This window comes from Rahnella sp. R3(2024), assembly GCF_042920125.1.
Classification (GTDB): Bacteria; Pseudomonadota; Gammaproteobacteria; order Enterobacterales; family Enterobacteriaceae; genus Rahnella; species Rahnella rivi.
Genome location: NZ_JBHGBU010000001.1, coordinates 2,247,675 through 2,363,017 on the forward strand (window position 1 = coordinate 2,247,675; position 115,343 = coordinate 2,363,017).

At 53.6% G+C, this 115,343-nt stretch carries 93 protein-coding genes, 8 tRNA genes, 3 rRNA genes and 1 riboswitch (2 of these 105 cut by a window edge); of the genes, 72 read left to right on the plus strand and 32 right to left on the minus strand.

Translation table 11 applies throughout. From position 1 onward, the window contains the following. Together ppc and argE are read right to left on the minus strand one after the other, a co-directional pair. Positions 1–1,314, minus strand: the start of a protein-coding gene (ppc, locus tag ABSH60_RS10210; RefSeq protein WP_056774619.1) for a phosphoenolpyruvate carboxylase. The gene continues 1,332 nt to the left of window position 1, outside the view; 1,314 of the gene's 2,646 nt are visible here — the first part of the coding sequence; the start codon lies at positions 1,312–1,314; its stop codon lies beyond the left edge, outside the window. Between the two features lie 301 nt (positions 1,315–1,615). After that, complete coding sequence (gene argE / locus ABSH60_RS10215) at positions 1,616–2,767, minus strand: acetylornithine deacetylase (protein WP_390973821.1); 1,152 nt, start codon at positions 2,765–2,767, stop codon at positions 1,616–1,618. 224 nt (positions 2,768–2,991) lie between these two features. Between argE and argC the strand changes: the two genes are divergently transcribed. From argC to argH, 4 genes are all read left to right on the plus strand, one after another. Beyond that, positions 2,992–3,996, plus strand: a complete 1,005-nt coding sequence (gene argC, locus ABSH60_RS10220; protein ID WP_056774624.1) for an N-acetyl-gamma-glutamyl-phosphate reductase — start codon at positions 2,992–2,994, stop codon at positions 3,994–3,996. 131 nt (positions 3,997–4,127) lie between these two features. Beyond that, a complete protein-coding gene (argB, locus tag ABSH60_RS10225; RefSeq protein ID WP_056774627.1) occupies positions 4,128–4,901 on the plus strand; it encodes an acetylglutamate kinase in 774 nt (257 codons plus the stop codon). A 59-nt stretch (positions 4,902–4,960) separates the two neighbouring features. Continuing rightward, a complete protein-coding gene (locus ABSH60_RS10230; protein WP_056774630.1) occupies positions 4,961–6,184 on the plus strand; it encodes an argininosuccinate synthase in 1,224 nt (407 codons plus the stop codon). 74 nt (positions 6,185–6,258) lie between these two features. Then, a complete protein-coding gene (gene argH / locus ABSH60_RS10235; RefSeq protein WP_056774633.1) occupies positions 6,259–7,635 on the plus strand; it encodes an argininosuccinate lyase in 1,377 nt (458 codons plus the stop codon). Between the two features lie 146 nt (positions 7,636–7,781). On the opposite strand, the gene ABSH60_RS10240 is transcribed toward argH, so the two are convergent. Next, positions 7,782–8,543: a redoxin family protein gene (locus ABSH60_RS10240; protein ID WP_390973824.1), complete on the minus strand. Its 762-nt coding sequence runs from the start codon at positions 8,541–8,543 to the stop codon at positions 7,782–7,784. Positions 8,544–8,703: 160 nt separating this feature from the next. Here ABSH60_RS10240 and oxyR point away from each other — a divergent pair, with 160 nt between their 5' ends. Further along, positions 8,704–9,627 (plus strand): DNA-binding transcriptional regulator OxyR, encoded by a 924-nt coding sequence (gene oxyR, locus ABSH60_RS10245; protein ID WP_056774641.1) that lies wholly within the window; start codon positions 8,704–8,706, stop codon positions 9,625–9,627. On the opposite strand, the gene sthA is transcribed toward oxyR, so the two are convergent. Next, on the minus strand, positions 9,610–11,010 hold the full coding sequence (sthA, locus tag ABSH60_RS10250; protein ID WP_056774645.1) for a Si-specific NAD(P)(+) transhydrogenase: 1,401 nt from the start codon (positions 11,008–11,010) through the stop codon (positions 9,610–9,612). The genes oxyR and sthA overlap by 18 nt on opposite strands. Positions 11,011–11,222: 212 nt before the next feature. Here sthA and fabR point away from each other — a divergent pair, with 212 nt between their 5' ends. From fabR to ABSH60_RS10270, 4 genes are all read left to right on the plus strand, one after another. Continuing rightward, a complete protein-coding gene (fabR, locus tag ABSH60_RS10255; protein WP_056774650.1) occupies positions 11,223–11,891 on the plus strand; it encodes an HTH-type transcriptional repressor FabR in 669 nt (222 codons plus the stop codon). Next, on the plus strand, positions 11,875–12,231 hold the full coding sequence (locus ABSH60_RS10260; RefSeq protein ID WP_056774653.1) for a YijD family membrane protein: 357 nt from the start codon (positions 11,875–11,877) through the stop codon (positions 12,229–12,231). The genes fabR and ABSH60_RS10260 overlap by 17 nt, the downstream gene beginning before the upstream one ends. A gap of 316 nt (positions 12,232–12,547) precedes the next feature. Further along, a complete protein-coding gene (locus ABSH60_RS10265; protein ID WP_056774658.1) occupies positions 12,548–14,134 on the plus strand; it encodes an MFS transporter in 1,587 nt (528 codons plus the stop codon). A 25-nt stretch (positions 14,135–14,159) separates the two neighbouring features. Beyond that, positions 14,160–15,299: a glycoside hydrolase family 105 protein gene (locus tag ABSH60_RS10270; protein WP_056774662.1), complete on the plus strand. Its 1,140-nt coding sequence runs from the start codon at positions 14,160–14,162 to the stop codon at positions 15,297–15,299. A gap of 75 nt (positions 15,300–15,374) precedes the next feature. Here ABSH60_RS10270 and trmA read toward each other — a convergent pair whose 3' ends face one another. After that, positions 15,375–16,475, minus strand: a complete 1,101-nt coding sequence (gene trmA, locus ABSH60_RS10275) for a tRNA (uridine(54)-C5)-methyltransferase TrmA (protein WP_217203025.1) — start codon at positions 16,473–16,475, stop codon at positions 15,375–15,377. A gap of 131 nt (positions 16,476–16,606) precedes the next feature. After that, positions 16,607–16,869, plus strand: a riboswitch (cobalamin riboswitch). A gap of 70 nt (positions 16,870–16,939) precedes the next feature. On the opposite strand from trmA, the gene btuB reads away from it, so the two are divergent. The 13 genes from btuB to yjfF all read left to right on the plus strand — a co-directional run bounded on the left by btuB (position 16,940) and on the right by yjfF (position 30,573). Further along, positions 16,940–18,820, plus strand: a complete 1,881-nt coding sequence (gene btuB / locus ABSH60_RS10280) for a TonB-dependent vitamin B12 receptor BtuB (protein WP_056774685.1) — start codon at positions 16,940–16,942, stop codon at positions 18,818–18,820. Next, complete coding sequence (gene murI, locus ABSH60_RS10285; RefSeq protein ID WP_056774671.1) at positions 18,765–19,646, plus strand: glutamate racemase; 882 nt, start codon at positions 18,765–18,767, stop codon at positions 19,644–19,646. Before btuB ends, murI begins: the two co-directional genes overlap by 56 nt. Before the next feature lie 407 nt (positions 19,647–20,053). Then, positions 20,054–21,596 (plus strand): 16S ribosomal RNA (locus ABSH60_RS10290). A 71-nt stretch (positions 21,597–21,667) separates the two neighbouring features. Then, a tRNA-Ile gene (locus ABSH60_RS10295) sits at positions 21,668–21,744 on the plus strand. Between the two features lie 137 nt (positions 21,745–21,881). Next, a tRNA-Ala gene (locus ABSH60_RS10300) sits at positions 21,882–21,957 on the plus strand. Positions 21,958–22,171: 214 nt separating this feature from the next. Continuing rightward, positions 22,172–25,080, plus strand: a 23S ribosomal RNA gene (locus tag ABSH60_RS10305). Positions 25,081–25,196: 116 nt separating this feature from the next. Then, a 5S ribosomal RNA gene (rrf, locus tag ABSH60_RS10310) occupies positions 25,197–25,312 on the plus strand. Together the 16S, 23S and 5S rRNA genes with 4 tRNA genes alongside form the textbook arrangement of a ribosomal RNA operon. Before the next feature lie 87 nt (positions 25,313–25,399). Beyond that, positions 25,400–25,476, plus strand: a tRNA-Asp gene (locus ABSH60_RS10315). 52 nt (positions 25,477–25,528) lie between these two features. Continuing rightward, positions 25,529–25,604 (plus strand) — tRNA-Trp (locus ABSH60_RS10320). Positions 25,605–26,008: 404 nt separating this feature from the next. Further along, positions 26,009–26,965: a galactofuranose ABC transporter, galactofuranose-binding protein YtfQ gene (gene ytfQ, locus ABSH60_RS10325; protein ID WP_056772381.1), complete on the plus strand. Its 957-nt coding sequence runs from the start codon at positions 26,009–26,011 to the stop codon at positions 26,963–26,965. Between the two features lie 107 nt (positions 26,966–27,072). After that, positions 27,073–28,557 carry a galactofuranose ABC transporter, ATP-binding protein YtfR gene (gene ytfR / locus ABSH60_RS10330; protein ID WP_390975728.1) on the plus strand — a complete coding sequence of 495 codons (1,485 nt, stop codon included), beginning with the start codon at positions 27,073–27,075 and terminating at the stop codon, positions 28,555–28,557. 10 nt (positions 28,558–28,567) lie between these two features. Beyond that, complete coding sequence (gene ytfT / locus ABSH60_RS10335; RefSeq protein ID WP_122096498.1) at positions 28,568–29,587, plus strand: galactofuranose ABC transporter, ATP-binding protein YtfT; 1,020 nt, start codon at positions 28,568–28,570, stop codon at positions 29,585–29,587. After that, on the plus strand, positions 29,587–30,573 hold the full coding sequence (yjfF, locus tag ABSH60_RS10340) for a galactofuranose ABC transporter, permease protein YjfF (RefSeq protein ID WP_056772370.1): 987 nt from the start codon (positions 29,587–29,589) through the stop codon (positions 30,571–30,573). The genes ytfT and yjfF overlap by 1 nt, the downstream gene beginning before the upstream one ends. Before the next feature lie 11 nt (positions 30,574–30,584). Here the strand turns inward: yjfF and hdfR are convergent, their stop codons facing one another. Next, a complete protein-coding gene (hdfR, locus tag ABSH60_RS10345) occupies positions 30,585–31,409 on the minus strand; it encodes an HTH-type transcriptional regulator HdfR (protein ID WP_390973829.1) in 825 nt (274 codons plus the stop codon). Positions 31,410–31,527: 118 nt separating this feature from the next. On the opposite strand from hdfR, the gene ABSH60_RS10350 reads away from it, so the two are divergent. Further along, on the plus strand, positions 31,528–31,866 hold the full coding sequence (locus ABSH60_RS10350) for a DUF413 domain-containing protein (RefSeq protein ID WP_056772365.1): 339 nt from the start codon (positions 31,528–31,530) through the stop codon (positions 31,864–31,866). A 25-nt stretch (positions 31,867–31,891) separates the two neighbouring features. Here the strand turns inward: ABSH60_RS10350 and ABSH60_RS10355 are convergent, their stop codons facing one another. Continuing rightward, positions 31,892–33,427: a YifB family Mg chelatase-like AAA ATPase gene (locus ABSH60_RS10355; protein ID WP_390973831.1), complete on the minus strand. Its 1,536-nt coding sequence runs from the start codon at positions 33,425–33,427 to the stop codon at positions 31,892–31,894. A gap of 365 nt (positions 33,428–33,792) precedes the next feature. On the opposite strand from ABSH60_RS10355, the gene ABSH60_RS10360 reads away from it, so the two are divergent. The 7 genes from ABSH60_RS10360 (at position 33,793) to ilvA (ending at position 41,740) form a co-directional block, all read left to right on the plus strand. Then, positions 33,793–35,031: an MFS transporter gene (locus ABSH60_RS10360; RefSeq protein ID WP_390973833.1), complete on the plus strand. Its 1,239-nt coding sequence runs from the start codon at positions 33,793–33,795 to the stop codon at positions 35,029–35,031. Positions 35,032–35,163: 132 nt separating this feature from the next. Beyond that, positions 35,164–35,265 (plus strand): ilv operon leader peptide, encoded by a 102-nt coding sequence (gene ilvL, locus ABSH60_RS10365; RefSeq protein WP_015699153.1) that lies wholly within the window; start codon positions 35,164–35,166, stop codon positions 35,263–35,265. A 146-nt stretch (positions 35,266–35,411) separates the two neighbouring features. Continuing rightward, positions 35,412–37,058 (plus strand): acetolactate synthase 2 catalytic subunit, encoded by a 1,647-nt coding sequence (ilvG, locus tag ABSH60_RS10370; RefSeq protein ID WP_390973835.1) that lies wholly within the window; start codon positions 35,412–35,414, stop codon positions 37,056–37,058. Further along, entirely contained in the window at positions 37,055–37,318 is a 264-nt protein-coding gene (gene ilvM, locus ABSH60_RS10375) for an acetolactate synthase 2 small subunit (RefSeq protein WP_013577547.1), read from the plus strand. The genes ilvG and ilvM overlap by 4 nt, the downstream gene beginning before the upstream one ends. An 18-nt stretch (positions 37,319–37,336) precedes the next feature. Further along, positions 37,337–38,266 carry a branched-chain amino acid transaminase gene (locus ABSH60_RS10380; protein ID WP_056772355.1) on the plus strand — a complete coding sequence of 310 codons (930 nt, stop codon included), beginning with the start codon at positions 37,337–37,339 and terminating at the stop codon, positions 38,264–38,266. Between the two features lie 73 nt (positions 38,267–38,339). Then, positions 38,340–40,190 carry a dihydroxy-acid dehydratase gene (gene ilvD, locus ABSH60_RS10385; RefSeq protein WP_122096502.1) on the plus strand — a complete coding sequence of 617 codons (1,851 nt, stop codon included), beginning with the start codon at positions 38,340–38,342 and terminating at the stop codon, positions 40,188–40,190. 5 nt (positions 40,191–40,195) lie between these two features. Beyond that, positions 40,196–41,740 carry a threonine ammonia-lyase, biosynthetic gene (ilvA, locus tag ABSH60_RS10390; protein ID WP_122096503.1) on the plus strand — a complete coding sequence of 515 codons (1,545 nt, stop codon included), beginning with the start codon at positions 40,196–40,198 and terminating at the stop codon, positions 41,738–41,740. A 52-nt stretch (positions 41,741–41,792) separates the two neighbouring features. On the opposite strand, the gene ilvY is transcribed toward ilvA, so the two are convergent. Then, entirely contained in the window at positions 41,793–42,674 is an 882-nt protein-coding gene (gene ilvY / locus ABSH60_RS10395; RefSeq protein ID WP_056772346.1) for an HTH-type transcriptional activator IlvY, read from the minus strand. Positions 42,675–42,860: 186 nt separating this feature from the next. On the opposite strand from ilvY, the gene ilvC reads away from it, so the two are divergent. After that, positions 42,861–44,336: a ketol-acid reductoisomerase gene (gene ilvC / locus ABSH60_RS10400; RefSeq protein WP_056772344.1), complete on the plus strand. Its 1,476-nt coding sequence runs from the start codon at positions 42,861–42,863 to the stop codon at positions 44,334–44,336. 89 nt (positions 44,337–44,425) lie between these two features. Here the strand turns inward: ilvC and ppiC are convergent, their stop codons facing one another. Then, on the minus strand, positions 44,426–44,707 hold the full coding sequence (ppiC, locus tag ABSH60_RS10405) for a peptidylprolyl isomerase PpiC (protein WP_056772340.1): 282 nt from the start codon (positions 44,705–44,707) through the stop codon (positions 44,426–44,428). Between the two features lie 175 nt (positions 44,708–44,882). On the opposite strand from ppiC, the gene rep reads away from it, so the two are divergent. After that, positions 44,883–46,907, plus strand: coding sequence for a DNA helicase Rep (gene rep, locus ABSH60_RS10410; protein ID WP_183850347.1), 2,025 nt, complete (start codon positions 44,883–44,885; stop codon positions 46,905–46,907). Between the two features lie 61 nt (positions 46,908–46,968). On the opposite strand, the gene gppA is transcribed toward rep, so the two are convergent. Continuing rightward, a complete protein-coding gene (gppA, locus tag ABSH60_RS10415) occupies positions 46,969–48,462 on the minus strand; it encodes a guanosine-5'-triphosphate,3'-diphosphate diphosphatase (RefSeq protein ID WP_122096505.1) in 1,494 nt (497 codons plus the stop codon). A gap of 6 nt (positions 48,463–48,468) precedes the next feature. Then, positions 48,469–49,761, minus strand: coding sequence for an ATP-dependent RNA helicase RhlB (gene rhlB, locus ABSH60_RS10420; RefSeq protein WP_056772328.1), 1,293 nt, complete (start codon positions 49,759–49,761; stop codon positions 48,469–48,471). Positions 49,762–49,879: 118 nt separating this feature from the next. On the opposite strand from rhlB, the gene trxA reads away from it, so the two are divergent. From trxA to ABSH60_RS10505, 17 genes are all read left to right on the plus strand, one after another. Further along, positions 49,880–50,206, plus strand: coding sequence for a thioredoxin TrxA (gene trxA, locus ABSH60_RS10425; protein WP_013577537.1), 327 nt, complete (start codon positions 49,880–49,882; stop codon positions 50,204–50,206). 411 nt (positions 50,207–50,617) lie between these two features. Beyond that, positions 50,618–51,877 carry a transcription termination factor Rho gene (rho, locus tag ABSH60_RS10430; RefSeq protein WP_056772325.1) on the plus strand — a complete coding sequence of 420 codons (1,260 nt, stop codon included), beginning with the start codon at positions 50,618–50,620 and terminating at the stop codon, positions 51,875–51,877. Positions 51,878–52,175: 298 nt separating this feature from the next. Beyond that, complete coding sequence (wecA, locus tag ABSH60_RS10435) at positions 52,176–53,261, plus strand: UDP-N-acetylglucosamine--undecaprenyl-phosphate N-acetylglucosaminephosphotransferase (protein ID WP_390973841.1); 1,086 nt, start codon at positions 52,176–52,178, stop codon at positions 53,259–53,261. 42 nt (positions 53,262–53,303) lie between these two features. Beyond that, positions 53,304–54,356, plus strand: a complete 1,053-nt coding sequence (gene wzzE / locus ABSH60_RS10440) for an ECA polysaccharide chain length modulation protein (protein WP_056772319.1) — start codon at positions 53,304–53,306, stop codon at positions 54,354–54,356. Continuing rightward, positions 54,353–55,483, plus strand: a complete 1,131-nt coding sequence (gene wecB / locus ABSH60_RS10445; RefSeq protein WP_056772316.1) for a non-hydrolyzing UDP-N-acetylglucosamine 2-epimerase — start codon at positions 54,353–54,355, stop codon at positions 55,481–55,483. Before wzzE ends, wecB begins: the two co-directional genes overlap by 4 nt. Then, positions 55,480–56,742 carry a UDP-N-acetyl-D-mannosamine dehydrogenase gene (gene wecC / locus ABSH60_RS10450; protein ID WP_136375574.1) on the plus strand — a complete coding sequence of 421 codons (1,263 nt, stop codon included), beginning with the start codon at positions 55,480–55,482 and terminating at the stop codon, positions 56,740–56,742. Before wecB ends, wecC begins: the two co-directional genes overlap by 4 nt. Further along, complete coding sequence (gene rffC / locus ABSH60_RS10455; RefSeq protein ID WP_390973843.1) at positions 56,709–57,434, plus strand: dTDP-4-amino-4,6-dideoxy-D-galactose acyltransferase; 726 nt, start codon at positions 56,709–56,711, stop codon at positions 57,432–57,434. The genes wecC and rffC overlap by 34 nt, the downstream gene beginning before the upstream one ends. Before the next feature lie 4 nt (positions 57,435–57,438). Beyond that, complete coding sequence (gene rffA / locus ABSH60_RS10460) at positions 57,439–58,569, plus strand: dTDP-4-amino-4,6-dideoxygalactose transaminase (RefSeq protein ID WP_056772309.1); 1,131 nt, start codon at positions 57,439–57,441, stop codon at positions 58,567–58,569. 1 nt (position 58,570) lies between these two features. Continuing rightward, positions 58,571–59,821, plus strand: coding sequence for a lipid III flippase WzxE (wzxE, locus tag ABSH60_RS10465; RefSeq protein ID WP_122096509.1), 1,251 nt, complete (start codon positions 58,571–58,573; stop codon positions 59,819–59,821). Then, positions 59,818–60,900, plus strand: coding sequence for a TDP-N-acetylfucosamine:lipid II N-acetylfucosaminyltransferase (locus tag ABSH60_RS10470; protein WP_390973846.1), 1,083 nt, complete (start codon positions 59,818–59,820; stop codon positions 60,898–60,900). The genes wzxE and ABSH60_RS10470 overlap by 4 nt, the downstream gene beginning before the upstream one ends. Then, on the plus strand, positions 60,897–62,270 hold the full coding sequence (gene wzyE / locus ABSH60_RS10475; protein WP_056772299.1) for an ECA oligosaccharide polymerase: 1,374 nt from the start codon (positions 60,897–60,899) through the stop codon (positions 62,268–62,270). The genes ABSH60_RS10470 and wzyE overlap by 4 nt, the downstream gene beginning before the upstream one ends. Further along, complete coding sequence (gene wecG / locus ABSH60_RS10480) at positions 62,260–63,003, plus strand: lipopolysaccharide N-acetylmannosaminouronosyltransferase (protein ID WP_390973848.1); 744 nt, start codon at positions 62,260–62,262, stop codon at positions 63,001–63,003. The genes wzyE and wecG overlap by 11 nt, the downstream gene beginning before the upstream one ends. A gap of 242 nt (positions 63,004–63,245) precedes the next feature. Then, on the plus strand, positions 63,246–64,640 hold the full coding sequence (locus ABSH60_RS10485; RefSeq protein ID WP_056772293.1) for an amino acid permease: 1,395 nt from the start codon (positions 63,246–63,248) through the stop codon (positions 64,638–64,640). Positions 64,641–64,783: 143 nt separating this feature from the next. After that, positions 64,784–64,860: transfer RNA gene (locus ABSH60_RS10490), tRNA-Arg, on the plus strand. Between the two features lie 72 nt (positions 64,861–64,932). Further along, positions 64,933–65,008, plus strand: a tRNA-His gene (locus ABSH60_RS10495). Positions 65,009–65,039: 31 nt separating this feature from the next. Then, positions 65,040–65,125: transfer RNA gene (locus tag ABSH60_RS10500), tRNA-Leu, on the plus strand. 61 nt (positions 65,126–65,186) lie between these two features. Beyond that, a tRNA-Pro gene (locus ABSH60_RS10505) sits at positions 65,187–65,263 on the plus strand. Between the two features lie 607 nt (positions 65,264–65,870). On the opposite strand, the gene hemY is transcribed toward ABSH60_RS10505, so the two are convergent. From hemY to hemC, 4 genes are read right to left on the minus strand one after another with little or no spacing between them, the layout of a single operon-like run. Further along, complete coding sequence (gene hemY, locus ABSH60_RS10510; protein WP_056772290.1) at positions 65,871–67,067, minus strand: protoheme IX biogenesis protein HemY; 1,197 nt, start codon at positions 67,065–67,067, stop codon at positions 65,871–65,873. A 3-nt stretch (positions 67,068–67,070) separates the two neighbouring features. Continuing rightward, the gene (gene hemX / locus ABSH60_RS10515; RefSeq protein ID WP_390973851.1) at positions 67,071–68,222 is read right to left on the minus strand and encodes a uroporphyrinogen-III C-methyltransferase; all 1,152 of its coding nucleotides are present in this window, start codon (positions 68,220–68,222) and stop codon (positions 67,071–67,073) included. 13 nt (positions 68,223–68,235) lie between these two features. Next, positions 68,236–68,985: a uroporphyrinogen-III synthase gene (hemD, locus tag ABSH60_RS10520; protein WP_056772283.1), complete on the minus strand. Its 750-nt coding sequence runs from the start codon at positions 68,983–68,985 to the stop codon at positions 68,236–68,238. Continuing rightward, complete coding sequence (hemC, locus tag ABSH60_RS10525; RefSeq protein ID WP_056772280.1) at positions 68,982–69,923, minus strand: hydroxymethylbilane synthase; 942 nt, start codon at positions 69,921–69,923, stop codon at positions 68,982–68,984. The genes hemD and hemC overlap by 4 nt, the downstream gene beginning before the upstream one ends. 330 nt (positions 69,924–70,253) lie before the next feature. On the opposite strand from hemC, the gene ABSH60_RS10530 reads away from it, so the two are divergent. The 7 genes from ABSH60_RS10530 (at position 70,254) to uvrD (ending at position 78,681) form a co-directional block, all read left to right on the plus strand. Further along, positions 70,254–72,812, plus strand: coding sequence for a class I adenylate cyclase (locus ABSH60_RS10530; protein ID WP_056772276.1), 2,559 nt, complete (start codon positions 70,254–70,256; stop codon positions 72,810–72,812). Positions 72,813–72,970: 158 nt separating this feature from the next. Further along, a complete protein-coding gene (locus tag ABSH60_RS10535) occupies positions 72,971–73,174 on the plus strand; it encodes a lipoprotein (RefSeq protein WP_072158057.1) in 204 nt (67 codons plus the stop codon). A 97-nt stretch (positions 73,175–73,271) separates the two neighbouring features. After that, the gene (gene dapF / locus ABSH60_RS10540) at positions 73,272–74,096 is read left to right on the plus strand and encodes a diaminopimelate epimerase (RefSeq protein ID WP_390973854.1); all 825 of its coding nucleotides are present in this window, start codon (positions 73,272–73,274) and stop codon (positions 74,094–74,096) included. Then, a complete protein-coding gene (locus tag ABSH60_RS10545) occupies positions 74,093–74,797 on the plus strand; it encodes a DUF484 domain-containing protein (RefSeq protein ID WP_056772269.1) in 705 nt (234 codons plus the stop codon). Before dapF ends, ABSH60_RS10545 begins: the two co-directional genes overlap by 4 nt. After that, positions 74,794–75,705: a tyrosine recombinase XerC gene (gene xerC / locus ABSH60_RS10550; protein WP_136374663.1), complete on the plus strand. Its 912-nt coding sequence runs from the start codon at positions 74,794–74,796 to the stop codon at positions 75,703–75,705. Before ABSH60_RS10545 ends, xerC begins: the two co-directional genes overlap by 4 nt. After that, entirely contained in the window at positions 75,705–76,421 is a 717-nt protein-coding gene (gene yigB / locus ABSH60_RS10555) for a 5-amino-6-(5-phospho-D-ribitylamino)uracil phosphatase YigB (RefSeq protein WP_056772265.1), read from the plus strand. Before xerC ends, yigB begins: the two co-directional genes overlap by 1 nt. Positions 76,422–76,518: 97 nt before the next feature. Further along, on the plus strand, positions 76,519–78,681 hold the full coding sequence (gene uvrD / locus ABSH60_RS10560) for a DNA helicase II (protein ID WP_056772262.1): 2,163 nt from the start codon (positions 76,519–76,521) through the stop codon (positions 78,679–78,681). 40 nt (positions 78,682–78,721) lie between these two features. On the opposite strand, the gene ABSH60_RS10565 is transcribed toward uvrD, so the two are convergent. Next, on the minus strand, positions 78,722–79,198 hold the full coding sequence (locus ABSH60_RS10565; protein ID WP_056772260.1) for a WbuC family cupin fold metalloprotein: 477 nt from the start codon (positions 79,196–79,198) through the stop codon (positions 78,722–78,724). Positions 79,199–79,617: 419 nt separating this feature from the next. Between ABSH60_RS10565 and corA the strand changes: the two genes are divergently transcribed. Then, entirely contained in the window at positions 79,618–80,568 is a 951-nt protein-coding gene (corA, locus tag ABSH60_RS10570; protein WP_056772255.1) for a magnesium/cobalt transporter CorA, read from the plus strand. 66 nt (positions 80,569–80,634) lie between these two features. Here corA and rarD read toward each other — a convergent pair whose 3' ends face one another. Both rarD and ABSH60_RS10580 read right to left on the minus strand, forming a co-directional pair. After that, positions 80,635–81,543 (minus strand): EamA family transporter RarD, encoded by a 909-nt coding sequence (gene rarD, locus ABSH60_RS10575; RefSeq protein ID WP_056772252.1) that lies wholly within the window; start codon positions 81,541–81,543, stop codon positions 80,635–80,637. 91 nt (positions 81,544–81,634) lie between these two features. Then, positions 81,635–82,117: a thioesterase family protein gene (locus ABSH60_RS10580; protein WP_056772249.1), complete on the minus strand. Its 483-nt coding sequence runs from the start codon at positions 82,115–82,117 to the stop codon at positions 81,635–81,637. Between the two features lie 244 nt (positions 82,118–82,361). Between ABSH60_RS10580 and pldA the strand changes: the two genes are divergently transcribed. From pldA to rhtC, 3 genes are all read left to right on the plus strand, one after another. Then, a complete protein-coding gene (gene pldA / locus ABSH60_RS10585; RefSeq protein WP_122096518.1) occupies positions 82,362–83,240 on the plus strand; it encodes a phospholipase A in 879 nt (292 codons plus the stop codon). 178 nt (positions 83,241–83,418) lie between these two features. After that, entirely contained in the window at positions 83,419–85,251 is a 1,833-nt protein-coding gene (gene recQ / locus ABSH60_RS10590; protein ID WP_056772243.1) for an ATP-dependent DNA helicase RecQ, read from the plus strand. A gap of 39 nt (positions 85,252–85,290) precedes the next feature. Then, on the plus strand, positions 85,291–85,920 hold the full coding sequence (rhtC, locus tag ABSH60_RS10595) for a threonine export protein RhtC (RefSeq protein WP_056772241.1): 630 nt from the start codon (positions 85,291–85,293) through the stop codon (positions 85,918–85,920). Between the two features lie 64 nt (positions 85,921–85,984). Here rhtC and rhtB read toward each other — a convergent pair whose 3' ends face one another. Then, positions 85,985–86,605: a homoserine/homoserine lactone efflux protein gene (gene rhtB, locus ABSH60_RS10600; protein ID WP_056772238.1), complete on the minus strand. Its 621-nt coding sequence runs from the start codon at positions 86,603–86,605 to the stop codon at positions 85,985–85,987. A 122-nt stretch (positions 86,606–86,727) separates the two neighbouring features. Between rhtB and pldB the strand changes: the two genes are divergently transcribed. Next, on the plus strand, positions 86,728–87,720 hold the full coding sequence (pldB, locus tag ABSH60_RS10605) for a lysophospholipase L2 (RefSeq protein WP_056772234.1): 993 nt from the start codon (positions 86,728–86,730) through the stop codon (positions 87,718–87,720). Between the two features lie 47 nt (positions 87,721–87,767). Further along, positions 87,768–88,577 carry a sugar/pyridoxal phosphate phosphatase YigL gene (gene yigL / locus ABSH60_RS10610; protein WP_122096520.1) on the plus strand — a complete coding sequence of 270 codons (810 nt, stop codon included), beginning with the start codon at positions 87,768–87,770 and terminating at the stop codon, positions 88,575–88,577. 59 nt (positions 88,578–88,636) lie between these two features. On the opposite strand, the gene ABSH60_RS10615 is transcribed toward yigL, so the two are convergent. The 6 genes from ABSH60_RS10615 to ABSH60_RS10640 all read right to left on the minus strand — a co-directional run bounded on the left by ABSH60_RS10615 (position 88,637) and on the right by ABSH60_RS10640 (position 95,172). After that, positions 88,637–89,551, minus strand: coding sequence for a DUF1861 family protein (locus tag ABSH60_RS10615; protein ID WP_390973861.1), 915 nt, complete (start codon positions 89,549–89,551; stop codon positions 88,637–88,639). Continuing rightward, positions 89,548–90,609 (minus strand): glycoside hydrolase family 130 protein, encoded by a 1,062-nt coding sequence (locus ABSH60_RS10620; RefSeq protein WP_390975730.1) that lies wholly within the window; start codon positions 90,607–90,609, stop codon positions 89,548–89,550. The genes ABSH60_RS10615 and ABSH60_RS10620 overlap by 4 nt, the downstream gene beginning before the upstream one ends. Continuing rightward, positions 90,596–92,146 carry an alpha-amylase family glycosyl hydrolase gene (locus ABSH60_RS10625; RefSeq protein WP_390973863.1) on the minus strand — a complete coding sequence of 517 codons (1,551 nt, stop codon included), beginning with the start codon at positions 92,144–92,146 and terminating at the stop codon, positions 90,596–90,598. Before ABSH60_RS10625 ends, ABSH60_RS10620 begins: the two co-directional genes overlap by 14 nt. A gap of 12 nt (positions 92,147–92,158) precedes the next feature. After that, positions 92,159–92,944 carry an ABC transporter permease subunit gene (locus ABSH60_RS10630; protein WP_390975732.1) on the minus strand — a complete coding sequence of 262 codons (786 nt, stop codon included), beginning with the start codon at positions 92,942–92,944 and terminating at the stop codon, positions 92,159–92,161. A 91-nt stretch (positions 92,945–93,035) separates the two neighbouring features. After that, the gene (locus ABSH60_RS10635; RefSeq protein ID WP_122096523.1) at positions 93,036–93,905 is read right to left on the minus strand and encodes a carbohydrate ABC transporter permease; all 870 of its coding nucleotides are present in this window, start codon (positions 93,903–93,905) and stop codon (positions 93,036–93,038) included. A gap of 4 nt (positions 93,906–93,909) precedes the next feature. After that, positions 93,910–95,172: an extracellular solute-binding protein gene (locus ABSH60_RS10640; RefSeq protein ID WP_390973865.1), complete on the minus strand. Its 1,263-nt coding sequence runs from the start codon at positions 95,170–95,172 to the stop codon at positions 93,910–93,912. 277 nt (positions 95,173–95,449) lie between these two features. Here ABSH60_RS10640 and ABSH60_RS10645 point away from each other — a divergent pair, with 277 nt between their 5' ends. The 3 genes from ABSH60_RS10645 to ABSH60_RS10655 are packed head-to-tail and all read left to right on the plus strand — an operon-like array spanning position 95,450 to position 99,003. Next, complete coding sequence (locus ABSH60_RS10645) at positions 95,450–96,466, plus strand: substrate-binding domain-containing protein (protein ID WP_390975734.1); 1,017 nt, start codon at positions 95,450–95,452, stop codon at positions 96,464–96,466. A 54-nt stretch (positions 96,467–96,520) separates the two neighbouring features. Further along, positions 96,521–97,885: a phosphomannomutase CpsG gene (locus tag ABSH60_RS10650; RefSeq protein WP_390973867.1), complete on the plus strand. Its 1,365-nt coding sequence runs from the start codon at positions 96,521–96,523 to the stop codon at positions 97,883–97,885. A 41-nt stretch (positions 97,886–97,926) separates the two neighbouring features. After that, complete coding sequence (locus ABSH60_RS10655; protein ID WP_390973869.1) at positions 97,927–99,003, plus strand: sn-glycerol-3-phosphate ABC transporter ATP-binding protein UgpC; 1,077 nt, start codon at positions 97,927–97,929, stop codon at positions 99,001–99,003. Between the two features lie 49 nt (positions 99,004–99,052). Here ABSH60_RS10655 and glpT read toward each other — a convergent pair whose 3' ends face one another. The 3 genes from glpT to ABSH60_RS10670 all read right to left on the minus strand — a co-directional run bounded on the left by glpT (position 99,053) and on the right by ABSH60_RS10670 (position 102,000). Continuing rightward, positions 99,053–100,405: a glycerol-3-phosphate transporter gene (gene glpT, locus ABSH60_RS10660; protein WP_056772207.1), complete on the minus strand. Its 1,353-nt coding sequence runs from the start codon at positions 100,403–100,405 to the stop codon at positions 99,053–99,055. A 216-nt stretch (positions 100,406–100,621) separates the two neighbouring features. Continuing rightward, complete coding sequence (locus tag ABSH60_RS10665) at positions 100,622–101,179, minus strand: DcrB family lipoprotein (RefSeq protein ID WP_390973872.1); 558 nt, start codon at positions 101,177–101,179, stop codon at positions 100,622–100,624. Positions 101,180–101,328: 149 nt separating this feature from the next. After that, entirely contained in the window at positions 101,329–102,000 is a 672-nt protein-coding gene (locus ABSH60_RS10670) for a 7-cyano-7-deazaguanine/7-aminomethyl-7-deazaguanine transporter (RefSeq protein WP_390973874.1), read from the minus strand. A 234-nt stretch (positions 102,001–102,234) separates the two neighbouring features. Here ABSH60_RS10670 and tusA point away from each other — a divergent pair, with 234 nt between their 5' ends. Next, the gene (tusA, locus tag ABSH60_RS10675; RefSeq protein WP_056772199.1) at positions 102,235–102,480 is read left to right on the plus strand and encodes a sulfurtransferase TusA; all 246 of its coding nucleotides are present in this window, start codon (positions 102,235–102,237) and stop codon (positions 102,478–102,480) included. Positions 102,481–102,501: 21 nt separating this feature from the next. On the opposite strand, the gene ABSH60_RS10680 is transcribed toward tusA, so the two are convergent. The 4 genes from ABSH60_RS10680 to rsmD all read right to left on the minus strand — a co-directional run bounded on the left by ABSH60_RS10680 (position 102,502) and on the right by rsmD (position 106,685). Next, on the minus strand, positions 102,502–104,844 hold the full coding sequence (locus ABSH60_RS10680) for a zinc/cadmium/mercury/lead-transporting ATPase (protein ID WP_390973876.1): 2,343 nt from the start codon (positions 104,842–104,844) through the stop codon (positions 102,502–102,504). A 115-nt stretch (positions 104,845–104,959) separates the two neighbouring features. Further along, positions 104,960–105,586, minus strand: a complete 627-nt coding sequence (locus tag ABSH60_RS10685) for a lysoplasmalogenase (RefSeq protein WP_056772191.1) — start codon at positions 105,584–105,586, stop codon at positions 104,960–104,962. 207 nt (positions 105,587–105,793) lie between these two features. After that, complete coding sequence (locus tag ABSH60_RS10690; RefSeq protein ID WP_056772188.1) at positions 105,794–106,072, minus strand: DUF1145 family protein; 279 nt, start codon at positions 106,070–106,072, stop codon at positions 105,794–105,796. A 1-nt stretch (position 106,073) separates the two neighbouring features. Next, positions 106,074–106,685 (minus strand): 16S rRNA (guanine(966)-N(2))-methyltransferase, encoded by a 612-nt coding sequence (rsmD, locus tag ABSH60_RS10695; protein WP_390973879.1) that lies wholly within the window; start codon positions 106,683–106,685, stop codon positions 106,074–106,076. A gap of 226 nt (positions 106,686–106,911) precedes the next feature. Here rsmD and ftsY point away from each other — a divergent pair, with 226 nt between their 5' ends. The 6 genes from ftsY to ABSH60_RS10725 form a co-directional block, all read left to right on the plus strand. After that, positions 106,912–108,390, plus strand: a complete 1,479-nt coding sequence (gene ftsY / locus ABSH60_RS10700; RefSeq protein ID WP_390973881.1) for a signal recognition particle-docking protein FtsY — start codon at positions 106,912–106,914, stop codon at positions 108,388–108,390. A 5-nt stretch (positions 108,391–108,395) separates the two neighbouring features. Further along, on the plus strand, positions 108,396–109,058 hold the full coding sequence (gene ftsE, locus ABSH60_RS10705) for a cell division ATP-binding protein FtsE (protein ID WP_056772179.1): 663 nt from the start codon (positions 108,396–108,398) through the stop codon (positions 109,056–109,058). Then, positions 109,058–110,038 carry a permease-like cell division protein FtsX gene (gene ftsX / locus ABSH60_RS10710; protein ID WP_122096532.1) on the plus strand — a complete coding sequence of 327 codons (981 nt, stop codon included), beginning with the start codon at positions 109,058–109,060 and terminating at the stop codon, positions 110,036–110,038. The genes ftsE and ftsX overlap by 1 nt, the downstream gene beginning before the upstream one ends. A gap of 327 nt (positions 110,039–110,365) precedes the next feature. Further along, entirely contained in the window at positions 110,366–111,223 is an 858-nt protein-coding gene (gene rpoH / locus ABSH60_RS10715; RefSeq protein ID WP_122096533.1) for an RNA polymerase sigma factor RpoH, read from the plus strand. Between the two features lie 559 nt (positions 111,224–111,782). Then, positions 111,783–114,938, plus strand: a complete 3,156-nt coding sequence (locus ABSH60_RS10720; RefSeq protein ID WP_390973884.1) for an autotransporter domain-containing protein — start codon at positions 111,783–111,785, stop codon at positions 114,936–114,938. 116 nt (positions 114,939–115,054) lie between these two features. Next, on the plus strand, positions 115,055–115,343 hold the 5' end (the start) of the coding sequence (locus ABSH60_RS10725) for a LysR family transcriptional regulator (RefSeq protein WP_390973886.1). Its footprint extends 629 nt past the window's final position; 289 of the gene's 918 nt are visible here — the first part of the coding sequence; the start codon lies at positions 115,055–115,057; its stop codon lies beyond the right edge, outside the window.

Genomic DNA, 115,343 nt, shown 5'->3' on the forward strand with positions numbered 1-115,343 from the left:
CGGGCGCTGCGAATTCAGTTCGCGGATCAGGAAAGCCTGTTTGTCAGACTCCGACCAGCTCTCGTAATCGCCGAGCCCCAGATAACGGGTAATTTCGGCAATCGCATCGGTATGACGTGTACTTTCCTGACGCACGTCGATACGCACTAACGGCACGCCGAAGCAGCGCACGCGGCGCAGCGTATCCAGCAACTGACCGTTAGCGATAATGCCCATGTTGCAGGCCTGCAGCGACTGATAGCAGGCGTACAGCGGTGCCCACAGCTGGTCGTTTTTCACCAGTAAATCGTGCGGACGCGTGACACGTTCGCCTTTCAGGCGTGCTTCCAGATAGACCTGAGTTGAGGTCAGCTGCGTGCGCAACTGCTTCATGATTTCACGGTACGGCTCAATGATGTCTTTACCGCCGGCCAGTTCGCGCAGCTCTGGCGTACATTCGGTCATCGACAGTTCCGACACCAGCACTGCGATGTCGCGCAGGAACAGGTCGGTGGCTTTCCAGCGGCTCAGCAGCAGAACGTGGCGGGTGATATCAGCGGTGACGTTCGGATTACCGTCGCGGTCACCCCCCATCCAGGAAGTGAAACGCACCGGCACGGCTTCCACCGGCATTTTATAATCCAGTGAGGTTTCCAGCTGTTCGTTCAGCTCGCGCAGGAACGCCGGAACGCCTTCCCACAGGCTGTTTTCGACCACCGCAAAACCCCATTTCGCTTCATCAACCGGAGAAGGGCGGTTCTTGCGGATTTCATCGGTGTGCCATGACTGCGCAATCAGCTGACGCAGGCGGCGCATAATTTGTTTACGTTCGTAATCGGCCAGATCGTTGTGGTCGAGCTGTTTGAGGCAGTTATTCACTTCGACCAGTTTGTGGATCAGCGTACGGCGGGCGATTTCGGTCGGGTGCGCGGTCAGAACCAGTTCAATAGAAAGCTGGTCAACGGCATCGCGTAATTGCTGGTCAGAGAGATTCTTTGATTTCAGACGATCGAATAACAGCGCCAGCGCTTCAGGATTACTGGCTGCTTCGCCGTGCGGCGAAATGCTGTGATATTGCTCTGCCACGTTGGCTAAATTCAGGAACTGACTGAATGCACGGGCAACCGGTAACAATTCATCATTAGAAAGATTTTGCAGCGTTGACAGTAATTCCTGACGATCCGCTTCGTTTCCGGCGCGGGAGGATTTCGACAGTTTACGGATTTGCTCAACGCGATCGAGGATATGTTCTCCCAACGTATCTTTGATCGTATCGCCCAGCAGTTTACCTAACGTACTGACATTACTTCGCATTGCGGAATATTGTTCGTTCATATCACCTCTGACCCGTTCTCTCGTTTAATTTTTATATTCTGTAAATAACTTTCACCCGTCAGGCATTCTTGCCCCGTTCACCCTGCCAACCTGGCCACACTTTTTAAAAGCAGCACTTGTTTTAACCCAAAAACCCCCGATCACTCACGTGAAAAATGGTCTTTTTGGCAATGTCGCTGAAATTTAATTACATCAGCGACGATATCAGTTTGGCTAATCCACGTTTGCTGACCTGATTTGTACAGTAGCAAAGGGCGCCCCTGAGCGCCCTGATTGTTTGTTCATCAACCCTGATTCAGGATCAGTGATAACAGAAGTGATGCACAACCTGAGTGATCAACTCGCGTGTCGGTTTAATGAACGCGGTATCGATATATTCATCTGGCTGATGTGCCTGATCGATTGAACCCGGACCCAGCACCAGCGTCGGACACAGCTCCTGAATAAAGGGAGCTTCCGTGCAGTAGTTAACGATTTCGGTTTCCACGCCCAGCAACTTCTCAACCACCTGCACCAGCGGATGATCCGGCGGGCATTCATATCCCGGAATCGGCGGATGCAGTTCCTCAACAACCAGACGACCGGGCCAGCGCTGACTCACCGGCTCCAGCGCCTCATTTAGCAGGCCGTTGATTTCGGACAGCGTCAGGCCGGGTAACGGACGGATATCCATATGCATTTCGCAGCAGGCGCAAATACGGTTTGGCGCATCGCCGCCGTTGATGTAACCAAAATTCATGGTCGGGTACGGGATCACGAAACCACTGTGGTTGTAACGCGTTTTCAGGGTATTGCGCAGGGTCATTAAATGGGTAATCGACTCATGCATCAGTTCAATCGCGTTTACGCCGCGCGCCGGATCGCTGGAATGACCGGACTGGCCGGTGATACGAATGGCGTTTGATAAATGCCCTTTGTGCGCACGAACGGGCTTGAGTGACGTCGGTTCGCCGATGATGGCGCAGTCAGGACGGATTTTGGCATTTTTGGAAAAATAGCTCGCACCGGCCATAGTCGTTTCTTCATCGGCAGTCGCTAAGATATACAGCGGTTTAGTCAGTTTGGTGAGATCGACGTCGCGCAGTGAATCGAGGATAAAGGCGAAGAAACCTTTCATATCGGCGGTACCCAAACCGTAGAGCTTATTTTCATGCTCGGTCAGGGTGAAAGGATCGCGCGTCCAGCGGCCATCATCAAACGGCACGGTGTCGGTATGACCGGCCAGCAGTAAACCGCCAGCGCCTTCGCCAGTGCTGGCTAACATATTGAATTTGTTTCGGGTTCCCGGAACAGGTTGCACTTCAATCTTAAAGCCTAAATCGCCGAACCAGCCTGCCAGTAAGTTGATTAGCGTTTCATTGCTCTGGTCCAAAGCCGCATCGGTTGCGCTGATGGAAGGGGTTGCGATTAACGCCCGGTAGAGCTCAATAAAAGGAGGTAATTTCATCTTCACTGTTGACAGCCTTTAGTTAGGGTAGTATTCATATTCATGCAATAATTGTGAATAAAAATACAATAAGCCAGCGCGTAAGGAAACCGGAAAAAATTCCGCGTTAGTCAAAACGACACGGCTGAATCTCGCGGGTGAGCGGCGTACAACGCGGTGACCACCTGTTACCTGTTGAAGTCCCTGTATCGCAAAGCCATACAGATAAGTTGAGAAGGTGAACAGACCCTATGTTGAATACGCTGATTGTTGGTGCCACAGGCTATGCCGGAGCTGAACTCGCTGCTTACCTGAATCGCCACCCACATATGAACATAACCGGTTTAACGGTTTCAGCGCAAAGTGCAGATGCAGGAAAATTGCTTTCTGATTTGCATCCTCAATTAAAAGGTATTGTCGATCTGCCTGTTTTGCCGCTGACGGATGTTGCCGGTGCGGCAAAAGGTGTCGATGTCGTGTTTCTGGCGACCGCGCATGAAGTCAGCCACGATCTGGCGCCGCAGTTTCTGGCGGCCGGTTGTGTGGTGTTTGACCTGTCCGGTGCCTTTCGCGTCAGCAAACCTGAGTTTTACACCGAATTCTACGGCTTTGAGCATCAGCACCTCGATTTGCTCGACAGCGCCGTGTACGGCCTGGCCGAATGGCAGGCAGACAAACTGAAAGACGCGCAGCTGATTGCCGTGCCGGGTTGTTACCCGACGGCGTCACAGCTGGCGCTGAAACCACTTATCGAAAACGGTTTGCTCAATGACAGCCAGTGGCCGGTGATTAACGCGACCAGCGGCGTCAGCGGCGCAGGCCGTAAAGCCACGCTCGGCAACAGCTTCTGCGAAGTCAGCCTGCAACCTTACAAACTTTTCAGCCACCGTCATCAGCCTGAAATCGCAGAGCATCTCGGCGTGCCGGTCATTTTCACTCCGCATCTGGGTAACTTCCCGCGCGGTATTCTGGCGACCATCACCTGCCGTCTGAACGCGGGTGTGACGGAGCAGGACGTGGCGGAAGCCTTCCACAATGCGTATCACGATAAACCGCTGGTGCGTCTTTACACCAAAGGCGTTCCGGCGCTGAAAGACGTGGTCGGATTGCCGTTCTGTGACATTGGCTTTGCAGTGAAAGGTGAACATCTGATTGTGGTTGCGACGGAAGACAACGTGCTGAAAGGCGCGTCGGCGCAGGCGGTGCAGTGTATGAATATCCGTTTCGGTTTCCCTGAGACGCAATCACTGCTTTAACAATCAGTTAGATTGTCAGTAAACAGAAAACAACCGTCCCTGAGCGTTTATTCAGATGCGCAGGGATGTTAGATTAAATTAAACGTATTGTTATTAATTAACATAATCAACCGGTCGGGGCGTAAACAGCTATGAATCCGTTAGTCATCAAATTGGGTGGTGTGTTGCTGGATAATGAAGAAGCGCTTGAGCGTCTGTTCATGGCGGTCGTCGCTTATCGTCAGGAATATCAGCGCCCGCTGGTCATCGTCCACGGTGGCGGCTGCCTGGTGGATGAGCTGATGAAAAAGCTGAATCTGCCGGTGGTAAAGAAGGCCGGTCTGCGCGTCACGCCAGCCGACCAGATTGATATCATTACCGGTGCACTCGCCGGGAGCGCCAACAAAACGCTGCTGGCGTGGGCGGTCAAAAATCACATTAACGCGGTCGGCCTGTCTCTGGCCGACGGCGGTACGGTCAGCGTGACCCAGCTGGATGAATCTCTGGGTTTCGTCGGTAAAGCCGAAGCGGGTAATCCGGCGCTAATCACGACGCTGACCGACGCAGGCTATCTGCCGATTGTCAGCTCCATCGGCATCACCGCAACCGGTGAGCTGATGAACGTCAACGCCGATCAGGCGGCGACCGCGCTGGCCGCCACGCTGGGCGCAGATTTGATTCTGCTGTCAGACGTCAGCGGTATCCTCGACGGCAAAGGTCAGCGTATTCCTGAAATGAGCGCGGAACGTGCTGAACAGCTGATCGATCAGGGCATCATCACCGACGGCATGATCGTCAAAGTTCACGCTGCGCTGGACGCCGCACGTTCTCTCGGACGTCCGGTTGATATCGCCAGCTGGCGTCACGCCGAGCAATTGCCGGCACTGTTTAACGGCGTCGCGATCGGAACACGCATTCTGGCGTAGTTCACTATCGACACGTTTAAAACCCATTGGATTAATTGAATTTTTTGAAGGAAATCATCATGGCAGCAACTCAAGGCATTAAGAAAATTGTTCTGGCTTACTCCGGCGGTCTGGACACCTCAGCGATCATTCCATGGCTGAAAGAAAACTATGGCGACTGCGAAGTGGTCGCGTTCGTGGCTGATATCGGTCAGGAACGTGCCGATCTGGAAGGCATCGAACAAAAAGCGCTGCGTACCGGTGCATCTGAATGCCACGTGGTTGACCTGCGTGAAGAGTTCATCAAAGACTACGTGTATCCGGTGCTGAAATCCGGCGCACTGTACGAAGGCAGCTACCTGCTGGGGACGTCAATGGCGCGTCCGTTGATCGCCAAAGCTCAGGTTGAACTGGCGCTGAAAGTGGGTGCCGATGCCCTGTGCCACGGCGCGACCGGTAAAGGTAACGACCAGGTGCGTTTCGAAACGACGTACACCGCGCTGGCACCACAGCTGAAAGTGGTCGCTCCGTGGCGTGAGTGGGACTTACGTTCCCGCGAAGCGCTGCTGGATTACCTGAAAGAACGTAATATCCCGACCACCGCGTCTCTCGAAAAAATCTACAGCCGTGACGAAAACGCATGGCACATTTCCACCGAAGGCGGCGTGCTGGAAAGCCCGTGGAATGCAGCAAACAAAGATTGCTGGGCATGGACTGTTGCGCCGGAAGACGCACCGGATCAGGCTGAAACGGTGACCGTGAAAGTGGCTAAAGGTGAAGTTGTTGCCGTTAACGGCGTCGAACTGAGCCCGTTCCAGTGCCTTGAAGCGCTGAACGTACTGGGCGTGAAACACGGCATTGGCCGTATCGATATCGTGGAAAACCGTCTGGTGGGCATTAAATCCCGCGGTTGCTACGAAACGCCAGGAGGCACCATCATGATGGCTGCGCTGCGTGGCGTTGAGCAACTGGTGCTGGATCGCGACAGCTTCAAATGGCGTGAGCAGCTCGGCCACGAAATGTCCTACGTGGTGTACGATGGTCGCTGGTTCGCACCGCTGCGTGAATCTATTCAGGCAGCCACGGATTCCCTGGCGCAAGACGTTAACGGTGAAGTGGTGATCAAACTCTACAAAGGCACTGCGACAGCGATTCAGAAACAATCGCCAAACAGCATGTATTCGGAAGAGTTCGCGACCTTCGGCGAAGACGAAGTGTACGATCACAGCCACGCGGGCGGCTTCATCCGTCTGTTCTCTCTGTCTTCACGCATTCGTGCTTTGAACGAAAAGAAAAAACAATAAGCGCAGGGTTTGTCGGATTGATAACAGGGCGCAGCATGCTGCGCCCTTTTGCATAACATTTCAGGAGCAGGAAAATGGCACTTTGGGGCGGACGTTTTACACAGGCAGCGGATCAACGGTTTAAAGAACTGAATGACTCACTGCGTTTTGACTACCGGCTGGCAGAGCAGGATATCGTGGGCTCAGTGGCCTGGTCCAAAGCGCTGGTGACCGTCAACGTTTTAACGGCTGACGAGCAGATCCAGCTGGAAGACGCGCTGACCGTGCTGCTGGAAGAAGTCCGTGCCAATCCCCGCGCTATTTTAGCCAGCGATGCCGAAGACATTCACAGCTGGGTCGAAGGGAAACTGATCGACAAAGTCGGTAATCTTGGCAAAAAATTGCATACCGGCCGCAGCCGTAACGATCAGGTCGCGACCGACATCAAACTGTGGTGCAAAGCGCAGGTGGTTGAACTGGGCGAGGCGCTGCATCATTTACAGCAGGCGCTGGTCGCCACGGCAGAAGCCAATCAGGACGCCGTGATGCCGGGTTATACCCACCTGCAACGCGCCCAGCCGGTGACCTTTGCGCACTGGTGCATGGCGTACGTGGAAATGCTGGCGCGTGATGAAAGCCGCCTGAAAGATACCCTGACCCGTCTGGACGTCAGCCCGCTGGGTTGTGGCGCACTGGCCGGTACCGCCTATCCGATGGATCGCGAACAACTGGCTGGCTGGTTAGGTTTTGCATCAGCAACCCGTAACAGCCTCGACAGCGTGTCTGACCGCGACCACGTGCTGGAACTGCTTTCTAACGCGGCCATCAGCATGGTGCACCTTTCCCGTTTCGCCGAAGACCTGATCTTCTTCAACACCGGTGAAGCGGCATTTATCGATTTGTCCGACCGCGTGACGTCGGGTTCCTCCCTGATGCCGCAGAAGAAAAACCCGGATGCGCTGGAACTGATCCGTGGCAAATGTGGCCGCGTGCAGGGCGCGCTGACCGGTATGATGATGACCATGAAAGGTCTGCCGCTGGCGTACAACAAAGACATGCAGGAAGATAAAGAGGGGCTGTTCGACGCGCTCGACACCTGGATGGATTGCCTGAACATGGCATCGCTGGTGCTGGACGGTATTCAGGTGAAACGCCCGCGTGCCAAAGAAGCTGCGCAGCAAGGCTATGCCAACTCAACCGAACTGGCGGATTATCTGGTCGCCAAAGGCGTTCCGTTCCGCGAGGCGCACCATATTGTGGGTGAAGCGGTCGTCGAAGCGATTCATCAGGGCAAAGCGCTGGAAGAATTGCCGCTGGCAGATTTGCAGAAATTCAGCAGCACGATCGGCGATGACGTTTACGCCATTCTCGAACTGCAATCCTGCCTCGACAAACGTGCCGCCAAAGGCGGTGTTTCTCCGCAGCAGGTCGCGCTGGCGATTGCTGATGCGAAAGCGCGTTTAGGCTTGTAAACCTGAGCATCTTCCCTTCTGAAGGGAAGATGCAATAAAAAAAGGCGGACCCAGGGTCCGCCGAAAGTTCACGTAGTCATACTTGCTTATTGTTGGTAATGCAGGGATTTCTTGCCTTACTTCTTACAATCAATGGCTGTCGAAGATTATTGTGCCACGGCACACACTTCTTCCGTTTCTGAATGGAGGTAAACCTCCAGGTCGTCACTTCCCCCGATGTGGCGTCCACCGATAAAGACTTGCGGCACGGTCGCACGGCCGGTTACGGCGCGCAGGCTGACGGTAGTGGCGTCTTTACCTAATACAATTTCTTCGTACTGAATACCGCGTTCCTGCAACATCTGTTTGGCTTTGGCACAGAATGGACAGCCCGGTTTAGTGAACACGGAGACGGATTCCAGCACTTTATATTCTGGTGCCAGGTATTTCAGCATGGTGTCAGCATCAGACACTTCAAACGGGTCGCCCGGTTTGTTTGGCTCAACGAACATTTTCTCGACCACGCCGTTACGAACCAGCATGGAATAACGCCATGAACGCGGACCGAAACCTAAATCGGCTTTCTCGACCAGCATGTTCATTCCTTTGGTGAATTCACCGTTACCGTCCGGAATGAAGGTAATGTTGGCGGCGCTTTGTTCCGCTTTCCACGCGTTCATCACAAAGGTGTCATTCACGGAAACGCACAGAATGCTGTCTACGCCGTGGCTTTTGAACACCGGAGCCAGTTCGTTGTAACGTGGCAGATGGCTGGAAGAACAGGTCGGGGTAAAGGCACCCGGCAGTGAAAAGAGAATCACTGTTTTATTTTTAAACAGCTCGTCAGTGGTGAGATCTACCCATTTGTCGCCCTGACGGGTATGAAAAGTAACGTGTGGAACCTGCTTCCCTTCCTGGCTTGCAAACATGAATAACCTCTTAATTAATCTATGAAATGGATAATTTTTACGGCGGTGCCGTTTCGATGGGGGGCATTATTAACGATTGTGGTTGATAGATATAATCGTTGGTTGCTATCTTATCTATCGTTAACGGCTATCGCATTGCCTATGAGGGATTGGGGGAAAAATGAACATTCGTGATTTAGAGTATCTGGTAGCACTGGCTGAGTTCCGCCACTTCCGCCGCGCCGCAGATTCCTGCCACGTCAGCCAGCCTACGCTGAGCGGGCAAATCCGTAAGCTGGAAGATGAGCTTGGCGTCATGTTGCTGGAAAGAACCAGCCGTAAAGTGCTGTTCACTCAGGCCGGTTTATTACTTGTCGATCAGGCCCGCACGGTCTTACGTGAAGTAAAAGTGCTCAAAGAGATGGCGAGTCAGCAGGGGGAAGCGATGTCAGGGCCGATGCACATCGGTCTTATCCCGACTGTCGGGCCGTATCTGCTGCCGCAAATTATCCCTACCCTGCACAAAACCTTTCCAAAGCTGGAGATGTACCTGCACGAAGCGCAAACCCATCAGTTGCTGGCGCAACTCGACAGCGGGAAGCTCGACTGTGCCATTCTGGCGCTGGTAAAAGAGAGCGAAGCGTTTATCGAAGTGCCGCTGTTTGACGAGCCGATGAAGCTGGCGATCTACGACGATCATCCGTGGGCATCCCGCGATCGCGTGGCGATGGCCGATCTGGCGGGTGAAAAGTTGCTGATGCTGGAAGACGGCCACTGTCTGCGTGATCAGGCACTCGGATTCTGCTTCCAGGCGGGTGCCGATGAAGATACCCACTTCCGCGCCACCAGTCTGGAAACTCTGCGAAACATGGTGGCGGCAGGAAGCGGGATTACGCTGCTGCCTTCACTGGCCGTACCGCGTGAGCGCAGCCGTGATGGGGTGACTTATCTGACGTGTGACAAACCGGAACCGCGCCGTACGATTGCGCTGGTTTATCGTCCCGGTTCGCCACTGCGCGGGCGTTACGAACAGCTGGCCGAAGCCATTAAAGAACACATGCAGGCTTACTGGGATAGCGCCGCCGCGTTAAAAAAGGCGGTTTAATCCGTTAAGTGCTGCCACGCGATAGGCTTCTGCCATGGTCGGATAGTTGAAGGTGGTATTCACGAAATACTCGATAGTATTACCTTCGCCTTTCTGTTCCATGATGGCCTGTCCGATGTGGATGATTTCAGCCGCACGCTCACCGAAACAGTGAATACCAAGGATTTCCTTGGTTTCACGGTGGAACAGTAATTTCAGGCTGCCCACGTTCATCCCGGCGATTTGTGCACGGGCCAGATGTTTGAACTGTGCACGGCCTACTTCGTACGGCACTTTCATCGACGTCAGTTCCTGCTCGGTTTTACCCACCGAACTGATCTCCGGAATGGTGTAAATGCCGGTCGGAATGTTTTCGATCAGATGTACTTTGGCTTCGCCCTGGATCATCGCCTGTGCGGCAATGCGCCCCTGATCGTAAGCCGCGGAGGCCAGACTTGGGTAACCAATCACATCACCGACGGCATAAATATGCGACAGTGCGGTCTGATACATGCTGTTCACTTTCAGCAGACCACGACTGTCAGCTTCCAGACCAATGTTTTCCAGACCGAGCTTGTCGGTGTTGCCGGTGCGTCCGTTAGCGTAAAGCAGGGCGTCGGCTTTCACTTTCTTACCGGATTTCAGGTGCATGATCACACCATCTTCCACGCCTTCAATCTTCTCGAACTCTTCGTTATGGCGGATAACGACGCCGTTATTCCAGAAGTGATAAGAAAGCGCGTCTGACATTTCCTGATCGAGGAATGACAGCAGGCGATCACGGGTGTTGATCAGATCCACTTTGACGTTCAGACCGCGGAAGATCGACGCATATTCGCAGCCGATAACACCCGCACCGTAGATAATGACGTGGCGGGGCTCGTGGCTGAGTTCGAGGATTAAATCGCTGTCATAAATGCGAGGATGACCAAAATCGACGTTGGCCGGGCGGTAAGGGCGCGAGCCACAGGCGATGACGATGTTGTCAGCGGTAATCTGTTCATGCGTGCCGTCGGCGTAGCGGATGCTGATGGTATTGGCATCGACAAAACTGGCGTCGCCGGAAAACAGCTGGCACTGGTTTCTTTCATAGAAACCCTGGCGCATACGGGTTTGCTGGTTAATGACAGAATCCGCATGGCGCAAGATATCCGGGAAACTGGAGCTCATGGTGCGGGAATTATCGCTGTAGAGCGGATTTTGGTTAAATTCGATGATTCTGCTAACGGCGTGACGCAGTGCTTTGGAAGGGATGGTGCCCCAGTGTGTACAACCGCCACCGACGTTGTTATAGCGTTCGATGACAGCAACTCTGGCGCCTTGTTTAACCAGTCCCATCGCGGCGCCTTCTCCGCCAGGGCCTGAGCCAATGATGATGGCATCAAAATGTGAGTGCTGTTGCATTGTTCGAAACCTATTTTTATACAAAATCACAACGAGAAAGTAACATATTACACCTATTCACCCCACATGCGGTTGTCATTTAATGGGAATGTTGCAACATTCAGACCCACTTTATGCTGTGGTTTCTATGACTCGGACCGATAAAAATTTTGGTATAGTGAAACGAAATCGGGCGAACAACTAAAAAGAAGAACACTATCCGGATGAAGGTTATGGGAGTCAGAGCACAACAAAAAGAGCGTACGCGTCGCACGCTGATTGAGGCGGCTTTTAGCCAGCTCAGCGCCGAGCGTAGCTTTGCCAGTCTGAGTTTACGCGAGGTGTCGCGTGAAGCAGGCATTGCACCGACGTCCTTTTACCGGCACTTCCGGGATGTGGATGAGCTGGGGCTCACGATGGTCGATGAGAGCGGTCTGATGCTACGTCAGCTGATGCGTCAGGCGCGTCAGCGTATCGCCAAGGGCGGCAGCGTGATCCGCACCTCTGTCTCCACGTTTATGGAGTTTATCGGCAACAACCCGAACGCCTTCCGTCTGTTACTGCGTGAACGTTCCGGGACGTCGTCGGCGTTTCGTGCCGCCGTCGCCCGTGAAATTCAGCATTTCATTGCGGAACTTGCCGACTATCTTCAACTCGAAAACCATATGCCGCGCAGTTTTACCGAAGCGCAGGCTGAAGCCATGGTCATCATCGTGTTTAACGCCGGCGCGGAAGCGCTGGATGTCGACCTCGCACAGCGCCGCCAGCTTGAAGAACGTCTGGTGCTGCAACTGCGAATGATTTCCAAAGGCGCATATTACTGGTATCGCCGTCAGCAGGAACGCACGGCGGTCACGTCGATTAATAAGACCCGAGGTAAAGAAGATGACCGAACAAGCTAACCAGGATAATGGCACTCTGGTTTTAGCATTGATTGCCGGGCTGTCGATCAGCGGCACGTTTGATGCATTGTTTAGCGCCGTCGTCGCGTTTTCGATTTTCCCGATTATTGCTCTGGTGTTAGCGGTGTACTGTTTGCACGTTCGCTATCACAAAGGTGAAATGCCGAAAGGGTTGCCGGTACTGTCCGCGGCCTGTTTTCTGCTTGGCCTGCTGCTGTACAGCACAATCGTTCGTGCGGAATACCCTGAATTGGGTTCAAACTTTCTGCCGTCGCTGATCTGCGTTGTACTGGTATTCTGGATTGGGCTGAAGCTGAAAAAGCGCAAGTCATCGACGTAAACACCGCCACAGTTTCACCGTCTTTTAAGGCAATCCACGGATTGCCTTTTTATCTTTCACCTCGCGTCATTCCCTTTCCCGCCTGACAATTCCAGGCTCATTTAATGAACTGTCATTTCATTAATATCAAACCCATGTTCAATATTTAGATGTAGATCGCCCACTTCTTCATTTCTTTGCCATAAAGTGCATCCGGGTGGCAAAAACCAAAAGGTTTTCACACTGTCTCCTCGCTAATTTGAATCATGGCCGGACGAAGTCGTTTCGTTCGCATTCAGCCTAGGCCTAAAAGTGATTTAACAGGGGCAAGACGGCAATGAAAACACGTAAGATCGGATTCTTTACCTACATCGCTTATGGTTCCGGCGATTTTCTCGGTGCGGGTACCACTGCACTGACCGCAGCCTGGCTGCTGTATTTCTACACCACGTTTTGCGGGCTTTCGCCCATCCAGGCGACTTTCATTTTCGCCACTGCGCGCGTGGCCGATGCGGTGCTCAGTCCGCTGATGGGTTATCTCACGGATAACTTCGGCAACACCTGGCTCGGCAAGCGTTTTGGGCGTCGTAAGTTCTTTATTCTTCTCGGTATTCCCTGCGTCTTCAGCTACAGCTTTATGTGGGTGGGCGAAATGGGATACGTCTATTATCTGCTGACTTATCTGCTGTTCGATATCGTCTACACCATGATTCTGGTGCCGTATGAAACACTGGTGCCGGAAATGACCGATGATTTCAAACAGAAAACCAAATTCTCAGGGGCGCGTATCGCGCTGGCACAGTTGTCGGCCATCCTCGCCGCCTTCCTGCCGGGTATTTTGTTGCAGCATTTCGGCAAAGATAACGCCATCTCTTTCTTCTATTCGAGTCTGGTCTTCGCGGTGATTTGTTCACTGGTGCTGACGCTGGTGTATTTCTTTACCTGGGAACGCCCGGAAGAGCTTAAATCCGAAGCAACGAAAAAAATCGAGCGCGAACGTCAGCAACTGACGCTGGGACAAAGCCTGAAACGCCTGAAAGTCGAATTGTCTTCGACGCTGCGCATCAAGATTTTCCGCCAGCATCTCGGGCTTTATCTTGGGGGTTACATCGCGCAGGACGTGTTTAACGCCGTGTTCACTTATTACGTGGTGTTCGTTCTGATGCAAAGCGCCTCCGTGGCCTCAAACCTGATGGGCATGATGGCGATTCTGCAATTTGTGGCGGTTATCGGGATGATCCCGTTGTGTATCCGCTTCGGACCTGCGCCATCTTATCGTCTGGCTGTGACGCTGTTCGGGCTGGCCGCAATTTCTTACGGCGGTCTGTACTACGCCGGTATGAATGATTCGATGTCACTGTTGTTGCTGATTTCCGCACTGGCCGGTCTGGGGCGTGGCGGTATCAACTATGTGCCGTGGAATATCTACACCTATATTGCTGACGTGGATGAAACCATCACCGGCCAGCGCCGCGAAGGGATTTTCGCTGGCGTCATGACGCTGACCCGCAAAGCCTCTCAGGCCGGCGCCGTTATGCTGGTAGGGATAATTCTGCAACTGGCCGGGTTTGTTTCCGGACAGAGCCAGCAGGTACCTGCTGTCGGCCACACCATTCTGGGTGTGCTGGTGATCGGTTCACTGCTGATGCTCAGCATGGGCTTTATCATTTCATTGTTCTTCCGCCTGAATCAGAAAACGCACGGCGTACTGACCCGCGAAACGCACAAGATGCGTGAAGCCAACCGCATCGTGCCGGAGCAAATCACACCGCAAGACCGTGCCACCGTCGAAATGCTGACAGGGATGAAATACGAATCTCTGTGGGGCAATAACAATATCGGTTATCTGCATCGCAATAACCCGCCACCTGAAAAACTGACCCGTGAAAATACCGCTGAAATGCCGGTTCAGGGACGTTTGTAAAATTTTGAATTCACAGGAGAACGCCATGAAAGTTTTTGAAGTTAAACACAGTGCCTTGCTGCGACAGCCTGAACATTTCATTTCACGTAATGAACTGAAAGCGCTGATCCACAACGTGACCAACAATCTGGTGAATATCGAAGATAAAACCGGGGAATTCCTGTTGCGCCTCGACGATGGCCGCGTGATTGACACCAAAGGCTGGGCAGGCTGGGAATGGACGCACGGCATCGGGCTTTACGGGATTTATCAGTATTATCAGCAGACCGGCGACGAAAAAATGCGCGCGGTAATCGACGACTGGTTTACGGCCCGTCTGGCAGAAGGCACGCCGACCAAAAACGTCAATACCATGAGTCCGTTCCTGACGCTGGCGTATCGCTATGAGGAAACCGGCAATGAAGCCTGGCGCCCTTATCTGGAACGCTGGGCGGAATGGGTGATGCATGAAATGCCGCGCACTGACAAAGGCGCAATGCAGCACATCGTTTATAACAACGAAAACCATCAGCAGATGTGGGATGACACGCTGATGATGAGCGTGCTGCCGCTGGCAAAAATCGGCAAATTGCTCGACCGTCCCGAGTATGTTGAAGAGGCGACGTATCAGTTTTTGGTTCACGTGCAATATCTGATGGATCGTGAAACCGGCCTGTGGTTCCACGGCTGGACCTTCGACGGTCATCATAACTTTGCGCAGGCCCGCTGGGCGCGCGGCAACAGCTGGCTGACGATTGCCATTCCGGAATTCCTCGAACTGGTGGATTTACCGGAGAACAATGCAACACGCCGCTATTTGTTACAGGTGCTGGAAAGCCAGGTCAGCGCGCTGGCGAAATGTCAGGACGACAGCGGCTTATGGCATACGCTGCTCGACGATCCGCAGTCCTATCTGGAGAGTTCGGCCACTGCCGGTTTTGCGTACGGTATTTTGAAGGCGGTGCGTAAACGTTATATCGATGCGTCTTATGCGCCGGTGGCGGAGAAAGCCATTCAGGGGGTGATCAAACACATCAATCCGGCCGGGGAACTGACGCAAACCTCATTCGGCACGGCGATGGGCAATGATCTCGATTTCTACCGTGAAATTGCTCTGACCTCAATGCCTTACGGGCAGGCGATGGCGATCCTTTGCCTGTCAGAATATCTGCGCGTTTATTTGTAATACTGACGGTCTTAGAACGACAGAAATAAAAACGGGCACGCCGAGGTGCCCGTTTTGCATTTCAGTTTCCCGTGATCAGATTTTTTCCAGCAGTACGCCGGATTCCATATGGTGGGTGTACGGGAACTGATCAAACAGTGCGAGACGCGTCACGCGGTGCGTTTTGCTCAGCGTTTCCAGATTCGCGCACAGCGTTTCCGGATTGCAGGAGATGTAAAGAATACGGTCGTAGCCCGCCACCATCTTCACGGTTTCATCATCCAGCCCGCTGCGTGGTGGATCGACAAAAATGGTGTTGCATTCGTATCCGCTTAAATCGACATCCTGCAAACGGCGGAATTCGCGCACGCCGTTCAGCGCCTGTGTGAAATCTTCGGCCGCCATGCGAATGATCTGCACGTTATCAATATGGTTTGCTGCAATGTTGAATTGCGCGGCGGCGACGGAAGGCTTGGCGATTTCAGTCGCCAGCACGCGGCGGAAGTTGCGGGCCAGAGCCAGCGAAAAGTTGCCGTTACCGCAATACAACTCCAGCAAATCGCCGGTCGAGTTTTCTGTGGCCTTCAGCGCCCATTCCAGCATCTGAATATTCATCTCAGCGTTTGGCTGCGTGAAGCTGTTTTCCACCTGACGGTAAATCATATCGCGGCCCGCTACCGGCAGAACCTCATCGATATAATCCTGATCGAGCATGATTTTGGTTTTCGCGGCTCGGCCAATCAGCTGGATATCAAACCCATCTGCGCGTAGCTGGTCGCGCAGGGCGGTCGCCGCCTGCTGCCATTCGTCATCAAGCTTACGGTGGTACAGCAGCGAGGCAATGATTTTGCCGCTGCGGGTTGAGAGATAGTCGATCTGGAAGATCTTACGGCGCAATGCCGGATCTTGCTTAACAGCCGCGATCAGCACCGGCATCAGGCGGTTAATCAGCTCACTGGCTGCCGGGAACTGGTCCACGCGCACGCGGGCTTTGGTCTGCTGATCAAACATAATGTGGTACAGGTCGCCCTCATCGTGCCAGACGCGAAATTCCGCGCGCATCCGATAATGGCTGACCGGTGAACGGAACACGTCAACCTGCGGCGCATGAAAAGGCGACATCATCGCCGTGAGACGTGCGGTCTTTTCCGCCAGCTGGTCGTCGTATTGTTCAATGGGCAGGTTTTCAGGCGTCATCGTTTATCTCGTCTAACTGGGGTAAATGGGCGTACTTTGCGGGGGATTTTAGGGAATGCCACTGCAAAGTCCAGCCTTGTGTCGTTTTGAGTCCTCCGGGGATACGGATGTCTGGATTTCCAAATAGGTTGATCGTAGGATTGCCGTTCGGCCTCATGACTGAGTTAAAAGGGAATCCGGTGTGAATCCGGAACTGGCGCGCAGCGGTATGGGGAATTCACGGCGATCGCATTCTTGATGATGCAGACACTGTTTCTTCTTTCTCTCTTTATATAAAGAAGAGAAGAGGAAATGGGAAGTCATCGCCCGGTGCGGGTATGTTCAATTCATTAGACGTAATTAATGAGCCTGCAAATCCTAAGTCCGAAGACCTGCCGATGTTACGTCGCATTAATCATCGTCGTCGCGAAATAACGCCGGTGATCCTCTGCGGCATCCGCCAATTAAGTTTGGATGCTCGATTCATGACAATTAAAAAGCACGTGCTGTTGACGGCATTATCCGTCACGGCTTTTTCAGGGTGGGCGCAAGACAGCACTTCCACAAACAGCAGCAGCGATAACCTGGTCGTCACGGCTAACCGTTTTCCACAACCCGTCTCTTCAGTGCTGGCATCGGCTGACGTGGTGACGCGTGAAGATATCGACAGATGGCAGTCAACTTCCGTCGCCGATGTATTACGGCGTTTACCAGGTGTCGATATCGCGCAAAACGGCGGTATGGGGCAGCAGACCTCTTTATTCGTTCGTGGTACCAACTCCAGCCACACCCTGGTATTAATCGACGGTGTGCGTCTTAATCAGGCCGGTATTTCTGGCGCGGCTGATATTAGTCAAATTCCCCTCTCGCTGGTTCAGCGTATTGAATTCATACGCGGGCCGCGTTCTGCCGTGTACGGTTCGGATGCCATCGGCGGTGTCATCAATATTATTACCACGCGTGATAAATTAGGGACGACATTGACAGCCGGTATGGGATCTAACGGCTATCAGACCTATGACGGCTCAACTCAGCAGAAACTGGGTGAGAGTACGGTTCTGACACTGGCGGGTAACTATACCTACACCAGGGGCACCGACGTGGTCGCCAACTTGCCGGATAACTATGGCAACCCGCGTCAGCCAGACCGTGATGGTTTCATGAGCAAAACGATTTGGGCCGGGCTTGAGCACCAGTTCAATGAGCAGTTCAGTGGTTTTGCCCGCGCTTATGGTTTTGATAACAGAACCGCTTATGACGGCACCTACAGCTATGCCGATCCGGCCCATTTTGATGCATTGCCGGATACGCGTCAGTTATACAGCCGCACCTACGACACCGGGTTACGTTTCCAGCAGGGTATCTACGCGACTGAGCTCAGCGGCAGTTACAGCAACACCAAAGATTATAACTACGATCCGAAATACGGCCCGTATTCCGCTTCGGCCACGCTTGATGATTCTGATCAGTACAACCTGCAGTGGGGAAACACATTCCAGGTGGGGCAGGGCACCGTCAGCGCAGGGGCTGACTGGCAAAAACTCAGCACCCAGCCAGGCACCAACTACATTACTGATGGTTATACCCAGCGAAATACCGGTGTGTATGTCACAGCCCAACAGAAGGTGAGCGACTTCACTCTCGAAGGGGCAGTGCGTAATGATGATAACTCAGAGTTTGGCTCGCATGGCACCTGGCAAAGCAGTGCTGCCTGGGAGTTCATCGACGGATACCGTTTCATCGCATCCTATGGCACCGCTTTCAAAGCACCGAATTTTGGGCAACTCTACGGAAGCTTTGGCGGTAACCCGGACCTGAAACCCGAAGAAAGTAAAGAGTGGGAAGGGGCGCTGGAAGGTTTAACCGGCCCGCTTAGCTGGCGTTTGTCTGCGTACCGTAATGACATTGATCAGATGATCAGTTACTACAATCAGCAGCAAGGCTATTACAACGTTGATAAAGCAACGATCAAAGGGGTCGAATGGACCGGTAATTTCGACACCGGCCCTCTGCATCACAGTGTGACGCTTGAATATCTTGACCCAAGAAATGCTGAGACGAATGAAATCTTGTTGCGTCGTGCCAAGCAGCAGGCGAAATATCAGCTGGACTGGACGGTTGCTGATTTTGACTGGTCTATCAACTATCAGTATCTGGGTGAACGCTACGACACTAACTTTAATACCAATGAGAATGTAAGACTCGGTGGCGTGAGTCTGTGGGATCTGGCGGTGTCATATCCTGTGACGTCACATCTGACCGTTCGTGGTAGAATTGCCAACCTCTTAGATAAAGATTACGAGACGGTTTATGGCTACGAAACACCAGGACGTGAATACTATCTCACTGGAAGCTATACCTTCTGATACAACTCAAGTTCCTGATCGCCCGACGGTGCTGGTTTTCGATTCCGGCGTCGGCGGGTTGTCGGTATATCACGAGGTCCGGCAGATGTTGCCGGACCTGCACTATATCTACGCTTTTGATAACGTCGCCTTCCCTTACGGCGAGAAATCCGAAGAGTTCATCGTCGAACGCGTGGTCGAGATTGTCACCGCGGTCGCGAAACGTCATCCCCTCTCTATTATCGTCATTGCCTGTAACACCGCGAGCACCGTCTCCCTGCCTGCATTGCGTGCCAAATTCAGCTGCCCGGTCGTCGGCGTTGTGCCCGCTATCAAACCCGCCGCTAAGTTGACGCGTAATGGCGTTGTCGGATTGCTGGCGACGCGGGCGACGGTACAACGCCCTTATACGCATGATCTGGTCGCACGGTTTGCGACAGACTGTCAGATTCTGATGCTGGGTTCGGCGGAGCTGGTTGAACTGGCCGAGGCGAAGCTGCATGGCCAAGAGGTTGCCCTGACGGCGTTGAAGAAAATCCTCCATCCGTGGCTGCGTTTGCGCGAGCCGCCTGACACGGTGGTGTTAGGCTGCACGCATTTCCCGTTGCTTAGCGAAGAACTTGCACAGGTCTTACCCGACGGCACGCGCATGATCGATTCCGGTTCTGCCATTGCCCGCCGCGCGCACTGGCTCATTGAGACGTCACATGTGCCGATTCCGCAGAAAAAAGCCGATGTAGAAATTGAGAGTGTTGCTTACTGCATGGCGATGACAATAGAGGCCCGAAGTTTACTGCCTGTTTTACAGTCATATGGCTTCAGAAGTATCCAGGAATTGCCGCTTTAAACGTCATTTGGTGAAAGAATCAGCGGTCGGAAAATTATTTGTATTTTAGGGGTTGCGGCCTTCTGAGAACTCCCTATAATGCGCCTCCACTGACCGGGAACAACGACTGAGAAGTCGCTCGGACAGGAAGAGAAAAAGATGAAAGTTCGAATGAATAATCTCTTGACTCTTCAGCGGGAAAACGTAATATACGCCTCCCGCGCCGCATAAGATTCCTTGCGAACCGCGGCATGCTCTTTAACAATTTATCAGACAATCTGTGTGGGCACTCACAAGACGATATCAGCCACCTCGGTGGCAAAAAATATCAAGTCTTAAAGAGTGACCAAGCAGTAATTCATTTAGTTGAATTATTACGAAAGTTAATTTTTGAGCACCGCTTAACTTGTTTAAGCAAATCGAACTTTTAATTGAAGAGTTTGATCATGGCTCAGATTGAACGCTGGCGGCAGGCCTAACACATGCAAGTCGAGCGGTAGCACAGGAGAGCTTGCTCTCTGGGTGACGAGCGGCGGACGGGTGAGTAATGTCTGGGAAACTGCCTGATGGAGGGGGATAACTACTGGAAACGGTAGCTAATACCGCATGACCTCGCAAGAGCAAAGTGGGGGACCTTCGGGCCTCACGCCATCGGATGTGCCCAGATGGGATTAGCTAGTAGGTGGGGTAATGGCTCACCTAGGCGACGATCCCTAGCTGGTCTGAGAGGATGACCAGCCACACTGGAACTGAGACACGGTCCAGACTCCTACGGGAGGCAGCAGTGGGGAATATTGCACAATGGGCGCAAGCCTGATGCAGCCATGCCGCGTGTGTGAAGAAGGCCTTAGGGTTGTAAAGCACTTTCAGCGAGGAGGAAGGGTTCAGTGTTAATAGCACTGTACATTGACGTTACTCGCAGAAGAAGCACCGGCTAACTCCGTGCCAGCAGCCGCGGTAATACGGAGGGTGCAAGCGTTAATCGGAATTACTGGGCGTAAAGCGCACGCAGGCGGTTTGTTAAGTCAGATGTGAAATCCCCGAGCTTAACTTGGGAACTGCATTTGAAACTGGCAAGCTAGAGTCTTGTAGAGGGGGGTAGAATTCCAGGTGTAGCGGTGAAATGCGTAGAGATCTGGAGGAATACCGGTGGCGAAGGCGGCCCCCTGGACAAAGACTGACGCTCAGGTGCGAAAGCGTGGGGAGCAAACAGGATTAGATACCCTGGTAGTCCACGCTGTAAACGATGTCGACTTGGAGGTTGTGCCCTTGAGGCGTGGCTTCCGGAGCTAACGCGTTAAGTCGACCGCCTGGGGAGTACGGCCGCAAGGTTAAAACTCAAATGAATTGACGGGGGCCCGCACAAGCGGTGGAGCATGTGGTTTAATTCGATGCAACGCGAAGAACCTTACCTACTCTTGACATCCAGAGAATTCGCTAGAGATAGCTTAGTGCCTTCGGGAACTCTGAGACAGGTGCTGCATGGCTGTCGTCAGCTCGTGTTGTGAAATGTTGGGTTAAGTCCCGCAACGAGCGCAACCCTTATCCTTTGTTGCCAGCGAGTAATGTCGGGAACTCAAAGGAGACTGCCGGTGATAAACCGGAGGAAGGTGGGGATGACGTCAAGTCATCATGGCCCTTACGAGTAGGGCTACACACGTGCTACAATGGCATATACAAAGAGAAGCAAACTCGCGAGAGCAAGCGGACCTCATAAAGTATGTCGTAGTCCGGATTGGAGTCTGCAACTCGACTCCATGAAGTCGGAATCGCTAGTAATCGTAGATCAGAATGCTACGGTGAATACGTTCCCGGGCCTTGTACACACCGCCCGTCACACCATGGGAGTGGGTTGCAAAAGAAGTAGGTAGCTTAACCTTCGGGAGGGCGCTTACCACTTTGTGATTCATGACTGGGGTGAAGTCGTAACAAGGTAACCGTAGGGGAACCTGCGGTTGGATCACCTCCTTACCTAAAGATACGCATTGTGCAGTGTCCACACAGATTGTCTGATAGAAAGTAACGAGCAGAAATACCTTAATAGGCTTGTAGCTCAGGTGGTTAGAGCGCACCCCTGATAAGGGTGAGGTCGGTGGTTCAAGTCCACTCAGGCCTACCAATTCGTCCTCATGCTGCGTTGTCGTCACACTCGTTTGCACATGCAAACGTCGTATGAACTCCGCCTTGCCTGAGAACAAATTGGCTAACTCATCTTCCTGGTGTGTTAGTGATTAAGGTATCTGTAAGTGACTGTATGGGGCTATAGCTCAGCTGGGAGAGCGCCTGCCTTGCACGCAGGAGGTCAGCGGTTCGATCCCGCTTAGCTCCACCATTACCGTACAGCCCCTAAATAATACTTCAGAGTATATTGGTAACAGTATGCTGCGAAGTATTTTGCTCTTTAACAATCTGGAACAAGCTGAAAATTGAAAGTTTACAGCTGAACATCACTCTCCGTAGAAGTACTGAGTGGTGGATTAGTCTGTAACAGAGTCTCTCAAATAATCGCAGCGCGACGATGTCTTTAAGACACCTTCGGGTTGTGAGGTTAAGCGACTAAGCGTACACGGTGGATGCCTAGGCAGTCAGAGGCGATGAAGGGCGTGCTAATCTGCGAAAAGCGTCGGTAAGGTGATATGAACCGTTATAACCGACGATACCCGAATGGGGAAACCCAGTGTGTTTCGACACACTATTGCATGGTGAATACATAGCCATGCAAGGCGAACCGGGGGAACTGAAACATCTAAGTACCCCGAGGAAAAGAAATCAACCGAGATTCCCCCAGTAGCGGCGAGCGAACGGGGAAGAGCCCAGAACCAACATCAGCGTATGTGTTAGTGGAAGCGTCTGGAAAGTCGCACAGTATAGGGTGATAGTCCCGTACACAAAAATGCATGCATTGTGAGTTCGATGAGTAGGGCGGGACACGTGACATCCTGTCTGAATATGGGGGGACCATCCTCCAAGGCTAAATACTCCTGACTGACCGATAGTGAACCAGTACCGTGAGGGAAAGGCGAAAAGAACCCCGGCGAGGGGAGTGAAATAGAACCTGAAACCGTGTACGTACAAGCAGTGGGAGCCTACTTTGTTGGGTGACTGCGTACCTTTTGTATAATGGGTCAGCGACTTATATTTTGTAGCAAGGTTAACCGTATAGGGGAGCCGTAGGGAAACCGAGTCTTAACTGGGCGTCAAGTTGCAAGGTATAGACCCGAAACCCGGTGATCTAGCCATGGGCAGGTTGAAGGTTGGGTAACACTAACTGGAGGACCGAACCGACTAATGTTGAAAAATTAGCGGATGACTTGTGGCTGGGGGTGAAAGGCCAATCAAACCGGGAGATAGCTGGTTCTCCCCGAAAGCTATTTAGGTAGCGCCTCGTGAACTCATCTTCGGGGGTAGAGCACTGTTTCGACTAGGGGGCCATCCCGGCTTACCAACTCGATGCAAACTACGAATACCGAAGAATGTTATCACGGGAGACACACGGCGGGTGCTAACGTCCGTCGTGAAGAGGGAAACAACCCAGACCGCCAGCTAAGGTCCCAAAGTCATGGTTAAGTGGGAAACGATGTGGGAAGGCATAGACAGCCAGGATGTTGGCTTAGAAGCAGCCATCATTTAAAGAAAGCGTAATAGCTCACTGGTCGAGTCGGCCTGCGCGGAAGATGTAACGGGGCTAAACCATGCACCGAAGCTGCGGCAGCGACGCTTAGGCGTTGTTGGGTAGGGGAGCGTTCTGTAAGCCGTCGAAGGTGACCTGTGAGGGTTGCTGGAGGTATCAGAAGTGCGAATGCTGACATAAGTAACGATAATGCGGGTGAAAAACCCGCACGCCGGAAGACCAAGGGTTCCTGTCCAACGTTAATCGGGGCAGGGTGAGTCGACCCCTAAGGCGAGGCTGAAAAGCGTAGTCGATGGGAAGCTGGTTAATATTCCAGCACTTGGTGTTACTGCGAAGGGGGGACGGAGAAGGCTAGGCTAGCCGGGCGACGGTTGTCCCGGTTCAAGCGTGTAGGGGGTGTGACTTGGTAAATCCGGTTACATATTAACCCTGAGGCGTGATAACGAGCCACTACGGTGGTGAAGTAGTTGATGCCATGCTTCCAGGAAAAGCCTCTAAGCTCCAGGTAACACGAAATCGTACCCCAAACCGACACAGGTGGTCAGGTAGAGAATACTCAGGCGCTTGAGAGAACTCGGGTGAAGGAACTAGGCAAAATGGTGCCGTAACTTCGGGAGAAGGCACGCTGGCGCGTAGGTGAAGGGACTTGCTCCCGGAGCTGAAGCCAGTCGCAGATACCAGCTGGCTGCAACTGTTTAATAAAAACACAGCACTGTGCAAACACGAAAGTGGACGTATACGGTGTGACGCCTGCCCGGTGCCGGAAGGTTAATTGATGGGGTTAGCAGCAATGCGAAGCTCTTGATCGAAGCCCCGGTAAACGGCGGCCGTAACTATAACGGTCCTAAGGTAGCGAAATTCCTTGTCGGGTAAGTTCCGACCTGCACGAATGGCGTAATGATGGCCAGGCTGTCTCCACCCGAGACTCAGTGAAATTGAACTCGCTGTGAAGATGCAGTGTACCCGCGGCAAGACGGAAAGACCCCGTGAACCTTTACTATAGCTTGACACTGAACATTGAGCCTTGATGTGTAGGATAGGTGGGAGGCTTTGAAGCGTGGACGCCAGTCTGCGTGGAGCCAACCTTGAAATACCACCCTTTAATGTTTGATGTTCTAACTCGGCCCCGTAATCCGGGGTGAGGACAGTGTCTGGTGGGTAGTTTGACTGGGGCGGTCTCCTCCTAAAGAGTAACGGAGGAGCACGAAGGTTAGCTAATCACGGTCGGACATCGTGAGGTTAGTGCAATGGCATAAGCTAGCTTGACTGCGAGAGTGACGGCTCGAGCAGGTACGAAAGTAGGTCATAGTGATCCGGTGGTTCTGAATGGAAGGGCCATCGCTCAACGGATAAAAGGTACTCCGGGGATAACAGGCTGATACCGCCCAAGAGTTCATATCGACGGCGGTGTTTGGCACCTCGATGTCGGCTCATCACATCCTGGGGCTGAAGTAGGTCCCAAGGGTACGGCTGTTCGCCGTTTAAAGTGGTACGCGAGCTGGGTTTAGAACGTCGTGAGACAGTTCGGTCCCTATCTGCCGTGGGCGTTGGAAGATTGAGAGGGGCTGCTCCTAGTACGAGAGGACCGGAGTGGACGCATCACTGGTGTTCGGGTTGTCATGCCAATGGCATTGCCCGGTAGCTAAATGCGGAAAAGATAAGCGCTGAAAGCATCTAAGCGCGAAACTTGCCTCGAGATGAGTCTTCCCTGTGGCTTTAAGCCACCTGAAGGGACGTTTAAGACTAAGACGTTGATAGGCTGGGTGTGTAAGTGCAGCGATGCATTGAGCTAACCAGTACTAATGACCCGAGAGGCTTAACCTTACAACACCAAAGGTGTTTTAGAGTGGCTCTGAAGTAGATTTTCAGCTGAATGTTCCGAGATTGGTTCGTAGTGCAAGCCTGATTTAAGGTGCGCGTTATGGATGAAACAGAATTTGCCTGGCGGCACTAGCGCGGTGGTCCCACCTGACCCCATGCCGAACTCAGAAGTGAAACGCCGTAGCGCCGATGGTAGTGTGGGGTCTCCCCATGCGAGAGTAGGGAACTGCCAGGCATCAAATTAGTTCCTTTTCCCCTGACAAGGAAAATAACAGGAACAAACGCGCATCAGACGATTTCTGATGGGTGTGAAAGAACCGGTGGAGCGGTAGTTCAGTTGGTTAGAATACCTGCCTGTCACGCAGGGGGTCGCGGGTTCGAGCCCCGTCCGTTCCGCCACTTATTTGATTATGCCTGCTAATTTTAGCAGGCATAATGTTAAGCGTAATTTAGGGGCGTAGCTCAGTTGGTAGAGCACCGGTCTCCAAAACCGGGTGTCGCGAGTTCGAGTCTCTCCGCCCCTGCCATATCAGAGCCCTTCGCGAAAGCGAGGGGCTTTTTTTATCTAAAATTCCCTGACTGTTCCTCGCAAACACATTACTCCTCAATGCACACACCTTTCATTGCAGACATTTGCACACTTTAAGCGCAATACCGCCGCTATTCCCGGTTATTTCTGGTCATATTTTGGCTAAATACATGCACTAAATGATTGTTATCCCCATATGTGACCCCGCTCATGCTCCCTTTTTCCCTGTGTACTAAACCTAATCATCGTCTTATGACGACAACCAGAACCTGATATGACTCTTTTCCCCCTTTTTACGACGTAATTGTCGTGACGGGGGAATGCGTATATCAGGTGCATGTTCTGGCCGTACCCAACGAGTCATAACAAAAAGTAGCTCAGACTACACGCGAGGAAAGAAACATGTACAAACGCTTATTTGTGGCAGCAGCAGTAGCAACAGCACTTTGCGGTGCGGCACAGGCAGCTCCGCTGGTTGTGGGTTTTTCTCAGATCGGCTCAGAGTCTGGTTGGCGTTCAGCAGAGACTAAAGTGTCTAAGTCAGAGGCGGAGAAACGCGGGATCACACTGAAAATTGCGGATGCTCAGCAAAAACAAGAGAACCAAATTAAAGCAATACGTTCATTTATTGCGCAAGGCGTAGATGCCATCTTTATTGCACCGGTAGTCGCAACCGGCTGGGCTCCTGTTCTGACAGAAGCTAAAGAGGCGAAGATCCCCGTATTCCTGTTGGACCGAACTATTGAAGTCAGCGATCCTTCTCTGTACACCGCCGCCGTCGCGTCTGACAGCGTTTACGAAGGTAAAGTTGCCGGTGACTGGCTGGTGAAAGATGTCGCGGGTAAGCCTTGTAACGTGGTCGAACTTCAGGGAACCGTCGGTGCGAGCGTCGCGTTAAACCGTAAAAAAGGGTTTGCGGATGCGCTTAAAGCGGCACCAAATGTAAAAATCATCCGCTCACAGTCTGGTGACTTTACCCGTAGCAAGGGTAAAGAAGTCATGGAAAGCTTCATCAAAGCTGAACAAAACGGCAAAAACATTTGTGCCGTCTATGCACATAACGATGACATGGCAATCGGTGCTATTCAGGCCATCAAAGAAGCGGGTCTGAAACCAGGTTCGCAGATCAAAATCGTCTCGATCGACGGCGTTCCTGATATCTATAAAGCCATGCTGAATGGCGAAGCCAATGCTTCTGTCGAGCTGACACCTAACATGGCCGGTCCTGCATTCGATGCATTAATCGCCATGAAAAAAGACGGTACTCAACCGAAGAAATTTATTCAGACTCAGTCCGCTTTGATCTTGCCGGATATGGCTCAGAAAGAATACGACATGAAAAAAGACATGGGTTATTAAGCCGATTTTACCGGTCTGTCTGATGGCAGGCCGGTAGAAATTATTCCCTTTCCGCCGATGGCGGATGCAGCAGGAGTAGTGACGTGACGGATAATCCAGGTTCAGCAATGCTGCTCGATGTGCGCGGCCTCTCTGTAGAATTCCCCGGCGTTAAGGCGCTGGAAAATGTCGACTTTACCCTCGAACGTGGTGAAATAGTTGCTCTTTTAGGCGAGAACGGTGCCGGTAAATCTACAATGATTAAAGCCCTGACGGGCGTCTATAAACGCTCTGCCGGACAGGTATTTTTGAATGGTACATCCATCGAGCCTGTTAATACCGCGCATGCCCAATCACTGGGAATTGGTACGGTTTATCAGGAAGTGAATCTCCTGCCCAATATCTCCGTTGCAGCTAATCTTTTCATCGGGCGCGAACCTACCCGTTTTGGTCTGGTGAATCAGCGCAAAATGGAACAGAAGGCCGGGGCGCTTCTGGAAGGTTACGGGCTGCATCTGGATGTCAGTCAGCCACTCTCAACTTACTCCATTGCGATTCAGCAAATTGTGGCAATTGCCCGCGCCGTTGACCTTTCTGCGCAGGTCTTAATCCTTGATGAACCCACCGCCAGCCTTGATGCAAAAGAAGTCAGCATGCTGCTCGATATTCTCGTCCAGCTTCGGGACAAAGGCGTGGGGATGATCTTTGTGACCCATTTTCTTGATCAGGTTTACCGCATCAGCGATCGCATCACGGTGTTGCGAAACGGCAAACGTGTGGGTTCCGAGCGTACCGTGGATTTACCGCGTATCGATCTTGTTCCAATGATGCTGGGCCACAGTTTTGATGAAAGCCTGCTTAAACGTACGGAACACAGAAATGTCACTGGCGAACCGCTGGTCGATTTTAAAGATTATGGCCGCCGTGGTGTGGTTGAGAATTTTGATCTTCACGTTCGTCGTGGTGAAATTGTCGGTCTGGCAGGATTACTTGGATCCGGACGGACAGAAACCGCTCAGCTGATTTTTGGCATAAAAGGTCATGACAGCGGTAAAGCGCAGGTCAATGGGCGGGCAGAAACCATCAGTACGCCGCGCAAAGCCGCAAAGCTTGGGTTTGGTTATTGCCCGGAGGATCGCAAAACTGACGGTATTATTGGCGCGGCCACGGTGAGAGAAAACATCATTCTCGCCTTACAGGCTCAGCGCGGTTGGTTACGTCCTTTGCCGTTGAAAGAACAGCATCAGATCTCTGAAAAATTCATCAAACTTCTTGGTATTCGTACTCCCGGAACCGAGCAGGAAATCCAGTATCTCTCCGGCGGGAATCAACAAAAAGTGTTGCTGTCCCGCTGGCTGGCGACTAATCCCCGCTTTCTTATCCTTGATGAACCCACCCGCGGTATTGATGTGGGTGCGCATGCTGAAATCATTCGCCTGATTGAAAAACTGTGCGATGAGGGGCTGGCGTTGCTGGTGATTTCTTCTGAACTGGAAGAGCTGGCGGGTTATGCCGATCGGATCGTGGTGCTGCGCGATCGTCGTCATGTCGCCGAAATTGAGCAGGCTGAGATCTCCGTGCCAGCCATTATGAAAGCCATTGCGGCTCAGTGAGGAGATAGCGATGAGTAACAGGAGTCTGCCGATGACAGGAACACCGCGCAAAGTTCGATGGGTATTTCCTAAGGGCGCCACTCAAATCGGGGCGTTCATCGCAATATTATTGATCGACAGCCTGGTGGCACCGGGCTTTTTCTCCATCCACATTCAGGATGGCCGCCTGTTCGGCAGTCTGGTTGATATCTTCAATCGTGGTGCACCGGTGGCGCTGCTTGCACTTGGAATGACGCTGGTGATTGCAACCGGTGGTATCGATCTCTCCGTCGGTGCCGTCATGGCTATCGCCGGCGCGACGGCAGCCACCATGACGGTTCAGGGTTATCCGCTGATGATGGTGCTGCTGGCTTCTGTGGGGGTCGGCGCCGTGTGTGGCCTGTGGAATGGTTTTCTGGTTGCCGTTCTGCAGATTCAGCCGATTGTCGCAACATTGATGCTGATGGTGGCCGGGCGCGGTATTGCACAGCTCATCACTGAAGGACAAATCGTTACCTTCGAACATAATGGCTTATCGCAGTTCGGCAGCGGCTCTCTGTTTTACCTGCCGATGCCGGTCATCATTGTGGTCGTGATGCTGTTCCTGGTGTGGGCGCTGACGCGGAAAACGGCGCTTGGTTTGTTTATTGAGTCGGTCGGGATAAACATCCGTTCGGCTTATAACGCGGGTGTGAATGCGCGTCTGGTGCTGATTTCCACTTATGTGATTTGCGGGATCTGCGCGGCGGTTGCCGGCGTGATTGTGACCGCCGATATTCGCGGTGCGGATGCCAATAATGCGGGGTTGTGGCTGGAGCTGGACGCAATTTTGGCCGTGGTCATTGGCGGTGGGTCGTTGCTCGGGGGGCGCTTCAATTTGCTTCTCTCGGTCATTGGTGCGCTGATCATTCAGGGTATGAATACTGGCATCCTGCTCTCAGGTTTTAAGCCTGAATTTAATCTGGTGCTGAAAGCGCTGGTGGTACTGGCCGTCCTGGTGGTGCAGTCGCCACGGGTATCGCTCAGTAATCTGTTCCGGAGGAAGGGATAATGCTGAAAAGAAATTTGCCCCTGCTGATTACTATCGTGGTGTTCCTTGCCGGATATGGTTATTGCTTCACGCAATTTCCCGGATTCGCCTCCACGCGGGTCTTCTTTGATTTACTGACCGATAACGCGTTTCTTGGGATTGTCGCCGTCGGTATGACGTTCGTCATTCTCTCTGGTGGTATCGACCTTTCCGTGGGCTCTGTCATTGCCTTTACCGGCGTGTTGCTGGCAAAACTGATTGGTGAATACGGTGTCGCGCCGGGTTATGCGTTTGTGATTGTCCTGCTGATGGGGGCGATGTTTGGCGCGCTGATGGGTTGGATTATCGACACCTTAAAGCTCCCGGCGTTTATCATCACCCTTGCCGGTATGTTTTTTGTGCGCGGGATGAGTTTTATCGTGTCGGAAGAGTCGCTGCCCATCAATCATCCTGTCTATGATTTCCTCGCCAATTTCGCGTGGAAAATGCCGGGAGGAGGCCGCTTTACTCTGTTGGCGCTGGTCATGCTCATGGTGGTTTTCGTGGGGATTATTCTGGCGCACCGTACCCGCTTTGGTAACAACGTTTATGCGGTCGGTGGCAGTAATGTTTCGGCAGCGCTGATGGGCGTTCCGGTCAGACGCACCACGATTTATATCTACATGCTGTCGAGTACGCTGGCGGTTCTTTCCGGCATTGTGTTCTCACTCTACACCTCTGCGGGCTACGCACTGGCTGCCAGCGGCGTAGAGCTGGATGCTATCGCCTCGGTGGTGATTGGCGGTACGTTACTCAGCGGCGGTGTAGGCACCGTGCTCGGAAGCCTTTTCGGCGTGCTGATTCAGGGTTTAATACAAACTTACATCACCTTCGACGGCACGCTCAGCTCCTGGTGGACCAAAATCGTCATGGGCATCCTGCTGTTTGTCTTTATCGGCTTGCAGAAGGGCATGGGGTCATTCTGGACCGCCAGAAGAGCACGCCACCCGCGCCCTGAGCCAACCTGATCGCGGCAGGCTCAGAGATGAGTGATCAGCTGTGTTTTGAGTAACTGACGGATCAAAACCTGCTGATCGCTGTTTTGCAGCCACACCGCGTAGAGCGGGCGGATCACCGGTGGAACGTCTTCATGCACTGCAAGTTGTGGGTATTCTTTTGCCCAGTGTGCAGGCAGGAAAGCACAACCACCGGTTTGTTCAAGCAACTGACGCGTCAGATGCGCCGAGGTTGTTGTCAGCACCGGCTCCTGATCGCTATTCTGCAATTTTTCCTGCTGTGGAAAATCTGCACCCCATTCCAGCTTCACGTAAGGCGAATGCTCGCTTCTGACCGTTTTCTGCGATGAAAAAAGTCGTAACGAGAAATTACCCAGCAACTGGCTTGAGAGTTCATCCATCTTTGGCGGCTCGGTAGTGATCAGCAAATCCAGTTGTCTTTCATGCAATTGCTTCACCAGTGACTGGCGTAACGCGATGCGCGCTTCCAGCCGTAACGTGTCACGTTGCACATAGAGAGACTGCATCCAGGGGGTCAGATACGCTTCCCAGAGCGATGCCGTGGCACCAATCGACAATTCTGTGTGCTGTAACGAGCGTATCACCTCTTTTTTCGCCAGTTGCCAGGTAGACATCAGATTTTCGGCGTAAGGCAGCAGGCGCTCTCCTGCGGGCGTTAAGCGGATATTATTTCGATGGCGGGTGAATAAATTCGCACCAAGTTGAGTTTCCAGTTGCCGGATACGAAAGCTGACAGCGGATTGCGTAAGATAGAGAGATTCCGCCGCCCGACCAAAGTGGCGAGTTCTACTGACCTCCAAAAAGGTTTTCAGTAATTCCGTGTCCAAAACCATCTCCAATTATTTTTGTCGTTAAGATTTAAATGTTTTGTTTTACACAATGTCAAGCCTAACTAATACTCCGCGCCATAACAGCACGACCATGAGAGAATTAGGAGCGTGTCAGATGGCGGAAAGCTTCACCACGACAAGTCGTTTTTTTGATAATAAACATTACCCTCGCGGGTTCTCCCGGCATGGCGATTTCACCATTAAAGAAGCGCAAATGCTAGAACGTTACGGCTTTGCCTTTAACGAACTGGATTTGGGAAAACGCGAGCCAGCAACCGACGAAGAAAAGCTGTTCCTTGAGGTTTGCCGCGGTACGCGTGAACCGGTAACGGATGCAGAAAAAGTGTGGAACAAATACATTGTCCGCACGCGTCGTCCGAAGAAATTCCACACGTTGTCTGGCGGTAAGCCGCAGGCTGACGCTGTAGAAGACTACACGGAAAGCGACGACTAATGAAACGGGGCTCTGCCCCGTTTTTTTATGCCAGACTCTTATGCAGCGTTAACAATAGCCTATCCATGCTGCGATAGCTCAGCGCCTCCGCAATATGTTTGCGTTCAATGGCTTCACAGCCCCCCAAATCGGCCAGCGTTCGCGCGACTTTAAGAATGCGATGCCAGGCTCTCACCGACAATCCCAGTTTATGCAGTACCTCTTCCAGAAATTCCGCATCCGCTTTGGTTAAAACACAATACAACTCAACTTCACTGCTTTTGAGATGGGCGTTAATTTTCCCCGCCCGATTTAACTGAATGTCCCTGGCGATCAACACCCGCTCCCGCACTTCTGCGCTACTTTCCCTCACGACAGGCGCATGATTTTGCTGGCTCAAAATACCCGGCGGTAAAAGCGGTACTTCAATCGATAAATCGAAACGGTCAAGGAAAGGCCCTGATAGCCGGCTCAGATAGCGTAAGACCTGCTGTGGCGGCGTGCGGTTATGGACGCCCTGATAATGTCCGGTCGGGCTGGGATTCATCGCGGCAATCAGTTGTGCTCTTGCCGGATAGCGTACTTTCGCCCGGGCGCGGGAAATGGTGATTTCGCCGGACTCCATTGGCTGGCGCAGAGCATCCAAAACCTGACGCTGAAATTCAGGCAGCTCATCAAGAAACAGAACGCCGTTGTGGGCCAGAGAAATTTCTCCCGGTCTGGGCAACGAACCGCCGCCAACCAGCGCACTCATCGACGTGCTGTGATGCGGCGCGCGAAACGGGCGAACGCGGGAAAACTCACCGTCTTCCTCCGGGTTATACACCAGGCTGGCGATGGCCGCGGTTTCCAGTTTTTCTTCATTGCTCAGGGGCGGCAGCAATCCGGGTAACCGGCTGGCGAGCATGGTTTTGCCTGTGCCAGGCGGGCCAATCAGCAGTAAGTTATGGCCGCCTGCAGCGGCGACTTCCAGCGCTCGCTTGGACTGCTCCTGACCGATGATTTCCGCAATGTCGGGTGGATTCGCCTGCGCGGAAGTCTGCGCCGGGTATTCGATGGTCGGCAGGTTGTCTTCGCCCTGAAGAAAGGCGCAAACCTGTAGCAAATGTCCGGCGATGCGCGCGACGCCGGGATCCAGCAGCGTCATTTCCGCCTGATTGTTTTGCGGGAGGATCAGGATGCGCCCCTCTTTTTGCGCCTCAAGTGCGGCCGGGATTGCGCCGTTAACGCTGCGTAATGCACCTGAAAGCCCGAGTTCACCTAAGAATTCATATTCATTCAGCTTATCTCCCTGCAATTGCTCAGAGGCCACCAGAATCGCCAGCGCTATCGACAGATCGTAGCGGCCGCCTTCCTTGGGTAAATCTGCGGGCGCGAGGTTCACGGTGATGCGCTTTGCCGGGAAAGTGAATCCGCAGTTAATGATTGCGCTGCGCACACGGTCTCTGGCTTCTTTAACGGTGGTTTCAGGCAATCCGACCAGCGTCAGCGCGGGTAAGCCGTTGCTGATATGCACTTCGACAGAGACGCCGGGTGCCTGAACGCCCAGCGATGCGCGCGTAAATACCACGGCTAATGACATGCTTTTTCCTTTGCGGTGAAAATTCCTGACAACAGCATGCCGTAATGCCCGACAGTTGCGGAAATAAGATCTCAGCCCTGCGCAACGTTACGCAAAAAATCTCATGAATTTAGCAAATGAAATCAGAGGGCTGTGCGGCGTCTCGCATAAGTCGCAACATCCTCTAACAGCTTGTGGTGTATGGAAACAAATTAGCGGGCTAATTAAGTTGCTGGTTTGTGCATCAGCGGTGTTTAATTTGAATGTATTTAACAATAAACAAACAAATACCAATTATTAATTAACATCTCTCTGCCTCACCGAGGATTTTCCGGATCGGCTCGTTGAGCGCATTGCCTGCATCTTTCCGGAATAGGGATACACCCATGTTTGGTTGGACTTCACGGCAGCGAAACGTTGCCATCGCCAGTTTTTTGAGCTGGACTCTCGACGCCTTCGATTTTTTTATTTTAGTCTTTCTTCTCAGTGATATAGCGACCGCATTTCAGGTGGATATCAAAGAGGTCACGCTGGCTATTTTACTGACGCTGGCAGTGCGGCCGATTGGCGCGCTGGTGTTTGGGCGGGCAGCGGAAAAATACGGGCGTAAGCCGGTGCTGATGGTGAACATTGCCTGCTTTTCCATTTTTGAATTGTGTACGGCAGCAGCACCTTCGCTGACCATTTTCCTGATCCTCCGTGTGATTTACGGGATCGCGATGGGCGGTGTCTGGGGTGTGGCGTCATCACTGGCGATGGAAACCATCCCCGACCGTTCACGCGGCATGATGTCGGGGATTTTCCAGGCCGGTTATCCGTTTGGTTATCTGCTGGCGGCGGTGGTGTACGGGCTGTTCTCAGAACTGGTTGGCTGGCGCGGAATGTTTGTGATCGGTGCGGTGCCCGTTTTCTTGCTGCCGTTCATCTGGTTCAAAGTGCAGGAATCCCCGGTCTGGCTGGCCGCCCGTGAGCGAAAAGAAAGTACAGCGTTGCTGCCGGTGCTGAAAACGCACTGGAAACTCTGCGTCTATCTGGTGGTGCTGATGGCGGCGTTCAATTTCTTCAGCCACGGAACGCAGGATCTCTACCCCTCATTCCTGAAAGTTCAGCATGGTTTTGATGCACATACGGTCAGCCTGATCGCCATCAGTTACACCATAGCCTCGATCATTGGCGGTATCTTCTTTGGCACGCTGTCAGAGAAAATAGGGCGGAAAAAAGCCATTATTATCGCGGCCTTACTCTCATTACCGGTGATCCCTCTGTGGGCTTTCTCCAGCGGAACCTGGACCATCGGGCTGGGGGCTTTCCTGATGCAGTTTATGGTGCAGGGCGCGTGGGGCGTTATTCCGTCTTATCTCACCGAGCTGGTGCCGGCCAATACCCGCGCGGTGCTGCCCGGTTTTGTTTATCAGCTTGGGAATCTGCTGGCGTCGGTCAATGCCACGTTGCAGGCAAGCATTGCTGAAAGTCACGGACATAACTACGGACTGGCGATGGCCATTGTGGCCGGGACGGTGGCGATCGTGATTTCTGTGCTGGTGGCGTTTGGCCGGGATACGCGCGGAAAAGCGATAACAGGAGCAATAAATAATCAGGCGACCGATCAACCCGCTAAGGTTTGATTTTTCACTGAATTTTTCGCTGATGCTGCGACGGGCCGCAATTAATAACGCAAGAAAAATGTTGTCATTAAATGCATTACTGTGATAACTCTGTAGGCAATCGTTCGCAATATGAATTATAGAAACCGAAAAATGAAAGCCCTTCTCCTCGTAGTTAGCCTAGTCGTGATTAGCGTGGTGGTGATTATTATCCCACCGTGCGGGGCTGCACTTGGACGAAGAAAGGCTTATTAAACAAGCCTGAACCTGAAAAGAAACCCCGCACCGAAAGGTCCGGGGTTTTTTTTTGGTCAGGAATTTCAGAGAACAGTGAAGCGGGGTCGGAAAATGAGCAACAGCATAATGTTCTGCACTTGTCGCAAAAAGGCAGGAGAATAAGGATGAACGGAGCACAGTGGGTAGTACAAGCGTTGCGTGCGCAGGGGGTAGATATGGTGTTTGGTTATCCCGGCGGGGCAATCATGCCGGTATACGATGCACTGTATGACGGCGGCGTGGAACACCTGTTGTGCCGGCACGAGCAAGGTGCCGCAATGGCCGCCATCGGCTATGCCCGTTCAACCGGAAAAGTCGGCGTGTGTATTGCCACTTCCGGCCCTGGCGCGACCAACCTGATCACCGGTCTGGCCGACGCGCTGTTAGATTCCGTTCCGCTGGTGGCCATCACCGGTCAGGTTGGCTCCGCCTTTATCGGCACCGACGCTTTCCAGGAGATCGACGTTTTAGGTTTGTCCCTGGCCTGCACCAAACACAGTTTCCTGGTGGAATCGCTGGACGCATTGCCGGAAATCATGGCTGAAGCATTTGCCATCGCCAGCTCCGGCCGTCCGGGCCCGGTGCTGATCGACATCCCGAAAGACATCCAGCTGGCGACCGGCGAACTGCCACCCCATCTGCTGGCGGTGGAAGAATCTTTCCCGCACCCGGTTGCTGCACTGGAACAGGCCCGCGCCATGATTGCCGCCGCGCAAAAACCAATGCTGTATATCGGCGGCGGTGTCGGGATGGCGCAGGCGGTTCCTGCATTACGCGATTTTATCTCGGTCACCGGCATTCCTGCGGTGGCCACGCTGAAAGGCCTGGGCGCGCCGGATGCCACTGACCCCTGCTATCTGGGCATGTTGGGAATGCACGGCACCAAAGCGGCGAATCTGGCGGTTCAGTCTTCTGACTTACTGATCGCCGTTGGAGCTCGTTTCGATGACCGTGTTACCGGAAAACTGAACACCTTTGCGCCGCACGCAGCGGTTATCCATATGGATATCGATCCGGCTGAGCTGAACAAACTGCGTCAGGCGCACGTGGCGTTGCAGGGTGATCTGAATGCGCTGTTACCGGCGCTGCAACAGCCACTGAAGATCAACGCATGGCGTGATGAAGTGATGACGCTGAAAGCGCAGGGCGAATGGCGCTACGACCATCCGGGCGAAGCGATTTATGCGCCGCTGCTGCTGAAACAAATCTCTGATCGTAAATCGGCGAATACTGTGGTGACGACTGACGTCGGCCAGCATCAGATGTGGACCGCGCAACATATGCAGTTCACCCGCCCGGAAAACTTCATCACCTCCAGCGGTCTGGGCACTATGGGCTTTGGCGTTCCGGCAGCCGTCGGCGCACAGGTTGCCCGCCCGGATGACATGGTGATCTGCGTTTCCGGTGACGGTTCCTTCATGATGAATGTTCAGGAGCTGGGCACCATCAAGCGAAAACAGTTGCCCGTCAAAATCCTGCTGCTGGATAACCAGCGGTTAGGGATGGTTCGACAGTGGCAGGAATTGTTCTTCGACGGACGCTTCAGTGAAACCAACCTCTCCGATAACCCCGATTTTGTGACGCTGGCCAGCGCATTTAACATCCCCGGCCAACGTATTCACCGTAAAGACCAAGTCGATGCCGCTCTGGACGCCTTCTTCAACAGCGAAGGTCCGTATTTGCTTCAGGTTTCCATCGACGAAAATGAAAATGTCTGGCCTCTGGTGCCACCGGGCGCAGGCAACGAAACCATGTTGGAGAAAATGTCATGATGCAGCATAACGTCTCAATCCAGGCCCGTTTCCGCCCTGAAATGTTGGAACGCGTATTACGCGTTGTTCGCCACCGTGGTTTTCAGGTATGCGCGATGAACATGACCCCGATGGTCAATGCGGAAAACATAAATATCGAATTGACCGTTGCCAGCCAGCGGCCGGTAGATTTACTGTCTTCACAGTTACGCAAACTTATGGATGTCGCCTGTGTCGAGATCCAGCAACACACATCACAACAAATACGCGCGAATGCGTGAGTAATAGGGACGATAAGAATGACGAAGAAAGCTGATTACATTTGGTTCAATGGCGAGATGGTTCCGTGGGCAGACGCGAAGGTTCACGTGATGTCACACGCGTTGCATTACGGCACGTCTGTCTTCGAAGGCGTACGTTGCTACGACTCCCATAAAGGTCCGGTCGTCTTCCGCCACCGTGAACATATGCAGCGTCTGCGCGATTCCGCCAAAATCTACCGTATGCCGGTTTCTCAGAGTGTTGATGAGCTGATGGAAGCCTGCCGCGAAACCCTGCGCAAAAACAATCTGGTCAGCGCCTATATCCGTCCGCTGGTGTTTGTGGGCGATGTCGGCATGGGTGTGAATCCACCGGATGGCTACAAAACTGACGTGATCATTGCCGCCTTCCCGTGGGGCGCCTATCTGGGTGAAGAAGCGCTGGAACAGGGCATCGACGCGATGGTGTCTTCCTGGAACCGCGTTGCCGCCAACACCATTCCCACTGCCGCGAAAGCCGGTGGTAACTACCTGTCCTCATTGCTGGTCGGCAGCGAAGCGCGTCGCCACGGTTATCAGGAAGGGATCGCGCTGGACGTTCACGGTTATGTCTCTGAAGGTGCAGGCGAAAACCTGTTTGAAGTGAAAGAAGGCATTCTGTTCACGCCTCCGTTTACCTCTTCCGCGCTGCCGGGTATCACCCGTGACGCTATTATTAAACTGGCGAAAGATATGGGTCTGGAAGTGCGTGAGCAGGTATTGTCCCGTGAATCCCTGTATCTGGCAGATGAAGTCTTCATGTCCGGCACCGCCGCAGAAATCACGCCAGTACGCAGCGTGGACGGCATTCAGGTCGGCATCGGCAAACGTGGTCCGGTGACCAAACAAATTCAGGATGCGTTCTTCGGCCTGTTCACCGGCAAAACCGAAGACAAATGGGGTTGGCTGGATCCCATCAACCCTCAGTAGTCACAAGAATAAGAATTGCGCAGGTAGCGATTTCGCTGCCTGCTAAACAGAAATGATTTGGAGTGAACAGAGCATGCCTAAGTACCGTTCCCACACCACGACTCATGGCCGCAACATGGCTGGCGCCCGCGCATTATGGCGTGCCACCGGCATGACCGATGACGATTTCGGTAAGCCCATTATTGCCGTCGTCAACTCCTTTACCCAGTTCGTACCGGGCCACGTTCACTTGCGCGATCTGGGTAAACTGGTTGCCGAGCAAATCGAAGCCTCCGGCGGCGTAGCGAAAGAATTTAATACCATCGCCGTGGATGACGGGATCGCCATGGGTCATGGCGGCATGCTGTATTCATTGCCTTCGCGCGAACTGATCGCGGATTCCGTGGAATACATGGTGAACGCGCACTGCGCCGATGCCATGGTGTGTATTTCCAACTGCGACAAAATCACCCCGGGAATGCTGATGGCGTCACTGCGCCTGAACATTCCGGTGATCTTCGTTTCCGGCGGTCCGATGGAAGCCGGTAAAACCAAGCTGTCCGACAAAATCATCAAACTCGACCTGGTCGATGCGATGATTCAGGGCGCAAACCCGAACGTCAGCGATGCTGACAGCGAACAAATCGAACGTTCTGCCTGTCCGACCTGTGGTTCCTGTTCCGGTATGTTCACCGCCAACTCCATGAACTGTCTGACCGAAGCGCTGGGCCTGTCTCAGCCGGGTAACGGTTCATTGCTGGCGACCCACGCCGACCGCCGGGATCTGTTCCTGAATGCCGGTCGTCGTATCGTTGAGCTGACCAAACGTTATTACGAAAAAGATGATGAATCCGCGTTGCCACGCAACATCGCCAGCAAAGCGGCATTCGAAAATGCCATGACGCTGGATATCGCCATGGGCGGTTCCACTAACACCGTTCTTCACCTGTTGGCTGCGGCGCAGGAAGGCGGCATCGAGTTCGATATGATCGACATCGACCGTCTGTCACGCGTTGTACCACACCTGTGTAAAGTGGCACCGAGCACGCCGAAATATCATATGGAGGACGTTCACCGCGCCGGTGGCGTGCTGGCAATTTTGGGCGAGCTGGATCGTGCGAACCTGCTGAACCGCGACGTGAAAAACATCCTGGGCCTGAATCTGACGCAGACGCTTGAACAGTACGACATCATGCTGACCAAAGACGAAGCGGTGAAAAAAATGTTCCGCGCAGGCCCGGCAGGTATCCGTACCACGCAGGCATTCTCTCAGGATTGCCGCTGGGACACGCTGGATGATGACCGCGCGGAAGGGTGTATCCGCTCGCTGGAACATGCGTTCAGCAAAGACGGCGGTCTGGCCGTGCTTTACGGCAACATCGCCGAAGCGGGCAGTATCGTGAAAACCGCAGGCGTGGATAAATCCAACCTGACTTTCCGTGGCCCGGCCAAAGTGTACGAAAGCCAGGATGATGCGGTTTCCGCAATCCTCGGTGGCAAAGTTGTGTCCGGCGACGTCGTGGTTATCCGCTACGAAGGGCCAAAAGGCGGTCCGGGCATGCAGGAAATGCTGTATCCGACCACCTACCTGAAATCCATGGGTCTGGGCAAAGAGTGTGCGCTGATCACCGACGGTCGTTTCTCCGGCGGCACTTCCGGCCTGTCCATCGGCCACGTTTCTCCGGAAGCGGGCAGCGGCGGCATGATTGCGCTGGTGGAGGATGGCGACATCATTGATATCGATATTCCGAACCGCAAAATGGTACTGGACGTTCCTGCGGCTGAACTGGCTGCCCGTCACGAAGCCGAACTGGCGCGTGGCGACAAAGCCTGGACGCCGAAGAACCGCGAACGCGTGGTGTCTCTGGCGCTGCGTGCTTACGCATTGCTGGCGACCAGTGCCGATAAAGGCGCCGTTCGCGACAAGTCTAAGCTGGGAGGCTAAAGGCCATGGCGGTATCTCAACCTCTGCCCGATCAGCCGGGTGGTGCCGAATATCTGCGCGCCGTGCTGCGTGCGCCGGTTTATGAAGTCGCACAGGTGACGCCTTTGCAGGTCATGGAAAAGATCTCTTCCCGGCTGGGTAACACCATTCTGGTGAAGAGGGAGGACCGCCAGGCTGTTCACAGTTTTAAACTGCGCGGTGCGTATTCCATGATCGCCAGCCTGACCGAAGAGCAGGCCGCACGCGGCGTGATTACGGCTTCTGCCGGTAACCACGCACAGGGCGTTGCGCTTTCGGCGACCAAAAAAGGCATTAAATCGCTGATCGTGATGCCGGTGGCGACCGCTGACATCAAGGTCGATGCCGTGCGTAATTTCGGTGGCGAAGTGCTGCTGCATGGTGCGAATTTCGATGAGGCGAAAGCCAAAGCGATTACGCTGTCGCAGGAACAGGGCATGACCTTTGTGCCGCCGTTTGACCATCCGGCGGTGATCGCCGGACAGGGCACGCTGGCGATGGAACTGCTGCAACAGGATGCGCATCTGGACCGCGTCTTCGTGCCCGTCGGTGGCGGTGGGCTTGCGGCGGGTGTCGCAGTACTGATCAAACAGCTGATGCCGCAGATTCAGGTGATCGGCGTTGAAGCGGAAGATTCGGCTTGTCTGCGCGCGGCACTCGATGCCGGTGAACCGGTTGATCTGGCGCGTGTCGGGTTGTTCGCCGAAGGCGTGGCCGTGAAGCGCATCGGGACGGAAACCTTCCGCCTGTGTCGTGAATATCTGGATGATGTGATCACCGTTGACAGTGATTCTATCTGCGCGGCCGTGAAAGATTTGTTCGAAGATGTGCGTGCGATTGCTGAACCTTCCGGCGCGCTGGCGCTGGCGGGGCTGAAGAAATACGTTCAGCAGCACAACATTCAGGGCGAGCGTCTGGCGCATGTGCTTTCCGGCGCGAACGTGAATTTCCACGGTCTGCGTTATGTGTCAGAACGCTGCGAGCTGGGCGAGCAACGCGAAGCGCTGCTGGCGGTGACCATTCCTGAGCGCAAAGGCAGCTTCCTGAAATTCTGTCAGCTGTTGGGTGGCCGTTCGGTAACGGAGTTCAATTACCGTTATGCCGATGCCGACAACGCCTGCATTTTCGTCGGCGTGCGTCTGACGCGCGGACATGCGGAACGTCTGGAAATCATCGACGAACTGAATCACGACGGTTATCAGGTGGTCGATCTTTCTGATGATGAAATGGCGAAACTGCATGTGCGTTACATGGTGGGCGGGCGTCCGACCAAGCCTCTGCGCGAGCGGCTTTACAGCTTTGAGTTCCCGGAATCCCCCGGCGCTTTGCTGAAATTCCTGCACACGCTGGGCACGCACTGGAATATTTCGCTATTCCATTATCGCAGCCACGGCACCGATTTTGGTCGCGTGCTGGCAGCGTTTGAGCTGAACGAGGAAGAGCCGGAGTTCGAACAGAACCTGAAGGCGTTGGGTTATGACTGTCACAACGAAAGTGATAATCCGGCATTCCGCTTCTTCTTAGCGGGCTGATAACGAAAACGGGACGCCTGAAAAGCGTCCCGTTTTTTATTGCCTGAAAGGCTCAGAGCAACTGCCAGAACGCGTCAATCAGCGGTTCGTTGAGGCGTTTTTTCTGCACGCAGACGCCCAGCTCCAGCGGTGCGCCGACGGCAACGTTATCCAGAATGGTAATGCGGTTGCGGATGGATTCCGGGCTGTTGTCGACCACGACCGACGGGATCAGCGCAATGCCGCAGCCAAGCGCGACCATCGAAACAATCGCTTCATGGCCGGACACCGTGGCGTAAATCAGCGGATTAGTCAGACGGTTGCGTTTGAACCAGATGTCGATACGTTTTCGCGCCGGGCCATGCTCGGGAAGAATAAACGGGATCCGCGACCAGTCGGGATGAGGTTCGCTGACCTGGGTGCGTACCGCGCAGGGCAGGGAAGGCGAAATCAGGATCATTGAGATTTCGCCAATCTTTGCGAAATCGACGCTGCCCGGCAGACTTTCAGGATGTCCGGCGATACCTAAATCCGCGTCGGTAGACTGCACTTTTTCGACCGCATCGGCGGCATCGCCGGTGGTCAGTTTGATTTCGACCAGCGGATGCTGTGCGCGGAAGCGGTCCAGAATCGGCGGCAGATGGCTGTAGGCGGCGGTCACCGAGCAAAACAGACGCAGTTCGCCGCTCAGCGTCGGGCCATGCTGATCCAGCCCGCTGCGCAGTTGCTGGTAATGCAGCAGCGTCTGCTGGGCAAAGTTTCTGAGCTGTTCGCCCGCGCTGGTCAGCTGCACGGTGCGGTTATCACGCTGAAACAGCGGCTGGCCGAGCTCCTCTTCCAGCCGCTGGATCTGGCGCGAAAGCGTGGACGGGCTGACATGCATCGCCTTCGATGAACGGCCAAAATGGCGGCTTTCCGCCAGATGTAAAAACAGTTTCAGATCACGTAAGTCCATAACGATTACCCGGTTTTCTCGCATTAAAGATGGCTGTTCAGGAGTATTGCATAATCTGCAACGTCATCTTCGTAATATATCAATTTAAGCAATATGTCGCATGACATATAGTGAATTCACGGCGTTCACCGGCTCACCGGTGAAACAAAAAATAACAGCACTTACCTCGAAAGAACGGAGCAAGACATGGCTAACTATTTCAACACACTGAACCTGCGCCAGCAGCTGGCACAACTGGGCAAATGCCGCTTCATGGGTCGCGATGAATTCGCCGACGAAGCCAGCTACCTCAAAGGTAAAAAAGTGGTGATCGTGGGCTGTGGCGCACAAGGTTTGAACCAGGGTCTGAACATGCGTGATTCTGGCCTGGATGTGTCATATACCCTGCGTGCAGAAGCGATTGCCGAGAAACGCGCTTCATGGCGTAAAGCGACTGAAAACGGCTTTAAAGTCGGCACTTACGAAGAACTGATCCCGCAGGCGGATCTGGTGGTTAACCTGACGCCAGACAAACAGCACAGCGCGGTAGTAAAAGCCGTTCAGCCTCTGATGAAAGATGGCGCAACCCTGGGCTATTCCCACGGTTTCAACATCGTTGAAGTGGGCGAGCAAATCCGTAAAGACATCACCGTGGTGATGGTTGCGCCGAAATGTCCGGGCACCGAAGTACGTGAAGAATACAAACGCGGTTTCGGTGTACCGACGCTGATCGCAGTTCACCCGGAAAACGATCCGAAAGGCGAAGGCATGGCGATTGCTAAAGCCTGGGCAGCAGCCACCGGCGGCCACCGTGCGGGCGTTCTGCAGTCTTCCTTCGTTGCCGAAGTGAAATCTGACCTGATGGGCGAGCAGACTATCCTGTGCGGTATGTTGCAGGCCGGTTCTCTGCTGTGCTTCGACAAACTGGTTGCTGACGGCGTTGATGAAGCTTACGCAGAAAAACTGCTGCAGTTCGGCTGGGAAACCATCACCGAAGCGCTGAAACAAGGCGGCATCACGCTGATGATGGACCGTCTGTCCAACCCGGCGAAACTGCGTGCTTATGCGCTGTCCGAACAACTGAAAGAGATCATGGCGCCACTGTTCCAGAAACACATGGACGACATCATCTCCGGCGAATTCTCCAGCGGCATGATGGCTGACTGGGCGAACGACGACAAAAACCTGCTGACCTGGCGTGAAGAAACGGGCGCCACTGCGTTCGAAAACGCACCACAGTTCGACGGTAAAATCTCTGAGCAGGAATACTTCGACCACGGCGTTGTGATGATTGCGATGGTGAAAGCGGGCGTTGAGCTGGCCTTCGAAACCATGGTGGCTTCCGGCATCATCGAAGAGTCTGCTTACTACGAATCACTGCACGAACTGCCGCTGATCGCCAACACCGTTGCACGTAAGCGTCTGTACGAAATGAACGTGGTTATCTCTGATACCGCAGAATACGGTAACTACCTGTTCGCTAACGCCGCCGTACCGTTGCTGAAAGAGTTCATGACCACGCTGCAGGCGGGCGATTTGGGCAAATCAGTGGCTGAAACGCAGGTTGATAACGCGCAGCTGCGTGATGTTAACGAAGCGATTCGCAATCACCCGATCGAGTCAATTGGCCGCACTCTGCGTGGCTATATGACTGACATGAAACGCATTGCGGTAGCGAGTTAATTCGTTAACCCTCAGGTATGAAATAGAAATAAAAAGGGCACTGCATGAAAATGCGGTGCCCTTTCTTTTGGTTCTGACAGAGGCAGAACTTAGTTGCGGTACAAAATCTTAATGATGTGGTAACCGAACTGAGTGTGCAGCGGGCCTTGTGGCTCGATCAGCGGTGCAGAGAAAACCACTTTATCGAAAGCCGGCACCATTGCGCCTTGCTTGAATTCACCTAAATGGCCGCCTTTCTTACCTGACGGGCAGGTAGAGTGCTTCTTAGCCAGCTTCTCAAAATCGCCACCGTTCTTCAGTTGTTCCAGAAGTTCCAGTGCCTGTGCTTCTTCCTTTACCAGGATATGCATTGCTGCAGCAGTTTTTGCCATGATGTAGACCTTTTTGCGAGAGTGTTTCCAGACGCGTAATGTAACATCTGCAACGGCGCATGGGGAATCCGGCCTGCGTTCCGGGATAACAAATTGCACGGTAAAGCCTGTCAATCTCAGCCGACGTTTCTGCTACAATCGCCGTCCTTGTCTATCAGGTGAGCAAAAATACGCCATGCGATTAAACCCCAGCCAACAACACGCCGTCGAATCTGTCACCGGACCCTGCCTGGTTCTGGCGGGTGCCGGCTCCGGCAAAACCAGGGTGATTACCAATAAAATCGCACACCTGATCCGTGAATGTGGCTATCAGGCACGTCACATTGCGGCCGTGACCTTTACCAACAAAGCCGCGCGCGAAATGAAAGAGCGTGTCGGACAAACCCTCGGGCGCAAAGAAGCGCGGGGGCTGCTGATTGCCACCTTCCATACGTTGGGGCTGGAAATCATCAAACGCGAATTTGCTGCGCTGGGCATGAAATCTAACTTTTCTCTGTTTGACGATCAGGACCAGCTGGCGCTGCTCAAAGAGCTGAGCGAGAAGTGGCTGGAGAACGACAAAACGTTATTGCAGCAGCTGGTTTCCACGATCTCAAACTGGAAAAATGATCTGGTGGATCCTTCTCATGCCGCCGGACTGGCGCGTTCGGAACGCGATCAGATTTTCGCGCATTGCTACAGCCTTTATCACGACCACATGCGCGCCTGTAATATTCTCGATTTCGATGATCTGATCCTGCTGCCGACGCTGCTGTTGCAGAAGAATGAAGAAGTGCGCGAGCGCTGGCAGAACAAGCTGCGTTATCTGCTGGTCGATGAATATCAGGACACCAACACCAGCCAGTACATGATGGTGAAACTGTTGGTGGGTAACCGCGCGCGCTTTACGGTGGTAGGGGACGATGACCAGTCGATTTACTCCTGGCGCGGTGCACGACCGCAAAACCTGGTGCTGCTGAAAGAAGATTTCCCGCAGTTGCAGGTGATCAAGCTGGAGCAGAACTACCGTTCCACGCAACGCATCCTGAAAGCCGCCAACATCCTGATCGCCAATAACCCGCATGTGTTCGAGAAGCGTTTGTTCTCTGAGCTGGCTTACGGCGAATCACTGAAAGTTGTGACGGCAAATAATGAAGACCATGAAGCGGAACGCGTCGTGGGCGAGCTGATCGCTCATCACTTCATCAATAAAACCGCTTACGGCGATTACGCGATTTTGTACCGCGGTAATCACCAGTCGCGTCTGTTTGAAAAAATGCTGATGCAGAACCGCATTCCGTACCGGATTTCCGGTGGCACCTCTTTCTTCTCACGCCCGGAGATCAAAGACCTGCTGGCGTATCTGCGCGTGCTGACCAACCCGGACGACGACAGCGCTTTCCTGCGTATCGTGAATACGCCGCGTCGCGAAATCGGTGCCGCCACCTTACAGAAACTGGGTGAGTGGGCGAATCAGCGTAACAAAGGGTTGTTCAAAGCCAGTTTTGATATGGGCTTGAGCCAGTCCCTGACCGGTCGCGGGCTGGAATCTTTGCAACGTTTCACCCACTGGATGGGCAATATTTCCGAGCTGGCAGAACGTGAACCTGTCGCCGCCGTGCGGGATTTGATCCACGGGGTTGATTACGAAAGCTGGCTGTTCGAAACGTCGCCGAGCCCGAAAGCCGCCGAGATGCGCATGAAAAACGTCAATCAGCTGTTCAGCTGGATGACCGAAATGCTCGAAGGCACCGATCTGGATGAGCCGATGACGCTCACGCAGGTGGTCACGCGCTTTACGCTGCGTGACATGATGGAGCGCGGTGAAAACGACGAAGAGTTGGATCAGGTCCAGCTGATGACGCTGCATGCCTCAAAAGGCCTTGAGTTCCCGTATGTCTATCTGGTCGGTATGGAAGAGGGGCTGTTGCCGCACCAGAGCAGCATTGATGAAGATAACGTGGATGAAGAGCGGCGTCTGGCTTATGTGGGGATTACCCGTGCGCAGAAAGAGCTGACGTTTACCCTTTGCCGTGAGCGTCGCCAATATGGCGAGCTGATCCGCCCGGAACCGAGCCGTTTCCTGATGGAATTACCGCAGGACGATCTGGCGTGGGAAAGTGAACGTAAAGTGGTGAGCGCGCAGGAACGCATGGTGAAAGGGCAGAGCCATCTGGAAAAAATCCGTGAACAACTGGCGAAAGCCAAAGGCGGAAATTGACAGACAAAGAAAAGGCAGGGGATAAACCCTGCCTTAGTAGCATGACGGTGTGTCGAAAAATTCAGCTCTGCTCTTCGACAAACAGCGGCCAGTGGACATAACTCTGCCAGTGACTTTCCTGTTCTAACTCTTCGGCCCGCAGCGGATGCTGTTCCAGCCAGCCCTGCGGCACAATCACACTCAGCTCATCATCGTTAGCGCGTAAACGCACGGCAGGCAATGTGTCGTCGCGACGACGGCTGGCAAAGATAATCGCCAGGCGCAGAATTCGGCAAAGGCGCTGCGCCAGACGAGGCGGCAAAGCATTTTGCTCATTCAGCAACGGCAAATCGAGTGTGCTGTTCTGGTTCTGCAGAAGGGTCGCCAGCAGTTTTTTCTGTGCCGGAGTGAAACCCGGTAAGTCTAAATGCCGGATCAGATAAGCCGCGTGTTGCGGGGCCTTTTTGAAATCGACGCTCAAACCTATTTCGTGGATCAGACAGGCGCTGTTGAGTAACTCACGGGCGCGGGCATCCAGCTTCCATTCCTGTGCCACCTGCAGCGAGAAGTTCTCCGCCAGCTGTGCCACGCGTTGCGCCTGCTCATTATCCAGCAGATAGCGACGTTGCAGATTACGCAATGTACGCTGGCGGATATCGTGCTCGATCGGCAAATGCAGCATGCCGTACACCAGACCTTCGCGCAGCGCGCCGCCGGCCAGTGTCATCGTTTCGATGTTCAGCGTTTTGAAAATGGCGATCAGAATGGACAGTCCGCTTGGGAAAACCAGCGCACGTTCGAGAGTCAGGCCTTCAATTTCCAGCTCTTCCAGTTTACCGCACTGAATCGCGCGCTGTTTGAGCTGCTGAAGTTTAGGCAGAGTGATGCGCTCATCCATGCCTTGCGCGACCATGATTTCCTGCAAAGCCTGGACGGTGCCGGAAGCACCGACGCAGATTTGCCAGCCGTTCGCGATAAGATCCGGTGCCACCGGCAGGATCATCTCGATCGCAGCCTGTTCGGCCTGATCGAAGTTTTCCTTTGCCAGATTGCGGTCGGTAAAATAGCGCTCCAGCCAGGTCACACAGCCCATTGGCATGCTGAAAAGGGTAATCGCCTGTGCGCCGACACCGGTTACTAATTCGGTGCTGCCGCCGCCAATATCCACCACCAGACGTTTATCCGGACCCCCCGTGGTATGGGCGACGCCGTGATAAATCAGGCGGGCTTCCTCTTCACCGGTAATCACCTGAATCGGGCAGCCAAGGATTTCCTGCGCTTTGATGAGAAATTCATCGGCATTACTGGCAAGCCGCAGCGTCGCCGTGGCGACCACGCGGATTTGTGCGCGTGGGATATCCTGCAATCTTTCAGAAAACAGCTTCAGACATTGCCAGCCGCGTTGCATGGCTTCCTGAGAAAGCAGGTTCTGCTTATCCAGACCGGCAGCCAGACGCACTTTGCGCTTGATTCTGGCGAGGGTCTGGATACTGCCTGCCACCTCACGAACAACCAGCATATGAAAGCTGTTAGAGCCCAGATCGATTGCTGCGTAGAGTGAGGTGGAGCTTAGCATAGGTTATCAGCCCGGACGTTTACGGTTGCTGCGCGGTGCACTGCTGCGACGCGAAGACGAATTGCTGTTACGACGCGGACCATTGCCGGTGCGTGAACGTGCCAGACGTTTTGGCGCAGGCAAATCAGTCAACAGTGCTTCGCTGCTGTATTTGCTGACCGGAATACTGTGGCCGGTATAGGTTTCGATCGCCGTCAGGTTCAGGGCATATTCTTCACATGCCAGGCTGATGGAATGACCGCTCAGGCCAGCACGGCCGGTACGACCGATACGGTGAACGTAATCTTCACAGTCATCAGGTAAGTCATAGTTGAAGACGTGTGTCACGGCAGGAATGTGCAAGCCGCGCGCAGCCACGTCAGTGGCAACCAGAATATCCAGCGTGCCTTTAGTGAAGTCTTCCAGAACGCGCAGGCGTTTTTTCTGAGGAACGTCACCGGTCAGCAAACCGACGCGATGACCATCGGCAGCCAGATGGCCCCAGACGTCTTCACAGCGGTGCTTGGTATTGGCGAAAATGATGCAGCGATCTGGCCATTCTTCTTCAATCAGCGTCTGCAACAGGCGCATCTTTTCTTCATTGGAAGGATAGAACAGCTCTTCCTGAATACGGTGACCTGTTTTTTGCTCCGGTTCGATCTCAATCGACTCGGCATTATTCATGTTTTCAAACGCCAGTTCTTTCACGCGATAGGACAGCGTCGCTGAGAACAGCATGTTCAGACGTTCAGTAGCAGGCGGCATCCGGCGGAAGATCCAGCGGATATCTTTGATGAAGCCCAGATCGAACATGCGGTCTGCTTCATCCAGTACCACCACCTGAATCGCGCCCAGGTCGATGTGGTTCTGTTTTGCGTAATCGATAAGACGGCCAGTGGTCCCAATCAGGATGTCCACGCCGCTTTCCAGAACTTTAAGCTGTTTGTCGTAGCCGTCACCGCCGTATGCCAGACCTAATTTCAGGCCGGTAGACTCGGATAATGCTTCGGCATCGGAGTGGATCTGCACCGCGAGTTCACGTGTAGGTGCCATGATCAAGGCACGCGGCTGGTTGGTCTTACGACCCTCCGCAGCAGGGTGAGAAAGCAGATAATGGAAAGTAGACGCTAGAAAAGCCAGCGTCTTGCCGGTACCGGTTTGCGCCTGACCTGCAACATCACGCCCAGCGAGCGTGATTGGCAATGCTAATGCCTGGATAGGTGTGCAGTAATGGAAGCCTTTCTTTTCAAGGGCTTCCACTGCAAGCGGGTGCAGGGCGAAGTCGGAAAACTTCTTTTCGGTCAAGTGTGTTTTGCTCATAGTGTGGTAGAATATCAGCTAACTATTGCTTTACGAAAGCGTATCCGGTGAAATAAAGTCAACCTAATGTTGGTTAATGCTACATCAACAAGGTAAAGATAATCCTTTGGAGTAGAACATGAGCGATAAAATTATTCACCTGACCGATGACAGTTTCGACAACGACGTATTGAAAGCCGAAGGGCTGGTGCTGGTCGATTTCTGGGCTGAGTGGTGCGGACCATGTAAAATGATCGCTCCGATTCTGGATGAAATTGCCACTGAGTTCGAAGGCAAGCTGACCATCGCGAAGTTGAACATCGACGAAAACCCAGGTACTGCACCTAAATACGGCATCCGTGGTATTCCTACCCTGCTGTTATTTAAAGGCGGCGAAGTCGCAGCAACTAAAGTTGGCGCACTGTCGAAAGGTCAGCTGAAAGAGTTCTTAACAGCTAATCTGTAAGCGGTCGGGATGACCCAAGCCAGGTGTTTAGCGGGCTGCCGTGTTTTTCACAATGTCCGCTAGACGCCTGTCAAGAAGCGTGCTAAGTTTACGCTTACTGCAAATAGAGCTTACCTGTAGTTTGATTCTTACGTTTTACTCTGTTGTGTCAAAAACATCTGCCTGATAGTTTCTTTGAATAAAAATTAAATTGAACTGGCACTGTGCTTGACCATCTAACGGTTTTAAAAAAATCGGCTTTAAGACACCTCAATATCAGTTTGCCCCTCTAGAATCGCTCGCTGGCGACTGCCTGCGGCTGGATTTTTAAGCTGTTACTTGAGTGTTCTACACAAACAGGCATGGATGACCCTGCCATACCCATTCACGACAGATGTTCGAGACATACCCCGAGTTTAAGAACCCACCATTATGAATCTTACCGAATTAAAGAATACGCCGGTCTCTGACCTGATTGCACTCGGCGAAAATATGGGACTGGAAAATCAGGCCCGCATGCGCAAGCAAGACATTATCTTTTCAATATTGAAGCAGCATGCTAAAAGCGGAGAAGATATCTTCGGTGATGGCGTCCTCGAGATATTGCAGGATGGATTTGGTTTCCTCCGCTCCGGAGACAGTTCCTACCTCGCAGGCCCCGACGACATCTACGTATCTCCAAGCCAAATCCGCCGCTTCAACCTTCGCACTGGCGACACCATTTCCGGTAAAATCCGCCCACCTAAAGAAGGTGAACGCTATTTTGCCCTGTTGAAAGTTAATGAAGTTAACTTCGACAAACCAGAAAACGCCCGCAACAAAATCCTGTTTGAAAACTTAACCCCTCTGCACGCAAATTCACGTCTGCGCATGGAACGTGGTAACGGTTCAACCGAAGATTTAACGGCACGCGTACTGGATCTGGCTTCTCCAATTGGTCGCGGTCAACGTGGTCTGATTGTTGCTCCGCCGAAAGCCGGTAAAACCATGCTGCTGCAAAACATCGCAACCAGCATTGCGTACAACCATCCTGACTGTGTGTTGATGGTTCTGCTGATTGATGAACGTCCGGAAGAAGTGACCGAGATGCAACGTCTGGTGAAAGGCGAAGTTATCGCATCCACCTTTGACGAACCGGCTTCCCGCCACGTTCAGGTAGCCGAAATGGTTATCGAAAAAGCGAAACGCCTGGTTGAGCATAAGAAAGACGTCATCATCTTGCTGGACTCCATCACTCGTCTTGCTCGTGCTTACAACACCGTGGTTCCGGCGTCAGGTAAAGTCCTGACCGGTGGTGTTGATGCCAACGCCTTACACCGTCCAAAACGTTTCTTCGGTGCAGCACGTAACGTGGAAGAGGGCGGCAGCCTGACCATCATCGCGACCGCGCTGGTCGATACCGGTTCTAAAATGGATGAAGTTATCTATGAAGAATTTAAAGGTACCGGCAACATGGAACTGCATCTGGCGCGTAAAATCGCTGAGAAACGTGTGTTCCCGGCCATCGATTACAACCGTTCTGGTACCCGTAAAGAAGAGCTGTTGACCACGTCTGAAGAGCTGCAAAAAATGTGGATCCTGCGTAAAATCATCCATCCAATGGGTGAAATTGACGCGATGGAATTCCTCATTAACAAGCTCGCCATGACCAAAACCAATGACGATTTCTTCGACATGATGAAGCGTTCGTAATTTGGTGTAAAAGTCAGCTAACGCCACGCTAAGCCGTGGCGTTTTTTGCATTTGGTGGCTACCATAATGCAACTTCGGAGAAATAGTCAGATTATTCGGATAATAACTGATGGTTTTTCCATTGCCCTTTCTTTATTTTGTCGGCGGACTGTCTGATGACATAAAGAAAGGGCAACAGATAAGGTATTGCCTGAGACAAACCATCACTGTCACCCCATGATTAGATATAAGACTGTGAGGTTTATGATGTTCTTGCGCTCAACTCCACGCACCTTATTTTTGCAGAGATCTCTTAACTGTGAACTTACTCAATATGAGTACTGAACTCGTCGTCGTTTTCTTATTTTCATTCCTGTTTTTATTCGTTGCCAGGAAGGTTGCGTATAAAATCGGGCTGGTAGATAAACCCAATTTCCGCAAACGCCATCAGGGTATGGTTCCACTGGTCGGCGGTATCTCCGTTTATGCAGGGATCTGCTTCACCTTCCTCATTACCGATTATCGAATCCCCCACGGTCAACTTTATCTGGTCTGCGCAGGCTTGCTGGTGCTCGTCGGTGCGCTGGACGATCGCTATGACATCAGCGTAAAAATCCGTGCGCTGGTGCAGGCGACGGTCGCGGTCATCATGATGAGTTTTGCGAACCTCACGCTGCGGAATCTCGGCCATCTGATCGGCCCGTGGGAAATGATGCTCGGGCCGTTTGGCTATCTCTTCACGCTGTTTGCTGTCTGGGCTGCGATCAATGCTTTTAACATGGTCGACGGCATAGACGGTTTACTGGGCGGACTTTCCTGCGTCAGCTTTGGTGCGATGGGCATCATCATGTACGACAGCGGACACATGGAGCTGGCATTGTGGTGCTTCGCGATGATTGCGGCGACGCTGCCTTACATCCTGCTTAATCTGGGTGTTTTGGGCCACCGCTATAAAGTCTTCATGGGCGATGCGGGCAGTACGCTGATTGGCTTCACGGTGATTTGGATCCTGCTGCAAAGCACGCAAGGCGAATCACATCCGATGAATCCGGTGACCGCGCTGTGGCTCATTGCCATCCCGCTGATGGATATGATTGCTATTATGTATCGTCGGCTGCGCAAAGGCATGAGCCCGTTCTCGGCTGACCGTCAGCATATTCATCATTTGATCATGCGCGCCGGTTTTACTTCCCGGCAGGCCTTTGTTTTGATCACCCTTGCGGCTGCAATCCTTGCGGTTATTGGCGTAATTGGAGAACATCAGCCGCTGGTGCCTGAATGGCTGATGTTGGTTTTATTCTTCCTCGCATTCCTGCTTTACGGCGTGTGCATTAAACGCGCCTGGCGGGTTGCACGGTTTATTAGACGGGTAAAAAGGCGTTTACGCCGCTCCTCCGTTCACTGATCAATTTTAACCCGAGGCTTACTGGCTGTGGATAAATCAGAAATGACAAGTAACCAGAATGAACGCGCCATCGAAAACGAACTCGATATCCGCGGCCTGTGCTGCACTTTATGGAAAGGTAAATTCTGGATTGCGGGTCTGGCAATACTGTTCGCACTTGTCGCTCTCGGCTCCTCCTATCTGATGAAACAAGAGTGGAGTTCAACGGCGATCACCGACCGCCCGACGGTAAACAACTTGTCTTCCTATTTCTCTCAGGCGCAGTTCCTGCGCAATCTGGATATGCGTACTGCGCCGCAGACTGATGCGAGCCGGCCACCGATTTCAGATGAAGCCTACAACGAGTTTGTGATGCAACTGGCGGCTTATGACACCCGCCGGGATTTCTGGCAGCAATCTCCTTACTACAAACAGCGTCAGGAAGGTGATGCGCGTGCGGATGCCGTCTTGCTGGATGAACTGATTAACGATATCCAGTTCACCGCACGCGACGGAATCAAAGTGCCGAACGATATTGTCAAACTGACTGCTGAAAACTCCGCCGATGCTAACAAGCTGCTGCGCCAGTACGTGAATTTTGCCAGTGCCCGCGCCTCTCAGTATCTTTACGATGAACTTCAGGGCGCATGGGCCGCACGTACGCAGTCGATGAAAGCGCAGGTAAAGCGTCAGGAAGAGGTCGCACAAACCATTTTCAAACGTACTGCGAATAACACCGAGCAGGCGCTGAAAATTGCTCAGCAGCAGAATATTAATAAGAGTGTGACGGAAACGCCCGCTGAAGAACTGCCGGACTCCGACATGTTCCTGCTCGGTGTACCGATGCTAAAAGCGCGCCTTGAACTGCTACAAGCTTCAGGCCCTGGCTACGATCTGGAGTATGATCAGAACCGCGCGATGCTTTCGACGCTAAATGTTGGCCCGACGCTGACCGCGAAGTTTCAGACTTACCGTTATCTCCGTACGCCTGAAGAGCCTGTAAAACGTGACAGCCCGCGCCGCGTATTCCTGATGATCATGTGGGGTATTGTCGGTGGTCTGATCGGAGCAGGCGTTGCCCTGACGCGTCGTAAAAATAAGAGAAACACATTGTGAAAGTGTTGACGATCTTCGGCACCCGTCCGGAAGCCATAAAAATGGCGCCGCTGGTGCATGCTTTGTCGCAGGATGCGGCATTTGAATCCAAAGTTTGTGTCACGGCACAGCACCGTGAAATGCTCGACCAGGTATTGCGTCTCTTTGAAATTACACCGGATTATGATCTCAATATCATGAAGCCGGGGCAGGGATTGACTGAAATTACCTGCCGGATTCTGGCCGGGCTGAAACCCGTGCTGGATGATTTCAAACCTGATGTCGTGCTGGTTCATGGCGATACCACGACCACGCTGTCCGCCAGTCTGGCGGCGTTTTATCATCAAATTCCGGTGGGGCACGTTGAAGCCGGATTGCGCACCGGCGATCTCTCGTCGCCGTGGCCGGAAGAAGCGAACCGTCTGCTGACGGGGCATCTGGCCAAATGGCATTTCGCGCCGACGGAAAATGCCAAAGCGAATTTGCTCAGGGAAAACATCCCCGCGCAGGGGATTTACGTTACCGGCAATACGGTGATTGATGCCTTGCTGTGGGTCAGGGATCGCTTTAGCAGCGATGATTCACTGGCGCAACAACTCGCCGCCAGTTATCCCTTCCTGGACGCAGATAAAAAGCTGATTCTGGTCACCGGTCACCGCCGTGAAAGCTTTGGTGGCGGGTTCGAGAGGATTTGCACTGCGCTTGCTGACATCGCCCGCCAGCACCCGGATGTCCAAATTGTGTATCCGGTGCACCTCAATCCTAACGTCACTGAGCCGGTGAATCGCATTCTGCATGGCATCGATAACATTGTGCTTATCGATCCTCAGGACTACCTGCCGTTTGTCTACCTGATGGACAAAGCTTATCTGATCCTGACGGATTCCGGCGGCGTGCAGGAAGAAGCGCCGTCGCTGGGTAAACCGGTGCTGGTGATGCGGGAAACGACAGAGCGTCCGGAAGCTGTTGATGCCAAAACAGTCCGGCTGGTTGGCACGGATACCGCTAAAATTGTAGAGGAAGTGACCCGCCTGCTGACGGATGAAGATGAGTACGACAGCATGAGCCGGGCGCACAATCCTTACGGTGACGGACATGCGTGTCACCACATTCTTGACGCATTGAAAAATCATTGGGTATCGCAATGAGCTTTAACACGATCTCTGTTATCGGACTGGGTTACATCGGTCTGCCTACCGCCGCTGCTTTTGCTTCACACCAGAAAAAAGTGGTGGGCGTGGACATCAATCAGCACGCGGTCGACACCATTAACCGTGGCGCCATTCATATTGTTGAGCCCGATCTTGATCTGCTGGTGAAGCAGGCGGTCGACGATGGATTCCTGCGTGCCGTGACCCAACCGGAACCCGCAGACGCTTTCCTGATTGCCGTGCCGACGCCATTCAAAGGCGATCATCAGCCGGACATGAAATTCGTCGAATCTGCCGCGCGCTCACTGGCACCGGTGCTGAAGAAAGGCGACCTGATCATTCTGGAATCGACATCGCCGGTCGGCGCGACGGAGCAGATGGCCGCATGGCTGGCAGAAGCGCGTACTGACCTGAGTTTCCCGCAACAGGCGGGTGAGCAGGCGGATATCAGCATTGCGTATTGTCCGGAGCGCGTATTGCCAGGGCAGGTGATGGTCGAGCTTATCAAAAACGATCGTGTTATCGGTGGCATGACGGCGCGGTGTTCGCAGCGTGCCAGCGAGCTGTATAACATTTTCCTCAAAGGGGAATGTGTCGTTACCAATTCCCGCACCGCCGAAATGTGCAAGCTGACTGAAAACAGCTTCCGCGATGTGAATATCGCTTTTGCCAATGAGTTATCGCTGATTTGCGATGCGCAGGGGATTAACGTCTGGGAGCTGATTGCGCTGGCGAACCGCCATCCACGCGTGAATATTTTGCAGCCAGGCCCTGGCGTGGGCGGTCACTGTATCGCCGTTGATCCGTGGTTTATCGTCGCGCAAAACCCTGAGCTGGCGCGGATTATCCGCACCGCCCGCGAAGTGAACGACAGTAAACCGCACTGGGTGGTCGATCGCGTGAAAGCGGCGCTGGCAGATTGCCTGACCGCCACCGGAAAACGTGCCGCCGATGTGAAAATCGCCTGCTTTGGCCTGGCATTTAAACCCAATATCGACGATTTGCGCGAAAGCCCTGCGGTTGAAGTTACGCATCTGATTGCTGACTGGCATGCCGGCGAAACCTGGGCAGTCGAACCGAATGTTCATCAGCTTCCCGTTTCCCTGGCGGAAAAAGTCACCCTGCATTCTCTGGAAGAGGCGCTGGAAAGTGCCGATCTGCTGGTCATGCTGGTTGATCATGCTTCCTTTAAAGCGATCCCCGCCGCTCAGGTTGATCAGGCATGGATCGTGGATACAAAAGGCGTATGGCGATAAGCCTGCGCGGCACGCTTGACCCCCTCAGCTGGGAGAGTGAATTCTTCCGGTTGCAGAGCGCGAAGCTGACGCTCGATGATTCTACGGGCGACGTCACGGCGCAGGCTCTGGCAGCGTATGCGCTGGTGCAGGTGAAAGTTGCCGCCGACCAGCTGCCCACGCTGGATGCGCTCTCTGCGCTGGGCTTTCGTCTGGCGGAAGGCGAAACTGACGTGTGTATCGATGTGGTGGCGCAGGATAGCGCGCTGGCCGCAGGGCGTCCGGCAGTGCCGGAAGAGATCCACGATGTGGTGGCTATCGCCCGTCAGGCGTTTCACCTCAGCCGTTTTCGCGCACCCTGGTATCAGCCGGATGACAGCGCCCGTTTCTATGCGATGTGGGCGGAAAAAGCGGTGCTCGGCACCTTTGATCATCTTTGCCTGTGGGCAGAGGATCAGGGGAAGGACGCCGGATTTGTGACGCTGCGAAAGCTGTCGACAGATGAAGCAAGAATTGGCCTGCTGGCCGTCAGACCTGAGTGTCAGGGGCGGGGAGTGGGCAGAATATTAATGGCGGCTGCGAAACAGTGGTGTGCTGAACAGGGAGTGTCGCGTTTACACGTCGCCACCCAGACCGGCAACCTCGCGGCCTTAAACCTATATCTCGCCAGCGGTGGCAAAATCACCCGCGCGGCGTACTGGCTGTACAGGTGAAACAATGATCCCTTTTAATGCACCGCCGATCGTCGGTACTGAAATTGATTTTATGCGTGAGGCAATGAGCAGCGGCAAATTGTGCGGCGATGGCGGGTTTACCCTGCGTTGCCAGAAATGGTTTGAGCAGCGTTTCAATTGCCCGAAAGTGTTGCTGACGCCTTCCTGTACCGCCTCGCTTGAAATGGCCGCGCTTCTGCTGGATATCCAGCCCGGCGACGAAGTCATCATGCCGAGTTTCACCTTCGTTTCTACCGCCAATGCGTTTGTGCTGCGTGGCGCAAAAATCGTCTTTGTGGATATCCGTCCCGATACCATGAACATCGACGAAACCCTGATTGAAGCGGCGATCACCGACAAAACCAAAGTGATTGTGCCCGTGCATTACGCCGGCGTGGCCTGTGAAATGGACACGATTATGGCGCTGGCTGAAAAACACCGTCTGTTTGTGGTGGAGGATGCGGCGCAGGGCGTCATGTCGACTTACAAGGGCAAAGCGCTGGGCACCATCGGCCATATTGGCTGTTTCAGTTTCCACGAAACCAAGAATTACACGGCAGGCGGGGAAGGCGGTGCAACGCTGATTAACGATCCGGCGCTGATTGACCGTGCCGAAATCATCCGCGAAAAAGGCACTAACCGCAGCCAGTTCTTCCGCGGACAGGTGGATAAATACACATGGCGCGATATCGGCTCCAGTTATCTGATGTCCGATTTGCAGGCGGCGTATTTGTGGGGAAATCTGGACGCTGCCGAAAAGATTAACCAGCGCCGCCTTTGTGTCTGGAATGAATATTACGAGGCATTGCAGGATCTGGCTGATGCAGGCCGCGTCCAGTTGCCGGGTATTCCGCAGGATTGTGTGCAAAACGCCCACATGTTCTATCTGCGTCTGAAAGATATTGAGGATCGCGATGCCTTTATCCGCCACATGAAGGCCGCGGATATTCTGACGGTATTCCATTACATTCCGTTGCACGCCTGTCCGGCGGGGGAAGATTTTGGCCGTTTTAACGGCACCGATCGCTTCACCACCCAGGAAAGTGAACGTCTGGTGCGCCTGCCGTTGTTCTACAACATGAGCGATGACACGCAGCGCACGGTGATTGCGGCCTTGCTGCAATACTTCGCCTGATATGTCGCTGGCAAAAGCATCGGTCTGGACCGCCGGTTCCACGCTCATCAAAATCGGTGCCGGGCTGCTGGTGGTGAAACTGCTGGCGGTGGCATTCGGCCCTGAGGGCGTCGGTCAGGCAGGCAATTTCCGTCAGATGGTCACGGTGCTCGGTGTATTGTCCGGCGCCGGAATTTTCAATGGCGTCACCAAATACGTCGCCGAACACCATGAAAACCCTGAGCGCCTCAGTGCCGTGCTGGGCACGTCGTCATCACTGATTTTAGGGTTTTCGACGCTGCTGGCCGCGGTTTTTCTGCTGGCCGCGGCGCCGGTCAGCGTTGGCCTGTTCGGGCACGATCGCTATCAGGCCGTGGTTCGCGCCGTGGCTTTTATCCAGATGGGCATCGCCTACGCCAACTATTTTCAGGCGATCCTCAAAGGCTATCGCGATGCGGCAGGCAACGCGCTGGCCGTGATCGGCGGCAGCCTGATCGGGTTACTGGCCTTCGCACTGTGTTTCAAACTGGGTGGCTATGAGGGCGCGCTGGCCGGGCTGGCGCTGGTGCCTGCGCTGGTGATTCTGCCTGCCGGCGGCATGCTGTGGCGGCGTAAACCTTTTCCGCTGCGGTATCTGAAGCCGGGCTGGGATCGCTTTATCGCCAGCCATCTGGGCAAATTTACGCTGATGGCGCTGATCACCTCTGTCACTATTCCGGTGGCGTACGTGATGATGCGAAATCTTCTCGCGGAGCATTACAGCTGGAAAGAAGTGGGGATCTGGCAGGGTGTCAGCAGTATTTCTGATGCGTACCTGCAATTTATCACCGCCTCTTTCAGCGTTTATTTGTTGCCGACGCTGTCGCGACTCAAGGATAAACAGGCGATTTCTCAGGAGATCGTCAGGTCGCTGAAATTCGTGCTGCCAGCCGTGGCCGCCGTCAGTTTTTCGGTCTGGCTGTTGCGCGATTTCGCCATCTGGTTGCTGTTCTCCAAACAGTTTATGGCCATGCGCGATTTGTTTGCCTGGCAGCTGGTCGGTGATGTGCTGAAAGTCGGCTCGTATGTGTTTGGTTATCTGGTGATCGCCCGTGCGTCGTTGCGTTTTTACGTGCTGACTGAAATCAGCCAGTTCGCATTACTGACCGGATTTTCACACTGGCTGATCCCGATTCACGGTTCTCTGGGCGCGGCTCAGGCCTATATGGCGACTTACATCGTCTATTTCGCCCTGTGTTGCACCGTATTCCTTCTTTATCGTAGACGAGCATGACAACGCTGATTCACGTTTTGGGATCTGACATTCCCCACCATAATGTCACCGTACTGCGCTTCTTTAATGACGTACTGGCTGAGTGCGCGCCTGAAAAACTGATCTGCCATTTTATGGTGGCCGCGAAAGATGCCTCGGCGTTTGCTGAATTCTCGCGTCTGGATATCCGCGTATATCCGGATAAAAAATCGCTGGCGGCCGCGGTGATCACCCGCGCGCAAGAACGGATGCACCATTTTTTCTTTCACGGGCAATTTAACCCGACGCTCTGGCTGGCTATTCTGACCGGCAAAATCAAATCGCAGCAGGTCAGCTGGCATATCTGGGGCGCAGATTTGTATGAATCTGCGGGTAGCCTGAAATTCCGTCTGTTCTATCTTCTGCGCCGTCTGGCGCAGGGCCGTGTTGGACATGTTTTCGGTACGCGCGGTGACCTGATTCATTTTCATCAACGTCACCCGCGGGTGCCGTCGTCGTTGCTCTATTTCCCGACCCGGATGGATCCTGCGCTGACGCAGCCGTCTGACATCCCGGAGCCCGAGGGGCCGATGACGGTGCTGGTCGGGAATTCCGGCGATCGCAGTAATCGTCACATTGAAGCGCTGCGTTCGCTGCATCAGCAGTTCGGCGCAGATATCCGCGTGATTATCCCGATGGGCTATCCGGCCAATAATCAGGCTTATATCGAACAGGTGCGGGCCGAAGCGCTGGCCCTGTTTGCCCCTGCTCAGGTGGAACTGCTGACGGATGCGATGGCCTTTGAGGATTACCTCAACGTGCTGCGCCGCTGCTCGCTGGGCTATTTTATTTTCGATCGTCAGCAGGCGATTGGTACGCAGTGTTTACTGATTCAGTTCGGCGTCCCCTTTGTGGTCAGCCGCCAGAATCCGTTCTGGCAGGATCTGGCGGAACAGCATCTTCCGGTGCTTTTCTACGGCGATGCTCTGGATGCGAAAACCGTGGCAGAGGCACGCAGGCAGTTGCTCAATACTGACCGGCAGAACATCGCTTTCTTCAATCCGAACTACGTCACGGGCTGGCAACAGGCGTTGTTGCTGGCGGCGGGAGAAGCATCATGACGCTGGCACAGTTAGGCGGCCTGTCTGTGGTTTATGCGCTTTCGCTGATGTTTATACTGACGCTGACCTACAAAGAATTTCGCCGGGTGCGGTTCAATTTCAACGTCCTGTTTTCGCTGCTGTATCTGCTGACGTTTTACTTCGGATTTCCGCTGACCTGTCTGCTGGTTTTCCAGTTTGACGTCAAAGTGGTGCCGGTGGAAAACTTGTTGCAAGCCATGCTGGCCGCGACCTGCTTCTACGGCATTTACTATGTCTGTTATAAAACGCGGCTGAAGGCGAAACACGACGGCCCGTCGCGCCCGATATTTACCATGAACCGGGTGGAAACTCACCTGACCTGGATTTTGCTGGCGCTGATTGCCGTGGTGACGGTGTCGATCTTCTTTATGCATAACGGTTTTTTACTGTTTAAGCTGAAGTCGTACAGCCAGATTTTCTCCAGTGACGTCTCGGGCGTGGCGCTCAAACGCTTCTTCTATTTCTTCATTCCGGCCATGCTGGTGCTGTTTTTCCTGAAACCCGACGTCCGCCGCTGGCTGTTTTTCCTCGCCAGCACCGTTGCCTTTGGTTTCCTCACGTATGTGATCGTGGGCGGCACGCGTGCCAATATCATCATCGCCTTCGCGCTGTTTCTGTTTATCGGCATTGTCCGTGGATGGATATCGTTGTGGATGCTGGCGGCGGCAGGCGTGCTCGGAATTGTCGGGATGTTCTGGCTGGCGCTGAAGCGCTACGGTCTGAACGTCAGCGGGCCGGAGGCGTTTTATACTTTCCTGTACCTGACGCGCGATACGTTCTCACCGTGGGAAAACCTGGGGCTGCTGTTGCAGAATTACGACAAAATCAGCTTCCAGGGGCTGGCGCCTATCGTGCGAGATTTCTACGTGTTTATCCCAAGCTGGTTATGGCATGACCGCCCGAGCATTGTTCTCAACTCCGCCAACTATTTCACCTGGGAAGTGCTGGATAACCATTCCGGCCTGGCGATCTCCCCGACGCTGATTGGTTCACTGGTCGTCATGGGCGGCGTGTGGTTTATTCCGCTGGGGGCTGTCGCGGTGGGGATGATCATCAAATGGTTTGACTGGTTGTATGAGAAAGGCAAAGCCGACACCAACATATATAAAGCAGCCATTTTGCAAAGTTTCTGTTTCGGTGCCGTTTTCAATATTATCGTGCTGGCCAGGGAAGGGGTGGACTCGTTCTTTTCCCGTGTGGTCTTTTTCTGTGTCGTGTTCGGGGCCTGTCTGGTCGCGGCCAAAATGTTGTACTGGATGCTGGACGCCGCAGGGCTTATCCGCGCCAAGATGCCGCGCCGGGAACACCGTGTCGCGACGGTCGCTGTAGGGAAAGCTAATGAACTCTGAAAATAATACCATTCCACACTATGACATTCGCGGGATTCGCCTCTGGGGCTTTCGCGATATGGCGCATTTCATTGATTATTTGTTTGCCGGTCGTCAGGTGAAAACCGGTGCGCTGGTGGCGATAAATGCTGAAAAAGTGCTGACCATTGAAAGTAATCCGGAGCTCAGCACGCTGATAGGTGAAGCCGAATACAAATACGCCGACGGTATCAGCATCGTCCGCGCTATCCGCAAGAAATATCCGCAGGCCAGTGTGTCGCGCATTGCCGGGGCAGACTTGTGGGAAGGCCTGATGCAGCGTGCAGGCGCAGAAGGTACGCCGGTGTTTCTGATCGGCGGCAAACCGGACATTCTCCAACAAACCGAAGACAAACTGCGTGCGCAGTGGAACGTCAATATTGCGGGCAGCCAGAACGGATATTTCACTCCCGACCAGCGCGAGGCGTTATTCGAAAGAGTTAAAGCCAGCGGGGCGGCCATTGTGACGGTGGCAATGGGCTCGCCGAAACAAGAAATCCTGATGCGTGATTGCCGCCGGGTTCATCCGGATGCGCTGTATATGGGCATCGGTGGCACTTATGATGTGTTTACCGGCCATGTGAAGCGTGCCCCTAAGATCTGGCAAAAGATGGGGCTCGAGTGGCTGTATCGCCTGATTTCCCAACCCAGCCGTCTGCGCCGTCAACTGAAACTCCTCAAATTCGTCCGTTATTACTACACAGGCCGTCTGTAAAACTTGCGCCGCGACTGATTTTCAGCGCGGCGTTTTACCTCTCATTTCTCACCTTCGCTTACCCTCTCTTACATCCCGCCGTGTCTACTGATGCGTATCTTTCTCAATTGTGGTTTGCAACTCATCCTGAAATGCGGAACCATAACGCCGTTTTTCCGCCCCATGCGGGCATTATCACAATAAAAAAATAACATTCCGGTCATTCCGGAAGGCAAACACAAACACTGAGAAACTGAGGAATTATGGCGAATCAAGAAGAAAAGGGTGGGCTACACCGGGGGCTGGAAGCCAGACACATTGAGCTGATAGCCCTGGGCGGTACCATCGGCGTCGGGCTGTTTATGGGCGCGGCGAGCACCCTGAAATGGGCGGGGCCTTCTGTTTTACTGGCGTACATTCTGGCCGGTATTTTTGTCTTCTTTATCATGCGTTCGATGGGCGAAATGCTGCATCTGGAGCCTGTGGCCGGTTCGTTTGCGGTCTACGCACATAAATACCTCGGGCCTTACTATGGCTATCTGACGGCGTGGAGTTACTGGTTTATGTGGATTGCGGTGGGGATTTCTGAAATCACCGCGATCGGCGTTTATGCACAATACTGGTTCCCGGAATTACCGCAGTGGATCCCGGCGCTGATGGCCGTGGCGATTGTCGCAGCGGCCAACCTGGCCGCGGTGAAACTCTACGGTGAGATGGAGTTCTGGTTTGCGCTGATCAAAATCACCACCATCATTGTGATGATTGTGGTCGGTCTGGCGGTGATCTTCTTCGGCTTCGGTAATCACGGCGAGCCGGTGGGCTTTGCGAATCTGACTGCGCACGGCGGTTTCTTCGCCGGAGGCTGGAAAGGTTTCCTGTTTGCGCTGTGTATCGTCGTGGCGTCCTATCAGGGCGTCGAACTGGTGGGAATTACCGCCGGCGAAGCGAAAAATCCACAGGTGACGCTTAAACGCGCCATCAATAACATCCTGTGGCGGATCCTGATTTTCTACGTCGGTGCCATTTTCGTCATCATCACCATCTTCCCGTGGAACGAAATGGGCACGCACGGCAGCCCGTTCGTCCTGACGTTCGCGAAGATCGGCATTGCCTCGGCGGCAGGTATCATCAACTTTGTGGTGCTGACGGCGGCACTCTCCGGCTGTAACAGCGGAATGTACAGCTGCGGGCGCATGCTCTATGCATTGTCGAAGAATCGCCAACTGCCCGCATTCCTGAGCAACGTCTCAAAAAGCGGCGTCCCTGTTTACGGTATCGCGATCACGATTTTGTGTTTGCTGGTCGGTTCATGCCTGAATTACCTGATCCCGAATCCGGAGAAAGTCTTCGTTTACGTTTACAGCGCCAGTGTCCTGCCGGGAATGGTGCCGTGGTTTGTGGTACTGATTAGTCAGTTGCGTTTTCGTGAAGCGCACAAAGAGAAACTGAAGAACCACCCGTTTAAATCCATTCTCTTCCCTTATACCAATTATCTGACGCTGATTTTCCTGGCCTGTGTGCTCGTGGGTATGGCAATTAACCCGGATACGCGAATTTCTTTGCTGGTAGGCGGGATTTTCATCGCAGGAGTGTCACTGATATACTTCGGCCTCGGCATGCATAAGCGTGCTGCGCTGACGGCAGAAAAGGCAAAATAACGTCTTAAGTCATGGGTGGGGGAGGTTGGGCGCTTACTTTTAATGCGTATTGGACAAAGCGTAATCAAACGCAATATTTCTGAAAAAAAGCACTAGACAGCCATGCGTTAAAACCGTAGTATCCCCACCCGCAACGGCGCTAAGCGCCCGTAGCTCAGCTGGATAGAGCGCTGCCCTCCGGAGGCAGAGGTCTCAGGTTCGAATCCTGTCGGGCGCACCATTAAGTTTGCGCTAGAGTTGCGGTGGTCTTGTTTGAAGTTAAGCAGTCCACGATGTAGAAGAGTTTGAAATGGTGGCTATAGCTCAGTTGGTAGAGCCCTGGATTGTGATTCCAGTTGTCGTGGGTTCGAGCCCCATTAGCCACCCCAAATTTTTTAAATGATTTTGTGAATGTGACATGCGATGGTGGCGGAATTGGTAGACGCGCTAGCTTCAGGTGTTAGTGTCCTTTGGATGTGAGGGTTCGAGTCCCTCCCTTCGCACCACACACACAAAATGCATTTAAATGATGCAGTTAGCGTCAAGAAGTAGTAAGATGCACGACATCGGCGAGTAGCGCAGCTTGGTAGCGCAACTGGTTTGGGACCAGTGGGTCGGAGGTTCGAATCCTCTCTCGCCGACCAATTCAAATAAAGAGCCCTGCAGAAATGCAGGGCTTTTTGTTTTCTGCTTTTAAAAACTGCTCTCACGTCTCTTCCTGGTCTTGTTGTTTATCTGCGACATACGCACTTTTCTCTGTCTCTTTCTGGAGACACTTATCTTATTGATAAATAAAGACTCACCGAAGCTGACATTCCTGCGTCGTTCACTGGCGACAGAATGGGGGATTGCCGGAACGTATCCGCCTTCGGAGAAACAGAGTGCCGATGCTTTATAAAAATAAAGTTCTTAATTATCAGTGCGATAAAAAATTATAAACAGATGCTTGCCATTCTGGCACGCGTCCTGCAATATTCCCGCCGTAGATGCTCATTCCACCCATTATGTTTGCTCCGGCTTCATAAACCTGGGAATGATGCAGAGCCAATTTACAGTGCCTATTGTCATCCTGACCGATAACGCGCAAACGCTATCACCCAGAAGGCAAAACGTTGAGTGAGGCACTAAATCTGTTGTCCTAGACCTGATTGTTTTTAGACACTTGTCCTTCAGACAAGTGTTTTTTTTGCCTGAAATTTACCGCAGGCATAAAAAAGGCTCCCGAAGGAGCCTTAACAGACAGCAAGATTATTACGGTTGCTGCGAATTGTTCAGGGTTAACATCAGCCCTGCACGGCGCATCTCCGCCGCTTCAGCCGGTTTATGAAGCTTATCCAACGCATCTGCCAGCCAGGCGTAATCATACGCATCAGGACGCTGTTTCAGCGCTTCACGGAAGGCCTCGCTCGCTTGTTGCCATTCCCCGTGCTTCATCAGCAACTGACCGAGCGTGCTGCTCAGCAATGGCGATGTGCCATTTTGCTTGATCAAATTCCGTAATGTTTTTTCCAGCTGCTCCGGATCGCCGGAACGCAGTTTCGGCATCAGTGCGATCAGACGTTCGTCATACTGGCGTTTCAGCCCGTCGAGAATCACTTCCTGCGCCAGATCCTGATCGTTACATTCAATCAGATGCGTCGCCATTGCCACCTGAAGGGCTACTTCATGGCGGGTTTTACGGTTCTGGTCTTTCCACCAGCGCTTCAGGCCATCGCTGCCTTCTTCCGCCATCAGCTGGTTCATCATGCCGATATAAGCCTGCTCCTGCAGGACGCGGATTTCGTCATCGGTATGAATATCCGCTTTCGCCATAGAAGGCAGAATCTCCAGTAATGACCCGTAGGCGCCGGTACGCAGAAATGCCTGTTCTGCCAGACGTAAGATTTCCGGATGGCGCGGCGACTGGCCGAGCAAACGATCCACGCCATGGCGTGCAGCGTGGATTTCGCCCTGCGCCAGCTGGATGCGTACGCGGGTGATGTCCACCGGCATCTGGTCGGTATCCGCGATTTCAGCAGCACGTTCCAGATACTGATTGGTGCGGATGGTATCACCACGCTGTTGCGCCGCTTCTGCTGCCAGCAGGTAGTTCACCACCGGCTGATCGGCATGGTCGGCATTACGCGCCAGCAATTTCTCCATTTTGCGGTGATCGCCTTCTGCCAGTTTGAGCATGGCTTCTTTGGTTTGCTTACGCGCTTTAGAACTTTTACGCCCGGCAAACCAGCCGCGTGTGCGTGCGCCGGTGCGCAGAACGCGCCGCAGGATCCATTCGATAAAGAACAGCACCAGAACCAGAACGATCAGCATAATTACTAAGCCGGTCACGCTGGTTTCAATGTTGTAGTTATCGGTCTGGATCAGCACATAACCCTGATGACCGGCCAGCATGGGGCCGACGATAATCCCGGCAAACACAATCAGGAATAACACGAAAACTCGTAACATGCGTTATTCCCCCTGCGTTGCGGCGGCGGGCTGCTGAAGCAGGTTACGCACGCGGGTTTGCATCAGTTTTTCCAGCATCGGCTGGCTTTTCAGCTGATCAGGCACGTCCATCGAAATGGATTGCTGGCTGAGATTATCCAGTTCCTCGAGGAAGGCTTTGGTCGAAGGATCTGTGGTATCAAAGTACGCCCGTACCCAGGTCGATACGCTCTCCAGCGACTGTTTGTACACTTCATCCTGATGGCGCGGTACGGCCTGTGCGGCAATCAGCAGTCTTGAGCGGATATTCTCACGCAGGTAGACGTCCTGATTAGGTGCCAGCAGGGGTTCTGCGGTGGAATCACGACGACGGATGGTGATGAAATCATCCATAAAGTTGTGCCAGCTTTTGGTCAGGTTCTGACGCCATTCGGTCAGTGAACCAGAAAGACTGGTGCTGTCGCTGTCCATCGGCGAATCGTCATTATCATTGTCGGCCAGACGCAGGTTATCCACCTGATTAGACAGCTGGTTGAGTTTCAAAATGATGCCGTCGAAATCAATCTGCGTTACCGCAGACAGGCTGCTCACGTCTTCATTCAGTGCGCGGCGCACGTCGATCAGGCTTGGGTCATTCATATCTGCCAGGCTGGCATCCGCGCTTTTCAGCAGCGCTGCGGCCGTGGTGACATCCTGATCGCTCCACAATTTGCGGCCCGCCAGTTTCACCAGATAATCGGCCTGAGCCAGTAACCAGGTTTTGGCATCGCTGCCGGAAATGCTGGCGACTTTGTCCTGGAGTTCATTCAACTGACGGCCAAATGAGGCCTGCTGACGATCGGCGGTTTGCTGGTTTTTATCCTGTTGAGCCAACAAGGCAGCGATTTGCTGTTTGTCCTGTTGCTGGCTTTTTTGCAGGGCGTCGAGTTGTTCAGAAAGTGCTTCATCAGAAGCGGCTTTGGCCAGCGCCTGCTGGTGCCCGTGATAGTAAAGACCGGCGCCAAGCGCGATCACTAACACAATGGCGATAGCGCCTAATACCGGTGCGGTACGCTGTTTTTTACGCAACGTCTTCAGCTCCTGATCCCGTACGGAAGCATCTGGCTGGGGGCTCTCAACCGCCGGGGCGATAACAATCTCATCATCCGGTACGGAAGGATTTTTTTGTTCCGTCATTTTGGCACATCCCTTAGTCAGGTAATTGTAATGCGCGAATCAGCGCATCATTGTCTGCATTCTCGGCAACCCGAATAGCGTGCCAGCCGAGCTGGCGGGCAAGGGTTGCCAAACGTTCGCTGACCACCACCAGGCTACAGCGCAGTAACCATGAATGTCGGTAGTAATCAGGAACTAACTGGTACAGCTGTTGCAGCATTTCGCCGCTGGTGACCACCAGCGTATCTACGCCGGCGCGTTGCCAGACGGCGCTTTGCTCACTGGCATCGTAGTGAATCGGGCTGCGTTGATAACACTCGCAGTACGACACTTCAACACCGCGTTCAGTCAGCGTTTCCGCCAGCTTTTCGCGCCCGCCGTTGCCGCGCAGTATCAGCGCTTTCTTGCCCTGAATGCGTTGCAATGACGGAAGATTCAGTAATGTCTCGCTGGTTTCGCTGTCCTGAGGATAGAGAACCGGCAGACTGCTGGCACGATGGAACAGCAGGCCCGTCGTACGGCCAATCGCGTAATAACAAAGTGTGTCCGGCCAGCGGGTAGCAGACTGTCGTAATGCGCGATCGGCGTAATTCACGGCATGTTGTGAAAGCACAAACACCAGATCCTGCTGATCTAATGAGGATAGCAGGTTCGGCAGCGATGCGAGTTGGTTCCCCGGCGCAAATTCAATGAGCGGAGAATGGAAGGCGACCCGACCCAGAGCGCGCAGCCGACTGACCAGCGTTTCTCCAGCCGGAGAAGGACGGGTTACCAGAATGGTCATTTTGGTGCGTTCCCCTGATAGACCTCTTGCAGAATTTCACGCGCGCCATTCGCCAGCAATTCATCCGCCAGATCAATGCCCATGCTTTCTGCATTGGCTGCCGGGCCGCGACGTTCGCCGCACACCATCTGACTGCCGTCCGGCGCGCCAACCAGTGCGCGCAACCACAGCTCGTCGCCGTCGAGTTCGGCATAGCTGCCAATAGGCACCTGACATCCGCCTTCGAGGCGCATATTCATGGCGCGTTCCGCCTGAACGCGCAAGGTCGTTTCACGGTGCGCCAGAGGAGCAAGCAATTCGCGGGTGAAATGATCGTCGAGACGGCATTCAATACCGACAGCACCTTGTCCAACCGCAGGCAGACACTCTTCCGGCGTCAGCGCAGCACGGATACGGCTCTCCAGACCAAGGCGTTTCAGCCCGGCGACCGCCAGAATAATGGCATCATAATCGCCGTTATCGAGTTTGGATAAACGCGTACCGACGTTGCCGCGTAAATCGCGGATGTGCAGATCGGGACGTTGCTGACGCAACTGACACTGGCGGCGCAGGCTTGAGGTCCCGACCACGCTGCCGTGCGGTAATTCGGCCAGACTGGCGTAGTGATTGGAGACGAACGCATCGCGCGGGTCCTCACGTTCACAAATGGTCACCAGACCTAAGCCCTCAGGGAATTCTACCGGTACATCTTTCATGGAATGTACGGCAATATCCGCGCGGCCATCGAGCATCGCCAGCTCAAGTTCTTTCACAAACAAACCTTTGCCGCCCACTTTGGCCAGAGGAGTATCTAAAATGATATCGCCTTTCGTGACCATAGGAACCAGTTCGACCTGCAAACCGGGATGACAAGCCATTAACTGAGTTTGAACATATTGTGCCTGCCACAGAGCCAGCGGGCTCTGGCGGGTGGCAATTCGAATGATTTTGTCTAACATTTTTGTTACCGTTTATCTGTCTCTGTGACCATCCTACCACTGACAATAGAAAGCTGTCAGCGTAAGAAGCCATTCGTAAAAGAAGGGTAACGGTCGTAAAGGAGATTTGTTCTGTTTGACGGCAAACGGTAAAATCGAGAGAAGCGGAAGAGTAATTGTGGTGCGTTACTTTCTTTACGGTCAATCAGCAAGGTGTTAAATTGATCACGTTTCCAGCAATAATTCGTCAACTATTTGCACAATCGCGGTTGTTCAAAGCATAAGCATCACGATAAATGACGGATTTGGAACGGGGTTCTTTCCAGACACTGAATAATCAGGCGAAACGTCTTGTACCTCTACATCGAGACACTGAAGCAAAGATTGGATGCGATCAACCAGTTACGAGTCGATCGTGCACTGGCGGCAATGGGTCCTGCGTTTCAACAGGTCTACACGTTGCTTCCCGTCTTTCTACATCATCATCACCCTCTGATACCGGGATACCTTGAAGGTAAGGTTCCGCATGGTATCTGCCTTTTCACGCCTGATGACTCTCAAAAAACCTATCTGACTGACCTCGAAGACAAATGGGGCAGCGCGCTTGAGCCACTGGCGAAAGGCGAATTGCCGATCACCGGTGTCTATTCGATGGGCAGCACCTCATCTATTGGGCAAAGTCAGAGTTCCGATCTGGATATCTGGGTCTGCCATCAGTCCTGGCTTGATAATGAAGAACGCAACCGCTTACAGCAAAAATGCAGCCTGTTGGAAAAATGGGCCGCCTCGCTGGGTGTGGAAGTCAGCTTCTTCCTGATCGACGAAAACCGTTTCCGCCACAATGAAAGTGGCAGTCTGGGCGGTGAGGATTGCGGTTCCACTCAGTACATCTTATTGCTTGATGAATTCTACCGTACCGCGGTGCGGATGGGCGGTAAGCGTATTCTGTGGAATATGGTGCCGGGTGAAGAAGAAGCGCATTACGATGAATACGTGCTTTCGCTTTACGCGCAGGGTGCGCTGACGCCAAATGAATGGCTCGATCTTGGCGGGCTCAGTACCCTGTCGGCGGAAGAGTATTTCGGCGCCAGCCTGTGGCAGCTGTATAAAAGCATCGATTCGCCCTACAAAGCCGTGCTGAAAACCCTGCTGCTGGAAGCCTATTCCTGGGAGTATCCTCAAACGCAATTACTGGCAATGGACATCAAACAGCGTCTGCATCAGGGGGAAATCGTCTGCTTCGGGCTTGATTCCTATTGTATGATGCTCGACCGCGTGACCCGTTACCTGACCCAGATTGAAGATACGACCCGCCTTGATTTAGTCCGCCGCTGTTTCTATTTAAAAGTCTGCGAAAAACTCTCCCGCGCCCGTGCGTCGGTGGGCTGGCGTCGTGAAATTCTCAGCCAACTGGTGGCGGAATGGGGTTGGGACGAAGAGCGTCTGGCGATTCTGGATAACCGGGCGAACTGGAAAATCGAACGGGTGCGCGAAGCTCATAACGAATTGCTCGATGCGATGATGCAAAGTTATCGCAATCTGATCCGCTTTGCCCGCCGCAACAATTTAAGCGTCAGTGCCAGCCCGCAGGATATTGGCGTGCTGACCCGTAAGTTGTACGCCGCCTTCGAAGCGCTGCCGGGAAAAGTCACGCTGGTTAACCCGCAGATTTCGCCCGACCTGTCAGAGAACGATTTAACCTTTATTCACGTGCCGATTGGCCGCGCCAACCGCACCGGCTGGTATCTGTATAATCAGTCGCCGTCGATGGAATCGATCGTCAGTCATCAGCCGCTGGAATATAACCGTTACCTGAATAAACTGGTGGCATGGGCCTATTTCAACGGCCTGCTGACCTCCACCACGCGGCTGCACATAAAAAGTGGTGGCCTGTGTGATATCGCCAAATTGCGCGAGCTGGTGGCCGATGTTTCACACAACTTCCCGCTGCGTTTAGCGGCACCGACGCCAAAAGCGTTGTACAGCCCGTGTGAAATCCGGCATCTGGCGATTATCGTCAACCTTGAGCATGATCCGACTGCCGCCTTCCGTAATCAGGTTGTGCATTTTGATTTCCGTAAGCTAGATGTCTTCAGCTTTGGGCAGAATCAGGAATGCATGGTGGGCAGCATTGATCTGCTTTATCGCAACTCGTGGAATGAAGTGCGAACACTGCATTTCAGCGGCGAGCAGGCGGTACTCGAAGCGCTGAAAACCATTCTGGGCAAAATGCATCAGGACGCCGCGCCGCCGGAGTCAGTGGAAGTGTTCTGCTACAGCCAGCATCTGCGCGGTCTTATCCGCACGCGTATTCAGCAACTGGTCACCGAGTGCATCGAGCTGCGTCTGTCGAGCAAACGCCTCGAACCGGGCCGGTTCAAAGCCGTGCGCGTTGCCGGGCAAACCTGGGGTCTGTTCTTCGAGCGCCTGAGCGTGTCGGTGCAGAAGCTGGAAAATGCGATTGAATTTTACGGTGCGATCTCAAACAACAAGCTGCACGGTTTATCCGTGAAGTTACAGACCGATCAGGCACACCTGCCGGCGGTGATTGACGGCTATGCCAGTGAAGGGATCATTCAGTTCTTCTTTGAAGACAGCTCAGACGATATCGGCTTTAACATCTATATTCTCGATGAGTCGAACCGCGTCGAGGTTTATCACCATTGCGAAGGCAGCAAAGAAGATTTGGTGCGCGACGTCAGCCGTTTCTATTCGTCCTCCCATGATCGTTTCACTTACGGCTCCAGCTTTATTAACTTCAACTTGCCGCAGTTCTACCAGATTGTGTCGCTCGACGATCGTATTCAGGTGATCCCTTTTCGCAGCAATGCGTTATCCGCAGTCTGCGCTCCCCCGCCCGAGAGCGAGATCGAACCTTCGCGGCTGAAACAGCAATTCCAGCTGCATTAGAAAAGTGTTCTGTACCGCCTGCACGCGGCAGATTCTCTGGCTTTCCTTCTCTTTAAATCCTGAAAGTGTGCCTGCGGGTTTTATCGATTCCTGTTGCTTTTCATGATCCACCTGCGATTATAGAGGCCTTGGTCGCATGAATTACGGGCATTCATAAAATGAAAAACGCTTTACGCTGGTCTCTGGCCGCGACGATATTATTTTCTCTCTCCGGTTGCGGACTGAAAGGGCCGTTGTATTTCCCGCCTGCGGATAAATCTTCTACGCAGAAAACCAGTCAGGTTCCGGGAACCAGCAACGACGGTTCCTCGCAGCAAAAAGGTGTATCACCAGAAAACCTCTCGACGAATTCCAGAGATTAATCAGCCTGCGGGCTAAGGTTCCGGCAGTTTTCTGCCGGGTCCACATTATGAAGGGATCATCGCGACTGGATTTGACCAGCGGTAAACGGAGTCAGTTATGCAGTTCTCCAAAATGCACGGTCTGGGCAACGACTTTATGGTTGTTGACGCCGTGACTCAAAATGTCTATTTCTCCCCTGAGTTGATCCGCCGTTTGTCCGATCGCCATCGTGGCGTAGGTTTTGACCAGCTGCTGGTGGTAGAGCCACCTTACGATCCTGAACTAGATTTTCATTACCGCATCTTCAACGCTGACGGCAGCGAAGTTGCGCAGTGCGGCAATGGCGCGCGTTGTTTCGCCCGCTTTGTCCGTATCAAAGGTTTGACCAACAAACGTGATATCCGTGTCAGTACACAGACCGGCCGCATGACGCTGACCGTCACCGAAGATGAAACCGTGCAGGTGAACATGGGCGAGCCTGTTTTCGAACCGCAGCAGGTGCCTTTCCGCGCGGCGAAACCGGAAAAGACCTATATTCTGCGGGCTGAAGAGCGCACAGTATTTTGCGGTGTTGTCTCGATGGGTAACCCGCACTGCGTATTGCAGGTTGAAGACGTACTGACAGCGGAAGTGGAGCTGCTCGGGCCAATACTTGAAAGCCATGAGCGTTTCCCGGAGCGCGTGAACGTAGGATTCATGCAGATAATCAGCCCGGAAAGCTTGAAACTGCGCGTGTACGAGCGTGGTGCAGGCGAAACACAGGCGTGCGGAAGCGGTGCCTGTGCTGCGGTCGCTATCGGCATTCAGCAAGGTTTACTTGCAGAGGAAGTACAGGTGGAACTGCCGGGAGGCAGCCTCGATATTCGCTGGCAAGGGCCGGGTCATCCGCTGTATATGACCGGACCTGCCACTCATGTTTACGACGGATTTATTCATCTATGAACAATCTTGATGACCAGATTGACCCGGTGATAGCACTCGACGACGACAGCGTGATGCAGTATCTGCTGCAAAACCCGGATTTCTTTATTCGCAATGCGCGCAGCGTCGAGCAAATGCACGTACCGCATCCGGTGAAAGGCAGCACTTCGCTGGTGGAGTGGCAACTCGGGCGTCAGCGTCATCAGATTGCTCAGCTTGAAGAAGAGATTACGCTGCTGATGGAGCAGGCCTCGATCAATGAATCCCTTTTCGGGCGAATGATCGAACTCCAGGCCACGCTCGCCGCCGCCAGCGGTTTGCAGGACATGCTGAACCGCCTGCAACGCTGGGCACGTACGCTCGGCCTGGCGGGGGCTAACGTGCGCCTGTTCGGCGAGAGCTGGCGCATTGGCGCGCCGTCTGACTTTACTCATCTGGCCGTCAGCCGCAGCGCGTTCGAATCCATGCGCATTCAGCGGCTGGGTGAAACGCCGCATTATCTCGGCAGCCTGAACGGCCCGGAATTACTGCTGCTTTTACCGCAAGCAAAAGCGGTCGGTTCAGTCGCGTTATCGCTGATGGGCGAACAGGGTGAACTGGGCGTGCTGATTTTCAGCAGCCGCGACCCGCAACATTATCAGCCTGGCATGGGCACCGTGTTGCTCGACCAGCTGGCAAAAATGTTGCCCGGTTTACTGGAACGCTGGATCGAACGGGTATGAATCATACCGAATCGCCTCTGTATCCCGCAGTCGAGGCGTTTCTGCGTTATCTGCACGTCGAGCGTCAGCTCAGTCCGCTGACCTCCACCAATTACAGCCGTCAGTTAGATGCGCTGATCGCGATGGCCGCTGAAATCGGGGTTTCCGACTGGCAACAGCTTGACGCGCCCAAAGTCCGCATGCTGCTGGCGCGCAGCAAACGCGCAGGGTTAGGCCCGGCGAGTCTGGCGCTGCGGATGTCTTCGCTGCGCAGTCTTCTGGACTGGCTGGTACGTCAGGGCGTTCTGAGCGCCAATCCCGCGAAAGGCATCTCAACGCCGCGGTCCCCCAAGCATCTGCCAAAAAATCTCGACGTCGATGAAGTGAATAAGCTGCTGGAAATCAATCTCGACGATCCGCTTTCCGTCCGCGACCGCGCAATGCTCGAAGTGATGTACGGCGCCGGGATCCGCTTATCGGAACTGGTCGGCATCGACTGCAAACACGTCGATATGGCATCCGGTGAAGTCCGCGTGCTGGGGAAAGGCAGCAAAGAGCGTAAAGTGCCGATTGGCCGTACCGCGGTCACCTGGCTTGAACACTGGCTGGCGCGCCGCCCGCTGTTTGGTCCGCAGGACGACGCGATGTTTTTATCCAGTAAAGGCAACCGCATTTCAGCGCGAAACGTCCAGAAACGCTTTGCTGAGTGGGGCGTCAAACAGGGTGTGAACAGCCACATTAATCCGCACAAATTGCGGCACTCCTTTGCGACGCACGTTCTGGAATCGAGTGGCGATCTGCGTGCCGTGCAGGAATTGCTGGGTCACGCGAATCTGTCCACGACCCAGATCTATACCCACCTCGACTTTCAACATTTGGCGACGGTATACGATGCCGCCCATCCCCGCGCAAAACGAGGCAAAACCTGATGAAGTTCTATCGGCCGCTGAAACGCATTGAAGCGATCACTTTCGATTTAGACGATACGCTGTATGACAACTACGACGTTATCCGCCGTACCGATACTGAAACCCTGAAGTCTATTCAGGGCTTTCACCCCGCGCTGGCAGACATGTCGCCGGATGCGATCCGTCAGATGCGTACAGAATTACTGGCGCAGGACGCAGAGATTTATCACGACGTGACCGAATGGCGACGTCAGGCGGTGCATCTGGCCATGACCCGTGCAGGTCTGAGTGATGACGATGCGAAGCATGGCACTAAAGTGGCGATGGAAACCTTCGCGAAGTGGCGCAGCCGGATTTATGTTCCCGGCGAAAACCACGACGCACTGGCGGCGCTGGCCGAACGCTGGCCTTTAGTGGCGATCACCAACGGCAATGCCGATCCGCACGCCTGTGGTCTGGCGCAGTATTTCCAGTTCACCTTGCGCGCGGGCGATCATGGCCGGGCAAAACCTTACGCCGACATGTATAAAAAGGCGTCGATGAAACTCGATATCCCGCTGGAAAATATTCTGCATGTGGGAGACGATCTCACCACCGACGTGGCGGGTTCCGTGGCCTGCGGGATGCAGGCGTGCTGGATAAATCTGCGTGAAGGCAACCTGATGCACATCCGCGATGCCCGTCTGTTACCGCATATTGAGATTTCGCAGTTGGCATCGCTGACAGCATTGCTATAATCCCTTCATTAAATACTCTGTATAAATTCACAGTAGAAAAGCGTTCACGGCGGCATTGATCGCGTGAGTGCTTTTCTCATTCTGACAAACGGTGCCTATGGACGTTTCTGACCTGCTCGACAGCCTCAATGAAAAACAACGTGAAGCCGTGGCCGCGCCGCGCAGCAATCTGTTGGTGCTGGCCGGGGCAGGCAGTGGCAAAACCCGCGTACTGGTTCACCGTATTGCGTGGCTGCTGTCGGTGGAGAATTGCTCGCCGTATTCGATAATGGCCGTCACCTTTACCAACAAAGCGGCGGCGGAAATGCGCCACCGTATCGATCAACTGATCGGCACCAGTCAGGGCGGCATGTGGATCGGTACTTTCCACGGGCTTGCACACCGTTTACTGCGTGCACATCATCTGGATGCCAAACTGCCGCAGGATTTCCAGATCCTCGACAGCGACGACCAGATGCGTCTGATTAAACGTCTGATTAAAGCGCTGAACATCGACGATAAACAATGGCCGCCGCGTCAGGCCATGTGGTACATCAACGGTAAAAAAGATGAAGGTCTGCGCCCGCAGCACGTCGAAACCTATAACAACCCGATTGAAGCGACCTGGTTGCGGATTTATCAGGCCTATCAGGAAGCCTGCGACCGCGCCGGGCTGGTGGATTTCGCCGAGCTGTTATTGCGCGCCCATGAGCTTTGGCTGAACAAGCCGCATATCCTGCAACATTACCGCGAACGCTTTACCAACCTGATGGTGGACGAGTTCCAGGACACCAACAGCATTCAGTACGCGTGGATCCGCCTGCTGGCAGGCGACAACAATAATGTGATGATTGTCGGCGACGATGACCAGTCGATCTACGGCTGGCGCGGTGCGCAGGTCGAAAATATTCAGCGCTTCCTGAAAGATTTCCCGAATGCGGAAACCATCCGTCTGGAGCAGAATTACCGCTCCACCAGCACCATTCTGAAAGCCGCCAACTCGCTGATTGAAAACAACAGCGGCCGTATGGGCAAAAACCTGTGGACCGAAGACGGCGAGGGCGAGCCGATTTCCCTCTATTGCGCGTTCAATGAACTGGATGAATCGCGCTTTGTGGTTAACCGCATCAAAACCTGGCAGGACAACGGCGGCGCGCTGAAAGATTGCGCCATTCTTTACCGCAGCAACGCCCAGTCGCGCGTGCTGGAAGAAGCGTTATTGCAGATGGCGATGCCGTACCGCATTTACGGCGGTCAGCGATTCTTCGATCGTCAGGAAATCAAAGACGCACTGGCCTATTTGCGCCTGATGGCGAACCGCAATGACGATGCCGCCTTTGAACGCGTGGTGAATACCCCGACGCGCGGCATTGGCGACCGGACGCTTGACGTGGTGCGGCATACCGCGCGTGACCGTCAGCTGACGATGTGGCAGGCAACGCGTGCCTTGTTGCAGGACAAAGCCCTGGCGGGCCGTGCAGCCTCTTCGCTGCAACGCTTTACCGAACTGGTGGATGCGCTGGCACATGAAACCGCCGATATGCCGCTGCACGTGCAGACTGACCGGGTGATCAAAGATTCCGGCCTGTTCATCATGTATGAGCAGGAAAAGGGCGAGAAAGGCCAGGCACGTATCGAAAACTTAGAGGAACTGGTGACGGCAACGCGTCAGTTCAGCTATCAGGATGAAGACGAAGATCTGATGCCGTTGCAGGCGTTCCTGTCTCATGCCGCGCTGGAAGCGGGCGAAGGTCAGGCCGATGCAAATCAGGATGCTGCACAACTGATGACGCTGCACTCAGCCAAAGGGCTGGAGTTCCCGCAGGTCTTTATCGTCGGTATGGAAGAGGGCATGTTCCCGAGCCAGATGTCGCTGGAAGAAAGTGGCCGTCTGGAAGAAGAACGCCGTCTGGCCTATGTGGGCGTAACCCGCGCCATGCAAAAACTGACCCTGACCTACGCCGAAACCCGACGTTTGTACGGCAAGGAAGTGTCGCACCGTCCTTCACGTTTTGTCGGTGAACTGCCTGAGGACTGCGTAGAGGAAGTACGAATGCGGGCTAACGTCTCGCGGCCGATGAGCAACCGCAGCGTCGGCACGCCGACCAGCGTCAGCGACACCGGTTTCAAACTCGGCCAGCGCGTGGTGCATCCTAAATTCGGTGAAGGCACCATCGTCAATATGGAAGGCAGCGGCGAACACAGCCGTCTGCAAGTCGCATTCCCGGGGGAAGGAATTAAGTGGCTGGTCGCCGCTTATGCTCGCCTCGAAGCCGTTTGATTTTTAACTCTTCCCCCTTGGCAGGGGGAAGAGCAAAGAACTAAAGGCTAAAAACCTCACCCACTTCCGCTGTCGCATACCATTTCAGCGTGTCTTTTACGCCTTCTTCGCCTTCCGGCGGGGTGCCTGGCAGACAGTCCTGTTCCTGAACGGGTTGATACGCGCCGCGTTTCACTTCAAAAATCACGCCGCCTTCGTCGAGGGATAATACGCTGTGCCAGGTATTGGCCGGGATTTCCAGCAGACGGGTTTCTGCGCCGAGCCACAGACGTTCGGTGACTTTGCCGCTGTTATCGTAAATCAGCACCAGAAAACGCCCGCGCAGCGCGGTCAGCATTTCCCAGGTATGCGGATGACGGTGAATGCGCACGTAAGTGCCCGGCTCCATCGCAATCGCCAGGCGCTGTACGTCATCTTCCGGTGCAGGATGAATGTTCAGATTCTGACGCAGGCGGGGAGAATGCGCAGCCTGGGTGATCAGGTCGCACAGTGTGTCTTGGGAAATCTGCTTAATCATTGTTGGCTTCTGGAAAGGAGGAGGGATCAGGCCTCTGAGTGTAGCCAAAAAACCGGTCAGACATAAGTCAGTAAAGGTTATCATCTGAGCAAGATTTTTATGCCGAAATGTTGCCAGATTAGATTTGTTGGCGGTTGACAGTCTTTTTATTCCCGGCGTAACATGCGCGCACTATTATCAATGAGGAACTTCGCCTTGGACACACCCAGTAGATACTGGCTCAATAACCTGTTCATTAGGTACCACTTCTAAGGCCCTCCTCTTTGCTGATGGCCTTAGTGGTTGTCAGCGACCCCCGTTCTGTCGCTGTGAGTCAGATCTGAATTTGGTCTGAATTACGCCGGTGACTCTTTTCGCCCCGTGATTTTCTGTGCTTCAACGCGTTGTCCACTTTCTGTAATTCTTGGGAGAACGGGCACATGCTGAGTGCTTTTAAATTAGAAAACAGCCGCTTATCCCGTTTAGAGCTGGACGAGGCAGACGATCTCAAAACCTCATTGTGGGTAGATTTAGTCGAGCCTGATGAGCAAGAGCGCGAACGCGTTCAACATGAATTAGGGCAAAGCCTGGCAACACGTCCCGAGCTGGATGACATCGAAGCCTCGGCGCGTTTCTTCGAAGATGAAGACGGCCTGCACATTCACTCCTTCTTTTATTATGAAGATGCCGAAGACCACGCCGGTAACAGCACCGTCGCATTCACCGTGCGCGAAGGCCGCCTGTATACCCTGCGTGAGCGCGAATTACCGGCATTTCGTCTTTACCGTATGCGTGCCCGCAACCAGACGCTGGTCGACGGCAACGCCTACGAACTGCTGCTGGATTTGTTCGAAACCAAAATCGAACAGCTGGCGGATGAAATCGAAAACATCTACAGCGATCTGGAAAAACTCAGCCGCGTGATCATGGAAGGGCATCAGGGCGATGAGTATGACGCCGCGCTCTCCACGCTGGCAGAGCTGGAAGATATCGGCTGGAAAGTCCGTTTGTGTCTGATGGATACCCAGCGCGCCCTGAATTTCCTGGTGCGGAAAGCGCGTTTACCGGCAGGCCAGCTGGAGCAGGCGCGTGAAGTGTTGCGCGATATCGAATCCCTGCTGCCACATAACGAATCCCTGTTCCAGAAAGTGAACTTCCTGATGCAGGCGGCGATGGGCTTTATCAACATCGAGCAGAACCGCATCATCAAGATTTTCTCGGTGGTATCGGTCGTTTTCCTGCCGCCAACCTTGGTGGCATCCAGCTACGGGATGAACTTCGAATTCATGCCTGAGCTGAAATGGGCATTCGGCTATCCGGGGGCGATCGGGTTGATGATCCTCGCGGGTCTGGCGCCTTACCTGTATTTCAAGCGCAAAAACTGGCTGTAACGTTCTGTTAATTAGCCAATAAAAAAGCCCCTCACCGCAAAAACGGAGAGGGGCTTTTTTGATCGGTCAGGCTTTTGCCGTCACGCCCCGGCGCAGGCGGCCCTGCGTATAGAGCGCGTCAGTGATAAAGCACAGCAGCCCCACCCAGATAAAGCCGAAGGTGATGAGCTGCGAGGTATTTACGGTTTCGCCGTAGAACACCACCGCCAGCAGGAACATCAGGGTCGGGCCGAGATACTGGAAAAAGCCCAGCGTCGACAACTTCAGACGCGCCGCCGCCGCCGTGAAGAACAGCAGAGGGATAGTGGTGATAATCCCGGCAGCCATCAGCAGTAAATCCAGTGACCACGGATTAGCCGACAGATTACTGGTCGGGCTGTGGGCGATAAAGAACAGATAAATGCCCGCCAGCGGCAGCAGCCAAAGCGTTTCGATCAGCATACCGGTCTGGGAATCCACGCCGATTTTCTTACGCAGCAGCCCGTAAAAGGCGAAGGTGAGCGACAGTCCCAGCCCGATAATCGGCACTGAGCCAAACATCCAGACCTGGATCAGCACACCGGCGAACGCCAGAACTACGGCGAGCCATTGCAAACTTCGGAACCTTTCGCGCAAAAACAGCATGCCCAGCACGACATTCACCAGCGGGCTGATAAAGTAACCGAGGCTGGCTTCGAGGATGTGATTGTTATTGATCGCCCAGATAAAAATCAGCCAGTTCGCCCCGATAAACAGCGCGGTGACGAGCAGCATGCCGACTTTTTTGGGTTGGGCCAGCACCCGCCGGACATCGCCCCAGCTGCGGCTGACGGACAGCAGCACTAACATAAAGAAGAAGGACCAGATCACCCGATGGGTAAGAATTTCATCGGCGGGCACTTCTTTGATCAGCTTGAAATACGCCGGTGCGATCCCCCAAATCAAATAGGCGATAAAGGCAAAAATAACGCCTTGCCGGGTACGTTGTGCATCCATGTGGGTACCTGAAAAGAAAGAGATTAACGGATCGCGAGTGTACCTGATTTACGCTGCCAGATTTCTTTTTCAGCAACGTGTTAAGCAGATTTTAGCCGACCATGTAGGTCGCGGTGGTGGTCGCGATATGAATGCCGCTGTCGTTGTGCAGATCGACGCGGGCCACAGAGATTTTATTTCCGGCGCGGATCAGGCTGGCAGAAGCGATGAAGAAGTCGCCACGGCCGGGGCGAAGATAATCGACGCGTAAATCGACGGTGCCCATTTTTGCTAACCGCTGGCGCATTTCAGCCTCAAGCAGAGGATGATCGGGTTTATCGCGCCGGATGAGCGAGCTGGTCACACACACCAGCCCGGCCGCGACGTCCAGCACGGCCGCGATAACGCCACCGTGTAAGATTTTTTGCGCAGCGTTGCCGACCAGTTTGGTCTGATTGGCAAATTTCAGCTCCGCGTAATCGCAGTCGAGACGTTTAAGTTCCAGACCGAGTTCGCGGTTAAAAGGCATGTCATAAACGAAAATATTACCAATCAGTTGCAGAGCAGCTTCGTGGCTTAGGGATGACGCAGACATGAAAGGTTTCCTGATCCAAACGACAAGAGCGCTATAGTCGCGCAAAGAGTTAATGGAATGTTGATCTTAAGTGCCGGAGACGGGGAATTCTACCTCGCGCGCGATAAATCTATTCAATACTCTTGTCGGAATGTATATGTGTGTAAAATGCTCTGCTTTCTCAGTTTCTGAATACCGGCCGGCAGCCGGCTATTTTAAACCACAAAGACTAACAACATTATTTAACACTAAAGGGTGAGGACAAATGCGTAAAATTTGGGCTGTCGGGGCCACCATGTTGGCGTTGCCATTACTGGGACATGCAGAAGAAGCAACGGTACAAGAAGTGCATGATAAGCCCGCCGTGCGTGGCAGCATCGTCGCCAGCATGTTGCAGGATCACGATAACCCTTTTACGCTTTACCCTTATGAGTCGAACTACCTGCTTTACACCGACACCAGCAATATCAATAAGAAAGCCATTGAGTCTTATGACTGGGCGGATAAAGCCCGTCATGACGAAGTGGCATTCCAGCTGAGCCTGGCCTTCCCGCTGTGGCGCGGTATTGCCGGTGACAACTCGGTGCTTGGCGCGTCCTACACGCAGAAATCGTTCTGGCAGCTGTCGAACAGCGGCCAGTCTTCGCCTTTCCGTGAAACCAATTACGAACCACAGCTTTTCCTGGCGTGGGCGACGGACTACGATTTCCTGGGCTGGACGCTGCGTGAAGCCGAGTACGGTGTCAGCCACCAGTCAAACGGTCGCTCAGACCCGACGTCCCGCAGCTGGAACCGCGTGTATGCCCGCTTTATGGCGCAGAACGGTAACTGGCAGGTGGATCTCAAGCCCTGGTACCGCATTCCTGAAAGCGATGAAAACGACGATAACCGCGACATCACCAAATACATGGGTTATTACCGTCTGAAAGTAGGCTACGCCTGGGGCGACAGCGTCTTTAGCGTGGAAAGCCGTTACAACTGGAACACCGGCTACGGCGGCGCAACCACGGGCTGGAGCTATCCGATTTCCAAGCACGTACGCTTCTACACGCAAGTGTTCAGCGGCTACGGTGAGTCATTAATTGACTACAACCACAAGCAGACTCGCGTCGGTGTGGGTATCATGCTTAACGATATGATGTAAAAATACCCGTCTTACTTCAGGTTGCAGGTGCGTTGGCGGCGCCCGGCCCCGGAGCACTGACTCCGGCAGGCGCAGCGGGATGCCCTCGCTTGCCGCCTTTCGGGTATATTATGTCATTGCAGTACAGCCCCGGCGGCTTTAGGGCTTAGCCGGGTGGTTTGAACAGTTGGGGAATTGAGTGTCTACGGCGGCAGTGATAAATAAAGAAGAGCTGGCTCATCAGGTATTACGCGATACCTTCGGCTATCAGCAATTCAGACCGGGTCAGCAAACGATCATCAATACCGCCATTTCTGGCCGGGATTGTCTGGTTGTCATGCCGACCGGCGGCGGTAAGTCGCTGTGCTATCAAATCCCTGCGCTGGTGATGGACGGCCTGACGCTGGTGGTTTCACCGCTCATCTCGCTGATGAAAGATCAGGTCGATCAGTTGATGGCGGCGGGTGTGGAAGCCGGTTGCCTCAACTCGACGCAAACCCGCGAGCAGCAACAGGAAGTGATGGCGGGCTGCCGTACCGGCCGCATCAAAATGCTGTATATCGCGCCGGAACGTCTGATGCTGGGTGATTTCCTCGAACAGCTGCAACAGTGGAATCCGGCGATGCTTGCCGTGGATGAAGCCCACTGTATCTCCCAATGGGGCCACGATTTCCGCCCGGAATACCGTGCGCTCGGCCAGCTGAAACTGCGTTATCCGCAGTTACCGGTGATCGCGCTGACCGCGACCGCGGATGAAGCTACGCGCAACGACATTGTCCGTCTGCTCGAGCTTAACGATCCGCTGATTCAGGTCAGCAGTTTTGACCGCCCGAATATCCGTTACACGCTGGTGGAGAAATTTAAACCGCTCGATCAGCTGATCCGCTTCGTGCAAGACCAGCGCGGCAAAAGCGGCATTATTTACTGCAACAGCCGCGCCAAAGTGGAAGACACGGCGGCGCGTCTGCAAAGCCGTGGCCTGAGCGTCGGCGCGTACCATGCCGGGCTGGATAACGATACCCGTGCCCGGGTGCAGGAAGGTTTTCAGCGCGATGATTTGCAAATCGTGGTCGCTACCGTGGCGTTCGGGATGGGCATCAACAAGCCCAACGTGCGTTTTGTGGTGCACTTTGATATTCCGCGCACCATCGAGTCTTACTATCAGGAAACTGGCCGTGCCGGGCGTGATGGCCTGCCGGCGGAAGCGGTACTGCTTTACGATCCGGCGGATATGGCCTGGTTGCGTCGCTGCCTGGAAGAGAAACCACCGGGTGCGCAGCAGGACGTTGAACGCCACAAGCTGAATGCGATGAACGCATTTGCCGAAGCGCAAACCTGCCGCCGTCTGGTGCTGCTGAATTACTTTGGCGAAGGCAAACAAAACGCCTGCGGAAACTGCGACGTGTGCCTCGATCCGCCGAAACGCTATGACGGCCTGCTGGATGCGCAGAAAGCGCTGTCAGTCGTGGCGCGCGTCGGGCAACGCTTTGGTTTGGGTTATGTGGTAGAAGTGCTGCGTGGCGCCAATAACCAGCGTATCCGCGAATACGGCCACGACAAACTGACGGTGTACGGCATCGGTAAAGAACACAGCAACGAACACTGGACCAGCGTGGTGCGTCAGCTGATCCACCTCGGGCTGATTATGCAAAATATCGCCATGCACTCGGCCTTGCAACTGACAGAAGCTGCACGTCCGGTTTTGCGTGGAGAGATCCCGTTACAGCTGGCGGTACCGCGTATTCAGACGCTGAAAATTAAAAGTCCGTCCCGCCAGAAAACGTACGGCGGTAATTACGATCACAAGCTGTTTGCCAAATTGCGCAAGCTGCGTAAGTCACTGGCCGACGACAATAATGTGCCGCCATACGTGGTGTTTAACGACACCACGCTGCTGGAAATGGCTGAACATCTGCCGATAAGCCCGAGCGATTTGCTGGACATCACCGGCGTCGGCCAGCGTAAGCTGGAGAAGTTCGGGCGGCCATTTATGGCGATGATCCGCGATCACATTGATAACGGCGACGACTGACAGTCAAGAATTCCCCACACATCATAAAGAGAGTAAATCATGCTGATGCTGTTCCTGATGGTTGCGATGATGCACATGATCGCGCTGGCGAGTCCGGGCCCGGACTTTTTCTTTGTTTCGCAAACGGCAGCCAGCCGCTCGCGTAAAGAAGCCATGATGGGTGTCATTGGGATTACGCTCGGCGTTGCGGTATGGGCGGCAGTGGCGCTGATGGGTCTGCATCTGATCCTGCAAAAAATGGCCTGGCTGCACCAGATTATCACCGTCGGCGGTGGCCTGTACCTGTGCTGGATGGGCTGGCAGTTGCTGAAATCAGCACGCTCTAAAAAACAGGCGGGCGAAACGGAAGTGGTTGAAACCGCCGTGGCGTTGCCAGCAAACGGACGCACCTTTATGCGCGGCCTGCTGACCAATCTTTCCAACCCGAAAGCCGTTATCTACTTCGGCAGCGTATTCTCTATGTTTGTCGGCGACAGCGTGACAGGCGGCGAGCGCTGGGGTCTGTTTATCCTGATCATCGCCGAGACACTGGCCTGGTTTACTCTCGTCGCGCTGGTGTTTGCCTTGCCAGCGATGCGTCGCGGGTATCAGCGTTTAGCGAAATGGATTGATGGCGTGGCAGGCGTGGTATTTGCAGGCTTTGGTATTGCGCTTATCGTGAACCGTTAATCAGCGATTCTGCACATAAAAAAGGGTCCGGCTTACCACCGGACCCTTTTTGTATTCTTAACACTTACACCTTGCGGGCACTCGCCAGCAAAACTCCCACCAGCATAAACAGCGAGCCGAAAATGCGGTTCAGCAACTGCATTTGTTTCGGCGCTTTAACCCAACCGGCAATACGCGTTGCCAGCGTGGCGTAACCAATCATCACAATGATATCGACCACGACCGTAGTGACGCCGAGTACCACGTATTGCGCAGCCTGCGGCTGGTGAGGAATGATAAACTGTGGGAATAATGCGGCAAGAAACACTATGCTTTTGGGGTTGGTGAGGTTCACCAGAATGGCGCGTTTGAATAAACGGCGGCGCGGCATGCTGCTGGCGAGGGCGTTCAGGTCAATCGCCCCGGCAGAGCGCCACTGGCAGATGCCGAGCCAGATTAAGTAGGCCGCACCAAACCATTTGAGAAACTCAAAGGCCAGCAGCGAGGATGAGATCAGCGCGCCCAGCCCGACACCGACCAGCACGATGTGGATCGATAATCCCAGCTGTAAACCGGCGATTGACGCCACGGCGCCACGATAGCCATGGCTGATGCCCGTGCTCATTGTATTGATGGCACCGGAACCCGGCGAAAGACTTAAGATAGAAGTAGTGAGCAGGTAGGTTAACCACCAGTCCAGTGTCATTGCGAGACTCCCTGAATACGTTTTATGTTGTTTTGTGGCACAATACGCCATTGTCTGTCTTTGCGCTATAGCTCACAAATAACACTTTTCTCCTCTCTGCCTAACAATTTTGGATCAACTGAATGTCTGCGAATTACGCAAGGTGGTTAACACGTGAAAAGGAGTTTTCCGCCTTTGCTACCGGGCCGTTGCTCGATTTCTGGCGGCAGCGTGAGGAAGGTGAGTTTAACGGCGTTGACGATGTCCCGATCCGCTACGTCCGGTTCTGCTCTCCCGATCATGATAAAGTCATTATGGTGTCACCGGGGCGTATCGAAAGTTACGTAAAATACCCGGAAGTCGCCTACGATTTATTCCACTGTGGTTACGATGTGATGATTGTGGATCATCGCGGGCAGGGGCGTTCCGGCCGCATGCTGGACGATCCGCATTGCGGCCACGTTCAGCACTTTGACGATTACGTTGAAGATTTCGAACGCTTTTATCAGCGGGAGATTGCCCCACGTCAGTATGCGAAAAAGTTCGCACTGGCACACTCCATGGGCGGCGCGATCCTGGCGCTTTATCTGGCGAAAAACCCGCAAAGTTTTGACGCGGCGGCACTGCTTGCACCGATGACCGGCATCTATTTGCCGATGCCGGGCTGGATATCCCGCCGGATCCTCAACTGGGCGGAAAACCGTCCGGTGCGCCGCGACGGCTATGCGCTCGGTACCGGCCACTGGCGTCCGCTGCCGTTTGTGGTGAATCGCCTGACCCACAGCCGCGAGCGTTATCGTCGTAATCTGCGGTATTACGCGGATTATCCGGAACTGCAGGTCGGCGGGCCGACCTATCACTGGGTGCGTGAAGGCATTGACGCCGGGATGCATATCCTGAAAGAAGCGGAAAAAATCACCACACCGGTCCTTTTATTGCAGGCAAGCGAAGACCGCGTGGTCGATAACCGGTCGCACCTTGCTTTTTGTCAGGCCATGGCCGTGGCGGGTCACCCTTGTGAAGGGGACAAACCGCTGGTCATTGAAGGCGCGCGCCATGAGATCCTGTTCGAGCGGGACGACCTTCGGGCACAGGCGCTGGACGCTATCATGCGCTTTTTTGCGCGACAGCATTAATCCGCGGTTCGCCGCGCACAACTCCATCAGAGGTTAGAACCTACGCTATGTACCATGTTGTTGCTTCCGATTTAGATGGCACACTGCTATCACCTGACCATACCCTGAGCCCGTTCGCGAAAGAGACGCTGAAATTGCTGACCCGGCGCGACGTGCACTTCGTGTTCGCCACCGGGCGTCACCATATCGATGTGGCGCAGATGCGCGATAATCTCGACATCAGCGCATACATGATCACGTCCAACGGTGCGCGCGTGCATAACACCGACGGCGATCTGATTTTTTCGCACAATCTGGATGAAGATATCGCCAGAGATCTGTTCGGTATCATGCACAACAACCCGGATATTCTGACCAACGTCTATCGCAATGACGACTGGTACATGAACCGCGACCGCGCCGACCAGGACGATTTCTTCCGCGAATCAGTGTTCAAATACAAGCTCTATGAACCAGGCCTGCTGGAAACTGACGGCATCTGCAAAGTGTATTTCACCTGTGAAGATCACGAGAAATTGCTGCCGCTCGAAGAGGCGATCAACGCACGTTGGGGCGACCGCGTTAACGTCAGCTTCTCACTGCCGGTTTGCCTGGAAGTGATGGCGGGCGGCGTCTCGAAAGGTCACGCGCTGGAGTACGTATCAAAACTGATGGGTTATACGCTGAAAGACTGCATCGCCTTTGGTGATGGTCTGAATGACCTTGAAATGCTGACAATGGCCGGTAAAGGCTGCCTGATGAGCGGTTCATTGCCACGTCTGAAAGCCGCCATGCCGGACGCAGAAATCATCGGTTCCAACGCCGATGACGCCGTACCGCATTACCTGCGCAAAATGTATTTGTCTGAAGATATCTGATCCGCGTTATCCCCGGACAAGGCTTTATGCCCTGTCCGGGGCACTTCTCTGCATGCCTGTCATCTGAAAGGGTCATCAATCTCTGTCCATTGCGCTTCACAATCGCTGGTACCGCAATATAAGCGGGGCGCGGATGATGCTGTGAAGCACAGACCGCCGGGAAAAATGACGTCTTCAAGATCGGCGCGTTTGGTTGCTCCGGGTTTGAACTGGCTGCGTTCAGCGATGATTTTCAGGGCTGAACAGTGGTGCGTCTGGCTGTTGAAAATAAACGAACAGGCGTAATAGTGCCGGTGCCCTTGCGCATCAAAACGGGCGACATGGCCCAGCACACCGACGCGATGCTCCTCAAGAACGTAAGCCGCATTCACGCCACACCATTCTTCGGCACTCACCTGCCCGTGTAATAACCTCGCCTGCGCCACGTTGTGCAGGGTCAGATCGTCGGGCGAATCCAGCAGGGTATAACCGATGGTGCCCCGCCCGCCGGTTTCCCCCTGCGGGCGGGTAAACAGCAACACTTTTCCGTCCGGTAAACCCACCGGCCGGATGTCTTTCATGCCCTCAGGTCCGATGAAAAACAGGCGCAGGGAATAGATATCCGCGCCACGGTACAACAGGGTTTTCCAGCGCAGAATTTCACCGGTGTCTTCATCGGCTTCAACGCAGACTCCGCCAAAGATAAACTCCCCGTTGATACGGGTGAAAAACGGATCCTGTAAAGCGAAGACCGGCGCGTCCGGCAGTAATGTGCACTGACGGAAGCCATCAAATTCGAAAAAACGGATCTGCGATAATTCGGAGTGTCTTGGTTCGACGCGTGCTGCAATGACCATAAGGTCGCCGCAGCGAAACGGCGCGGTCGGGTTATAGACATCGTTGTTACCCACACCGGAAAATTGAATTTTTTCTCCGGCGGGCAGCGGCAATTTCAGGTCATGAAATTGCCGCAATAAGGCGTCAATCGTGTTCACTGCGTCAATCCGAGATGCGCCCATAACGCATCGAGCGGCAGGGTCGCCAGCGCAATACATTCATCGGCAGCGCCGTAGTAGATTTTCAGCACGTCCCGTTCCAGCAGCGCGCCGCAGGTAAAAACGACGTTGCCAAAAAATCCCTCTTTTTCGTAAATGGCTTCCGGCTGTAAGAGGGGTACGGAGGATTTGGCGAGGATGTTGAACGGATTATTCAGGTCGAGCAGCATCGCGCCGAGGCAATAACGCTGATCTTTGTCCACGCCGTGGTAAATCTGTAACCAGCCCCGCGCCGTTTTGATAAGCGGTGCGCCGCCGCCCAGTTTCAGCGCATCCCAGTCGCCGGACGCGCTGCCCAGTAAATGCCGGTGATTGCCCCAGTGCAGCATGTCCGGAGACTCACACATCCAGATCTCCGGCTTTCCGAAATGTTTCGGCGAAGGGCGGGTCAGCGCCTGATATTTGCCGTTGATTTTTTCCGGGAAGAAACAGACATCACGGTTGTCCGGGCAGAAAATCACGCCCTGTTTTTCCACGGTCACAAAATCAGGGGTGGTGGCCAGCGCGGTGGAAATGCCGTAAGGCGAAATGGCCGAATAGTTGATGTAAAAAATGCCGTCGATCAGCGTAATGCGCGGGTCTTCACAGCCAAATTGTTCGTATTGCGTATCGGCGGTCAAAAATGGCTGAGCATCCACCACAAAATCTTCGCCGTTCGTACTGCGCGCCAGACGCAGATGCGACATGGAGGTCAGCCAGATCACCGAAGGGTCAGCCTTCAGCGCAATCATTCTTGGGTCGCTGAAATCATAAGCCGGGTCATCGCGGTGAAAACGTTTGGTGCCTGCCAGCCAGACGTTGTGCTGATTCAGCAACAGCGGCACTTCCAGGCAGTTGGCGTCGGTGGATATCACGCTTTCCGCCACGCGAAGCAGCAGCAGGGTTTTCCCCTGATACGCACAGACGCCTGCATTAAACACGCAATCCACTTTCCAGCCGGGCTGAGACGGCACCACATCGGCGGGATTTAACAGCGGGTTTTTATCACTTCGGATCATTTTCATGGTTTACCTTCTTGATAAGAATAGTGTTTTTTTCCAGCAGCGGTGCATCCGTGCCGAACAAGACGGGGTTGCCATCGCCGCAGCCTACGTTGGCCACCGGCGCGCCAAAATTGATCATCACTTCCAGACATTCCCCGGCCAGAAAGCGGCGAAATATCAGGCATTGTTTAAAAAGTGTGAGGTACTCATAGCGGCCACGCTGAAGAGAGAGGTGAGAATTTCTCAATTTAATCAGCTTCTTATAGGTGTTCAGAATTGATGGTGAGTGCTTACTCTCAGTTTGAACGTTAATTTGTCCCTCACCGGCATCCGCAGGCGTCCAGGGAACGGGCAAACGGGAGGCATCGCGGCAGAAGGGTAATGCGTAAGTGAGCGCTTGCTTCTCGTCCATTCCCTGTGAAATAGCGGCCTGATATTGCGTGATGCCCTGAATGTCCCGCATTTGCTGCACGCTCTGCGGGATGAAATCGGTCATGCCGATCTCTTCACCCTGATAGATAAAAGGCAGGCCGCTGGCGGTCATTTGCAGGGCGAAAACGGCCACGGCGCGCGAAACATCGCGGTGTGATTCGCCAAAACGGCTGATCATGCGTGACATATCGTGGCTGGAGAAAAAGAGCGTCGGTAATCCGGAAAGTGTTGCTTCCATCGCTTTCATTTCGGCGAAGATCGCTGCGATGTCGAAGTGTTTCTGGCTGCCAAGGTTGAAATTGAATACCACGTCCAGCAGTTTTGGCCCCTGATAAGGGGCCATCACCGGTAACAGGTCAGTGCCCACTTCACCAATCAGTAAAAACTCACCCTGTTCGCGGATGTGCTGGCAGAGTTTTCTCACCACATTCAGCACGCCGGGCTGATTGATATCGTTGTCGTGGGGCGACTCTGCACCCGGTGCGGCGGGCGGATGGTCTTCACCGATGCCGTCGGTAGTGAGAAAATTAATGACGTCAAAACGGAAGCCATCGACGCCGCGCGCGATCCAAAAATCGAAGATTTTTTTGATTTCATGCTCAACGGCAGGATTCGACCAGTTCAGGCAAACCTGCTGGGGCGAGAATTTATGGTAGTAACTGGTGGTTCCGCCGGGTTCCTGCGTCCAGGCCGGACCGCCGAAGAACGAGGTCCAGTTATTGATTTTTTCACGAAAGAAGAAGAAGTCGCGAAACGGACTGTCGGGGTGACTGAGCGCCGCCTGGAACCACGGATGCTGATCGGAGACGTGATTGATCACCACGTCGATCACCAGCAAAATATCACGCTGATGGCAGGCGGAAATAAGCGCATCGAACAGGGCCAGTGTGCCAAAGCGCGGGTCAACGGCGCAGTGATCGCTGATGTCGTAGCCATTATCCACCAGCGGAGAGGGATAGAACGGCGTAACCCAGATGCCGCCGATGCCCAGATCCGCCAGATAATCGAGCTTTGAAATCAGCCCCTGAAAATCGCCCAATCCGTCCGCATTGCCGTCGCAAAACGACGGCAAATACACCTGATAAAATACCCGGTCCTGCCATGTCTTCAGGTTATTCATCCTTCATGCCTGCTATTTAAGTGAAAGCGACATCCCTTCCAGGAAATGCTTCCTGAAGAGAATAAACAACACCACGATCGGCAGGGTTTGCACCACTGACCCCGCCAGCACCGGCCCGACGTAAATGCCATACGATTTACTGAATGTCGCCAGCAGAACGGAAAGCGGCATTTTGTTGACGTCCTGCATGACAATCAGCGGCCAGAGGAAATTGTCCCAGGCGCTGGTAAACGTAAAAATCGCGACGATAGCCAGAATAGATTTGTTGAGCGGCAGCATGACGTGGAGCAGAATTTTTATCAGGCCGGCGTGATCTAATCTCGCGGCATGAATATAGTCATTGGGTGTGCCTTTAAAACTTTGGGATATCATAAATATCCCCCAGCCATTCATCACGAAAGGCAAAATAAGTGCGCCGTAGGAATTAATCATGCCCAGCTGACGGATTAATACAAAGTGGGGAATGATAAACATGAATACGGGAAACACCATTTGCAGAATCAGCAGGTTTTTAAAAATATCCCGTCCTCTGAATTCCATTTTTGCCAGTGCATAACCAATGAAAGAGGAGGTTAATGTGACGCAGACCGTAATGGTCAGCGTGATGAATATAGAGTTAAATAAAGTGCGCAGAAATGGTTTTTCCGCTTTATTTGTACCATCGAAAAGAAAGGCATAATTATCCAGAGACAGATGGCCGGAAAAAAGTGCCGTGGTATAAATGTCAGATGTCTTCTTAAACGAACCGATCAACATCCATAAATAGGGATATAACCAGGTTAATGCCAGAGCAAACATTAACAGGTGGATCACCACAGAACGGATATTTATTTTTTCGCGATGCGTTAAGGCAGGTGCCGTATTTAACGTTTCCACAGGGTTGTCCTCATCATACGATCTCGATTTTCTTTTCCAGACACCGGCGCACGACCCAGATCAGAGAGAAACTGAACAGGGCGACAATGATGGACATGGTGGCCGCCCAGCTGGGTTGCATCTGCCGGAATGCGGCTTCGTACATCACCACCATCGGCGTGGTGGTGCTCTCCAGCGGACCGCCGCCGGTGATGAGATAAGGCTCGGTGAAAATACTGAATGCCACGGTAATGGCTAACACCAGTACCATCACGATCTGCGCATTCATCAGAGGAAGTGTGATATGCCATATTTTGCCAGCCCCGGACGTACGGTCGAGCTCGGCGGCGTCATAAATATCTTTCGGGATGGTGATAAGCCCGGAGTAAAAAATAAGGCCGTAATAGCCCACGAACTTCCAGGTCACAATGAGCGCGATGGATAACATTGCCACGTCGGGGTGGGTAAACCAGGGCACATTTATGCCAAACCACGTCATCAGGAAATGATTAACCGGACCGGTTTCGCTAAACAGTTTGGAAAAAACAATAGAGTACGCCACGCCGGAAGAGACATTTGCCAGTAAAAAACTCAGTGCGACGAAAGCTTTACCATATTTAATTTTCCGCAATCCGAACGCGAATAATAATGAGGAGATAAACACTATCGGCAGATAATAAAGGAGAAATTTAAAGACGTTAAAAATTGACGTCCAGAATAAAGGGTTCTGCATAACGGCAATAATGTTTTTTACGCCGTTGAACGACGGTGTGCCAATAAATTTCCAGTCGGTAAAACTCAGCACGGCCAGCCAGATAAAAGGATAAAACCAGAATACCAGCGAATATCCCAGGTAACCGGAGGCCAAAAGGCCTCCGAGTGATGACTCTTTCATTTTGATCATCGCTTTACTGCCCCAGCGTGTTGTCGATCTCTTGGGAGGACGCCTGAATGACCTCGGTGATCGGGCTGTTTTTAAACACTAACTTTTCAATCATCTGGGTCATTGTCCGCTGGACTTCGACCGTTTTCGTGATCGGTGCCGGAGGAACCGCTTTCGGCACGAAGGAGGCAATAGCGTTCACTAACTCATGCTGTTGCAAGTAGCTTTTAAAGACAGGGTTACTTTGCAGATCTTCACGCGCCGGCGGCATCCCGGTCAGCTCCAGCCAGCGCAGGTCATTTTTCGGATTGCTGTAAACCCATTGAATAAACTTCCAGGCATCGGGCTGGACCTTCGAGGTGCTGAACATCACCATCCCTTTGCTGTCAGCCATGGTGGCCGCCTCAGCGTCTCCGGTCAGTGTCGGCATCTGGCCGATACGGATGGTTTTTAGCACCTCAGGGAATTGTTTATGATAGCGATCGATATCCCATGGTCCGCGCACGGCGCCGAGCACGGTACCTGCCGCCAGCGGGTCGTCAGACGCGGTGAAGTCGTAGCTGGTCCATTTATTAGCGAACATTTTGTTGATGAAAGTGAGGGTCTGCACGCCCGCATCGTTATTAAAGGTGGCTTTGTTGTTCTGGATGTAAGGGCTGCCCTGTGAGGCGGCGTAATACAACGGGACAAAATCGAACCAGCGATCCCACCAGTTTTTGCCGCTGGTGATTTGCAGGCTGTAGCCTTTGTGGCTCTGCGTCATCCTTTCCGACAGCGTGTAAATCTCGTCATAAGTGACCGGTACGTGATCGAAGCCATAGTCAGCCAGAAGGTCGCTTCTCCACCAGTAGACTATCGGGCTGATATAAATTGGAATGACGTTTTGCTGCCCGTCGAACTTCCATGAAGCCATCGCATTGCCCATGTGACGGGTTTCGACGAGCGCCTGAAACCCTGGCATTTTGGAATAATCATTGAGCTGTTTAAGTTCAGTTAACTGTCTTGCGAAGCCGATAAATATATTGGTGGAAATATCCGGTTCAGTACCGGATGCCAGCGCATTCATAATCGCTTCTTCGGAACTTCCCGCCGCGGGAATAGGTGTGAATTCCACTTTTCTATTTGCCGGATTACTGTTCCATTCTTTGACGATTTCTCCCCAATACACTTCCTGAGTGACATTGGGCGCAACCCACATTTTTATACTCTGCTGATTTTTCTCTTCAGGCCCGCAACCTGATAACAATAACGCCATAGCCGCAAACGCAGCCAGTTTCATTGTTTTCATTATTTATTTCCTGTTTCCATTAGGTTGTAATTAATAATCCACAATTATACTTGCAGAGTATTCATATTATTATTTTATGGATGGATTTCTATTTAAACGCTAGCATGGACATTCAATGAATAAACGTTATAGCGGTCACATAAATGATTTTGTTTAACGTTAAACTTTATTGTCATTGTCCGTTGCAAAAGTATTTTTTCTGTGAGTATATATTGTCGAATTAAGACGGGCTCTGTTCCATTATTAAAAGCGTTTTGGAGTTTTTAAACTGCGCAAGATAACATTGAAGTCAATTGCCGAAGAATTAGGTGTCACGCACACCACGGTATCTAATGCATTTAATCATCCAGGGAAGTTATCAGAATCATTAAGAAAAAGAATAATAGATTATGCGCATTCTGTTAACTTTTACGGACCTGACAATATCGGGCGCGCATTGCGCACCGGCAGGTCGGATGCCATAGGGATTATTTTTAATGACACACTCAGTTATGTGTTTACGGACAGCCATGACGTACAGCTGATGCAGGGAATTGCCGCAAAATGCGACCGGGAAGGGGTCAGTATCATATTGATTCCGTTGCATAACGGCCAGGGGGCGCTGGCCGGTGTGGTCAATACGGCGGTGGATGGTTATATTCTGAATGCCACGCACAATAACGATCACATTATCGCCAAGGCGTTGTCGAAGAATCTGCCTGTAGTGACGACCGATTTTAAAATTCCGCCGCACAGCAGCGTTTCCATTGATAACTATAAGGCGATGCAGGAGGTTTGCCAGCATCTGCTTGAAAAAGGCCACCGCGAATTTGGGATTATTTCTTTCCCTTCATTGCAGGGTCGCAAGGGCGTTAATCCCTTAAGTGAAGAGATAACCGGGGATAATGACGTCATGATCACCCGGGTGAAATCCTGTGTGGATAAGTTTCTGAGCCGGAATATTAATCTGGATAAATGTTTTCTTTGTGAAACCGCCCACCATGAAAAATCTGGAGAAATGGCCGCGGAGACATTGCTAAAAAGTAACCCGAAGATAACGGCATTAATTTGCCTGTCGGATCGTTTTGCGCTGGGCGCAATCACGTATTGCCGGAAAGCAGGGTTACGTATTCCGCAAGACATCGCTATTACCGGTTTCGATAATATTCCCCGGTCAGATAATGAGATTGCGCTCACTACCGTGGCGCAGGATCCGGTTAAAAAAGGAGAGATTGCCGCCACTCTGTTACTGGAGGGAAAGAAAAACATTCACCACGATCTTGAATTTACGTTAATTATACGTGGCTCTACCTGATATACGGCGGGGCCATAAAGACGAAAGTAATTATGTCTGTTTTCAGGATGAAATATGGCCTTATTAACGTGTTTTACCGCTTACGATATACGCGGCATTCTTGGTGCCGAATTTAACGAGGATATTGCTTACCGCATCGGTTGCGCCTTTGCCCATTTTTATCACCCTGAACGGGTGGTGCTCGGCCATGATATTCGCCTGACCTCACCGTCTCTCAAACTGGCCGTCGCGTGCGGGCTGCGCGATCAGGGCGTCGGCGTGATCGATATCGGAATGACCGGCAGTGAAGAGGTTTATTTTGCGACACGCTATTTTCGGGCGGATGGCGGCATTCAGATCACGGCCAGTCATAATCCGGCCAATTATAACGGCATGAAACTGGTTGGCCGGGATGCCAGGCCGGTCAGCAGCGATAACGGTTTGCATGAGATTCAGGCTCTGGCCGAAAATCATCATTTCTCTGGCACAGCGCAGGCCGGTTTTTATCAGCAATGTTCAAACCGCAGCGCGTATCTTGATCACCTGCTCAGTTATTTAACGCTGCCTTTTGGGCGCCCCCTGCGTGTGGTGGTGAATGCCGGCAACGGCGCAGCTGGCCCGACGCTGGATGCGCTGGAGCAGGCCTTCCAGGCGCGCAACATCCCGCTGACCCTGATTAAAATTCACCATGAGCCGGACGGCGCCTTCCCCCACGGTATCCCGAATCCTATGCTGCCTGAAAACCGCCACGCCACTCAGGCTGCCATACGCCTGCATCAGGCGGATATCGGTATTGCGTGGGATGGCGATTTTGATCGCTGCTTCATTTTTGATGAGCAGGGGGACTACGTGGAGGCCTATTACATCGTCGGCATGCTGGCGGCGCAGTTTCTGCAACGCTCGCCTGGCGAGAAGATCATTCACGATCCCCGCCTGATCTGGAATACCCGTGACATTGTCGCTGCCCGTCAGGGTATCGCCGTGGAAACAAAAACCGGCCATGCCTTTATGAAGGAAAGAATGCGCAGCGAAAACGCCATCTATGGCGGCGAGATGAGCGCGCACCACTATTTCCGCGATTTTGGCTATTGCGACAGCGGAATGATCCCCGCCTTGCTGATGTTGCAACATCTCAGCAAATCCGGCCAGAAAATGTCCGGTCTGATTGCCGCCCGTAAAGCGCTTTTCCCGGTATCCGGCGAGATAAATCTCACCGTCAGCCAGCCCGCAGAAGCCATCCGCCGTGTGCGTGAGCATTATGCCAGCCAGGCGGTGACGGTCAGCGTCGTTGACGGGCTGAGTATGGAATTCGAACGGTGGCGGTTTAATTTGCGCGCTTCCAATACGGAACCGCTTTTACGCCTCAATGTTGAAACCCGTCACTCCACGGCGTTACTTGCCGAAAGTACCCGGGCACTGCTGGCGCTGGCAGGGGAGTAATTCCTCGTATCGCGCTCCCTTTGGTTTGAAAGGACAACGTTATGTCAGGCTTAACGCTCAAAAATATCAAAAAGTATTATGACAAAACCACCGTCATTGCCGATTTGTCGCTGGAGATCCGTTCCGGTGAATTTCTGGTGCTGGTCGGCCCCTCAGGCTGCGGGAAATCGACGTTGCTGCGCCTGATTGCCGGGCTGGATCAGCTCAGCGCCGGCACCGTCTGCATCGGGGAAACCGACGTCACCGGGTTGCCCGCCGGAAAACGCGGACTGTCGATGGTATTTCAGTCCTACGCACTCTATCCGCACATGACCGTCAGGCAGAATCTGGCTTTTGGCCTGAAGAATATCCGCACGCCGCCGGTGGAAATCGCGCGACGCATTCAGGAGGCTGCGCTGATTTTACGTCTCGACGAGATGCTTGACCGGTTACCGCAGCATCTTTCCGGGGGACAACGTCAGCGCGTGGCGATTGGCCGCTCTATTGTCCAGCAGCCGGAAGTGTTTTTGTTTGATGAGCCGTTGTCGAATCTTGACGCCGCGCTGCGCGTACAGATGCGACAGGAAATCAGTCAGCTGCATAGCCGCCTGAAAAATACCATGATTTACGTGACCCACGATCAGGTCGAGGCGATGACGCTGGCGGACAGGATTGTGGTGCTTAATCAGGGCAATATTGAGCAAATCGGCACGCCGGTTGAGCTTTATAACCATCCCGCCAGCCTTTTCGTTGCCGGTTTTATTGGCACGCCGAAAATCAATGTGATCCCGGCGCAGGTCGTTGGACGCCAGCTTTGGGTTAACGGGCAGCCGCTGTTTCCGCTGGGGGATAAATTCCCGGCGGCGCAGGACGGACAGACGGTGTCGCTCGCCATCCGCCCCGAGCTGTTACGCCTGGAGGAAGCGACAGATCATGCGTTTGACGTTGTGGTCGATTTTACGGAACTTCAGGGGGATTCGACGCTGGTGTACGCAACATTTGGTGAGCACGCCCTGAAGATGAAATCGTCGAAACAGCTTTCGTTTCCCCGCCATACCGCCCTCAGGTTCGGGTTTAATGCCGCCAGTGTTTTACTGTTTGATGCACAGGGAAAGCGGATCCCACAGGCCATGGCGTAGAAAACCAAAAGGCACCCAGGGGTGCCTTTTGGCTGCCGGTGATCCTCAATCAGGCACTTTTAGCCAGCTGCGCTTTGTGTTTGTTTTCACTGAGCATGGTCAGAACCAGCAGCAGCACGGCCAGCACACAACCGGCGATCATCACGATAAAGCCGCCGTCCCAGCCGAAGTAATCCACGGTGTAACCGACAATCGCACTGGCGGCGACCGAGCCACCGAGATAACCAAACAGACCGGTGAAGCCTGCTGCGGTGCCCGCTGCTTTTTTCGGTGCCAGCTCCAGCGCGTGTAAACCAATCAGCATCACCGGGCCATAAATCAGGAAGCCGATAGTGATCATGCAGGCCATATCAATGCCCGGATTGCCGACCGGGTTCAGCCAGTACACGACGGTGGCGATGGTCACCAGCACCATAAAGAACACGCCGGTTGCGCCGCGATTCCCTTTGAAGACTTTGTCCGACATCCAGCCGCACAGCAGCGTCCCCGGGATCCCCGCATATTCATACAGGAAGTATGCCCACGAGGATTTATCCAGCGCGAAATGCTTCACTTCTTTCAGGTAAGTCGGTGACCAGTCGAGGATGCCGTAGCGCAGCAGGTAAACAAATACGTTTGCCAGCGCGATATACCACAGCAGTTTGTTCGGCAAAATGTACTGCATGAAAATCTGTTTCGCGGTCAGTTCCTGCTCAGCCGATTCTTTCACGTAGTCCGGCGGATAGTCGTTTTTGTACTCTTCAATCGGCGGCAAACCGCAGGACTGCGGGGTATCGCGCATGGTCATGAAGGCAAATACGGCCAGCAGGATCGCGCCGAAAGCAGGCATGTACAGCGCTGCGTGCCAGTCGTTAAACCATGCCATCCCGAGCAGGAACAGCAGCGGAGGAATACCGCCGCCGACGTTATGTGCGCAGTTCCATACCGATACCACGCCGCCGCGTTCTTTCTGTGACCACCAGTGAACCATGGTGCGTCCGCACGGCGGCCAGCCCATGCCCTGGAACCAGCCACACAGGAACAGCAAAACAAACATGATGGCAATGCTTGAGGTTGCCCACGGCACGAAGCCCATAAACAGCATCACAGCCGCAGCCAGAATCAAACCGGCGGGCAGAAACACGCGCGGATTCGAGCGGTCTGATACCGACCCCATAATGAATTTTGAGATGCCGTACGCAATAGAAATACCGGATAACGCAAAACCGAGATCGCCACGGGAGAAGCCCTGATCGATCAGGTACGGCATGGCCAGTGCGAAGTTTTTGCGCACCAGATAATAGGCGGCGTAACCAAAGAAAATCCCCATGAAAATCTGCCAGCGGAGACGGCGATAAAGCGGGTCGACGTGGTTTTCATCCACGGGAGCTTTGTGTGGTGCGGGTTTGAAAATACTGAGCATACATGCCTCCGATGGCATAAATCAGGTCAGACTCGTCATGAGCAAGTGTGTTCTAAAACGAACATCATGTTAGCGGTTTGCGCGCAAACGAACTGTGAGTTATGACAGAATTGTTACATTTTTATTACGGAGGAGCGTGCGGAGAAGCAAAGTGGCTGACGGAGATAAAAAAAAGCGGAGCCTGAGCTCCGCCTGAGGGTGTCACTGACCCTGAATTTACTGCACTTTCAGCGTATTGATAATGGCTTCTGCATCAGCCTGCGCCTGCTGCTGATTGTCGGCTGGCAGGGTAATTTGCAGCGTCAGCAAATGGCTGTCCACTTTACCCAGCACGATTGAAGAATAGGCTTTCTGACCGGCCGAGGTGATGACGCTGTCGTACTGCTGCATGGTCTGTCCGTTAACCTGAATCGATTTGTTGGTCACGACCTGCAAGTTGGTATCACGGGCTTTTTGCTGATCCTGCAAACGGGCAGTCAGCACTTCCAGCGATTCCGTGGTGTTATCGCCGAGGATCACAATCACCGCTTTCTGACCGGTGCTGTCAGCATACACGTGCATGTTGTTTGCCTGCGTGCCCAGCTTACCGCTCTGGTCGCTCATTCCCTGCGGCAGGGAGAAAGTCACTTTCCCATCCAGCAGGCTGACTGGCGCGGTTGTCGCGGCGGCGGCGGCGGCTTTATTGGCATCCGGTGCATCAGTGGACTTCCCGTCACACGCAGTCAGACCGGCGATCAGTACTGCCATTCCCATCATTTTAGCGAAGTTACGCATCGGGCTTCCTTAAGTGACCTGTTTATCAGGCTGAGATGTTGATTTAACGGCCTTATGGCAACCTATTCACGCCACAAATGCAAGTCAGATTATGGCGCGATTTTTGTTTTTAGCGAGGTGAGCGGGGAGCCATTTGCCCCCGCGAATTTTCAGTGCGCGCGCAGGGCCGGGTGGTCGTGATTTCCCTGTGCGGACAAACGCCTGAGCAGCATGTTCAGCAGCATGCCGTACATCGGCAGGAAGAACACCAGACAGATCAGCACTTTGAACGTGTAATCCACCATCGCGATTTCCACCCAATGCTGGGCCATAAACGCATCGCTGCTTTTGTAGAAGGCGATAAAGAAAAACGACAGCGTGTCGCTGATGTTGCCGAGGAACATCGAGGCGACCGGCGCTATCCACCAGCGGCGGTTCTGGCGCAGGCGGTTAAACACGTGAACGTCGAGAATTTGCCCCAGCACATACGCCATAAAACTGGCGGTGGCGATACGTGCGACCATGATATTCAGGCTGCTGAGTGCTTCTGCACCCTGCCATTGCGCTTCAAAGAACAGCGCGGAAATCACGTAGGAGATCGCCAGTGCCGGCACCATCACCGACAAAATAATGCGCCGCGCCAGCGGAGCACCAAAAATACGGACGGTCAGATCGGTGGCCAGAAAAATAAACGGAAAGGTGAACGCGCCCCAGGTGGTGTGGAAACCAAAAATGGAGACGGGCAACTGAACCAGATAGTTACTGGAGGTGATGATGGCGATGTGGAATAGCGAAAGCCATATCAGCGCGGAAAACCGCTGCTGAGCAGTAAAAGAGTACATAGATGTGACCTTTTTAGTGAATTGGGGTGAGGGAACCCAAGAATATTGTGACTTTTCGCGCCGATAATTCGGTGCGGCGCGCATAGTACCTGTTTGCGCACCGTTTGCGCAACAGATCCAACGGTTAATTTTAGCGCAATGAGCCGCGTGAGTTGCACCAGAAATTCTGCGGGTTAAACTGTTCGCCTTTGCCAGACAACCGCGCATTCCTGCACCCAGATGTTGAGAAACGAAATGAACGATCCCTTTATCAACCCGGACCATCAGCTTGATGCACTGGGCCTGCGTTGCCCGGAACCCGTAATGATGGTTCGCAAAGCGGTACGTACCATGAAAGACGGGGAAACCCTGCTGATCGTCGCCGATGATCCGGCAACCACCCGCGATATTCCGGGTTTCTGCCGCTTTATGGAGCACAGGTTGCTGGCGTCAGATACCGAAAACCTGCCGTACCGCTATCTGCTGTGCAAAGGGCTCTAGACCGAACCCAGCCCGACATCCTTAACGTGATTTATTGCGCAACAACCGTAAGGCGTTAGCCGTGACAAGCGCCGTTGCGCCGGAATCCGCCAGCACCGCCAGCCACAATCCGGTCAGCCCCATAATGGTGGTGACCAGGAATATCGCTTTCAGCCCCAGCGCAATGGTGATGTTCTGACGGATATTGGCCCGTGTGGCGCGGGACAGGCTGATCATCTGTGCCAGCCCGCTCAGACGGTTGTGCGTCAGCGCGGCATCGGCGGTTTCCAGTGCCACGTCGGTGCCGCTGCCCATGGCAATACCGATAGTGGCGGCTTTCATCGCCGGCGCATCGTTAATCCCGTCACCGACCATCGCCACCGGTTTAACGGCATTCAGCGCGGTCACCGCCGAGACTTTATCCGCCGGCAGCAGGCCCGCCCGGAATTCGATGCCCAGCCGGTCAGCGATAGTTTTCGCCGCGCGCGGGTTGTCGCCGGTCAGCATTACCGCAGAAACCCCGAGCGCCTGCAGATCGCGCAGCGCCTCAACAGCATCTTCCCGCAGCCGGTCCTGCATCGCCACCAGACCGATCGCCTGTGCGTCCTGCATCACCACTACCACGGTTTTACCTTCAGATTCCCAGCCTGCAATTTGCGTGCTGGCGTCCGTACTCAGTACGCCTGGCGCCACACGCACAGGAGCCAGTACCTGGATCCTTCTGCCTGAGACAACGCCTTCCACACCGGAACCCGCCAGCGCACGGCGGTCCTGAGCGGTTATCGGCAACGGATTGTGTTCTCGCGCACGCGCTAAAATCGCCTGCGCCAGCGGGTGGTGGGAGCCTTCTTCCACCGCCGCCGCGAGGCTTAACACTTCGCCTTCGCTGGCGCCGTTAAGCACCTGCACATGGGTCACTTCCGGTTTACCTTCGGTCAGCGTACCGGTTTTATCCAGCGCCACGGTTTCGATCAGCGCCAGCTGCTCAAGCGCAGCACCGCCTTTGATCAGCGCACCCTGACGCGTCGCTGCAGCCAGCCCGGAGGTGATCGCCGCCGGTGTTGAAATCACCAGCGCGCAAGGGCAGCCAATCAGCAGTAACGTCAGGCCGCGATAAATCCACGTATCCCAGGAAAGCCCCATCGCCAGCGGTGGAATGATGATGACCAGCAGCGACATCAGCATAATGACCGGTGTGTAATAGCGGCTGAAGGTATCGAGGAAGCGCTCGATCGGCGCGCGTCGCTCATCGGCTTCTTCGATAAGTTGCAGAATGCGGTCAATGGCGCTGTTGCCGGGGGCGGAAGCCACTTCCAGACGGGCCAGACGATCAACGCACAGGCTGCCCGCCGGGACTTTCTCGCCGGGCTGACGTTCGACGGGCACGGACTCGCCGGTCAGGGCGCTTTCATCAAAACTGGCCGCGCTGTGCAGCACCGCATCGGCAGGCAGACGTCCGCCTGCGGCGATTTCAATCATATCGCCGGGACGCAGGCTGGCGACCGGTACGGATTCCGTTTTGCCCTCAGTCACGCGAACGGCGGTATCGGGTATCAGCGCCATCAGCGCTTTTACGCCGCTGCGTGCACGGCTGGCGGCAAATGACTCGAGGCGTTCGCCGACCATAAACAACAGCAGCACCATGGCGGCTTCGGCGGTTGCGCCAATAAACAGCGCGCCCAGTGCCGCAATGCTCATCAGGGTTTCTATGGCAAAGGGTGATCCGGCGCGGGTCTGGCGAATCGCCTGACGCAGCACCGGCCACAGGCCGACCAGCGTGGTGGCGATAAACGCAATTTCACCGGCCTGAGGATTGACGCTGTCGAGTATCCAGCTCAGCAGCATCAGCGCCGAAAGCGCCAGCAGCGGCAGATATTCTTTCAGCCATGATTCGTCCTGCGCGGGAGGATTCCGGCTTTTATCCAAAGATTGCAGGGTGAACCCTGCGCCGGTGACGGCTTGCAGCACGTTTTGCGAGATGTCGTGGCTGGCGTCAATCACCAGTTTTTCGGTGGCAAACAGCACTTTCGCATGGCTGACGCCCTTCAGGCCGGAAACGGCATTTTCAATTTTGCGCGCACAGGCCGGGCAGTCCATGCCTTCAACGCGCCAGCTGTATTGCTGATTTCCGGGAAGAGGCGCACTGGGATCATCTTCACCCGGCGAACTTTCCGTGCCGCTGTCGTCAGAACAGTGTGCGTGTTCCGCTGTTTTAGGCGTGCAGCAGCTGCCGGCAGAGGCCGCCAGTGGCGCGCTTTCACTGCAACATCCGGCAGGGGAAGTGCCCGCGGGGGAAAGGGTGCTGATTTTAGTGATATGCAACGCCGGGGTATGTTTGCCCTGGCAACCGCACTGACACATGTTCGTTCTTTTAAGGGGGATCATAGAGCCTCCGGTTTCAAACCGAGTGGAATTACACCCAGTCTAAACGTTGGAGTCAGCTCTAAGGTCAAGAAGTATTTAACTCGCGGAACCTGAACGGTTCCGCGGGGGAAGGGATTTAAAGATACAGCGACCGGACAATCAGGAAGTGTCCGCCGAAATAGCAGGCGGCGACCAGGCCGTCGGCGGCGCGGAATTTAAACCGGTAGCGGCTGACAAGCCAGAAAATATTACCCAGCAGAAGCAGCACGGTGCCGCAGAACAGCGAGAACGCCATGTCGGTGCTGCGTGCAAAATACTGCTCGCCTGCCAGCCAGACCATCAGCAGCGTCATGGCGATGTAAGTGGTCACTGCCCATTTGAGTTCGGCCAGTCGCGTCCAGATCACCGCAAGAAGTATTGCGCCGATCACCAGCAACGCCAGCGGCAGTGGCCAGAAGAAGGTAATGGTCATCTGGCTGGCGAAACTCAGCGTATAGAGCAGATGCGACAGGAAGAACGCCCCGATGGCGTACATAAAGCGTTCTTCAGGCAGCAGCAGCAGACCGTCTGCCACCAGCGTTGCCGCCAGACCCAGCAGGATCAGATAGCTGTAAACGTTCAGCGTGGGCGCCTGCCACGCCAGTAACAGCAGCAGCAACAGGGTGACAGGTTTGAAGACCCAGCGTTGCCAGCGCAGGCCGCGGTAACTGGCATCAACGAACAACCAGCCGGAGAAAAATACAGCGAGGAATGGCCAACTCATTGTTTATCCTTTTATCTTTCAGAACAGAACATAAAACCGATGCAAAGTCTGCCTTCGGGAAAACACATCCTGTTTTCCGGTACTTGCTTTCAGTGTAGGAGAGAGGGCGCACCGGCGACAATCAGAAATCCCCGTAACGGCAGGTTTGGTGACCGTGGGTTTAGGAAGGGAGCGTTTACGGCGCAGAGCACGCCGTAAAAGCAGGCATTACTTTTTGCCCGGCATCGGTGGCTGTTTTTTCTGCCATGCCATCAGTTCAAACACGCCAAACAGGAAAATACGCGTTTGCAGCCACGGGCCGATGGTGTCTTTGTCCTTGCCCTGCGTGGCTTTCAGCAGCATGACCTGCAGGCCGTGCATGAAAAACATGAACACAATCGCCACATCCAGAAAATATTTGATCGGCTTAGGGAACGGGTGGATCAGGTTAAACGCCAGAAACCCCCAGATACATAACATCAACAACCGACCAATATTGATCAACATCTTACTGCTCCTGTTCAGGTGAGCCGGTTTCAGGCGTCACATCGCGATGGTAAAGGCGATAAGCAACTTGTCCGGCGACTTTCTCACGGTGTAACCGCCAGCTGGCGGGCACGTCCAGAGTGTCGTGCTCGGCTTCTGTTTCGACATAAATCCAGGCCTCATCGGCCAGCCACTGATTCTGCTCAAGCAGATTCAGGGTGTCTTGCAGAATGCCTTTGCGAAAAGGCGGATCGAGGAAAACCACGTCAAAGGCATTCCCGGCTTTTGCCAGCCAGTTCAATGTGTTGACGTTGAATACTTTCGCATCTCTGGCGTTTAGCAGCGCCAGGTTTTTCTCTAACTGTTGTGCAACCGGGCGTTCAAACTCGAGCAGGGTAGCGCTGGCGGCATAGCGTGACAACGCTTCCAGACCCAGTGCGCCGCTGCCTGCAAAACAGTCCAGACAATGCGCGCCCTGTAAAACCGGTGCGAGCCAGTTGAACAGCGTTTCGCGCACGCGATCGGTGGTCGGACGTAGCCCCGGGCTGTTTGGAACCGGAAGTTTGCGTCCGCGCCACAGGCCGCCAATAATGCGTATCTGGCCTGCTGCGGGCGTGTTAGGTTTCTTTGCCATAGTTCACTTCAGTAATCCGAAGCCGTCGGGCTTCGTTGCATATCGTTTGGAGGGCTATTCTACCGGTGTGCGGGCAATGGGCAAATGTTTAACATTGGCGATTGAAAAACCAGCGGAATTCAACACGCGGGCGTGTTGCCGGAAGGGGAAAGTGATAGACTGCCCGATCATAACCCTATTAATAATCCGTTCGCCAATCATTAGCGGCGAGGAGTGAAGTTGTAAAATGGCAAAAGACAAAAAACGCGGTTTCTTCTCCTGGTTTGGCCGTGGCCGTCAGGAAGAAGAGCAGCAGAAAGAAGAAACACGCGAAGAACTGCCGGTTGTCGAAGAGCCCGGCGTCCCCGTTGAACCGGAGCCGGTCACTGAACCCGAGCCGGTTATCGAGCCTGAACCTCTTAAAGAACCTGAGCCCGAGGTCAGGGAGCCTGAACCTTTAGCCGCCGCTGAGGAACTGGCAGACGACATCGTTCACATCACCGAACAGGTTGCTGCTAAGCCGGTGGCGGCGGAAGAAACCGCCGCCCCTGAGCCGGTCGTCATTGAAGCTGAAATCGAAGAGCCGATCATCATTGCCGCGCCGGTGGTGGAAGAGCCGGTGGTGCAGGAATCGCAGATTGTCGAAGACGACTTCGTGGAGTCAGCCGCCGAGATGGCAGAAGACGCCCGCGAAGACGTTCTTGATGCCATCGACGACAGCGTGGCGGTTGACGATGAACCGCTTGTGGCGCTGGAGCCGATCGTTGTGCTGCCCGCCGGTGAAACCGAGCAGGAACGCCCGACCAAAGAAGGCTTCTTCGCCCGTCTCAAACGCAGTCTGGTCAAAACCCGTCAGAATCTGGGCTCCGGTTTTGTCGGCCTGTTCCGTGGTAAGAAAATCGACGACGAGCTGTTTGAGGAGCTGGAAGAACAGCTGCTGATCGCCGACGTTGGCGTCGAAACCACGCGCAAAATCATCACTTCCCTGACCGAGCATGCTTCCCGTAAGCAGCTGAAAGACGCGGATGCGCTTTACGGCAAGCTGAAGGAAGAAATGTCCGAAATTCTGTCAAAAGTGGAACAGCCACTGGATGTCAGCGGGAAAACCCCGTATGTCATTCTGATGGTGGGCGTGAACGGCGTGGGTAAAACCACCACCATCGGTAAGATGGCGCGTCAGTTCCAGGCGCAGGGCAAATCAGTGATGCTTGCCGCAGGTGATACCTTCCGCGCCGCGGCGGTTGAACAGTTGCAGGTCTGGGGTCAGCGTAACAAGATCCCGGTGATTGCTCAGCAAACCGGTGCAGATTCAGCCTCGGTGATTTTTGATGCCATTCAGGCAGCCAAAGCCCGTAACGTCGACGTATTGATCGCTGATACCGCAGGCCGCCTGCAAAATAAAGCGCATCTGATGGAAGAGCTGAAGAAAATCGTCCGTGTGATGAAGAAGCTCGACGAAGATGCTCCGCATGAGGTTATGCTGACGCTTGACGCCAGTACCGGCCAGAATGCCGTCAGCCAGGCAAAATTGTTTAACGAAGCGGTCGGGCTAACCGGCATTACGTTGACTAAACTGGACGGCACCGCGAAAGGCGGCGTGATATTCGCCATCGCCGATCAGTTCAGCATTCCGATTCGTTATATCGGGGTCGGCGAAGGTATCGAAGATTTAAGGCCGTTTAAGGCAGACGATTTTATTGAGGCACTTTTTGCCCGAGAGGATTAATACGGATGATTCGCTTTGAACAGGTCAGTAAAGCTTATCTGGGCGGACGACAGGCGCTTCAGGGCGTCAATTTTCACATCCAGCAAGCGGAAATGGCATTTCTGACCGGTCACTCTGGCGCGGGTAAAAGTACCCTGCTGAAGCTGATTTGCGGTATTGAGCGTCCCAGCGCCGGACAGATTTTGTTTGGCGGCCACGACATCAGTCGCCTGAAATCCAGTGAAGTGCCGTTCCTGCGTCGTCAGATTGGTATGATCTTCCAGGACCACCATCTGCTGATGGATCGCACGGTGTATGACAACGTGGCGATGCCGCTGATTATCGCCGGTGCCAGCACCGAAGATATTCGCCGGCGCGTCTCGGCAGCGCTGGATAAAGTCGGGTTGTTGGATAAAGCCAAAAATCTGCCCATCCAGCTGTCTGGTGGTGAACAACAGCGTGTGGGCATTGCCCGCGCGGTGGTCAACAAGCCTGCGGTGCTGCTGGCGGATGAACCGACCGGTAACCTCGACGGCGAACTGTCGGAAGGTATCTTGCGTTTATTCGAAGAATTTAACCGGGTTGGCGTTACCGTACTGATGGCAACGCACGACGTGGGTCTGATTGCCCGTCGTAATTACCGCACGCTGACGCTGAGTCAGGGGCGTATGTCGGGAGGAATGTACTGATGGCGAACAGCCCAAACCCGACAAAAACCGCAAAAAGCGCCCGCGCCGCCAAAAGTAAGGCGTTGCAGGGCGGCTGGCGTGAACAGTGGCGCTATGCGTGGATGAACGCGCTGGCCGACATGCTGCGTCAGCCTTTGGCGACGCTGCTGACGGTGATGGTGATCGCCATTTCCCTGACGTTGCCGAGCGTGTGCTATCTGGTGTGGAAAAACGTCAGTACGGCGGCGGAGCAGTGGTATCCCACGCCACAGCTGACGGTGTATCTCGACAAAGCGCTGGACGACAACGCCGCGGAAAACGTGGTGAAAACCCTCAAAACCGAAGCGGGCGTGGACAAGGTTAACTATCTGTCGCGCGAAGAAGCGATGGGTGAGTTCCGTAACTGGTCAGGTTTTGGCGGTGCAATGGATATGCTTGAGCAAAATCCGCTGCCCGCTGTGGCGATCATTACGCCGAAAATGAATTTCCAGGACTCCGCCACACTCAACACCCTGCGCGATCGCGTAGCGGCGGTGCAGGGCGTGGATGAAGTGCGTATGGATGACAGCTGGTTTGCCCGTCTGGCGGCGCTGACGGGGCTGGTCGGGCAGATTGCTGCGATGATCGGCATCCTGATGGTCATTGCCGTATTCCTGGTCATTGGTAACAGTGTGCGTCTGAGCATCTTCAGCCGCCGCGATACCATCAACGTGATGAAGCTGATTGGCGCAACCGATGGATTCATTTTGCGGCCGTTCCTTAACGGTGGCGCGATGCTTGGATTTACCGGCGCATTGCTCTCGCTGATCCTCTCGGAAGTGCTGGTGCTGCGCCTTGAGAGCGTGGTGACGCAGGTCGCGCAAGTCTTCGGTACCACCTTTGATCTTCACGGTCTGGGCTGGGATGAAAGTCTGCTGTTGCTCCTGATTTCTGCGATGATCGGCTGGATCGCCGCCTGGCTGGCAACGGTTCAACATTTACGGCGATTTACACCACAGTAGCGTTTTTTTGCTATAATCTCCCCCTGCTGCTCAAGAATTGTGTTTCAGGGGGAGAGCCGCTTCATCTCATCTTCATTCTCTTTCCTGCTTTCCCTCAATGGCACAAATTCACTATCCAATAGTCAGTCTGTCACTTACAGTCTTCAGACTGTTGAATCTGCCCCTGAACTTTTTGTAAAATTCGTGGTCGAAAAGCAGCGAATATGAAGGGCTCGGCGTTGCTTTGTTGTGGTCAGATTGTGTTTCAATCAAGGCCAGCAACAGGGCGGTATCATCCCGCAGCAACGTGGTATAAAACCTGCATTACGTCATACATGAGAGGCTTGAATGACCAAAGAAATGCGCACTTTAGCACTGGTACCCCAAGGTAGCCTGGAAGCCTATGTTCGGGCGGCCAATGCCTATCCTATGCTGACCGCAGAGGAAGAACGGGCACTGGCTGAACGGCTGCATTACGACGGTGACCTGGAAGCGGCTAAACACCTGATCCTGTCTCACCTGCGCTTTGTTGCTCACATTGCCCGCAACTATTCAGGTTACGGTTTGCCACAGGCGGACCTTATCCAGGAAGGTAACATCGGCCTGATGAAAGCGGTTCGCCGTTTTAATCCGGAAGTGGGTGTACGTCTGGTGTCCTTTGCGGTGCACTGGATCAAAGCCGAAATTCACGAATATGTGCTGCGTAACTGGCGCATCGTGAAAGTCGCCACCACCAAAGCGCAGCGTAAGCTGTTCTTCAACCTGCGTAAAAACAAACAGCGTCTGGGCTGGTTCAGCCACGACGAAGTGGAGCACGTGGCCCGAGAACTGGGCGTGACCAGCAAAGATGTGCTGGAAATGGAATCACGCATGGCCGCACAGGACATGACGTTTGACCCAACGCCGGATGACGAACCACGCGACGGCGCGGCGATGGCACCGATGTTGTATCTGCAAGATAAGAGTTCTGACTTCGCAGAAACCATCGAAGAAGATAACTGGGATCAGGACGCGACCGACAAACTTTCCTCAGCAATGGAAGGTCTGGACGAGCGCAGCCAGGATATCATTCGTGCACGCTGGTTAGATGACGATAACAAATCGACTTTGCAGGAGCTTGCCGACAAGTACGGCGTGTCCGCAGAGCGTGTTCGTCAGCTGGAAAAGAACGCGATGAAAAAACTGCGTATGGCGATCGAAGCCTGATACGGCAGTTCATCAAGAATACGTCACCTTCGGGTTAAAAAACTGGTCACTTCGGTGGCCAGTTTTTTTTTGCCCTTATTCCACAGCTCCCTCCGCTTTGATAACCCCTCCTTTTCAACATCCTGACTTCTTTGCCTGAAGTAATGATTTCTCCCCCCGGTCTTTCAGTCAATCCTGCGCTCTTTTACAGAGGCATAGTCCTGTCCGAAGAGAGAAATATATAATCTATATAAAAAAACTATTAATTAGAAATCAAATATTCTGTATATTAATATATTCTCTAAGAATATTATTTTACTTAACTTCGTCGATCGGTTTGATCGAGTAAATATTCTGTAACTGCATAAAACTACTGCTTATTTGATTATTAGATCGTCAGGATCGAAATTTTTCATTTTTTATGGAAAATATAATGGATTATTTTTATTCAGAAATGTTAATGAGGTTGATCACTCCTGCACTTCTAAAATAAATACTCTCCAGCTATTGATTAACAGAGGGTTTGAGTTTTTTCAGAGGTCATGAGGGATTATTTATTCTGTTTGAAAGGATTCATTTAATGAAAAAGATAAAGTTATTACCCCTTTGTATTATTCTTGCCCTGAGTCAGCAGAATTCATTTGCTGCCACTCCTCTCTCCGGTCCTGCTCCCGCTTGTCCAAAAAATATTGATGGTTTAAGTCAGGCCGATAAAGACGCACTTCCCGCAGCGTGTCAAAAATCAGGAATTACTGAGCAGCAGTTATGGATAACGGGAGGCGCGCTTGCCGGAGTGGCTGCGGTGGTCGGTATTGCCATGTCAGCTGGCGGCGGCGGCGGTGGCGATTCAGATGACGGCGGCAGCACACCACCAAATCCGGACGACGGCGGCAACACGCCACCGAATCCGGACGACGGCGGCAACACGCCACCGAATCCGGATGACGGCGGTAACACGCCACCGAATCCGGATGACGGCGGTGATACGCCACCGAATCCGGACGATGGCGGTGATACGCCACCGGATCCCGATGATGGTGGCGATACGCCAGATCAAACGCCGGTGACCACCACTTATCCAAACGGACTGTCAGTGACGATGGTGCCGGGCGCAACGACCGCTTCGCTGACGCTCAGCGGTGAGACTATGCAGGCAGTGAAGCAGGCGAACGGCACCTGGCTTGTCACGGATTCGACGGGCAAAACCTATACTGCGCAGACGCTGGATCAGGCCACGGGCGCGATCACCGGTTACAGCATTGCCGATCGAAAATCATGGACCCTGGATGCAACGACACCCACCGGGAAAAAAATCTGGACGTCGCAATATCTCGATGTGAGTGGGAAATTGGAAAACGGGGAAATTATATATACCGGCACTATAGTGGTGGAAAATAAAGTTGGCCAAAAATATATAATAGACCCATACCAAGTGAGTTCACTTCCCGTTTATGTTCCTGATGGTATTAATGATAAAGGCCGTGTAAGGATAGAGGATAACGCCATATTTTTGAATTCAGGACGTATGGAGTTGGATGATGGCGTTGACGATTCTACCTTTGCTTTTGCCCCAAACAATTATATGTATACACTTGATGCTGTACGGCTGGACAATGGTGTATTTATTAATACCGGAGCTGTCACTGGCCGGTTTAGTTCAATTATCAGCCTGAACAGCTCAGATATTTATAATTCAGGCACCATTTCTGTGCTCGGTGAGGATGGAAAGTATGCTTTTGCTGGTAAGGATAATGTGATAACCACCAGTCTCTTTATCCTGGGGGGGGATTCGGCACAAAGTACAGATACCTGGACCAATACATCAACCGGGGTGATTACCGCCAGAGGGGGAACATCGGTCCTTTCAGATTTCGGTGGCAACATTGTTTATTCTGACCCACAGGCATCAGGATCTGCTCATGATCAGGGGACCATCAATGCGGTCAATGATGGCCTGATCGATTTCTCTCTGCTTAATTCGGTTAGCGCTAAACCAGATCTCATCTCTCCGAACACCCTGGCCGCAGTTTCATTAGGTAACAGCGCCGGCACGGTCAATACCTTTGTCAACAATGGCACAATGACCGTCAGCGGCGGTAATGCGGTGGCAATGTATGGTCAAAATAATACGACGCTGGTCAACAACGGGACGATCAATCTTGGCGATTCCAGCCTTTCTATCGCGGAAAATGGTACCGGGCTTGTGGCCTTTAAAGCGGTGGGCGACAACGTCACGGCCTATAACCAGGGCACGGTGAATATCAATGCCGACGGTTCCTATGTGTTTGACCGCGCAGGCAGCGCCACGGCGCATCTGGTGAATACCGGTGAAGTGAATGTGCGTGCGGGTGTGACGTCGTATGGGTTGGTGAAAGGCGAAGCCGGTACTGTTGTCGATACTACCTCGGTTTACCGCAGCACGGTCAGCAACTATACCGTAGGCACCACTGCCGCCGGCACGTCAGGGACAATGACGGTCAGCCATGCTGATTTGAACGACGTTTCTGTTGATACCGGTTTTACCTCCGGCACCGCTGCCCAGACCCAAACCTTCGACAATGTCTTTGTGGGTGAAGATATTCAGGGCGCGGAAAACATACAGTCAACCAGCGTCGTCTGGTCCGCCAGCGCGCAGACTGATCAGAGTGGCAACGTTGATGTCACGATGAGCAAAAACAGTTATCAGGACGTGGTCAGCAGTGATGCCAGCGCGCAGAACATGGCCGCCACGCTCGATGCGAACTACACCAATAACGCGTTGTATAGCAGCCTCAATCTGCAAACCGCGTCGGAAGTCGATAAAGCGATGCGTCAGCTTTCCGGCGTGGATGCCACCACCGCTTTCAAAGAGGCGCGTGTGCTGAGCCAGCGTTTCAATATGCTGGCCGATAACGCCATCGTATTGCCGTCAGGTTTTGGTTTTAATCTGGTGGATAAAAACGATAAACGCAGCGAACTGGGCAACGATACCCGTTATGACATGATGGCCCTGAGTCAGAGTTTTGACCTCAGTGCAGGTCAGAAGATGCAAATGCAGTACGGTATTGCGCGTCTGGACGGTAACGGCATCGATGGCAAAAGCAAAGCGGGTGATAACGGGTTGACCGGCGGTTACAGCCAGTTCTTCGGCATCAATCACAGCGTAGATTTTGGCAGTCTGAAACTGACCAACGCCCTGCGCTACGACGTGCATCAGCTGGAAAGTAACCGCAGCATCCGTTATTCCGGTGTTAACCAGACCGCCAGTTCTGACAACAGCCAGCAGTACATGGAATGGCGCAGCCAGTTCAGCAGAGGGTTTGACGTGGCAGAAGGTTTAAATCTGACCCCTTCTGTGGGCATGAAACTTCGCCACACCAATAACGATGCTTACAGCGAAAGAGGCGCGGGTGATTTCAATCTGAATATGGATTCCAGCAACGAAACGGCAGTAGATGCGGTCATCGGTGTTCAGATGAAATATGCGGCATCGAATGGCTGGGCGATGAATGCCTTGCTGGAAGGCGGGCCGAATCTCAGTTATACCCAATCTGCGCAGAAAGCCTCTTTGCAGGGCGCGAACAATGCCAGCTTTACGATGAATGACGATCAGCAGGGTGGTGGCTTTAATGGTGTCGCCAAAATGGGGCTGAGTTATGGCGGCAAGGCCGGCAAACTTGCCTTCGATGCTTATCAATGGAAAGAAGATGATATTGTCGATAAAGGTTTGTCATTAGGCTATCAATATAACTTCTAAATCATTTTATTAGTTCTTCAAAGCGGCCGCGAGGCCGCTTTATTCATCCCCTGTTTTCATAAAATGACATTGGTCATGGCGCTTAAAAGAGAGTCATCACCTGGAATGGAGTTTTCATGAGCATCGATAATATTAATAAGCTATACAGGAAATTTGATATAAACCTGCTTCCTTTATTTGTTTTACTTTTTGAGTGTGGCAGCGTAAGCCAAACCGCATCGCGTCTGGGGGTATCTGCTTCGGCAGTTTCGCAGTCATTAAATAAACTGAGGGGATATTTTTTTGATCCGCTCTTTGTTCGTGATTGCCAGACGATGATACCCACGGACACCGCCAGGCATTTATATTTCTTAGTGCATGATGATATGGTGAAACTGATTGAGGATATTGACCAACTCCTTGATG

What these genes read in the sequence shown, in the direction of transcription:
- argC (WP_056774624.1), top strand. Translation starts at nt 2,992, where the DNA reads ATGTTGAATACGCTGATTGTTGGTGCCACAGGCTATGCCGGAGCTGAA.
- argB (WP_056774627.1), top strand. Translation starts at nt 4,128, where the DNA reads ATGAATCCGTTAGTCATCAAATTGGGTGGTGTGTTGCTGGATAATGAA.
- ABSH60_RS10230 (WP_056774630.1), top strand. Translation starts at nt 4,961, where the DNA reads ATGGCAGCAACTCAAGGCATTAAGAAAATTGTTCTGGCTTACTCCGGC.
- argH (WP_056774633.1), top strand. Translation starts at nt 6,259, where the DNA reads ATGGCACTTTGGGGCGGACGTTTTACACAGGCAGCGGATCAACGGTTT.
- ABSH60_RS10240 (WP_390973824.1), bottom strand. Translation starts at nt 8,543, where the DNA reads ATGTTTGCAAGCCAGGAAGGGAAGCAGGTTCCACACGTTACTTTTCAT.
- oxyR (WP_056774641.1), top strand. Translation starts at nt 8,704, where the DNA reads ATGAACATTCGTGATTTAGAGTATCTGGTAGCACTGGCTGAGTTCCGC.
- sthA (WP_056774645.1), bottom strand. Translation starts at nt 11,010, where the DNA reads ATGCAACAGCACTCACATTTTGATGCCATCATCATTGGCTCAGGCCCT.
- fabR (WP_056774650.1), top strand. Translation starts at nt 11,223, where the DNA reads ATGGGAGTCAGAGCACAACAAAAAGAGCGTACGCGTCGCACGCTGATT.
- ABSH60_RS10260 (WP_056774653.1), top strand. Translation starts at nt 11,875, where the DNA reads ATGACCGAACAAGCTAACCAGGATAATGGCACTCTGGTTTTAGCATTG.
- ABSH60_RS10265 (WP_056774658.1), top strand. Translation starts at nt 12,548, where the DNA reads ATGAAAACACGTAAGATCGGATTCTTTACCTACATCGCTTATGGTTCC.
- ABSH60_RS10270 (WP_056774662.1), top strand. Translation starts at nt 14,160, where the DNA reads ATGAAAGTTTTTGAAGTTAAACACAGTGCCTTGCTGCGACAGCCTGAA.
- trmA (WP_217203025.1), bottom strand. Translation starts at nt 16,475, where the DNA reads ATGACGCCTGAAAACCTGCCCATTGAACAATACGACGACCAGCTGGCG.
- btuB (WP_056774685.1), top strand. Translation starts at nt 16,940, where the DNA reads ATGACAATTAAAAAGCACGTGCTGTTGACGGCATTATCCGTCACGGCT.
- murI (WP_056774671.1), top strand. Translation starts at nt 18,765, where the DNA reads ATGGCTACGAAACACCAGGACGTGAATACTATCTCACTGGAAGCTATA.
- ytfQ (WP_056772381.1), top strand. Translation starts at nt 26,009, where the DNA reads ATGTACAAACGCTTATTTGTGGCAGCAGCAGTAGCAACAGCACTTTGC.
- ytfR (WP_390975728.1), top strand. Translation starts at nt 27,073, where the DNA reads ATGCTGCTCGATGTGCGCGGCCTCTCTGTAGAATTCCCCGGCGTTAAG.
- ytfT (WP_122096498.1), top strand. Translation starts at nt 28,568, where the DNA reads ATGAGTAACAGGAGTCTGCCGATGACAGGAACACCGCGCAAAGTTCGA.
- yjfF (WP_056772370.1), top strand. Translation starts at nt 29,587, where the DNA reads ATGCTGAAAAGAAATTTGCCCCTGCTGATTACTATCGTGGTGTTCCTT.
- ABSH60_RS10350 (WP_056772365.1), top strand. Translation starts at nt 31,528, where the DNA reads ATGGCGGAAAGCTTCACCACGACAAGTCGTTTTTTTGATAATAAACAT.
- ABSH60_RS10355 (WP_390973831.1), bottom strand. Translation starts at nt 33,427, where the DNA reads ATGTCATTAGCCGTGGTATTTACGCGCGCATCGCTGGGCGTTCAGGCA.
- ABSH60_RS10360 (WP_390973833.1), top strand. Translation starts at nt 33,793, where the DNA reads ATGTTTGGTTGGACTTCACGGCAGCGAAACGTTGCCATCGCCAGTTTT.
- ilvL (WP_015699153.1), top strand. Translation starts at nt 35,164, where the DNA reads ATGAAAGCCCTTCTCCTCGTAGTTAGCCTAGTCGTGATTAGCGTGGTG.
- ilvG (WP_390973835.1), top strand. Translation starts at nt 35,412, where the DNA reads ATGAACGGAGCACAGTGGGTAGTACAAGCGTTGCGTGCGCAGGGGGTA.
- ilvM (WP_013577547.1), top strand. Translation starts at nt 37,055, where the DNA reads ATGATGCAGCATAACGTCTCAATCCAGGCCCGTTTCCGCCCTGAAATG.
- ABSH60_RS10380 (WP_056772355.1), top strand. Translation starts at nt 37,337, where the DNA reads ATGACGAAGAAAGCTGATTACATTTGGTTCAATGGCGAGATGGTTCCG.
- ilvD (WP_122096502.1), top strand. Translation starts at nt 38,340, where the DNA reads ATGCCTAAGTACCGTTCCCACACCACGACTCATGGCCGCAACATGGCT.
- ilvA (WP_122096503.1), top strand. Translation starts at nt 40,196, where the DNA reads ATGGCGGTATCTCAACCTCTGCCCGATCAGCCGGGTGGTGCCGAATAT.
- ilvY (WP_056772346.1), bottom strand. Translation starts at nt 42,674, where the DNA reads ATGGACTTACGTGATCTGAAACTGTTTTTACATCTGGCGGAAAGCCGC.
- ilvC (WP_056772344.1), top strand. Translation starts at nt 42,861, where the DNA reads ATGGCTAACTATTTCAACACACTGAACCTGCGCCAGCAGCTGGCACAA.
- ppiC (WP_056772340.1), bottom strand. Translation starts at nt 44,707, where the DNA reads ATGGCAAAAACTGCTGCAGCAATGCATATCCTGGTAAAGGAAGAAGCA.
- rep (WP_183850347.1), top strand. Translation starts at nt 44,883, where the DNA reads ATGCGATTAAACCCCAGCCAACAACACGCCGTCGAATCTGTCACCGGA.
- gppA (WP_122096505.1), bottom strand. Translation starts at nt 48,462, where the DNA reads ATGCTAAGCTCCACCTCACTCTACGCAGCAATCGATCTGGGCTCTAAC.
- rhlB (WP_056772328.1), bottom strand. Translation starts at nt 49,761, where the DNA reads ATGAGCAAAACACACTTGACCGAAAAGAAGTTTTCCGACTTCGCCCTG.
- trxA (WP_013577537.1), top strand. Translation starts at nt 49,880, where the DNA reads ATGAGCGATAAAATTATTCACCTGACCGATGACAGTTTCGACAACGAC.
- rho (WP_056772325.1), top strand. Translation starts at nt 50,618, where the DNA reads ATGAATCTTACCGAATTAAAGAATACGCCGGTCTCTGACCTGATTGCA.
- wzzE (WP_056772319.1), top strand. Translation starts at nt 53,304, where the DNA reads ATGACAAGTAACCAGAATGAACGCGCCATCGAAAACGAACTCGATATC.
- wecC (WP_136375574.1), top strand. Translation starts at nt 55,480, where the DNA reads ATGAGCTTTAACACGATCTCTGTTATCGGACTGGGTTACATCGGTCTG.
- rffC (WP_390973843.1), top strand. Translation starts at nt 56,709, where the DNA reads ATGGATCGTGGATACAAAAGGCGTATGGCGATAAGCCTGCGCGGCACG.
- rffA (WP_056772309.1), top strand. Translation starts at nt 57,439, where the DNA reads ATGATCCCTTTTAATGCACCGCCGATCGTCGGTACTGAAATTGATTTT.
- wzxE (WP_122096509.1), top strand. Translation starts at nt 58,571, where the DNA reads ATGTCGCTGGCAAAAGCATCGGTCTGGACCGCCGGTTCCACGCTCATC.
- ABSH60_RS10470 (WP_390973846.1), top strand. Translation starts at nt 59,818, where the DNA reads ATGACAACGCTGATTCACGTTTTGGGATCTGACATTCCCCACCATAAT.
- wzyE (WP_056772299.1), top strand. Translation starts at nt 60,897, where the DNA reads ATGACGCTGGCACAGTTAGGCGGCCTGTCTGTGGTTTATGCGCTTTCG.
- wecG (WP_390973848.1), top strand. Translation starts at nt 62,260, where the DNA reads ATGAACTCTGAAAATAATACCATTCCACACTATGACATTCGCGGGATT.
- ABSH60_RS10485 (WP_056772293.1), top strand. Translation starts at nt 63,246, where the DNA reads ATGGCGAATCAAGAAGAAAAGGGTGGGCTACACCGGGGGCTGGAAGCC.
- hemY (WP_056772290.1), bottom strand. Translation starts at nt 67,067, where the DNA reads ATGTTACGAGTTTTCGTGTTATTCCTGATTGTGTTTGCCGGGATTATC.
- hemX (WP_390973851.1), bottom strand. Translation starts at nt 68,222, where the DNA reads ATGACGGAACAAAAAAATCCTTCCGTACCGGATGATGAGATTGTTATC.
- hemD (WP_056772283.1), bottom strand. Translation starts at nt 68,985, where the DNA reads ATGACCATTCTGGTAACCCGTCCTTCTCCGGCTGGAGAAACGCTGGTC.
- hemC (WP_056772280.1), bottom strand. Translation starts at nt 69,923, where the DNA reads ATGTTAGACAAAATCATTCGAATTGCCACCCGCCAGAGCCCGCTGGCT.
- ABSH60_RS10535 (WP_072158057.1), top strand. Translation starts at nt 72,971, where the DNA reads ATGAAAAACGCTTTACGCTGGTCTCTGGCCGCGACGATATTATTTTCT.
- dapF (WP_390973854.1), top strand. Translation starts at nt 73,272, where the DNA reads ATGCAGTTCTCCAAAATGCACGGTCTGGGCAACGACTTTATGGTTGTT.
- ABSH60_RS10545 (WP_056772269.1), top strand. Translation starts at nt 74,093, where the DNA reads ATGAACAATCTTGATGACCAGATTGACCCGGTGATAGCACTCGACGAC.
- xerC (WP_136374663.1), top strand. Translation starts at nt 74,794, where the DNA reads ATGAATCATACCGAATCGCCTCTGTATCCCGCAGTCGAGGCGTTTCTG.
- yigB (WP_056772265.1), top strand. Translation starts at nt 75,705, where the DNA reads ATGAAGTTCTATCGGCCGCTGAAACGCATTGAAGCGATCACTTTCGAT.
- uvrD (WP_056772262.1), top strand. Translation starts at nt 76,519, where the DNA reads ATGGACGTTTCTGACCTGCTCGACAGCCTCAATGAAAAACAACGTGAA.
- ABSH60_RS10565 (WP_056772260.1), bottom strand. Translation starts at nt 79,198, where the DNA reads ATGATTAAGCAGATTTCCCAAGACACACTGTGCGACCTGATCACCCAG.
- corA (WP_056772255.1), top strand. Translation starts at nt 79,618, where the DNA reads ATGCTGAGTGCTTTTAAATTAGAAAACAGCCGCTTATCCCGTTTAGAG.
- rarD (WP_056772252.1), bottom strand. Translation starts at nt 81,543, where the DNA reads ATGGATGCACAACGTACCCGGCAAGGCGTTATTTTTGCCTTTATCGCC.
- ABSH60_RS10580 (WP_056772249.1), bottom strand. Translation starts at nt 82,117, where the DNA reads ATGTCTGCGTCATCCCTAAGCCACGAAGCTGCTCTGCAACTGATTGGT.
- pldA (WP_122096518.1), top strand. Translation starts at nt 82,362, where the DNA reads ATGCGTAAAATTTGGGCTGTCGGGGCCACCATGTTGGCGTTGCCATTA.
- rhtC (WP_056772241.1), top strand. Translation starts at nt 85,291, where the DNA reads ATGCTGATGCTGTTCCTGATGGTTGCGATGATGCACATGATCGCGCTG.
- rhtB (WP_056772238.1), bottom strand. Translation starts at nt 86,605, where the DNA reads ATGACACTGGACTGGTGGTTAACCTACCTGCTCACTACTTCTATCTTA.
- pldB (WP_056772234.1), top strand. Translation starts at nt 86,728, where the DNA reads ATGTCTGCGAATTACGCAAGGTGGTTAACACGTGAAAAGGAGTTTTCC.
- yigL (WP_122096520.1), top strand. Translation starts at nt 87,768, where the DNA reads ATGTACCATGTTGTTGCTTCCGATTTAGATGGCACACTGCTATCACCT.
- ABSH60_RS10620 (WP_390975730.1), bottom strand. Translation starts at nt 90,609, where the DNA reads ATGATCCGAAGTGATAAAAACCCGCTGTTAAATCCCGCCGATGTGGTG.
- ABSH60_RS10625 (WP_390973863.1), bottom strand. Translation starts at nt 92,146, where the DNA reads ATGAATAACCTGAAGACATGGCAGGACCGGGTATTTTATCAGGTGTAT.
- ABSH60_RS10630 (WP_390975732.1), bottom strand. Translation starts at nt 92,944, where the DNA reads ATGTTTGCTCTGGCATTAACCTGGTTATATCCCTATTTATGGATGTTG.
- ABSH60_RS10635 (WP_122096523.1), bottom strand. Translation starts at nt 93,905, where the DNA reads ATGATCAAAATGAAAGAGTCATCACTCGGAGGCCTTTTGGCCTCCGGT.
- ABSH60_RS10640 (WP_390973865.1), bottom strand. Translation starts at nt 95,172, where the DNA reads ATGAAAACAATGAAACTGGCTGCGTTTGCGGCTATGGCGTTATTGTTA.
- ABSH60_RS10650 (WP_390973867.1), top strand. Translation starts at nt 96,521, where the DNA reads ATGGCCTTATTAACGTGTTTTACCGCTTACGATATACGCGGCATTCTT.
- ABSH60_RS10655 (WP_390973869.1), top strand. Translation starts at nt 97,927, where the DNA reads ATGTCAGGCTTAACGCTCAAAAATATCAAAAAGTATTATGACAAAACC.
- glpT (WP_056772207.1), bottom strand. Translation starts at nt 100,405, where the DNA reads ATGCTCAGTATTTTCAAACCCGCACCACACAAAGCTCCCGTGGATGAA.
- ABSH60_RS10665 (WP_390973872.1), bottom strand. Translation starts at nt 101,179, where the DNA reads ATGCGTAACTTCGCTAAAATGATGGGAATGGCAGTACTGATCGCCGGT.
- ABSH60_RS10670 (WP_390973874.1), bottom strand. Translation starts at nt 102,000, where the DNA reads ATGTACTCTTTTACTGCTCAGCAGCGGTTTTCCGCGCTGATATGGCTT.
- tusA (WP_056772199.1), top strand. Translation starts at nt 102,235, where the DNA reads ATGAACGATCCCTTTATCAACCCGGACCATCAGCTTGATGCACTGGGC.
- ABSH60_RS10680 (WP_390973876.1), bottom strand. Translation starts at nt 104,844, where the DNA reads ATGATCCCCCTTAAAAGAACGAACATGTGTCAGTGCGGTTGCCAGGGC.
- ABSH60_RS10685 (WP_056772191.1), bottom strand. Translation starts at nt 105,586, where the DNA reads ATGAGTTGGCCATTCCTCGCTGTATTTTTCTCCGGCTGGTTGTTCGTT.
- ABSH60_RS10690 (WP_056772188.1), bottom strand. Translation starts at nt 106,072, where the DNA reads ATGTTGATCAATATTGGTCGGTTGTTGATGTTATGTATCTGGGGGTTT.
- rsmD (WP_390973879.1), bottom strand. Translation starts at nt 106,685, where the DNA reads ATGGCAAAGAAACCTAACACGCCCGCAGCAGGCCAGATACGCATTATT.
- ftsY (WP_390973881.1), top strand. Translation starts at nt 106,912, where the DNA reads ATGGCAAAAGACAAAAAACGCGGTTTCTTCTCCTGGTTTGGCCGTGGC.
- ftsE (WP_056772179.1), top strand. Translation starts at nt 108,396, where the DNA reads ATGATTCGCTTTGAACAGGTCAGTAAAGCTTATCTGGGCGGACGACAG.
- ftsX (WP_122096532.1), top strand. Translation starts at nt 109,058, where the DNA reads ATGGCGAACAGCCCAAACCCGACAAAAACCGCAAAAAGCGCCCGCGCC.
- rpoH (WP_122096533.1), top strand. Translation starts at nt 110,366, where the DNA reads ATGACCAAAGAAATGCGCACTTTAGCACTGGTACCCCAAGGTAGCCTG.
- ABSH60_RS10720 (WP_390973884.1), top strand. Translation starts at nt 111,783, where the DNA reads ATGAAAAAGATAAAGTTATTACCCCTTTGTATTATTCTTGCCCTGAGT.